93 protein-coding genes and 2 pseudogenes (1 of these 95 running past the window's edge) are annotated in these 115,343 nt (G+C 59.6%); 41 read left to right on the top strand and 54 right to left on the bottom strand.

From position 1 onward, the window contains the following. The 3 genes from BM70_RS33820 to BM70_RS0103370 all read right to left on the bottom strand — a co-directional run. Positions 1 to 1,118, bottom strand: the 5' portion of a protein-coding gene (locus BM70_RS33820; RefSeq protein WP_025854699.1) for an aminotransferase class I/II-fold pyridoxal phosphate-dependent enzyme. The gene continues 877 nt to the left of window position 1, outside the view; only the first 1,118 of its 1,995 coding nucleotides appear in the window; the start codon lies at positions 1,116 to 1,118; its stop codon lies beyond the left edge, outside the window. Between the two features lie 158 nt (positions 1,119 to 1,276). Further along, on the bottom strand, positions 1,277 to 2,032 hold the full coding sequence (locus BM70_RS0103375) for a CDP-diacylglycerol diphosphatase (RefSeq protein WP_025854698.1): 756 nt from the start codon (positions 2,030 to 2,032) through the stop codon (positions 1,277 to 1,279). A 59-nt stretch (positions 2,033 to 2,091) separates the two neighbouring features. Next, the gene (locus tag BM70_RS0103370; RefSeq protein WP_025854697.1) at positions 2,092 to 3,075 is read right to left on the bottom strand and encodes an aldo/keto reductase; all 984 of its coding nucleotides are present in this window, start codon (positions 3,073 to 3,075) and stop codon (positions 2,092 to 2,094) included. Positions 3,076 to 3,189: 114 nt separating this feature from the next. Here BM70_RS0103370 and BM70_RS0103365 point away from each other — a divergent pair, with 114 nt between their 5' ends. Together BM70_RS0103365 and BM70_RS0103360 are read left to right on the top strand one after the other, a co-directional pair. Continuing rightward, entirely contained in the window at positions 3,190 to 4,116 is a 927-nt protein-coding gene (locus tag BM70_RS0103365) for a LysR family transcriptional regulator (RefSeq protein WP_025854696.1), read from the top strand. 58 nt (positions 4,117 to 4,174) lie between these two features. Continuing rightward, positions 4,175 to 5,542: a sodium:proton antiporter gene (locus tag BM70_RS0103360; RefSeq protein ID WP_025854695.1), complete on the top strand. Its 1,368-nt coding sequence runs from the start codon at positions 4,175 to 4,177 to the stop codon at positions 5,540 to 5,542. On the opposite strand, the gene BM70_RS33515 is transcribed toward BM70_RS0103360, so the two are convergent. The 3 genes from BM70_RS33515 to BM70_RS0103345 all read right to left on the bottom strand — a co-directional run bounded on the left by BM70_RS33515 (position 5,533) and on the right by BM70_RS0103345 (position 6,522). Next, positions 5,533 to 5,667 (bottom strand): hypothetical protein, encoded by a 135-nt coding sequence (locus tag BM70_RS33515; protein WP_014718417.1) that lies wholly within the window; start codon positions 5,665 to 5,667, stop codon positions 5,533 to 5,535. The genes BM70_RS0103360 and BM70_RS33515 overlap by 10 nt on opposite strands. An 11-nt stretch (positions 5,668 to 5,678) precedes the next feature. Beyond that, positions 5,679 to 5,891 (bottom strand): hypothetical protein, encoded by a 213-nt coding sequence (locus BM70_RS0103350; protein ID WP_025854694.1) that lies wholly within the window; start codon positions 5,889 to 5,891, stop codon positions 5,679 to 5,681. Between the two features lie 85 nt (positions 5,892 to 5,976). Continuing rightward, positions 5,977 to 6,522 carry a hypothetical protein gene (locus tag BM70_RS0103345; protein WP_025854693.1) on the bottom strand — a complete coding sequence of 182 codons (546 nt, stop codon included), beginning with the start codon at positions 6,520 to 6,522 and terminating at the stop codon, positions 5,977 to 5,979. A 443-nt stretch (positions 6,523 to 6,965) separates the two neighbouring features. Here BM70_RS0103345 and BM70_RS0103340 point away from each other — a divergent pair, with 443 nt between their 5' ends. Both BM70_RS0103340 and BM70_RS0103335 read left to right on the top strand, forming a co-directional pair. Beyond that, entirely contained in the window at positions 6,966 to 8,375 is a 1,410-nt protein-coding gene (locus BM70_RS0103340; protein ID WP_025854692.1) for a circularly permuted type 2 ATP-grasp protein, read from the top strand. A gap of 2 nt (positions 8,376 to 8,377) precedes the next feature. Continuing rightward, on the top strand, positions 8,378 to 9,328 hold the full coding sequence (locus BM70_RS0103335; protein WP_012724311.1) for an alpha-E domain-containing protein: 951 nt from the start codon (positions 8,378 to 8,380) through the stop codon (positions 9,326 to 9,328). A 13-nt stretch (positions 9,329 to 9,341) separates the two neighbouring features. Here the strand turns inward: BM70_RS0103335 and msrA are convergent, their stop codons facing one another. From msrA to msrB, 3 genes are read right to left on the bottom strand one after another with little or no spacing between them, the layout of a single operon-like run. After that, a complete protein-coding gene (gene msrA, locus BM70_RS0103330) occupies positions 9,342 to 10,037 on the bottom strand; it encodes a peptide-methionine (S)-S-oxide reductase MsrA (RefSeq protein ID WP_025854691.1) in 696 nt (231 codons plus the stop codon). A 15-nt stretch (positions 10,038 to 10,052) separates the two neighbouring features. Next, a complete protein-coding gene (locus BM70_RS0103325) occupies positions 10,053 to 11,813 on the bottom strand; it encodes a cytochrome c biogenesis protein DipZ (protein ID WP_025854690.1) in 1,761 nt (586 codons plus the stop codon). A gap of 35 nt (positions 11,814 to 11,848) precedes the next feature. Beyond that, positions 11,849 to 12,349 carry a peptide-methionine (R)-S-oxide reductase MsrB gene (gene msrB, locus BM70_RS0103320; RefSeq protein WP_025854689.1) on the bottom strand — a complete coding sequence of 167 codons (501 nt, stop codon included), beginning with the start codon at positions 12,347 to 12,349 and terminating at the stop codon, positions 11,849 to 11,851. A gap of 204 nt (positions 12,350 to 12,553) precedes the next feature. Here msrB and BM70_RS0103315 point away from each other — a divergent pair, with 204 nt between their 5' ends. Beyond that, positions 12,554 to 13,264, top strand: coding sequence for a response regulator transcription factor (locus BM70_RS0103315; protein ID WP_025854688.1), 711 nt, complete (start codon positions 12,554 to 12,556; stop codon positions 13,262 to 13,264). After that, positions 13,261 to 14,727: a HAMP domain-containing sensor histidine kinase gene (locus tag BM70_RS0103310; protein WP_025854687.1), complete on the top strand. Its 1,467-nt coding sequence runs from the start codon at positions 13,261 to 13,263 to the stop codon at positions 14,725 to 14,727. The genes BM70_RS0103315 and BM70_RS0103310 overlap by 4 nt, the downstream gene beginning before the upstream one ends. Here BM70_RS0103310 and BM70_RS0103305 read toward each other — a convergent pair. The 3 genes from BM70_RS0103305 to BM70_RS0103295 form a co-directional block, all read right to left on the bottom strand. Then, the gene (locus tag BM70_RS0103305; RefSeq protein WP_025854686.1) at positions 14,690 to 15,622 is read right to left on the bottom strand and encodes an alpha/beta fold hydrolase; all 933 of its coding nucleotides are present in this window, start codon (positions 15,620 to 15,622) and stop codon (positions 14,690 to 14,692) included. The genes BM70_RS0103310 and BM70_RS0103305 overlap by 38 nt on opposite strands. Before the next feature lie 80 nt (positions 15,623 to 15,702). Further along, entirely contained in the window at positions 15,703 to 17,958 is a 2,256-nt protein-coding gene (locus BM70_RS0103300; RefSeq protein ID WP_025854685.1) for an ATP-dependent DNA helicase, read from the bottom strand. Continuing rightward, on the bottom strand, positions 17,955 to 19,601 hold the full coding sequence (locus BM70_RS0103295) for a VRR-NUC domain-containing protein (protein WP_025854684.1): 1,647 nt from the start codon (positions 19,599 to 19,601) through the stop codon (positions 17,955 to 17,957). The genes BM70_RS0103300 and BM70_RS0103295 overlap by 4 nt, the downstream gene beginning before the upstream one ends. Before the next feature lie 186 nt (positions 19,602 to 19,787). Between BM70_RS0103295 and BM70_RS0103290 the strand changes: the two genes are divergently transcribed. Next, positions 19,788 to 20,012 carry a YgdI/YgdR family lipoprotein gene (locus BM70_RS0103290; RefSeq protein ID WP_025854683.1) on the top strand — a complete coding sequence of 75 codons (225 nt, stop codon included), beginning with the start codon at positions 19,788 to 19,790 and terminating at the stop codon, positions 20,010 to 20,012. A gap of 156 nt (positions 20,013 to 20,168) precedes the next feature. Here BM70_RS0103290 and BM70_RS0103285 read toward each other — a convergent pair whose 3' ends face one another. From BM70_RS0103285 to BM70_RS0103250, 8 genes are all read right to left on the bottom strand, one after another. Continuing rightward, positions 20,169 to 21,578 carry a lipase gene (locus BM70_RS0103285; protein WP_025854682.1) on the bottom strand — a complete coding sequence of 470 codons (1,410 nt, stop codon included), beginning with the start codon at positions 21,576 to 21,578 and terminating at the stop codon, positions 20,169 to 20,171. Between the two features lie 35 nt (positions 21,579 to 21,613). Continuing rightward, a complete protein-coding gene (locus BM70_RS0103280; protein ID WP_025854681.1) occupies positions 21,614 to 22,942 on the bottom strand; it encodes a TolC family outer membrane protein in 1,329 nt (442 codons plus the stop codon). Positions 22,943 to 22,944: 2 nt separating this feature from the next. After that, complete coding sequence (locus BM70_RS0103275) at positions 22,945 to 24,237, bottom strand: HlyD family type I secretion periplasmic adaptor subunit (protein ID WP_025854680.1); 1,293 nt, start codon at positions 24,235 to 24,237, stop codon at positions 22,945 to 22,947. A 95-nt stretch (positions 24,238 to 24,332) separates the two neighbouring features. Continuing rightward, positions 24,333 to 26,060 carry a type I secretion system permease/ATPase gene (locus tag BM70_RS0103270; protein ID WP_025854679.1) on the bottom strand — a complete coding sequence of 576 codons (1,728 nt, stop codon included), beginning with the start codon at positions 26,058 to 26,060 and terminating at the stop codon, positions 24,333 to 24,335. Between the two features lie 103 nt (positions 26,061 to 26,163). Then, the gene (locus BM70_RS0103265; protein WP_025854678.1) at positions 26,164 to 26,532 is read right to left on the bottom strand and encodes a protease inhibitor Inh/omp19 family protein; all 369 of its coding nucleotides are present in this window, start codon (positions 26,530 to 26,532) and stop codon (positions 26,164 to 26,166) included. Between the two features lie 49 nt (positions 26,533 to 26,581). Beyond that, on the bottom strand, positions 26,582 to 28,030 hold the full coding sequence (locus BM70_RS0103260) for a serralysin family metalloprotease (RefSeq protein WP_025854677.1): 1,449 nt from the start codon (positions 28,028 to 28,030) through the stop codon (positions 26,582 to 26,584). 362 nt (positions 28,031 to 28,392) lie between these two features. Continuing rightward, on the bottom strand, positions 28,393 to 29,499 hold the full coding sequence (locus BM70_RS0103255) for a P1 family peptidase (protein ID WP_025854676.1): 1,107 nt from the start codon (positions 29,497 to 29,499) through the stop codon (positions 28,393 to 28,395). Positions 29,500 to 29,508: 9 nt separating this feature from the next. Next, on the bottom strand, positions 29,509 to 30,873 hold the full coding sequence (locus tag BM70_RS0103250) for an APC family permease (RefSeq protein WP_025854675.1): 1,365 nt from the start codon (positions 30,871 to 30,873) through the stop codon (positions 29,509 to 29,511). Positions 30,874 to 31,072: 199 nt separating this feature from the next. Here BM70_RS0103250 and BM70_RS0103245 point away from each other — a divergent pair, with 199 nt between their 5' ends. Further along, the gene (locus BM70_RS0103245) at positions 31,073 to 31,858 is read left to right on the top strand and encodes a helix-turn-helix transcriptional regulator (RefSeq protein ID WP_025854674.1); all 786 of its coding nucleotides are present in this window, start codon (positions 31,073 to 31,075) and stop codon (positions 31,856 to 31,858) included. Positions 31,859 to 32,106: 248 nt separating this feature from the next. Here BM70_RS0103245 and BM70_RS0103240 read toward each other — a convergent pair whose 3' ends face one another. Genes BM70_RS0103240 through BM70_RS0103225 form a run of 4 tightly spaced genes read right to left on the bottom strand, consistent with a single transcriptional unit; the run spans position 32,107 to position 35,880 of the window. Beyond that, positions 32,107 to 33,186 (bottom strand): polyamine ABC transporter substrate-binding protein, encoded by a 1,080-nt coding sequence (locus BM70_RS0103240; protein ID WP_025854673.1) that lies wholly within the window; start codon positions 33,184 to 33,186, stop codon positions 32,107 to 32,109. A gap of 60 nt (positions 33,187 to 33,246) precedes the next feature. Next, on the bottom strand, positions 33,247 to 33,588 hold the full coding sequence (locus BM70_RS0103235) for a cupin domain-containing protein (protein WP_025854672.1): 342 nt from the start codon (positions 33,586 to 33,588) through the stop codon (positions 33,247 to 33,249). A gap of 26 nt (positions 33,589 to 33,614) precedes the next feature. Beyond that, positions 33,615 to 35,021 carry an FAD-binding oxidoreductase gene (locus tag BM70_RS0103230; RefSeq protein ID WP_025854671.1) on the bottom strand — a complete coding sequence of 469 codons (1,407 nt, stop codon included), beginning with the start codon at positions 35,019 to 35,021 and terminating at the stop codon, positions 33,615 to 33,617. A 49-nt stretch (positions 35,022 to 35,070) separates the two neighbouring features. After that, the gene (locus BM70_RS0103225) at positions 35,071 to 35,880 is read right to left on the bottom strand and encodes an AraC family transcriptional regulator (protein ID WP_025854670.1); all 810 of its coding nucleotides are present in this window, start codon (positions 35,878 to 35,880) and stop codon (positions 35,071 to 35,073) included. 256 nt (positions 35,881 to 36,136) lie between these two features. Here BM70_RS0103225 and BM70_RS0103220 point away from each other — a divergent pair, with 256 nt between their 5' ends. Beyond that, entirely contained in the window at positions 36,137 to 36,409 is a 273-nt protein-coding gene (locus tag BM70_RS0103220; protein WP_025854669.1) for a DUF1652 domain-containing protein, read from the top strand. 152 nt (positions 36,410 to 36,561) lie between these two features. Here the strand turns inward: BM70_RS0103220 and BM70_RS0103215 are convergent, their stop codons facing one another. Continuing rightward, entirely contained in the window at positions 36,562 to 39,009 is a 2,448-nt protein-coding gene (locus BM70_RS0103215) for a UvrD-helicase domain-containing protein (RefSeq protein WP_025854668.1), read from the bottom strand. A gap of 219 nt (positions 39,010 to 39,228) precedes the next feature. Between BM70_RS0103215 and BM70_RS0103210 the strand changes: the two genes are divergently transcribed. Next, entirely contained in the window at positions 39,229 to 39,924 is a 696-nt protein-coding gene (locus BM70_RS0103210; protein ID WP_025854667.1) for a pirin family protein, read from the top strand. 75 nt (positions 39,925 to 39,999) lie between these two features. On the opposite strand, the gene pgm is transcribed toward BM70_RS0103210, so the two are convergent. From pgm to BM70_RS0103190, 4 genes are all read right to left on the bottom strand, one after another. Beyond that, the gene (gene pgm, locus BM70_RS0103205) at positions 40,000 to 41,643 is read right to left on the bottom strand and encodes a phosphoglucomutase (alpha-D-glucose-1,6-bisphosphate-dependent) (RefSeq protein WP_025854666.1); all 1,644 of its coding nucleotides are present in this window, start codon (positions 41,641 to 41,643) and stop codon (positions 40,000 to 40,002) included. Between the two features lie 106 nt (positions 41,644 to 41,749). Beyond that, entirely contained in the window at positions 41,750 to 43,156 is a 1,407-nt protein-coding gene (locus tag BM70_RS0103200; protein WP_025854665.1) for a PLP-dependent aminotransferase family protein, read from the bottom strand. Beyond that, on the bottom strand, positions 43,153 to 44,580 hold the full coding sequence (locus BM70_RS0103195) for a hypothetical protein (protein WP_025854664.1): 1,428 nt from the start codon (positions 44,578 to 44,580) through the stop codon (positions 43,153 to 43,155). The genes BM70_RS0103200 and BM70_RS0103195 overlap by 4 nt, the downstream gene beginning before the upstream one ends. Before the next feature lie 703 nt (positions 44,581 to 45,283). Then, positions 45,284 to 46,306, bottom strand: a complete 1,023-nt coding sequence (locus BM70_RS0103190) for a zinc-dependent alcohol dehydrogenase family protein (RefSeq protein ID WP_025854663.1) — start codon at positions 46,304 to 46,306, stop codon at positions 45,284 to 45,286. Positions 46,307 to 46,553: 247 nt separating this feature from the next. Here BM70_RS0103190 and BM70_RS0103185 point away from each other — a divergent pair, with 247 nt between their 5' ends. Then, positions 46,554 to 47,468 (top strand): LysR substrate-binding domain-containing protein, encoded by a 915-nt coding sequence (locus tag BM70_RS0103185; RefSeq protein ID WP_025854662.1) that lies wholly within the window; start codon positions 46,554 to 46,556, stop codon positions 47,466 to 47,468. 354 nt (positions 47,469 to 47,822) lie between these two features. On the opposite strand, the gene aepX is transcribed toward BM70_RS0103185, so the two are convergent. The 4 genes from aepX to BM70_RS0103160 all read right to left on the bottom strand — a co-directional run bounded on the left by aepX (position 47,823) and on the right by BM70_RS0103160 (position 52,902). Beyond that, positions 47,823 to 49,490 (bottom strand): phosphoenolpyruvate mutase, encoded by a 1,668-nt coding sequence (aepX, locus tag BM70_RS0103175; RefSeq protein ID WP_025854661.1) that lies wholly within the window; start codon positions 49,488 to 49,490, stop codon positions 47,823 to 47,825. A gap of 128 nt (positions 49,491 to 49,618) precedes the next feature. Further along, positions 49,619 to 50,377, bottom strand: coding sequence for a phytanoyl-CoA dioxygenase family protein (locus BM70_RS0103170; protein ID WP_025854660.1), 759 nt, complete (start codon positions 50,375 to 50,377; stop codon positions 49,619 to 49,621). Positions 50,378 to 50,457: 80 nt separating this feature from the next. Then, positions 50,458 to 51,192, bottom strand: coding sequence for an NTP transferase domain-containing protein (locus BM70_RS31075; protein ID WP_218187286.1), 735 nt, complete (start codon positions 51,190 to 51,192; stop codon positions 50,458 to 50,460). 210 nt (positions 51,193 to 51,402) lie between these two features. Continuing rightward, positions 51,403 to 52,902, bottom strand: coding sequence for a DUF6622 family protein (locus BM70_RS0103160; RefSeq protein ID WP_155952115.1), 1,500 nt, complete (start codon positions 52,900 to 52,902; stop codon positions 51,403 to 51,405). Between the two features lie 961 nt (positions 52,903 to 53,863). Between BM70_RS0103160 and BM70_RS33510 the strand changes: the two are divergent. After that, a pseudogene (locus tag BM70_RS33510) lies at positions 53,864 to 53,944 on the top strand (aldo/keto reductase); the annotation flags it as partial. A gap of 4 nt (positions 53,945 to 53,948) precedes the next feature. Here the strand turns inward: BM70_RS33510 and BM70_RS0103155 are convergent. Beyond that, the gene (locus BM70_RS0103155) at positions 53,949 to 54,962 is read right to left on the bottom strand and encodes an NAD(P)-dependent alcohol dehydrogenase (protein ID WP_025854658.1); all 1,014 of its coding nucleotides are present in this window, start codon (positions 54,960 to 54,962) and stop codon (positions 53,949 to 53,951) included. Positions 54,963 to 55,136: 174 nt separating this feature from the next. On the opposite strand from BM70_RS0103155, the gene BM70_RS0103150 reads away from it, so the two are divergent. Then, complete coding sequence (locus BM70_RS0103150; RefSeq protein ID WP_025854657.1) at positions 55,137 to 56,051, top strand: LysR family transcriptional regulator; 915 nt, start codon at positions 55,137 to 55,139, stop codon at positions 56,049 to 56,051. Positions 56,052 to 56,278: 227 nt separating this feature from the next. On the opposite strand, the gene BM70_RS0103145 is transcribed toward BM70_RS0103150, so the two are convergent. Continuing rightward, positions 56,279 to 57,799 carry an SEC-C metal-binding domain-containing protein gene (locus tag BM70_RS0103145; RefSeq protein WP_025854656.1) on the bottom strand — a complete coding sequence of 507 codons (1,521 nt, stop codon included), beginning with the start codon at positions 57,797 to 57,799 and terminating at the stop codon, positions 56,279 to 56,281. Between the two features lie 398 nt (positions 57,800 to 58,197). Continuing rightward, entirely contained in the window at positions 58,198 to 59,097 is a 900-nt protein-coding gene (locus tag BM70_RS0103140) for a LysR family transcriptional regulator (RefSeq protein ID WP_025854655.1), read from the bottom strand. Positions 59,098 to 59,207: 110 nt separating this feature from the next. Here BM70_RS0103140 and BM70_RS0103135 point away from each other — a divergent pair, with 110 nt between their 5' ends. Further along, entirely contained in the window at positions 59,208 to 59,432 is a 225-nt protein-coding gene (locus BM70_RS0103135; protein ID WP_025854654.1) for a DUF2790 domain-containing protein, read from the top strand. Here BM70_RS0103135 and BM70_RS0103130 read toward each other — a convergent pair. From BM70_RS0103130 to BM70_RS0103100, 7 genes are all read right to left on the bottom strand, one after another. Further along, complete coding sequence (locus BM70_RS0103130; protein WP_025854653.1) at positions 59,429 to 60,676, bottom strand: OprD family porin; 1,248 nt, start codon at positions 60,674 to 60,676, stop codon at positions 59,429 to 59,431. The two genes, BM70_RS0103135 and BM70_RS0103130, sit on opposite strands and share 4 nt — an antisense overlap. 42 nt (positions 60,677 to 60,718) lie before the next feature. Continuing rightward, entirely contained in the window at positions 60,719 to 62,053 is a 1,335-nt protein-coding gene (locus tag BM70_RS0103125; RefSeq protein ID WP_025854652.1) for an MFS transporter, read from the bottom strand. A 54-nt stretch (positions 62,054 to 62,107) separates the two neighbouring features. Then, positions 62,108 to 62,869, bottom strand: coding sequence for a 1,6-dihydroxycyclohexa-2,4-diene-1-carboxylate dehydrogenase (locus BM70_RS0103120; protein WP_025854651.1), 762 nt, complete (start codon positions 62,867 to 62,869; stop codon positions 62,108 to 62,110). A 10-nt stretch (positions 62,870 to 62,879) separates the two neighbouring features. Further along, complete coding sequence (gene benC / locus BM70_RS0103115) at positions 62,880 to 63,902, bottom strand: benzoate 1,2-dioxygenase electron transfer component BenC (protein WP_025854650.1); 1,023 nt, start codon at positions 63,900 to 63,902, stop codon at positions 62,880 to 62,882. Between the two features lie 10 nt (positions 63,903 to 63,912). Continuing rightward, entirely contained in the window at positions 63,913 to 64,401 is a 489-nt protein-coding gene (gene benB / locus BM70_RS0103110) for a benzoate 1,2-dioxygenase small subunit (protein ID WP_025854649.1), read from the bottom strand. Beyond that, complete coding sequence (locus BM70_RS0103105) at positions 64,401 to 65,774, bottom strand: Rieske 2Fe-2S domain-containing protein (protein ID WP_025854648.1); 1,374 nt, start codon at positions 65,772 to 65,774, stop codon at positions 64,401 to 64,403. The genes benB and BM70_RS0103105 overlap by 1 nt, the downstream gene beginning before the upstream one ends. 107 nt (positions 65,775 to 65,881) lie before the next feature. Beyond that, the gene (locus tag BM70_RS0103100; RefSeq protein ID WP_025854647.1) at positions 65,882 to 66,829 is read right to left on the bottom strand and encodes an AraC family transcriptional regulator; all 948 of its coding nucleotides are present in this window, start codon (positions 66,827 to 66,829) and stop codon (positions 65,882 to 65,884) included. Between the two features lie 393 nt (positions 66,830 to 67,222). Here BM70_RS0103100 and BM70_RS0103095 point away from each other — a divergent pair, with 393 nt between their 5' ends. The 6 genes from BM70_RS0103095 to BM70_RS32125 all read left to right on the top strand — a co-directional run bounded on the left by BM70_RS0103095 (position 67,223) and on the right by BM70_RS32125 (position 75,055). After that, the gene (locus BM70_RS0103095; RefSeq protein WP_025854646.1) at positions 67,223 to 69,655 is read left to right on the top strand and encodes a TonB-dependent siderophore receptor; all 2,433 of its coding nucleotides are present in this window, start codon (positions 67,223 to 67,225) and stop codon (positions 69,653 to 69,655) included. A gap of 61 nt (positions 69,656 to 69,716) precedes the next feature. Then, the gene (locus BM70_RS0103090) at positions 69,717 to 71,327 is read left to right on the top strand and encodes an ABC transporter substrate-binding protein (protein WP_043274153.1); all 1,611 of its coding nucleotides are present in this window, start codon (positions 69,717 to 69,719) and stop codon (positions 71,325 to 71,327) included. After that, positions 71,324 to 72,274 carry an ABC transporter permease gene (locus tag BM70_RS0103085; protein ID WP_025854644.1) on the top strand — a complete coding sequence of 317 codons (951 nt, stop codon included), beginning with the start codon at positions 71,324 to 71,326 and terminating at the stop codon, positions 72,272 to 72,274. Before BM70_RS0103090 ends, BM70_RS0103085 begins: the two co-directional genes overlap by 4 nt. A gap of 3 nt (positions 72,275 to 72,277) precedes the next feature. Beyond that, the gene (locus BM70_RS0103080) at positions 72,278 to 73,177 is read left to right on the top strand and encodes an ABC transporter permease (protein WP_025854643.1); all 900 of its coding nucleotides are present in this window, start codon (positions 72,278 to 72,280) and stop codon (positions 73,175 to 73,177) included. Then, positions 73,174 to 74,796 (top strand): ABC transporter ATP-binding protein, encoded by a 1,623-nt coding sequence (locus BM70_RS0103075; protein ID WP_025854642.1) that lies wholly within the window; start codon positions 73,174 to 73,176, stop codon positions 74,794 to 74,796. The genes BM70_RS0103080 and BM70_RS0103075 overlap by 4 nt, the downstream gene beginning before the upstream one ends. 67 nt (positions 74,797 to 74,863) lie before the next feature. After that, complete coding sequence (locus tag BM70_RS32125) at positions 74,864 to 75,055, top strand: sterol desaturase family protein (RefSeq protein ID WP_256220872.1); 192 nt, start codon at positions 74,864 to 74,866, stop codon at positions 75,053 to 75,055. Positions 75,056 to 75,117: 62 nt separating this feature from the next. On the opposite strand, the gene BM70_RS0103070 is transcribed toward BM70_RS32125, so the two are convergent. Continuing rightward, positions 75,118 to 76,014 carry a hypothetical protein gene (locus tag BM70_RS0103070; protein ID WP_025854641.1) on the bottom strand — a complete coding sequence of 299 codons (897 nt, stop codon included), beginning with the start codon at positions 76,012 to 76,014 and terminating at the stop codon, positions 75,118 to 75,120. Positions 76,015 to 76,327: 313 nt separating this feature from the next. Between BM70_RS0103070 and mexE the strand changes: the two genes are divergently transcribed. The 10 genes from mexE (at position 76,328) to BM70_RS0103045 (ending at position 88,930) form a co-directional block, all read left to right on the top strand. Beyond that, positions 76,328 to 77,569 (top strand): multidrug efflux RND transporter periplasmic adaptor subunit MexE, encoded by a 1,242-nt coding sequence (gene mexE, locus BM70_RS0103065; protein WP_025854640.1) that lies wholly within the window; start codon positions 76,328 to 76,330, stop codon positions 77,567 to 77,569. A 15-nt stretch (positions 77,570 to 77,584) separates the two neighbouring features. Continuing rightward, positions 77,585 to 80,764 carry an efflux RND transporter permease subunit gene (locus BM70_RS0103060; protein WP_025854639.1) on the top strand — a complete coding sequence of 1,060 codons (3,180 nt, stop codon included), beginning with the start codon at positions 77,585 to 77,587 and terminating at the stop codon, positions 80,762 to 80,764. Continuing rightward, entirely contained in the window at positions 80,761 to 82,176 is a 1,416-nt protein-coding gene (locus tag BM70_RS0103055) for an efflux transporter outer membrane subunit (protein WP_025854638.1), read from the top strand. Before BM70_RS0103060 ends, BM70_RS0103055 begins: the two co-directional genes overlap by 4 nt. Positions 82,177 to 82,604: 428 nt before the next feature. Continuing rightward, positions 82,605 to 82,745, top strand: a complete 141-nt coding sequence (locus tag BM70_RS32975; RefSeq protein ID WP_155952114.1) for a hypothetical protein — start codon at positions 82,605 to 82,607, stop codon at positions 82,743 to 82,745. 92 nt (positions 82,746 to 82,837) lie between these two features. Further along, on the top strand, positions 82,838 to 83,437 hold the full coding sequence (locus BM70_RS32120; RefSeq protein WP_081782029.1) for a cupin-like domain-containing protein: 600 nt from the start codon (positions 82,838 to 82,840) through the stop codon (positions 83,435 to 83,437). After that, positions 83,379 to 83,834 (top strand): cupin domain-containing protein, encoded by a 456-nt coding sequence (locus tag BM70_RS32115; RefSeq protein ID WP_081782028.1) that lies wholly within the window; start codon positions 83,379 to 83,381, stop codon positions 83,832 to 83,834. Before BM70_RS32120 ends, BM70_RS32115 begins: the two co-directional genes overlap by 59 nt. A gap of 169 nt (positions 83,835 to 84,003) precedes the next feature. Continuing rightward, positions 84,004 to 85,236: a hypothetical protein gene (locus BM70_RS32970; protein ID WP_155952111.1), complete on the top strand. Its 1,233-nt coding sequence runs from the start codon at positions 84,004 to 84,006 to the stop codon at positions 85,234 to 85,236. A gap of 38 nt (positions 85,237 to 85,274) precedes the next feature. Continuing rightward, a complete protein-coding gene (locus tag BM70_RS32965; RefSeq protein WP_155952109.1) occupies positions 85,275 to 86,708 on the top strand; it encodes a hypothetical protein in 1,434 nt (477 codons plus the stop codon). Continuing rightward, complete coding sequence (locus tag BM70_RS32110; protein WP_081782027.1) at positions 86,701 to 87,681, top strand: ThiF family adenylyltransferase; 981 nt, start codon at positions 86,701 to 86,703, stop codon at positions 87,679 to 87,681. Before BM70_RS32965 ends, BM70_RS32110 begins: the two co-directional genes overlap by 8 nt. Positions 87,682 to 87,745: 64 nt before the next feature. After that, positions 87,746 to 88,930: an MFS transporter gene (locus tag BM70_RS0103045; protein WP_256220871.1), complete on the top strand. Its 1,185-nt coding sequence runs from the start codon at positions 87,746 to 87,748 to the stop codon at positions 88,928 to 88,930. A gap of 140 nt (positions 88,931 to 89,070) precedes the next feature. On the opposite strand, the gene BM70_RS0103040 is transcribed toward BM70_RS0103045, so the two are convergent. Continuing rightward, positions 89,071 to 90,087: an AraC family transcriptional regulator gene (locus BM70_RS0103040; protein ID WP_025854636.1), complete on the bottom strand. Its 1,017-nt coding sequence runs from the start codon at positions 90,085 to 90,087 to the stop codon at positions 89,071 to 89,073. Between the two features lie 167 nt (positions 90,088 to 90,254). Between BM70_RS0103040 and efeU the strand changes: the two genes are divergently transcribed. From efeU to efeO (BM70_RS0103020), 4 genes are read left to right on the top strand one after another with little or no spacing between them, the layout of a single operon-like run. Then, positions 90,255 to 91,100, top strand: a complete 846-nt coding sequence (efeU, locus tag BM70_RS0103035; protein ID WP_025854635.1) for an iron uptake transporter permease EfeU — start codon at positions 90,255 to 90,257, stop codon at positions 91,098 to 91,100. A 10-nt stretch (positions 91,101 to 91,110) separates the two neighbouring features. After that, positions 91,111 to 92,313: an iron uptake system protein EfeO gene (efeO, locus tag BM70_RS0103030; protein ID WP_025854634.1), complete on the top strand. Its 1,203-nt coding sequence runs from the start codon at positions 91,111 to 91,113 to the stop codon at positions 92,311 to 92,313. A gap of 14 nt (positions 92,314 to 92,327) precedes the next feature. After that, a complete protein-coding gene (gene efeB, locus BM70_RS0103025) occupies positions 92,328 to 93,632 on the top strand; it encodes an iron uptake transporter deferrochelatase/peroxidase subunit (RefSeq protein WP_025854633.1) in 1,305 nt (434 codons plus the stop codon). 27 nt (positions 93,633 to 93,659) lie between these two features. Then, positions 93,660 to 94,478 carry an iron uptake system protein EfeO gene (gene efeO / locus BM70_RS0103020; RefSeq protein ID WP_025854632.1) on the top strand — a complete coding sequence of 273 codons (819 nt, stop codon included), beginning with the start codon at positions 93,660 to 93,662 and terminating at the stop codon, positions 94,476 to 94,478. Between the two features lie 44 nt (positions 94,479 to 94,522). Here efeO (BM70_RS0103020) and BM70_RS0103015 read toward each other — a convergent pair whose 3' ends face one another. Then, complete coding sequence (locus BM70_RS0103015) at positions 94,523 to 97,978, bottom strand: hypothetical protein (RefSeq protein WP_155952108.1); 3,456 nt, start codon at positions 97,976 to 97,978, stop codon at positions 94,523 to 94,525. Between the two features lie 387 nt (positions 97,979 to 98,365). Beyond that, on the bottom strand, positions 98,366 to 99,709 hold the full coding sequence (pssA, locus tag BM70_RS0103010) for a CDP-diacylglycerol--serine O-phosphatidyltransferase (protein WP_025854630.1): 1,344 nt from the start codon (positions 99,707 to 99,709) through the stop codon (positions 98,366 to 98,368). Between the two features lie 125 nt (positions 99,710 to 99,834). Here pssA and BM70_RS0103005 point away from each other — a divergent pair, with 125 nt between their 5' ends. Together BM70_RS0103005 and BM70_RS0103000 are read left to right on the top strand one after the other, a co-directional pair. Beyond that, complete coding sequence (locus tag BM70_RS0103005; protein WP_025854629.1) at positions 99,835 to 100,398, top strand: TetR/AcrR family transcriptional regulator; 564 nt, start codon at positions 99,835 to 99,837, stop codon at positions 100,396 to 100,398. 55 nt (positions 100,399 to 100,453) lie between these two features. After that, positions 100,454 to 100,933 carry a nuclear transport factor 2 family protein gene (locus BM70_RS0103000; RefSeq protein ID WP_025854628.1) on the top strand — a complete coding sequence of 160 codons (480 nt, stop codon included), beginning with the start codon at positions 100,454 to 100,456 and terminating at the stop codon, positions 100,931 to 100,933. Positions 100,934 to 101,021: 88 nt separating this feature from the next. On the opposite strand, the gene BM70_RS0102995 is transcribed toward BM70_RS0103000, so the two are convergent. Both BM70_RS0102995 and BM70_RS0102990 read right to left on the bottom strand, forming a co-directional pair. Beyond that, positions 101,022 to 102,179 carry a PQQ-dependent sugar dehydrogenase gene (locus tag BM70_RS0102995; protein WP_025854627.1) on the bottom strand — a complete coding sequence of 386 codons (1,158 nt, stop codon included), beginning with the start codon at positions 102,177 to 102,179 and terminating at the stop codon, positions 101,022 to 101,024. 12 nt (positions 102,180 to 102,191) lie between these two features. Then, positions 102,192 to 102,506 (bottom strand): hypothetical protein, encoded by a 315-nt coding sequence (locus BM70_RS0102990; RefSeq protein WP_025854626.1) that lies wholly within the window; start codon positions 102,504 to 102,506, stop codon positions 102,192 to 102,194. Positions 102,507 to 102,690: 184 nt separating this feature from the next. Between BM70_RS0102990 and BM70_RS0102985 the strand changes: the two genes are divergently transcribed. Both BM70_RS0102985 and ligD read left to right on the top strand, forming a co-directional pair. After that, positions 102,691 to 103,524 carry a Ku protein gene (locus BM70_RS0102985; protein ID WP_025854625.1) on the top strand — a complete coding sequence of 278 codons (834 nt, stop codon included), beginning with the start codon at positions 102,691 to 102,693 and terminating at the stop codon, positions 103,522 to 103,524. A 3-nt stretch (positions 103,525 to 103,527) separates the two neighbouring features. Further along, positions 103,528 to 106,005: a DNA ligase D gene (gene ligD, locus BM70_RS0102980; protein ID WP_025854624.1), complete on the top strand. Its 2,478-nt coding sequence runs from the start codon at positions 103,528 to 103,530 to the stop codon at positions 106,003 to 106,005. An 18-nt stretch (positions 106,006 to 106,023) separates the two neighbouring features. Here the strand turns inward: ligD and lpxO are convergent, their stop codons facing one another. Beyond that, positions 106,024 to 106,923 (bottom strand): lipid A hydroxylase LpxO, encoded by a 900-nt coding sequence (gene lpxO, locus BM70_RS0102975; RefSeq protein ID WP_025854623.1) that lies wholly within the window; start codon positions 106,921 to 106,923, stop codon positions 106,024 to 106,026. A 252-nt stretch (positions 106,924 to 107,175) separates the two neighbouring features. Beyond that, entirely contained in the window at positions 107,176 to 108,492 is a 1,317-nt protein-coding gene (locus BM70_RS0102970) for a Wzz/FepE/Etk N-terminal domain-containing protein (protein WP_025854622.1), read from the bottom strand. Between the two features lie 364 nt (positions 108,493 to 108,856). On the opposite strand from BM70_RS0102970, the gene BM70_RS0102965 reads away from it, so the two are divergent. Continuing rightward, positions 108,857 to 109,243, top strand: coding sequence for a TIGR03067 domain-containing protein (locus BM70_RS0102965; RefSeq protein WP_025854621.1), 387 nt, complete (start codon positions 108,857 to 108,859; stop codon positions 109,241 to 109,243). 138 nt (positions 109,244 to 109,381) lie between these two features. Here the strand turns inward: BM70_RS0102965 and BM70_RS0102960 are convergent, their stop codons facing one another. The 3 genes from BM70_RS0102960 to BM70_RS0102950 all read right to left on the bottom strand — a co-directional run bounded on the left by BM70_RS0102960 (position 109,382) and on the right by BM70_RS0102950 (position 113,224). Next, positions 109,382 to 110,194: a bifunctional 2-polyprenyl-6-hydroxyphenol methylase/3-demethylubiquinol 3-O-methyltransferase UbiG gene (locus tag BM70_RS0102960; protein ID WP_025854620.1), complete on the bottom strand. Its 813-nt coding sequence runs from the start codon at positions 110,192 to 110,194 to the stop codon at positions 109,382 to 109,384. A 102-nt stretch (positions 110,195 to 110,296) separates the two neighbouring features. After that, positions 110,297 to 110,920 carry an HAD family phosphatase gene (locus BM70_RS0102955; RefSeq protein ID WP_025854619.1) on the bottom strand — a complete coding sequence of 208 codons (624 nt, stop codon included), beginning with the start codon at positions 110,918 to 110,920 and terminating at the stop codon, positions 110,297 to 110,299. 63 nt (positions 110,921 to 110,983) lie between these two features. Next, a complete protein-coding gene (locus BM70_RS0102950; RefSeq protein ID WP_025854618.1) occupies positions 110,984 to 113,224 on the bottom strand; it encodes a glycoside hydrolase in 2,241 nt (746 codons plus the stop codon). 117 nt (positions 113,225 to 113,341) lie between these two features. Between BM70_RS0102950 and BM70_RS33505 the strand changes: the two are divergent. Together BM70_RS33505 and BM70_RS0102945 are read left to right on the top strand one after the other, a co-directional pair. Next, a pseudogene (locus tag BM70_RS33505) lies at positions 113,342 to 113,588 on the top strand (site-specific integrase); the annotation flags it as partial. A 20-nt stretch (positions 113,589 to 113,608) separates the two neighbouring features. Further along, positions 113,609 to 115,195 (top strand): ABC-F family ATPase, encoded by a 1,587-nt coding sequence (locus BM70_RS0102945; RefSeq protein WP_025854617.1) that lies wholly within the window; start codon positions 113,609 to 113,611, stop codon positions 115,193 to 115,195. Positions 115,196 to 115,343 lie beyond the last annotated feature (148 nt).

Genomic DNA, 115,343 nt, shown 5'->3' with positions numbered 1-115,343 from the left:
TCTTCGCCGAGGGTGAACGACAACCGCACGAACCCTTGGGCGGGCTCACCGAACGCGGCGGCATCCAATACCGACACCCCGGCTTCGCGAAACAAGCGCCAGGCGAAATCCAGCGAGCCAAGGCCGGTATCGCGCACATCCACCAGCACAAACATGCCTGCTTGCGGCGCCTGCACCTTGATCCTTGGGCACGCACTCAGCCCCGCCACCACCAGGTCGCGCCTGCGCCGGTAAATCTCGCGCATGCCCTGGGTCACGTCGTCATGGGCCAACACTGCGGCAGTGGCGGCCTCCATCACGAAGCCCGGCAGGCCGTAGAGCATGCTCAGCACCAGGGTTTCGGCATGGGCGACCATCTGCGGCGTCGCGATGATCCAGCCGATGCGCCAACCGGTCATGGCGTGGGACTTGGACAAGCTGCCAATCACCACACAGCGCTCCGCCATGCCCGGTAGCGCGGCGAGGCTGTGGTATTCGCCGTCGAACACCAGGCTTTCGTAGACCTCATCCACCACCACCCACAAGTCGTGGGCGATGGCCAGGTCGGCGATGGCTTGCAACTCCTGCGCGTCGAGCACCACGCCGGTCGGGTTGTTCGGGTTGGAGAAGAAAATGGCGCGGGTACGCGGCGTGATTGCGGCGGCGAGCAACTGCGCATCGAGGCGAAAGCCCGATTCCGGCGAACACGGCACACGTACCAGCGTCGCGCCGCTGGCCTTGAGCGTGGCCTCGTAGGTGACGTACATCGGATCCAGCACCAGCACCTCGTCACCGGCCTGCAACAGGCACAGCGATGTCACGAACAACGCGTTCTGCGCACCGGCGACGGTGATGACGTTGGTGGCATCGAGTGGGCGTTGCAGGGTCTTGCTATAGCGCGCGGCAATGGCCTCGCGCAGTGCCGGGCGGCCGGGGATTTCGGTGTAGTGGGTGTCACCCTCGCGCAAGGCAGTGACGGCGGCATCGGTAATGAAGGATGGCGTGGCGAAATCAGGGTCGCCGACGCTGAGGATGATGATGTCTTCGCCCTGGCTGGCCGCCTGGAACGCGGCGTGGTGGATGTCCCAGGCGGCTACGCCCTGCCCTGCAATTCGATCGACGAAGGGGGAAAACCGCATGCCAGAGCCTCTCGTTCAAGAAGAAAAAGCGCGAACCCGGTTGCTGTGCAACGGGTGGATGCGGTCAACATAGTTCAAACTGAACAGTCGTTCAATGGGTATGTTCGGCCCGGTGTCGTTTATCGTCCAAAGAGGTCGTTGTGGTGATTTTGGCGAATTTACAGTTGGCTCATCAGGTCACAGCGATAATCCTGCAACTCGCCGGCCGAGCCGAGGTTCAGTTCGGTAAGCGCTACGTGCGTGGTGAGCAGCACGAAGCTGCCATCGGCGCGCGGCGTCATCAGCAGGCCGTAGTGACTGATGGATCCGTCCTGGGCATCGACGTAGTCGCGCAGCAATGCCAACGGGTCGAGCAATTCGACATCGGCGGCAGACATGACCCGCGCACGGTAGGTATGGCCCATCAATTGCGTCGGCAGCACCTGCCATTGCTCGCCCAACCCCTTGGCCTGCTGATTGAGCGCGATATAGACGTCCGGGCGCAAGCAGGCGATATGCACGTGCAACTGGTTTTGCGAGCGCCCGTAACGGGAGTTGATCGCCACCGCGAGAAATTGATCGGCAATCGGCTTTTTCAGCCCCTCGGACAACACGCGACGATGCTGCCAGGCCTGGGCGAAGTAATGCGGCAGCAGGTGGCGGCCAAGGGCGACGTCCTCGATACCGGTGACCTTGTCCACTGGAATCAGCAGGTCATGCAACGGGCCGTTGCGGTCCTTGAACAACGCGTAGCCACGGTCCAGGTCCACCGCCAGGCACGGGTTGGGGGTGTGATGCTGTTGCTGGCTCGGCACGCATTGCTGGCTGACGATCTGCCACAAGGCGTCCGGGTTGCCCCGCCATTTCCAGGCGCCCACCAGCACCAGCCCACAGAGCAAACCACCAGCGATCGTGAATACGGTACCGCGCTTCATGCAAAAACCTCGACGTACAGGGATGTTGTTTTTTGGCTGCCGACATCCCTGTCGAAGGGTTAACGCTTGGGTGGGGCCATAAATTCCGGGCCGATCGGATCTTTTATCGTGCTGGCCAGAATCCGGTCGATGTGCATCAGGTCTTCGGGCGTCAGGTGCCAGCCGAAGGCTTCTTCATAGCCTTTCAACTGCTCCGGCCGCCGCGCGCCCCACAGTGCGATGGTCGGGCCCTGGTCCAGCACCCAGCGCAGGGCCAGGGCGAGTACCGATTTGCCGTGGCACTCACGGGCGTACATGTCCAGCGCGGCCACGGCCGCCAGGTATTGGTCGAAACGTGGCCCTTTGAACTTGGGGTCGAGCTTGCGCACGTCGTCGCCGGCAAAGCGCGTGGCCGAGTGCATGCTGCCACTGAGCAGGCCCCGACACAGCGGACCGTAGGCCAGCACCACCAGGGAATGCTGCTTGGCGTACGGCAGGATGTCGCTGTCGATGGCGCGCTCGAACAGGTTGTAGGGCGGCTGCACCGTGGCAAGCGCGGTGTATTGGCTGAAGTCATCCATTTGCGCGGAGGAGTAATTGCTCACGCCGACGGCGCGGATCTTGCCCTCGCGGCGCAGGCGCTCCAACTCATCGGCGGTTTCTTCCTGGGCCACCAAGGGGTCGGGCCAGTGGATCTGGTACAAGTCGATGTAGTCGGTTTCCAGGCGCCTCAATGAGTCTTCGACTTCTTTGCGGATGCGTTGGGCCGTGGCGTTGCGCCGGGTGCTGCCGGTGTCCCATTGCAGCCCGGCCTTGGTGGCGATCACGGCGCTGTGGCGCACGCCACGCAAGGCCTTGCCGATCAGCTCTTCGGAGAGCCCAAAGCCGTAGATCGGTGCGGTGTCGATCAGGTTGATGCCGATCGCCAAGGCATGCCGCAGGGTGCGGATGGCTTGATCGTTGTCCGCCCCGCCCCACAGGTGCCCGCCCATGGACCAGGTGCCGAGGGCAACCCGTGAGACCGCTTGGTCGATGCCGGCAATTCTGATGGTCTCAACGTGCATAAAAAAATCCCTGCGGGCCGCAATAATGCTTAGAAAAGCAATTACTCTAAGTCATCCTGGGTTGAATCGGGCTCAACGCCGCATGCAACCGAACTCCAACAAAAGAGACTTGAAATGGCGGCTTTCAACCGTTCCGAACTGGCTGATCTCAACGTGTTCATGGCCATCATCCGGCGTCGCAGCTTTCGCCACGCCGCCCACGAGCTGGGCGTGACCACCTCGGCGTTGAGCCACACCATGCGCAACCTGGAAACCCGCCTGGGCGTCAAGCTGCTGTATCGCACCAGCCGCGCCGTGGAACCCACCGACGCCGGCACCCTGCTGGCAGAAAAACTCAGCCAGGGCTTTGCCACCATCAAGGATGGCCTCGACACCCTGGAGCTGTACCGCGAAGCCCCCATCGGCCGGCTGCGCCTGAACGTGCCGCGGGATGCGGCGGTATTGCTGCTGACGCCGATTCTCGGGGACTTCTGCGCCGCCTACCCGCAACTGCGCCTGGACATGATCGTGCAGGACCAGATGATCGACATCATCGCCGAGGGCTACGACGCGGGTATCCGCTACGGCGCCACCGTGCCCCAGGACATGGTCGCCGTGCCGCTGACCGGCGAGTTGCGCTGGATCATGGTCGCCGCCCCCGACTACCTCGCGCGCCGAGGCACACCGCGTGAACCCAGGGATCTGCTGCAGCATTCATGCATTCGCATGTACCTGGGCGACAAGACCACCTACAAATGGGAATTGGGCAACGGTGCGCGTCAGCAGCGTATCGATGTGCCCGGCCACTTCAGCGCGGCCGACACCGAGACCATTGTCAATGCCGCGCGGCAGGGGGTGGGCATTGCCTATTGCCTGTCCAACCGCGTGGAACAGGAACTCAAGGCCGGTCACCTGGTGGAGGTCATGCCCGACTGGAGCTGCCTGGGGGAACCGCTGTGCATGTACTACCCGAGCCGCCGTCAGTCGCAGCCGGGGTTGCGCCAGTTGATGGACATGATCCGCGTGAAAACCATCGGCTCACAGTTGATCCAATCACATTGAACCCGTCACCGGCCGCGGTCCTCCAACCTGAACAGACCACGGCCTCGGTGCACGCTCGATGACTTTTATTCTATGGATGGCCGTACTGGGCGCCGTCTTGCTCACCCTTGCCCTCACCTCTTCCTACCTGCGCTGGATGCCGGTCACCACCTCGGCGGTGTGCCTGCTGCTGGGCGTAGGGATCGGCCCGCTGGGCGTCGACCTGTTGCACCTGGACATCAAAAACTCCGCGCGCTGGATGGAGCACCTGACTGAAGTCGCGGTGCTGTTTTCGCTGTTCGTCAGCGGCTTGAAGCTGCGCCTGCCACTCAAGCACCGGACCTGGCGCATCGCGTTCGGCATGGCCGGGCCGGTGATGCTGCTGACCATCCTTGGCATCTGCCTGGCGCTGCATTACCTGTTTGCGTTGTCGTGGGGCGTGTCACTGCTGGTGGGCGCGATTCTGGCCCCGACTGACCCGGTGCTGGCGGGCCTGGTGCAGGTCAACAATGCCCAGGACGATGACGCGCTGCGCTTCGGGCTGTCCGGCGAAGCGGGCTTGAACGACGGCACGGCCTTCCCGTTTGTGATCTTCGCCCTGCTGTTCATGCAGCACGGCGGGTTCGACGGCGACTGGCTGGGCGGTTGGGTGCTGAAGAACCTGCTCTGGGCGGTGCCGGCCGGGTTGTTGATCGGCTACTGGATGGGCCGCGGCATTGGCCGCGTGACCCTGTGGTTGCGCATCACCAACAGTGACAGCACGCTCTCGCCAAATGACTACCTGACGCTCGCACTGATCGCATTGGCCTATGTGGTCGCCGAGGCGGTGGGCGGCTATGGCTTCCTGTCGGTGTTCGCGGCGGGGCTCGGGTTACGCCAGGCGGAGTTCCGCTCCACGGGCCATTCGCAAACCCCGTCGGAGCACCTGGCGTTGCCGGTGGTGGGCCACCTGGAGGTGGAGCCGGAACAGGCGCTGCAAGGCGATGTCAGCGAGTTGGAGGACACCCAGATCGCCGCCGGCGTGATGATGGGCGACATGCTCTCGTTCGGCAGCCTGGTGGAGCGTTCGATGGAGGTGTTCCTGGTGACGGTGCTGGGCATCGTGCTGGTCAGCCATTGGGATTGGCGCGCACTGCCGGTGGCGGCGTTGCTGTTCTGTGTGATCCGCCCGATTGGCGTACTGGCGATGCCCTGGGGCAGCCTGATCGATCGTCAGCAGCGCGGGTTGATGGGCTGGTTCGGTATTCGTGGGATCGGCAGCATTTACTACCTGTTCTATGCGCTCAATCACGGGTTGATCGGCACCAGCAGCGCGGTAGCAGTGAACCTGACCCTGTCAGTGATTGCCCTGAGCATCGTCGTTCATGGCCTGAGTACCCAGCCGATGCTGGCGTGGTATGAACGACGTGCCAGGGTAAAAGCGCAACCGGTAAAGACTCAGTCCTGATTCTCGGTATTGCCCACATCCGCCGCTTCATCCAGATCGTTGAGCGGCACTTCTGCATCATCCATCAGGGAGCCGGGGTCTTCATTGCCCGGGTCGTTGAGTTCGTCGTCGAGTTCTTTGGACATGACCGTCTCCTCTAACCGCCTTGGGTGTCGATATCAGCATCGGTTTCAGGCTTGGGCTCGCGCTCGGGCTTGAAGTCTGGACTGTAGTCGTTTTCCTTGGCCTTGGGGTCTTTGGCCGGGACCGGGTCCTTCGGCGCGTCGGCAGCGGTACCGGGAGCCGGTTCGCCGCCGTCGATGGCCGGGTCGTTGCGGTTATCGAGTTGCGGGTCTTTGCTTGTGCTCATGGGTCACCTCGTTACAGGCCGGTGGGAAATCAGCAGGGCCTACAAGTAAGGCGCCGCGCCAACCGGCGAAGTTCCGTCCGATTGCTCACCGGATCGGGTTGTCGACCTGGATATAGAACGCGTACATCCCCAGCACCAGCCAGAACACCATGAACAGCCACGGTGCCCGCATGGAGAACAGCAGCGACTTGCGGTAGCCCTTGTGGGACGACTCCATTTCGGAAAACAGCGGCGATTCATCGTAGGCCATGCCCATCACCGGCTCGCTGCGCAGCAGTTCGCTCTGCTTGTAGTGCCAGTGATCGATGATTTCGTACGCCGCCCGAATGCCCGGCCAGGCATTCAGGGAGCTGAGAATGCCCAGCGAGACCAGGAACACCGGCACTACCAGAGTGAACAGCTTGCCCCACTCCGGGTTGAGGTTGCCCATGCCGGAAACAAAGGCGATGACCAGGAACGATTGCGCCGTGAGGTAAGCATCGGTGCGGTTGGCCAGGATGGTGGTTTCGTACTGGATTTCGCGCCGGTAGAAGTCCAGGCGGTCCTTGGGTGAGCCGAAGATCTTGGCGTTGTGCTCGCTGTGGTCGGCCAGCGCCGCTTCCGGCGTATTGGGAGAGATGATTCTGGGCACGACAGTGCTCCACGCAGGTTCGAGTCCCGTTAGAAGAATCGGGGCCGGGTGAAGTTCAAGTTTGTTCGCGCACCAAGTCGGGGCACCCGCCAGGCGCTGCCCCCTTATGGTGAGCAGGCTTGCTGTAGTGAGTGGGTCTCTGTGGTGAGCGGGCTTGCCCCGCGTTGGAGTGCGCAGCGCTCCCGCTCTTTCTGGGGCCGCTGCCCAGCCCAGCGCGGGGCAAGCCCGCTCACTACAAGTAATTTTCGGTTCCGGCACAAGCATTGCTTTATCCATTCATCTGCCCGGATACAGGAGCATTCGTTACCCCCCGACCCAGAGCCGACCCCATAAGAAAGTAAGGACCAGGCCCGTTGGCACCCTTAGCCACGGCCCTTATAAAAATGCGTTTTTTGAAACGGCAGTGCCACCCAAGCGTCCCTCGGCACTGACAAGGTACTGGAATGGCTCGAACTTTCTTCGATGAAATGAATGACGCAAATGGCGAGTGCCGTGCGCATTATCAGGATTTCTCCCGCTGGCTGGCGAATACGCCGCCGGAACTGCTGGCCCAGCGTCGCCGTGAAGCCGATTTGCTGTTCCACCGTGCTGGCATCACCTTCACCCTGTATGGCGACGAGCAAGACACCGAGCGCCTGATCCCCTTCGACATCATCCCGCGCAGCATCCCCGCCAATGAATGGAGCGTGATCGAACGCGGCTGTATCCAGCGCGTCAACGCGCTGAACATGTTCCTTGCCGACATCTACCACGACCAGCGCATCATCAAGGCCGGGATCATTCCCGCGGACCAGGTGCTGGGCAACGAGGGTTACCAGAAGGCCATGGTCGGCCTGGACCTGCACCGCGACATCTATTCGCATATCTCGGGTGTGGACCTGGTGCGCGACGGCGACGGCACCTACTACGTGCTCGAAGACAACCTGCGTACGCCCAGCGGCGTGAGCTACATGCTCGAAGACCGCAAAATGATGATGCGCCTGTTCCCCGAGGTGTTCGCCAAGCAGCGCATCGCGCCGGTGGACCACTACCCCAACCTGCTGCTCAAGACCCTCAAGAGCTCCAGCCGCCTGGACAACCCCAATGTGGTGGTCCTGACGCCGGGCCGCTTCAACAGCGCCTTCTTCGAACATGCGTTCCTGGCCCGGGAAATGGGCGTGGAACTGGTGGAAGGCGCCGACCTGTTCGTGCACGACCTCAAGGTATTCATGCGCACCACCGATGGCCCCAAGCCGGTGGACGTGATCTACCGGCGTATCGACGACGCCTTCCTCGACCCCAACGCCTTCAACCCCGAATCGATGCTCGGCGTGCCCGGCCTGGTCGCTGCCTATTGCGCCGGCAATGTGGTGCTGGCCAATGCCATCGGCACCGGCGTGGCCGACGACAAGTCGATCTACCCCTATGTGCCGGAAATGATCCGTTTCTACCTGGATGAGGAGCCGGTGCTACAAAACGTACCGACCTTCCAGTGCCGCAAACCCGATGAACTGTCCCACGTACTGGCCAACCTGCCGGAACTGGTGGTCAAGGAAACCCAGGGCTCCGGCGGCTACGGCATGCTGGTCGGCCCGGCTTCCACCGCCGCCGAGATCGAGGACTTCCGCCAGCGCATCAAGGCGCGTCCCCATGCTTACATCGCCCAACCGACCTTGAGCCTGTCCACCTGCCCCACCTTTGTCGAAAACGGCATCGCCCCACGGCATATCGACCTGCGGCCGTTTGTACTGTCGGGCAAGGAAACTCGCCTGGTGCCCGGCGGCCTCACCCGCGTAGCGCTCAAGGAGGGCTCGTTGATCGTCAACTCGTCGCAGGGCGGCGGAACCAAGGACACCTGGGTGGTGGAGGGCTGAGCATGTTGAGTAGAACCGCCGCAGATCTGTACTGGATGTCCCGTTACCTGGAGCGCGCCGAGAACCTGGCGCGCATGCTGGAAGTCAGTTACTCGTTGTCGTTGATGCCCCAGGCCGGGCGCAGTGACGGCCTGGACGAACTGGCCATGTCGTTGCTCAGCAGCGGCACCCTGGACAGCTACCTGGAGCGTCATAAACAGCTGGACGCCGAACGCATGCTGCACTTCTTCGCCCTCGACGAAGAAAACCCCGCCAGCATCTACAACTGCTTGCGCGCCGCACGCGGCAATGCCCACGCCGTACGCGGGCGCATCACCGCCGACATGTGGGAAAACCTCAACGCCACCTGGCTGGAAATGCGCAGCATCGCCGCCGGCGGCCTGGCGCGACACGGCATCAGCCACTTCTGTGACTGGGTCAAGCAGCGTTCCCACCTGTTCCGCGGGGCGACCTCCGGGACAATCATGCGCAATGACGCCTATCGGTTTATCCGCCTGGGCACCTTTGTCGAGCGTGCGGACAACACCCTGCGTTTGCTGGATGCGCGTTACGAGATGTTTGGCGAAGAGTCGGAAGAAGTCAGCGATTTGTCGGCACGCGGTTATTACCAGTGGAGCGCCCTGCTCCGCGCGCTGTCGTCGTTCGAGGCGTACACCGAGTTGTACCCGAATGCATTGAATGCGCGGTCGGTGTCGGAGCTGTTGTTGCTGCGCAGTGATGTGCCGCGTTCGTTGCATGCGTGTATCGAGGAATTGAGCCATATCCTCGCGGATCTGCCCGGCAGTTATGGGCGCACGGCGCAGCGCCTGGCAGCGGAGTTCGAGGCGCGACTGAGGTACACCGGCATCGATGAGATCCTTGAAGACGGCCTGCACAGCCGTCTCACCGAGTTTATCGACACCGTGCGCGAGCTGGCGCGGGCGATTCACAGCTCGTACCTGGAGGTTGTGTAATCCACAACCGGGGTTACTGGTGTTTTACCAGCACCGGCTCGGCGCGGTATTGGTCGGGGAAGAGTTTCTTGAGCTGCGCCACCTTCGGCAGATCATTGATCACGATGTAAGGGTAGGACGGGTTCTCGGTGAGGAAATCCTGATGGTAGGACTCCGCCGGGTAGAACGCCTTGCCCATCTCGATTTTAGTGACGATGGGTTTGTCGAAGGACTTGGCCGCATCCAGCTGGGCGATGTAGGCCTGGGCGACTTTTTGCTGGTCGGCATTCTGCGCAAAGATCGCCGAACGGTACTGGGTGCCGGTGTCAGGGCCTTGGCGATTGAGTTCGGTGGGATTGTGGGCCACCGAGAAGTAGATTTGCAGCAATTTGCCGTAGCTGATTTTACTCGGGTCGTAGGTGACCGACACCGACTCGGCGTGGCCGGTGTTGCCGTCGCTGACGGACTCATACTGCGCCGTGCTCGCAGCGCCGCCATCATAGCCGGACACGGCGTTTTTCACGCCTTGCACATGTTGGAACACCCCTTGTACGCCCCAGAAACAGCCGCCGGCGAAGACGGCGGTTTGCAGGTTGCCGGCTTCGGCGGGCAGGTCCAGGGCGGGTGGCGCGATCACCACGGCGTCGTCGGCGGCGCCGAAGGAAAAGGCCTGGCTTTGGCCGACGAACGCGGCGAAGGCCAACACGGGCAGGTATTTGAATACATTCATGGCAGGCACTCCGGGTTAACCAAAGGTGAAGGCATACGCCGACACATTGGGGTCAAGGAATTCAATGGTGAAGGTGCGGTCCTGCACGGCACCCGGCTGACGCACCAGCTGGTACAAACGTTGCTCGGTGACACTGCCGCTGCCATCCGGTGCAACGTCGGTGCCGTGGGCGTCGCCCGGGGCCTGGCCGTCGATGGTGACCTTGAAACGCACCGGCTTGCCATCGGCGCCAGGGCCAAGCACCAGGTGCAGGTCACGGGCGTGGAAACGGTAGACGATGCGCCCACCGGCCTGGTCGAGGGTGGCTTGCTGGCCGCCGACGTTCCATTGGCCTTCCAGGGTCCAGTTGTTCAGGGCCAGGTGGCCGGCGACCGGGTAGTTCGCCACTTGGTTGGTCGCCAGGGTGCCGGTGCTGACGAAATTTTCGGCACGCTGGAAGCCCAGGTAGGTTTCCGGCGACTGCACTTCGTTCGTGTCCGGCGCTTGCTGCACGCCCTGGGCATCGGCTTCGATCAAGCCACCCGCGACGTTCCTGGCGCCGGCTTCGCGCAGCAGTTGCTGGATCACCCGTTCCGACTCGGCGTACTCGCCTTCACCAAAGTGGTGGTAGCGGATCTGGCCCTTGGCATCGGCAAAGTAATGGGCCGGCCAGTACTGGTTGTTGAATGCGCGCCAGATCTTGTAGTTGTTGTCGATCGCCACCGGGTAAGTGATACCCAGGTCTTTCATGGCCTTGGTGACGTTGCTGACGTCACGCTCAAAGGCGAATTCCGGCGCATGCACACCGATCACCACCAGGCCCTCGTCGCGGTATTTATCGGCCCAGGCTTTCACGTACGGCAAGCTGCGCAGGCAGTTGATGCAGGAATAGGTCCAGAAATCCACCAGCACCACCTTGCCCTTGAGTGCTTCGGCAGTGAGTGGCGGGCTGTTGAGCCACTGCACAGCGCCATCCAGCGGTGGCAGCGCACCTTCGATCGGCAGTGTGTCGCTGTGGTTGGCGGCGGCCATCATTGCGCCCCCCGCCATCATCGCCCCGCCTTTTGGTTCCGGCTTGGCGTTGAGCTTATTCACCAGGCTTTGTTCCAGGCCACCGGTCGATGCCGTCGACAACCGCGCCAGCACGCCGGTATCCAGGCCCAGCGCAATCGCGGCCACACCGGCCAGCATCAGCGCACCCAGGCCACGGCGCAGCCATTCACCGGCGCCGAGGGATTTCTTCATGAAGCCAAAGACTTTACCGCCGACCAGCAATGCCAGCGCGAGGGAGGTGGCAGCACCGGCGGCGTAGGCCAGCAACAGCAAGGTAGTGCCGATGCTGGCGCCCTGCAGCGCGGCGCCGGTGAGCACCAGCCCCAGGATCGGTCCGGCGCAGGGTGCCCACAGCAGCCCGGTGGCCACGCCGATCAGGAACGATGCGCCCGGACGCGGCCTGGCATCGGCCCCGGCGGCTTCCGACAAGCGACTGCCGGCGGCGACCAGTGGGCGCGTCAGACGCTCCGACAGTTGCGGCAGCAATAGCGTGAGTCCGAACAGGGCAACGCACAGCAACGCGAGCCAGCGCCCGTATTGATTGACTTGCACCACCCAACCGCCGCCCACCGCCGCCAGCGAGGCCACCAGGGCGAATGTCACCGCCATCCCCGCTAACAGCGGCAAGCCACTGCGCAAAAACGGCTGCCCGGTGCGAGCGAAGACAAAAGGCAGAACAGGCAGGATGCACGGGCTGACGATTGTCAGCACACCGCCCAGGTACGCGAGAACCAGAAGCCACATGGGATCTTCCCTTATACGAATGAAAAAACATCGGCTCAAGCCGCCGTGAATGTCATGGCGGCGCCATTCATGCAATAGCGCAGGCCGGTAGGCGCCGGGCCGTCATCGAACACGTGCCCCTGGTGACCGCCGCAGCGACGGCAGTGGACTTCCTTGCGCACCACGCCATAGGAGGTGTCGGTACGGCTGGCCACGGCGTTGTCCAGTGGCTGCCAGAAGCTGGGCCAGCCGGTGTGGCTGTCGAATTTGGTGGTTGAAGAGAACAGGGGCAAGGCGCAGCCGGCGCAGGCGAAGGTGCCGGCGCGGTGTTCGTCGTTGAGGGCACTGGTATAAGGGCGCTCGGTGCCCTCCTCGCGCAGGACGGCGTATTGCTCGGCGGTGAGCAGGCTGCGCCATTCGGCGTCGGTATGGGTGACTTCGAAGGTCTCGGCGGCTTCCGCTTCGGTGACCATGTTGAGCTGTTTGAGCAGCCCGCCGGCCAGGAAAGCGACACCCAGGCCGCCACTGGCCAGTAATAGTTGTCGGCGTGAGTACATGATGTTCTCCAATTTATGACTGGCGCAGCACCTGTGGTGAGCGAGCAAGCTCGCTCACCACATGAGAGGTGCTTACCGTTACCAATGAGGCGATCATGCTCGTAGGACGGTCGCGGAATCCTCACGCAGAGTTAAACAATTCGTGATAACTACACGGTGGCAAAACCCGCACAATGCGCGAACTACAAGTGAAGGTTTCTCTACATGGATCAGCCCAAACGTGTCCTGGTGGTCGAGGACGATGCCCATATCGCCGACCTCATCTGTCTGCACCTGCGTGATGAACAGTTCGAGGTGGTGCACAGTGCCGACGGCAACGAAGGCCTGCGCCTGCTGGAACAAGGTGGCTGGGATGCGCTGATCCTCGACCTGATGCTGCCCGGCGTCGACGGCCTGGAGATCTGCCGGCGCGCCCGCGCCATGACGCGCTACACGCCGATCATCATCACCAGCGCACGCTCCAGCGAATTGCACCGCATCCTCGGGCTGGAGCTGGGCGCGGATGACTACCTCGCCAAGCCGTTTTCCATGCCGGAACTGGTGGCCCGCGTAAAGGCGCTGTTGCGCCGCGTAGACGCCATGGCGCGCAACCTGAAGATGGACGCCGGCAGCCTCGACCTCGGCCAGTTGTTCATCAACCCGCTGACCCGCGACGCCACCCTGCAAGGCCAGCGCCTGGACCTCACCCCACGGGAATTCGACCTGCTGTACTTCTTCGCTCGCCAGCCGGGCAAGGTGTTTTCGCGCATGGACCTGCTCAACGCGGTGTGGGGCTACAGCCACGAAGGCTATGAACACACGGTCAACACCCACATCAACCGCCTGCGCGCCAAAGTCGAAACCGACCCGGCCAACCCGACGCGCATCCTCACGGTGTGGGGCCGTGGCTACAAGTTTGCCGAGAGCCCGCCATGAAACTCAGCCTGACCCAGCGCTTGTCGGTGGTGTTCGCCGTGTTGCTGCTGATCTGCAGCGGCACCTCGGCGTGGCTGCAAGTGCGCTCCAACCACATGCACGAACTGGAAGTGGTGCAAGGCCTGTCCCGCGACCTGGCGGCCCACATTGCCCGCGACACCCAACTGATGGACGCCGACGGCCTCAAGCCCGACGCCGTGCGCAACCTGTTCAGCCAACTGATGCTGGTCAACCCCAGCGTCGAGGTGTACCTGCTCGATATCGACGGTCGCGTGGTCGGCAACGCTGCACCCAGCGGGCACATGCTGCGTGAACAGGTGGACCTGGCGCCGATCCGGCGCTTCCTCAGCGGTGCCATGCTGCCGATCCTCGGCGACGACCCGCGCAGCGTCGATGGGCGCAAGGTGTTCAGCGCGGCGCCGCTCAAGGCGGGCGGCCAGCAGGCGGGCTTCCTGTATGTGGTGTTGCTCGGTGAAGCCCACGATGTGTACGACGCCAAGGATGCTACCGGCATGGCGTTGAAGATCGCATTGTGGTCCATCGGCCTGGTCGCCCTGCTCTGCCTGATGGCCGGCCTGATTGCCTTTGCCTGGATCACCCGGCCACTGCGCCAGCTCACCGACAAAGTCGGCCAGTTCGATATCAACGGCGCACCCAAACCTGCCGGACCGACTGCACCCGAGTTCAACAGCGGCGATGAAATCGCCGTGCTCGACCACGCCTTCGTGCAGATGGAAAACCGCCTCGGCGAACAATGGCGGGCCATCACCCACCAGGACCAGGAGCGCCGGGAAATGGTCGCCAATATCTCCCATGACCTGCGCACGCCGTTGGCCTCGCTCCACGGCTACCTGGAAACCCTGTCACTCAAGGATGCGAGCCTGAGCCCCGAAGAACGTCGCCGCTACCTGGGCATTGCCCTGGACCAGAGCCGCAAAGTCGGCGGCCTGGCCCAGTCGCTGCTGGAGCTGGTGCGCCTGGAGCACGGCTTTGTACAGCCGGTGATCGAAGGTTTTTCATTGCCTGACCTGGTGCAGGACATCTTCCAGAAATTCGAACTGACCGCCGAAGCCCGCGCCATCACGCTTACCGCGACCCTGCCACCGCAGGTGCCTACGGTGTTCGCTGACCTGGGCCTGATCGAACGGGTGCTGACCAACCTGCTGGATAACGCCTTGCGGCATACACCGGAGAACGGCGAAATCGAGGTGATCCTGTCACCCGAAACCCACGCCGTTGCCGTCACCGTCAGCGACAGCGGCCCGGGCATCGACGCCGAACTGCGCGAAGGCCTGTTCCTGCGGGCGTTCACCATCGGCGGCGCCCGTCGCGACGGCGGCCTGGGTTTGCGTATCGTGCACCGCATTTTGCAACTGCACGGGCGCAGCATTCGCCTGGTGGATCGCCCCGGCCGTGGGGCGACTTTCATGTTTTCCCTAGAAACCCGAGCATCAGCGCGTTGACCCGTTGCCCCTGCTCGTTCTGGATCCAGTGGCCACAGTTGGGCAGCACATGCTGCTCCAGGTGAGGCACTGAGTCCGGCATGCGCTTGAGCGTATGAGCCTCGAAGACCCCGACCGGGTCGCGGTCGCCGATCAGGAAGAGCGTGGGTTGCACCACCGGCTTGCCGGCCAGGTTTTCGGTGCGTTGCCAGTTGCGCTCGAAGTTGCGGTACCAGTTCAACGGCCCGCGAAACCCATGCTCGGCGAAGGTTTGCACGTAGATATCCAGATCCGTCTGGGAACACCATTGCGGCAAGGCGACTGGAGCCGCAACGCCTTCAAGCAACCGGGCATTCGCCGGTTTCCTCTGCAGGAACATGTCCTGATCCTGCATGAACAGGCGCAGGGTACGCTCGATATCGGCGTTCAATTCCTGCTCGGCCACTCCAGGTTCCTGGAAATACAGGATGTAGTTGAAGCGGTCGGCGTACAGCTCGCGCATGATTTCAATCACCGGCCGCCGTGCACGCCCGGCGAAAGGCACTGACATCGTGATCAAGCGCGCAACCCGCTCAGGTTCGAGCAATGCCAGGTGCCAGGCCACGACCGCGCCCCAGTCGTGGCCGACCATCACCACCTGCCCATGGCCAAAGTAATCCATGGCCTGCTGGATATCGCCACACAACGTCAGCAGATCATAATCGGCGACCTCGGCCGGCGAACTTGACTGGCCGTAGCCGCGCATTTGCGGGGCAAACACCCGATAGCCCGCCGCCGCCAGGGCAGGAATCTGCTCGCGCCAGGAATGCCAGCACTCCGGAAAACCGTGCAGCAGCCAGATCGGCGAGCCGTGCTCGGGGCCGGCTATGTGAACGCTTAACTCAATACCGTTGACGTGGATTAGTTGCTGGCTCATGGGCATAACCTTTTCGAAGGTGTTGCCCAGCGTGCAGCATGGCTTACACAGCCACCAGCATCATTGATGGCGGGAATAACTCATGCAACCGCCCACCAGCGTGGCAACAATTGACGTACCCGCGCTTCGTCGAAGCGGTCATCGATCAACATCACCACGCCACGGTCCTGCTGACTGCGGATCACCCTGCCCGCGGCCTGCACCACTTTCTGAATGCCGGGGTACAGGTAGGTGTAGTCGTAGCCCGCGCCGAAGATCGCGCCCATGCGCAGTTTCATCTGTTCATTCACCGGGTTGAGTTGGGGCAACCCCAGGGTGGCAATGAAGGCGCCGATCAAGCGGGCGCCGGGCAGGTCGATGCCTTCGCCGAAGGCGCCGCCAAGCACGGCAAAACCGATGCCCTGGCTGTGATCGGTGAATTGGTCGAGGAAGGCCTGGCGCTCAGCCTCGGCCATGCCGCGTGACTGTTGCCACAGCGCAATCTGCGGATGTCGCTCGGCCAGCAGCTGTGCCACCTGCTGCAGGTAATCGAAGCTTGAAAAAAACGCCAGGTAGTTGCCAGGTTGCTGCGTGTACTGGCGGGCGATCAGCTCAACGATAGGTTCCAGCGAGGCGTGGCGATGGACGAAACGCGTGGAGATTGCGTCGACGATGCGCACCTGCAACTGCTCGGCCTTGAACGGTGATTCCACATCGACCCACGCCGTGTCCGCCGGCAGGCCCAGCAAGTCGGCGTAGTAATGACGAGGGCTCAGCGTCGCGGAAAACAGCACACTGCTGCGGGCCGCGGTCAACCGTGGGCGGATGAACTCGGCGGGCACCACGTTGCGCAGGCACAGGGTCGAGCTGCTGCGCTTGCCGCTGAGCTGGCGCTTGCTGATGTCGAAAATGAAGTGTTCGTTGAACAGCTCGGCGACCTTGGCAAATTGCAGCACGTCGAAATAGAAGACTTGCAGGTCGCCACTCAGCGATTCGGGATGGTCGTTGAAATACTCGCCCATGCGGCTGGCGCACAGGCTCAGGGCCTGCAGCAGTTTTTCCGGGCGTGCGGCATAGGCCTGGTAGGGCGCGAGCTGGTCCTTGTGCAGCGCGTTCCACTCACGGTTGAGGCGCTGCAAGGGTTTTTTCAACGGCTCTGGAGCGGTGTCGCGCAGGGTCTTGAGGTGGTACTGGTCGAGGCTGGCGCTGTACATCGAGCGGGCCCGTTCGACCAGGTTGTGCGCTTCGTCCACCAGCACCGCCGCCCGCCATTGATTGAGCTGGGCCAGGCCGAACAGCATGGCGCCAAAGTCGAAATAATAGTTGTAATCGGCGACCACCAGGTCGGCCCAGCGCGCCATTTCCTGGCTCAGGTAGTAAGGGCAGACGCCATGGGCCAGCGCTACCTCGCGCAGGTTGCGCTGGTCCAGCAGGCGCAGCGTTGACGCGGCGCTGCGTGCGGCGGGCAAGCGGTCGTAAAAGCCCTTGGCCAAGGGGCAGGAATCGCCGTGACAGGCTTTGTCCAGGTGCTCGCAGGCCTTGTCCCGCGCCACCAGTTCCAATACGCGCACTGGCAAGCCGGGGCTGCTGGCTTGCAGCACTTGGGCGGCATCCAGGGCGAGTTTGCGGCCGGGGGTCTTGGCGGTCAGGAAGAACAGCTTGTCCAGTTGCTGGGGCGCCAGGGCCTTGAGCAACGGGAAAATCGTGCCGATGGTCTTGCCGATGCCGGTCGGCGCCTGGGCCATCAGGCAGCGGCCGGTGCTGACGGCCTTGTACACCGTTTCGGCAAGCGCGCGCTGGCCGGGACGGAAGCCTGCATGGGGGAACGCCAGGCTCTGCGCTGCGCTGTTGCGCGCGTCGCGGTGTGCCATTTCCTGCTGGGCCCAACCGAGGAACAGCGCGCATTGCTGGTTGAAGAACGGTTCCAGTTCGCTGGCTTGAAAACGCTGGGTGAGCAGCGTCTCGCCTTCGCCGACGATATCGAAGTACACCAGCGCCAGGTCGATCTCGGAAAGACCGAGTTTCTGGCACATCAACCAGCCATACACTTTGACCTGGGCCCAATGCAGTTGCCGGTGGTTGGCGGGCTGGGCGTCGAGGTCGCCGCGATAGGTCTTCACTTCTTCCAGACGGTTGGCGTCTGGGTCGTAGCCGTCTGCCCTGCCCCGCACCGTCAACTGCTGATACACACCCTCGAGCGCCACCTCATTCTGGTAGTGCTGGCTGCGCCGCGAGGCGACGGTGCGGTGGCCGACAATGCCTTCCTGGGCACTGGGCGACGGCGTGAAGCGCAGGTCCAGGTCACCGACCTTGGCCGTGAACTCACACAGTGCGCGCACGGCAACGCTGTAGCTCACGCGGACGCTGCCCAGCGCACATAGCAGACCGTCACCGGCATCTGGTATTCGCCGCAGAACTCCAGCCAGCGCAGTTGGTTGTCTTGCAGACGATCGCCGGGGCCCTTCACCTCGATCATGCGGTAGGTCTTTTGCGCGGGCCAGAACTGGATCAGGTCCGGCATGCCGGCGCGGTTGGCGCGGATATCCAGCAGCAACCGTTCAAACCAATAGCGCAGGTGTTCGGCGGGCAGGCAAGCCAAAGCCTGTTCCAGCAGTTCTTCGCTGAGTAGGTTCCAGAACACGAAAGGCGACTGGATGCCCCACTTTTCGGCATAGCGTTGGCGGATGGTGGTTTTGTAGCGCTCGTCCTGCAATTGCTCGAAACACGCGGCGAACAGCGGTGCGCGGCGTTGGTGGAAGTCTTCGCTGTGCAGGTCCGCCGGCCCGCGTTGGAACGGGTGGAAAAACGAACCCGGCAGCGGTGCGAAGATCACCTCCCAGCACAACAGGCCGAACAGCGAATTGATCAGGCCGTTTTCCACGTAGTGCACGGGCCCGTCGGGTTCGCTGAGGTGCGCCTGCACGCAGTACTCCACCGACATCAACGGGTCAGGTAGCGCGAGCGCCAGGTCCAGGCGCGTCACGGGCCGTGGCTTGACCTTGGGCAAGGCCGGCTCACCGAGCTTGCGCCGCAGGCGTGGCATGACACGCAACAGGTGTTGCTGCTCGGCGGCGCTTTCCGGGGCCTGTTGGGCAGCGCTCGCCAGGGCCATGGCTTGCACGTAGTCCTCCTGGCGCTCCAGCACACGGATCAACCGTGAACGTGCGCCGGGATAGGCGCAGGCGCGATAAATCCGTTCCGCCAACGCCAATTCGGCAGTGCGCTCGCAATACTGCCCCACTTGGAACAACAGCTTGGCCCGGCGCTTTTCCAACCAGGGGTTGTCGGTGTTCAGCGTGGCAATCGCAGCCAGTACATCCTCCAGTGCTTCACCAGCTTCAAAGGCCTGCTGGCATTGGTGCAGGAACAGAAACCCATGCACGTCGTCACGGCTGCGCAGGCCACGGGATTCGGCGCAGAACTCGACTTTTTCATAGGTGTAGATGCCCAGGTCCGCCAGCACGAACTCGGACCAGTCCTGATGCAAGTTGCCAAAGAACATCAGCCGCAGGCGATCGCACAGCTCCATCACGGTAAGGCTGTACAGCGTGTCGGTAAGGTCGGGGCACCAGTGGGCAAAGCAGCGGCGCTCAGTGAACTGCGCCGACAACCCTTCCAGCCAATCGGTTTTCTTGCCTTTGGGCTGGTCGATCCAGGGTTTGAACGCAGCGAGGATCTCGCCTTTCTGCAGCAAGGGGAACAGTTCTTCAAAAGCCAGCACGCATTCGTCGTCAACCCAACCCAGTGTAAGCAGTGGCCCGACCGCTGCCTGGGTGCAACCGATCTCGCCATAATTGAGCTTGCCCGCACGAAAATGCACGCCCTTGCGCATCACCATGCGCACCAATAACGCCTGGGACGCCTGCGGCAACCTGTCGAAATGCTGAATGAAATGCTGTTCGTCCGGGTCGAGCAGATCCGCATAGCGTTGCCCCAGCCAATGCAGGACCTGGCGGAAGTTATGCAGGTAATAGAGCGGTTCTTCGAGGGGATTGGCCATGGCGTGCAGCGATCAGATACTGGTTATGCATACAGAGTGCCGTCGCAAATGCCTGGTTGCAATCGGTAATAGATAAATGGCGCCTGCAACTTTTTGCATAAAAGTGATCAGATGGGGAAGTCGATGGCGTAACATTTGTCGCCCACGGCGTCTGGCGTGGGACTTTTCAAGGTTAAGGTAAGGGTTATGAACATGAAGAATTTGGGTCTGCCACTGGTTGCACTCACTTTTCTGGTAGTGGCCGGTTGCGCGACGCAAACCGTGGTAACGCTGCAAAATGGCACACAGTATTTGACCAAGGACACCCCAAACACCAAGACCGCCGACGGTTTCTACGAGTTCACCGATATCGCTGGCAAGCGTGTACGCGTCAAGGCCGACGACGTCGCCACCGTGCGCAAGGAAGACTGATACTCCCGGAGCGGGCTTGCTGTGGTGAGGAGACTTGTACCGACGCAAGTCCAATGGGGCTGCTTCGCAGGCCCAGCGCGGGGCAAGCCCGCTCACCACTGCAAGCCCGCTCACCACAACAAATCCCCCACCACAGCAAGCCCGCACATTTCAGTCCTAGCCGATCATTACCTCGCCCGACACCCCGCTCACCCCCACCAGCGTCACCGTATCCCCACCAACGCTGATCACCGTATCCCCGCCGTGTTCACGGTAATCCACACTCCCCTGTACATCCTTGAACACCAGCTTGTCGGTCGGCTGATAGCCGATCACCCGGTCCTGGCCAAAATGCCCGCTGAACAAAAAGGTGTTATGCCCGCTGTTGTCCCGGATCGTGTCGTTGCCCTTGCCGCCCTCGATAAAGTCCGCGCCCTTGCCGCCCTGGATCAGGTCGTTGCCGTCACTGCCAATGATGAAGGTATTGCCTTTATGCGGCTCGGCATTGCGGTTGAGGTCCTGCACCCAGGTGTTGGCACGCGCCGGGTCGGACAGGTTGGCGACGATGATCGTCGAGTCGCGGGTCATCTGCTCGTAGAACCCTGACTCGAGAATGCGCGTCATGCCATCGCCATAGCCGGTGGGCAGGTGCGAGATCCACGTCGGCAGGTTGGCGATGGAAAACGGCAGTACATTCCACAGCGTCGAGGCGTAGTGGTCGTTGAAGCTGACGATGTTGTCGGTGGTCGACTCATGGGGCTTGTCGTGCACACCCAGGGACGACAGGTTGAACGATGAGCCATCCAGCGCCCGGAACACCGGGTCGTTCTCGTAGCCGATATTCAGCACCTTGTCGCCGGCGCTCTGGGTGGGCGATGCGTAGGCCACGTAGTTGGCGTCCTTGTAGAAGCCGCTCCACGTGTTGCCGCTCAGGTCGGCCATGCTGTTGACCGCCAGGCCGCCCAGGCTATGGCCGCTGACCACCACATCCTTGCCGCTCAGGCCATGGGCGCTGGCGTAGTCAGCGACGTTCTTGAGCAAACCGCCAAAGGCTTCGCCGACGTAATTTTTTGCATAGTCCTTGGGGCCCAGCGCCGCAAGCAGGTCGCTGACCAGGTCGCCGATGGAGTCGCTGATCAGGGTTTCGCGAGGCCCGGAGGTGCCGCGAAAACCGATGCCGATTTCCAGCAGCTTGCCGGCGTCATCGTACTTGCCCAGCACCTCGACCTGGGCCGTGGTGTAGCCGGCCTTCTCGCCGAAGAACGTACCCCGTGCGTCGACTTTGCCGCCGTAGCCCAGTGTGGTGGCACTGATCGGCGTCCAACCGGCCTTTTGCACCGCCGCCAAGGCGGCTTTTTCCGAATCCGGGTTCCAGGGAATTCCGGGGATCACGCCCTGGGAATCCGTCCCCCCCAGCAGCGCCCCGACCAACGTGGCCGGCAAGCCCAGCCCCAAGCCATTGTGCTGATACCCCACGGCAAAGCCGTTATCCAGGTTGTGATAGGAATACAACGTAATCGCCATCGCATCCGCAAACAGCGCCTTGGAACCCTCGGTGCCCAGGTTTTTATAGTCAAACACGCCCATCTCGATCCCTCTCTTATTGTTGTCAAAACCCAAAATCAACGCCCAAAAGCCTCATCCACCTTGGCCAAGTCCGTATCCCGCAGGTTGCCCGCGTAGTAATGCAACTTGGTCCACGCCATCAGGTAGTCATACCGCGCCTGCGCCAGATCACGGCGGGTGCTGTACAGCTGCTGCTCGGCGTTCAACGCATCGAGGTTGACCCGCTCCCCGCCCAGTATGCTTTGCCTGGTCGACACCACCAGCGCCTCCGCCGACACCAGGGCCTTCTGATACGCCCGCAACTTGCTCACCCCCGACAGGCAGGCGCTGAACTGTCGACGCAGTTCGATCAGGGTTTCGCGGGTCTTGCCCTCAAGTTCGTACTCGGCCTGCTCCATGGCGCGGCTGGCCTGGCGGGTCGACGCCGAGATACCGCCACCGGCATACAGCGGCAGGCTGACTTCGACGCCGATGGTGTTGGTGTCATAGCGCTGGTTGTAGGTGTTGCCGCTGTCGGACTCCTGCTGGCGCGAGCTGGCGTACGCCGTGACCTTGGGCAAATGTCCTGCACGGTTGCGCTCCACTTCGTAACGCGCCACTTCCAGGGCCTGGCGCTGGGAGGCCAGCGTGGGGTTGTTGCTGATCGCCAGTTCATGCCAGGTGTCGTAGTTGGCCGGGGTCAGGGTGAACGCGGCAAAGCCCTGGTTCAGCGGCGCCAGGTCATCGATGTTGACGCTCTGCACGCCAATCAATGCGCCGAGTTCGCGCAAGGACGCGTCCTGCTCATCCAGGGCCTGGATTTCTTCGGCGGTGGCCAGCTCGTAGCGCGATTCGGCTTCCAGGATGTCGGTGCGAGTGCCCTCGCCCTGCAGGAACAGGTGGCGGTTTTGCTGGAACTGCTGCTCGAACGCCTTCTTCTTGGCGCGGGCGATGTCGATCTGGTCCTGGGCAAACAACGCCTGGGTGTAATAGCTCAACACCCGCACCAGCAGCGCCTGGCTTTTGTCGCGAAAGCTTTCATCGGCAAACAGCGCCTGGGCCACGCCTTTACGGTAGTTGGCGTAGGCCTCGTAGTCGAACAGTGGCTGTTGCAGGCTGAAGGTGGAGCCATAGCTGTTGTAGTTGCGGTCGTCGTGGTAGTTGCCACCGCGCCCGTCCGGCAAGGTGGCCTGGGAGTTGTTGCGGCCCTTGTTGTAGTTGTAGGACAGCTTGGGGAGCAGGCCGGCGCGGCCGATGGCGCGGTTTTCCAGGCCGGCGTCGCGCTCCTTGATGGCGCCGAGGAATACCGGGTCGTTGCGCAAGGCCTGCTCGTATACATCGAACGGGCCCATGGCGGCCTGGGCCGTGGTGCTGGTCAACAGCAAGGCGATAAACACGTACTTCATGTCTATTCCTCGGTCAACGCGGAGCCGGCGCGGTCGAGCAGCGGCTTGAACAGATAGTTGAGCAACGAGCGCTCCCCGGTGCGCACGAACATCTCGGCGGGCATGCCCGGTTTGATCACCAGGCCGTGGAGTTTTTCCAGTGCCGCGTCACTGACGGTGGTGCGCAGCACGTAATACGGTGCACCGGTTTTTTCATCGAGCATCTGGTCGGCGGAAATCAGGCTGACCTCCCCCGGCACACGCGGGGTGCGGCTCTGGTTGAAGGCGGTGAACAGGATATCGACCGGCAGGTGCGTGCCGACCTTGTCCACCAGGTGCACCGGCAAGTGCCCTTCCACTTCCAGGCGCGTGCCCTGGGGCACGATTTCCAGCAGGGTCTCACCGGCGCGCACCACGGCGCCCTCGGTGTGCACGCTGAGATTGACCGCGATGCCGTCCGCTGGCGCGTTGATTTCGCTGTGTTGCAGGTCGAACCCGGCCGAGGTGAGCTGCTGTTCCAGGGTCAGGCTGCGCAGTTGCGCGTCGGCCAGTTGACTGCGCACTTCCTTCTGGTATTCCTCGCTGTGCTGCTGCAGTTTCAGGCGCGATTCGAGGATGCCCTGCTCCACGCGGCCACTTTCACCGGTGTTCTGCGCCAGGTCTTGCTGCACCTGGGACAACTGTCGCTGATACTCCATCAGGCGGTTGCGCGGGATGTAGCCGTTGTCGGCCAAGGGCTGCAGGTTGCTCAGTTGGTCGCGCAGGGACTGGGCCTGGGCGGTCAGGTCGCTGCGGGCACGGCGCATGCCCCCCAACTGCGCGGTGGCGCCGTCGATGTTGGCGCGGATACCGGCCTGCTCGCGGGCAAACGCTTCGCGACGGCTGCTGAACAACTGGCGCTGGCCTTCCAGCACCAAGGCCAGGGCCGGGTCGGGATTGGCGCTCAGCTCAGCGGGAAAGCTCACGCTGGCATGGTTGTCGCGCTCGCTCTGCCAGCGCGCCACGCTGGCCCAGGCCATGCGGTACTGGGCTTGCAGGGACTGCACGTCGGCCTGGTGCTGGGTCTGGTCGAGACGAAACAGCGGCTGGCCTTGCTTCACCAGCTCACCCTCCTTCACCAGGATCCGACTGACCACGCCAGGACTGAGGGTCTGCACCGCCTTGCGCTTGCCCGACACCACCACCGTGCCCTGTACCGGAATACCCTGGTCCAGCGGCGCCAGGCTGGCCCACAGGAAAAACCCACCGGCGCCGACCACGGTCAGCAACCAACCCATACGCGCGAAAAACCGTGCGTCATGTCGCTCAACAATCATGCCGAAGTCCTTACTACGTGACGCAAAACCAAGGAGCGAGCGTGCTCGCGAAAAACGCCCAGACACCGCGTAAACACATTCAGAGCGCGTCATCGTTAACGACCTTCGCGAGCAAGCTCGCTCCGACCCTGCGACGGTTGCTCGCGCTGACCGGACAACGCCCGCAGCACCTCCTGGCTCGGCCCGAACGCCTGCAGGCGCCCTTCGTTGAGCACCATCAACTTGTCGGCCTGGGCCAACGCCGCAGAACGATGGGTCACCAGCACCACGCTGCTGCCCTGGGCTTTCATCTGCACGATGGCGCTGGCCAGCGCAGCTTCGCCAACGGTGTCGAGGTTGGAGTTGGGTTCATCCAGCACGATCAGGCGCGGCCCGCCGTACAGGGCACGCGCCAACGCCACCCGTTGTTTCTGGCCACCAGACAGGCCGCCACCGTTGTCACCCAGCACCGTGTCGTAGCCCTGGGGCAAGCGCAGGATCAGTTCATGCACGCCAGCCTGCTGCGCGGCACGCACCACCTGCTCGGGGTCGGCCTCGCGAAAGCGTGCGATGTTGTCGGCGATGCTGCCGCTGAACAGTTCGATGTCCTGGGGCAAGTAACCGATGTGCGGGCCCAGGTCGTTGCGGTCCCAGCGGTGAATGTCCGCGCCATCCAGGCGTACGGTGCCGGCCAGCGTCGGCCACACCCCCACCAGCACGCGGGCGAGAGTCGATTTGCCCGAACCCGACGCCCCCAGAACGCCAAGCACTTCACCGGCGCCCAGGTTGAAACTGACCTGCTGCAGGGTCGCCACACGCCGCCCGGGCGGGCCGGCACTGACCTGTTCGAAACTGACCTGGCCCTTGGGCGCCGGCAGTTTCATCCGCTCGACCTCCGGGGGGAACTCGCGCAGCAAGTCGTCCAGGCGCTGGTAGGCCAGCTTGGCCGAACTCCATTGCTTCCACACCGCGATCAACTGGTCGATAGGGCTGAGCACCCGGCCCATCAGGATGGAACCGGCGATCATCATCCCGGCGGTCATATCGCCCTTGATCACCAGCAAGGCGCCCAGGCCCAGCACCAGCGATTGCAGGCACAGGCGCAGGGATTTGCTCAGGGAGGTAATCACCGAGCCGGTGTCGCTGGCCTTGTTCTGCAGGCCGAGAAACTGCGAATGCAGCGCGAACCAACGCTCACGCAGCGCGCCAAGCATGCCCATGGCCTGAATGGTCTCGGCATTGTGCAAGTGGCTGGTGGCCAGTTGCGTGGATTGCTGGGCGTACCCACTGGCTTCGCCCAACGGCTTTTTGGTCAGGTATTCATTCAGGCAGGCCAGGCCGATCAGCAGCACCGCGCCGGCCGTGGCCAACACGCCCAGCCACACGTTGAACAGAAAAATCACCAACAGATAGATGGGAAACCACGGCGCATCGAAAAACGCGAACAGCGCAGGCCCGGTGATGAACTGGCGAATATGGGTCAAATCACCCAGGGACTGCCCGGCATGCCCCTGTCCGCGTTGCAGGTTGCGCTCGAACGCGGCCTTGTACACGCGCAAGTTGAAGCGTCGCTCCAGTTGGCTGCCGATGCGGATCACGATAAAGCTGCGGATCACCTCCAGCAGGCCGATAAAGGCAAAGAAGCCGACGACCATCAGCGTCAACATCACCAGGGTGGTTTCATTCTGGGAGGACAGCACGCGGTCATACACTTGCAGCATGTAAATCGATGGCACCAGCATCAACACATTAATCAACGCGGTGAAACAGCCAATGCTGATCAAAATACGCTTGTATTCGCCCAGCGCCTTGAATAACGGCGCAACGACCGGGGACTTTGCCATAGTGTCTGATCTTCCATGAACCAAATTGCGCGCAAGAGTTGCCCCAACCCCGAACCACGGAGCGGCCAACTAATAAAATCAAGTTATAAACTTATAACGACAACTAAGGTATGCGTTGCAATACAACTTCAAGGCCTGTGGGGGTACGGCCTTTATATTCACCTTCTTTCTGCCGATTGAGGTGGGTAATCCCGCTGCCTTCGGCATTCATCAGCCAGATACCGTCCGGCGTCGGCGTCCAACTCAGGGGCTTGGCGCCCAACCAGTGCGCCACACACGCCACGTCGCCACCCAAGGCATTGGCCTGCTCCAACAGGTCCAGCGCGCACACCTGATCCTGCTGGTGCAGTTGCCAGTGACCGGCCAACTGGGCGGTGGTGGGTAATACAAGACTGCTCGCCATTGCGTGGGCTCCTGCCGACACGAACATCACCTGCAACACGCAGGCGATTACATTGAAAAAACGCTGCATCTTCATGCTCCATCCCTGAAGCGCGGCGCCGAAGCGCCGCGCCCGTGCATCACGCCACGATGTCGCTGACCGCTGCCTGGCCGACGGTGGTGACGAGGAAATCCGCCACGCCGTGACCGGAGAAGTCCACTGCCAGAGTGCCCAGGTTGGTACCTGCGGCATAGGTCAGTACAGCATCGCCGGCATGCCCGGTGAAGGCATTGACGAAAGTCAGGCCAGCCCCCTTGGTGATGCCGCTGAGGTCGATCTTGTCCGAACCGGAGGCAAAGTCAAAGATCTTGTCCGCCGCCCCAGGCTTGGAGTCGGAACTGGCACCGAACACAAAGGTGTCGTTGCCCGCGCCGCCCCACAGTTGATCCGCCCCGCCGCCGCCGTAGATCAGGTCGTTGCCGGCCCCGCCCTTGATGACGTTGGCTGCGTTATTGCCAATGATCAGATCATTGCCCGCGCCGCCAAAGGCGTTCTCGATGGTCACGCCCTTGGCGATGGACACGTTGCCCACCAGGCCGCCAACGTCGGAGAACGACGCTTCATTGAGGTTGATCTTCTGGTTCTGGGTGAAGCCGGAGAAGTCCAGGGTGTCGTTGCCACCGCCGTCCCACACCGAAAACACCAGCTTGTCGGCATTGGAGGTGGCGCTGAGGAAATCACGCCCGGTGTTGGAGTTGAACCCGTAGGTGGTGTCACCGGCGCGGGTGTTGTAGTTGGCGCCGTAGAGCTTCTGGATCGCCGCGATGTCGTCGATCAGCGGACCAGAAGCATAGGCCTCGACCCCGCCTTTGCTGAAGTTCTGGTTGGTGTTGCTCTCGCTCCAGTAGCTCATGACGCTGTAGCCGCGCGTGTCCTGTCCATAGTCCGCGTCGTTGTAGGAAGGGTTGCCGGTCCCGGCGTTGTAGTCGCCAGGGTGGTCCAGGCCCAGGGTATGCCCGATTTCGTGGGTCAGCGTCTGCCGGCCGTAGTTGTTGAGGTCCGGCGTCTTGTTTGGCGTGTAGCTGCTGTTGGTCAAGTACCATGAGGTGCCGTCCAGGCCACTTTGGTGATACTTGTCGTTGGTGCCCGGCAGGTAGGCAAACGCGGCCGCGCCGTCCTGGCCCCCGCTGTAGTTGCCGAAGGTCATGTGGAAGTCACCGCCCGAGGCTTTCTCGGTGAAGGTCACATTGGCCACATCCGCCCAGGATTGCATGGCCAATACGGCCTGTGCTTTCTGCTGGGTGTTGAACTGGCTGAACCCGGTGATGCCATGTTTGTTCATGGTTGCCGAGGACGCCGAGGTGAGAAAGGTGTAAGTCAGATCGATCTTGCCGTTGCCATCCACGTCGCGATAGGCCGCATTTTCACGCAACAGGTGGTCAGCCGCCTGGTCCACGGAAAACGAGGGTTTACCGTTGACCGTGAGGTTGCCGCCACGGTCATACAGATGGCTGAAGCTATCGATTTGCGCGTAAGCGGTGCTGGCTTGCGCCGCCGACACGATAGCCTTGTCTTTTACTTTTGACATAAACGTACTTCCTTGTTTGCAAGTGCATCAGTCTTTGGTCGATAGGAACCCCGCGGGCGAGATCGTCCTATCACTCGCCTCTTTTGAAGGCGTAAGAAAACTGACACAACTTGAAATCTTTCGTCTACATCTTTTCCAGCACTAAAAACGCCCACCCAACAACTTGAGTAAGTGCAAGTCCGTGTTCATTGGGCAGGGTTGCTGTTGTCCGACAAAAAACAACCCTCACTTATTTAAATATTAAATAGCGCTAACGTTTTCCAAGTTGCCTGACGCGGGCAATTAATGGATCCAATATATTGGCAGGGTGTCATTGGCAACATTAAACAGCCATTACTTGTATCAATAACTTCGGCCACTTTTTATGACCGTGAGACACTCCAGCCGGTCTTGCGCAGCGCCGACAACAGCGTGTCGGCGTCCAGCCCTGGCACGAGCACGCCCCGGTCAGTGAGCATGTCTTCCCCCGCCAGGATCGCGTTGATGATTGCTTCTTCGACCGCCTCCGCCGCGGCGCTGAACAGCGGCGAGATATGGTCGTTGTTGACCATCTGCAACGCGCTGCTGAACGGCAGGCCCTTGCGCCCGTAATCTGCCGGTGGCAAATCCTGGTTGCCGGTGGCGAAGGCCAGGAACAGATCGCCGCTGGAGTCCTCGGTTCCGCCGCCGGTACGGGCGATACCGATCGATGCGCGTTGCGCCAGGCGCTGGCACTGGTGCGGCAACAGCGGCGCGTCGGTGGCCAGGATCACCACGATCGAGCCCATGCCCGGTGTGCCGTGCTCGGCAAAGGGCGACGGGATCTCCAGCAAGTGGCGCCCCACCGGGTAGCCATCCACCCGCAGTTCCTGGCGCTTGCCGTGGTTGGCCTGCACCAGCACGCCGACGGTCCAGCCGCCCTGCTCCGCCGGCAAGCGCCGCGATGCGCTGCCAATGCCACCCTTGAACTCATGGCAGATCATGCCAGTGCCGCCGCCTACCGCACCTTCCTGCACCGGGCCGGCCTCGGCGTTGTCCACGGCTTCGCGCACCTGCGCCGGGCCGACGTGCTGGCCCCAGATATCGTTAAGCAGGCCGTCGTAGGTTTCCATCACCACCGGCATGCACCAGTACACCGCCGGATCCGCCAGGCGCTCGCGCTCCAGGGCAATCAGGCTGTCGCGCACAATGCCGATGCTGTGGGTGTTGGTGATGGCCAGCGGCGTGGTCAGCAACCCCGCCTCGCTGATCCACTCAAGGCCGGTGGCGTCACCGTTGCCATTGAGCACGTGGTAACCGGCGAAGCACGGTTGCAGCCGCGCCGCCCCCGCACGCGGCTGGATCACACTGACACCGGTACGCACCTGCTTGCCATCGATACACGTCTTGAGCGTGCTGTGACCGACCCGAACGCCGGGCACGTCGGTGATGGCGTTCCATTCTCCGGGCGTGCCCAGCCCCAACGTGATGCCCAATTGACGTGCGCGCATAACCACTCCTTACAATTTCTGAAAGACCGGACTCGACCGGCCACTGATGCAATACAGGATTACCGACAGGGCCAGCAGGCCGATGATGATCATGATGTCCCGCACCGAGGCGGCCGCCACCAGGGTGACCAACAGGTAACCGGCGCCGAGTACCGCGAGCAGCGCCGGCAGCGGCCACAACGGCATGCGATAGGGATGCTCGCGGTCGCGCAGCAGCACCCGGCTCATCAATGCGCTCAACGCCACCACCAGGTACACCAGTATGATCAGCAGCACGCTGAACGACGTCAGGTCGGCCAGGTTGGAACTGAAACTCAGCAGCGCCGAAGGCACCGCCAGGAACAGCGTAGCCAACCAGGGCGACTCCCAGCGTGGGTGAATGCGGGTGAAGAGTTTGTTGATGCTCGGCGTCCACAGCGCATCACGCCCACTGCTGAACACGACGCGGCCGATCTGGATCACAATCGCCACAATCGCGTTGAACACCGACAGGAAGATCCCGGCGCTGACCAGCCGCGACAAGGTTTCATTGCCATGGCTGCTCAACAGGTAGCCGATGGGGTCCGGGCTGCTGATCATCGCGCTCAGGGAGGGCGCGCCGATCAACAGTGCGGTGATCGGCACCAGTTCGATGATCACCACCAGGCCCAGGGACCACAGCACCGCCTTGTGCACGCCTTTGCCGCCGCACTTCATGTCTTCGGCCAGCAACACCGCCGGGCCATAGCCGTTATAGGAAAACAGGCCGATGCCTACCGCGCCGATCACCAGGGCCCACGGCGCCAGGTGCAGCACGCCGTTTTCGACGATCTGCGGCTGGAACAGCACGCTGGCCGGCTGCACCGGGTTGCCGAAGCCGATCACCACGATCACCAGCAACGCGGCGATTTCCAGCAGCAGACAAGTGCCGGTGATCCAGGCATTGAGTTTGATATTGAGGATGCCCAGGGCGTAACTGCACACCACGATCACCAGGGCGACGGTCTGGGAGTCGAACTTCGTGCCGAGGGCATTGTTCAGGTAGGTCGCCGCGCCGGTAGCCAGTACCGGTGGAATAAACAGCAACATCACCAGCACCGTCAGGAACGTCGCATAGCCGGCCATGCCACCGAACACGCGCTTGGCGTACACGTACTCACCGCCTGCGCTGTTGTGGGCACGGCCGAGTTCGGCGTAGCAAAAGGCAAACATCAGCGCGAGCAGGCCGGCCATCACAAACGCCAGGAACACGCCGCTGCCGGCCTGCTGGATGGCAAAGGGCGCGATCACAAACACGGAACTGGCCGGCGTCACCGCCGACACGGTGATGGCCACCACATCGAAGACACTCAAGGTGGGTTTCAGCACGCCGTCGGGCGTGGGGGAAGTGCTCATATCGTTATCCTCTGTCGTTGTTCTTGGTGTGAGGCAGAAACGAAAAGTCTGAGAGGCACGGGATATGTTTCCCGCTGAATGATGGCGAAGATAAACATTGGGTTTATGTCAGCCAATTCCCCTATTGGCGTACTCCCCTTGACGCCATCCGGCAAAAGCCGAACCCTTGGTCGATCTTTTGCTGGCGGGAGCCTGTCACATGAGCCTGTTTCGAGAGGTCGGGATGCACGCCGGCCTGGGCCGCACCGTCGCGCAAATCGGTACCGAACGCTTCTGGAAACAGCTGGTGCTGTTGTTGCACCAGTGCCTGCCCTTCGATAACGCCCTGGCGATCTTCTACCCCCTGGACGGCCCGCCCCAGGCGCTGGAGGAGTACGACGCCCAGCCCAGCAGCAAACCGGCGTCGATGCTGGTTTACCTCAATGGCTTGTATTTGCTCGACCCGTTTTTCCAGGCGTGCCGCGAGGGGTATGCCAGCGGTGTGTACCGCCTGGAGGAAGTGGCCCCGGATCATTTTCGCCAGAGCGAGTACTTCCTCAATTACTTCCACGACAACGTGCTGGAAGACGAAGTGCAATTCATTCTGCAATTGCCTGGCGCGGGGACTTTGTCGTTGTCATTGGGCATGCAGCGGCGTTTCAACTTTGAAGAGACCGGGCTGATGACCACCGTGGCCGCCTGGGTATTGCCGCTGATGCAGCAACACTGGCAGCAAAGCACCCAACGTGCGCCAGCGATGGACAGCCAGATCAGGGATGCGTTGAGCCAGTTCGGCTGTGGCGTGCTGTCGGACCGCGAACTGGAAATTGCCCGCCTGGTGCTGCGCGGGTTTTCGTCCAAGGCCATGGCCGAACGCCTGAACATCTCGCCGGACACCGTGAAGGTGCACCGTCGGCACTTGTACGCCAAGCTGGATATCTCGTCACAGCCGGAGCTGTTTTCGTTGTTTATCCAGTCGCTGGGGCATGACCTGGAAAATCCCTGAGCCGTGTGTGGGCTGTTGTGGCGAGCGGGCTAGTTGTGGAAAACGGGCTTGCTGTGGCGAGCGGGCTTGTTGTGGGAAACGGGCTTGTTGTGGTGAGCGGGCTTGCCCGCGTTGGGGCGCGAAGCGGCCCTAAAACCCAACTCCGCGGTTTATCTGGATAACCGCGGTGGTCTGATTGGGGCTGCTGCGCAGCCCAGCGCGGGGCAAGCCCGCTCACCACAACAGCGGGCGCCATTTACATCTGGCCTTCAACGCCCCGTACGAATGGTGTTCCACACACGGGTACGCACCCGGTCGATGTTCAGCGGCATCGCTTCCAGCGCGAACAGCTTGCCCATCATCTCGGGGCTCGGGTAGACCTTGGTGTCGACCTTGATCGCCGGGTCCACCAGGCTGTCGGCAGCTTGGTTGCCGTTGGCGTAATGCACGTAGTTGGTGATGCTGGCCATCACTTCCGGGCGCAACAGGTAGTTCATGAACGCGTAGCCGGCTTTCTCGTTGGGCGCATCGGCGGGCATGGCGACCATGTCGAACCAGATCGCGGCGCCTTCCTTGGGAATGTTGTAGCCGATGTTCACGCCGTTCTTGGCTTCCTTGGCGCGGCTTTCAGCCTGCAGGATGTCGCCAGAGAAACCGACCGCCACGCAGATGTCGCCGTTGGCCAGGTCTGCGGTGTATTTCGAGGAGTGGAAGTACGCCACATACGGTCGCACTTTCATCAGCAGGTCTTCAGCCTTTTTGTAGTCCTCGGGCTTCTTGCTGTGGTGCGGCAAGCCCAGGTAGTTGAGCGCGGCCGGCAACAGCTCCGGGCCGTTATCCAGAATCGCCACCCCACATTTCTGCAGCTTGGCCATGTTCTCCGGCTTGAAGATCAGGTCCCAGGAATCGACCGGCGCGTTGTCGCCCAGCACCGCCTTGACCTTGTCGATGTTGTAGCCGATGCCGGTGCTGCCCCACAGGTACGGGAAGCCATGGGCATTGCCCGGGTCGTTGTTTTCCAGGGCCTTGAGCAGCACCGGGTTGAGGTTCTTCCAGTTGGGCAACTGGCTCTTGTCGAGCTTCTTCAGCGCGCCGCCCTGGATCTGCCGGGCCATGAAATGGTTGGACGGGAACACCACGTCGTAGCCGGATTTACCGGTCATCAACTTGCCGTCGAGGGTTTCATTGCTGTCGTACACGTCGTAGGTGAAACCGATGCCGGTTTCTTTCTGGAAGTTCTTGGTGGTGTCCGGCGCAATGTAGTCCGACCAGTTGTAAATTTTCACCGTCTCGGCGGCCTGGCTGATAGAGGCCACCAACATCAAGGGCAACAGGGCAATGGCTTTCATGGTTCGATTTCCTGGCGGTTTTAGGGCTGTTTTTATGGCAGGCGATCAAGGATCAAAGCGTTACAGAATCAATACGTAGGTCTTGCGCACGGTCTCCTGGATATCCCAGATGCCGGTGCTGTTGGCCGGCAACATCAGTGCATCGCCGGCTTCTATGTGGACGACTTCACCGTTGTCCGGGGTGAAGGTGCAGCGGCCCTGGATAAAGTGGCAAAACTCCTGGGATTTGATCTGCCGACGCCAGCGACCCGGGGTGCATTCCCAGATGCCAGTCTCGACGCCGTCGTGGCGCTCGACACTCAAGGTCGACGCGACGGCAATGGGCTCGCCCAGCGGCACGGCAACGGGCGACGAGTCCGGCAGGTGGGCGTTCAGCGTGTCTTTGAATTGAGTGATGCTCATGGGTTTTCCCGTGTGAGTGAAACGACTTAGTGCATGAAGCCTTCCATGAACCCGGCCACGCCGGTCGCCAGTTTGCGGCGCCAAGGGGCGGTGTTGGGGTTGGCTAGCACCTGGTCTTCATGGACGAAACTGCGAATGATCGCGTTGTAGCCCAACCAGCGGCAGGGCTCTGGCTCCCAGGGCTTGAGCGCCTCCAGGCCGCGTTCACGGATCACCCAGGGCTGGTGGATCAGCGGCGTGTCGTGGCCGAGGATCAGATCGGCCAGGGTGCGCCCGCCCAGGTTGGTGGCCCCCACGCCCTCCCCGCCGTAACCGCCGGACAGCGCGATGCCGGTCTTGTGATCACAGAGCATGTGCGGCCGGAACTGACGCGACATGCCAAGGTTGCCGCCCCAGGAATGGGTAATCTTCACGTTCTTGAGCTGTGGGAACAGCTCACTGAACAGGTAGCGACGCAGTTCCACTTCGCTGTCGGTCAAGTCGAAGTTGTGGCGCAACTTCCCGGCAAACTGGTAACCGCCGCGCGCACCGAACACCAGGCGGTTATCCGCCGAACGCTGGCCGTAGGTGACCTGGCGGCTGCTTTCGCCAAAGGCCTGGCCGTGGCTGAGGCCGATCTCATCCCAGGTACTGGCCGGCAACGGTTCGGTGGCGACGATCAGGCTTTGCACCGGCAGTTGGTAGCGGCCCAGCAGTGGCAAGGTATTGGCGTAGCCCTCCACGGCCGGCACCACGCAGGCGGCCCGGACGCTGGCCTTGGCGGTGCGCAGGCTGCCGGATTGCCAGTGGCTGACCGGGCTGTTTTCGTAAATCGTCACACCCATGCGCTCCACCGCACGCGCCAGGCCGCGCACCAGCTTGGCGGGGTTGATGGTGGCGACGTGAGGCGCATAAATGCCGCCATAGGGCTTGGCGATGCGGATCTGTTCGGCCAGTTGCTGCGGGCCGAGCCAGCGGTAGTCGGCTTCGGTCAGGCCCTGGGCGTAGAGTTTGTCCAGGTAGCGGCGCAGGCTGCCTTCCTGCTCGGGATAACGCGCAGCGCAGTACAGGGCGCCGCCCTTGCGGTAGTCGCAGTCGATGCCCTCACGTTGCAGGACCTGGGCCACTTCGTCGGGGATGGCGTGCAGCAGGTCAAACGAGGCGCGGCGCTGCTCGGGATTGAGGCCGGCGAGCAAGCGGTCCTCACCCAGCAGGTTGCCCATCAGCCAGCCGCCGTTGCGGCCCGATGCGCCAAAGCCGGCGGTTTGCGCTTCGATGATGGCGATTTTCAGCTCGGGGGCCTGGCGTTTCAGGTAGTACGCGGTCCACAGCCCGGTGTAACCGGCGCCGATGATGGCCACGTTGACGTCCAAGTCATGCTCCAGCGCCGGCCGCGCTTGCAGCGGGTCGTCCAGTTGGTCCATCCATAAACTGATAGTGCGCCATGCCGGCATGCCAGGTTCCCCTACCTCGTTTCGATAGGGTCGATCCTAGAGCGCGCGGTTATGGGCTGTCTTGCGCGCGTGCACGCAGAGAAATTTGTTTGACGTAAGCCTTGGGCGACTGGCCCGTGTGCTGGCGAAATGCGCTGTAGAACGCCGACAGCGAGTTGAAGCCTGCGGCAAACGCCAGGTCGTCGATTTTTATCGGCGGCCGGGCTTTGTCCAGCGCGGCCAGCAAATGCTGGAGCCGTGCCTGGTTCACATAGCGATAGAAGCTCTGCCCCAGCACCTGGTTCAGCAGGTAGGAAATCTGATTGCGGCTGTAGCCACATTCCCTGGAAACCCGCTGCAGGTCCAACTCCGGGTCCAGATAAGGTTGTTTGCGTTCGAAATATTGCTGCAGGTCATTGGCCATGTGCCCCAATTGCTGGGGCGACAGGCCCAGGCGGCTGACCGAAGGCCGTGCGGCCTGGGCTGGCTGTTCATGCACCAGGGAGGCGTACTCGTTGACCCGCCAGATCAACCCGTCGCGCACGGTGATGGCTTCGCTGGTGCGGAACGACACCAGGCCCTGGCCACCGCGCAAGGTAATGCGGTACTGGATGAACGCGGTGTCGCCATCGGCGCGGATACGGTCACTGTGCTCGATCGCCTCGTCGGCCCCGCGGGGCATGCTGGCTTGCAGGTAGTCGCGCAATTCGGCGAAACCGACCACACGGTTCTGGAAGAAGTCGTGGTACTGGATGTCCGGGTGGTAGTAGGACATCACGCCCTCCAGGTCCCGATGGCGCCAACACAGGTGGTGGCGCAGCACCAACTCGCGTGTGGCGTGGGATTGCTGGGCGTCATCGTCGGCTGCGATGTCTGGCATGGAAGGCTCTGTGGCGGGTAAACGGTGGAGATTGCCGAATTTTCTCGGGGCCTTCAATGGCCAATTGACAGTTCCGACTACTGGCCTTTTGCCCGAGCCCAAGTAGGACGTGACCCACATCAAGCTAATTGAACACAACCGCCGAACGGGGCAAAAAATTCACCTTGCGGTTACGAACGAATGCTACTTTTAAACTCTCCGACGCCACGACCAGTGACGGTCATGGCCCCCTGCCACGAGCTAAAGGAAGCGCTCAATGAACAAGGTGGGCAACATGAACAAAGTGACGTTCCCCAACGCCTGCCAGCTGATGCGCTGGCATTTTCATCCGATGGGTTTCGAGGGCAGCATGGATGCACCCGGCAGCATGATCGCCCGCTTGTTCGACCGCGCCAGCGGCGAGACGCTGATTGCCATCGCCGGCATTCCCTGCGCCACGGTGATGAATGCGGCCGATGTGGAGCGGATTATCGAGGCGGTGGAGGATGAGTTGGCGTCGTTCGTGCCGCCGGTGTCCTTGCGGGCCTGACCCCACCCTATCAAACAATGGATTTCTCATGCAGGCGCTGTCTGCTGTGGTGAGCAGGCTTGCCCTGCGCTGGGCTGCGAAGCAGCCCCATCAGATCTGCGCTGCCCCCCTCACCACGACAAGCCCGCTCCCCCACAAGATCCCGTGCTCCCTCAGTTGCGTTGGTCATCGAAGAAGGCTTTCCTGCCATCGACCCGCTCCGACGCCCTGGGCACATTCGCTGCCGGGCCTTCGGGCTTTTCCACGTACCAGTAGCAATGGCTCACCGCACGGGTAATGCCCACGTAGGCCAGGCGCAACACCTCATCCTTTTGCGCATTGTCGTAGGGCTCGTTGTCGCCGTCCTTGCCCAGGCCCGCCATGCGGTACACCTGGTTCTTGTAGGGCGAACTGGTCACGTGCTGGCAATCCCCCAGCAGAAATACCGCGTCGGCCTGCAGTCCCTTGGCACTGTGGTAGGTCAGTTGCTTCAGCCTGCGTGCCGGGGGCGGCAAGCTAGAATCCACATTAACTACAGACTGAATATGCTCTTGAATCAGTAACTTATCGCTACTTTTTCGATACAGCATCAACACCGAATCACCGCGCTGGTAATGCTCCAGCAACTGCCGCCCCAATGCCGCGTCGTCACGCTCCAGCACTTTCACCGCCACCAAATCCTTGGGCGCCCCACTGGCCTTGGCCTTCTTGCCAGGGATCGCCGGCGCGGCGCGCACGATGTGCTCGGCGGCGTCGATGATGTGCTGGTGGCTGCGATAGTTCTCGCCCAGCATCACGCGGGTAGTGGCAGGTGACGGGAATTCCTGGTTGAACGCCATGAAGTACTTGGGCGAGCTCCCGCGCCAACCGTAGATCGACTGCCAGTCATCCCCCACGCATAGCAGCGATGAGCGCTGGGCGCCACGCCCGACATGCATCGCCGGGCCACGGCTGCGGATTTCGCGCAGGCTGGCGCGGATCCACGAGACGATCTGTGGCGACACGTCCTGAAACTCGTCGATCATCAAGTGCGACAGCGGCCGTAACAGCGGATCGCTGAGCAGCTTGAGGTTTTCCGGGGTGTTTTCGCCGAACAGCGAGAACATGCGGTTGTAGGTCATGATCGGTGGCGACTGGTCCAGCAGGTGATCTTCCAGGGCTTTCCAGAAGATACTCAGGGCTTCGAAGAAGAAACGGTCCGTGTCGTCCTTGGCGAAGCTCATTTGCCCAACTGCAGTGGGCACGTCGAGCCCCAGGTTTTCGATAAACCCAGCCGCCATGACGAAGCTGTCCAGCAACGGCGCCGAGGCCAGCTCGCCTTTGACCTTGTAATCAAAGCCAGGCCCGGCAGCGGCATCGCCGGCCAAACTGCTCAAAAGCCGCTTTGATGCTTCATAACTATCGAGCCATATCAGTGGTTTACGGCAGAAAGCTTGAAACAAGGTGCGCTTTACCGCCCATTCTGCGCGCACGGACAATTTCGAGTTTGGCCGGCTGATCTGGGCGTTCTCCCTTGAGTCGAAGCCCAGCACCACCCAGGCGTCCAGCGCCGGTATGTAGCCATGGCAGTGAAACTGCGCACCGTTGATTTCCAGGGCCTGGCGATTGGGCTCGATGCCCTTGATCGGCCAGGCGCCCGCACGGAACCACAAGTCCTCGATCACATCGCAGAGTTCTTCGTCCCGCTTGGCCGCCAGTTCGGTCACGGCCACGCGTTTTTGCACATCGGGATGATCGCGCTCCAGCTCCTTGAGCTGCAAGCCATGGCGTGCCAGCGGCGCTATCAGCTCGCGAAAACGCGCATGCTGCCCGTACAAGCGGTGATAACAGGCATTCATCTGCTGGCGCTGGGCATCATTGATACGCAGGTCGAAGGGGTTGCTGTCCGCGTCTTCAAACCCTGCGCTCAGGTTCTCGAACGCCTGCAGGCGCTCGAAGCCCGGCAAGCTGCGGACCATGGGCAAAATGCGCGAGTGAAAGGTTCGCACCACGGCCTGCGCTTCTTTCAGGCCAAGGGGTTGGCCCCACAGGCTGAGAATTTCCATGAGCTTGTTGATGAAGTCCTTGCGCGACTCACGGGTAAAGGTCACCACGGTCATCGAGCTGAGTTCGAAGCCCAGGTAATGGGTGAGCAGCAAGATTCGCAGCACCAAGGAGGTGGATTTACCCGCACCGGCGCCGGCAATCACTGAGGTCGAGGGCGTATCGCTGAAGATCATCTTCCACTGCGCCGCGCTGGGCTGGGCGTGGAGCGGCAGCAAACGCGCAACGTCGGCCTTGATGCGCTTCTTCAACTCGGCGGTGAGTGGCAGGCGCCAATCATCGAACAGACTGTCATCCACACCCGGTGCGCGGTGCTCATCCGGGCGGAAGTCACGGATCAACAGAACCTGCCGACCTTCCTCGATGCCATCGGCCTTGCCCTCGCGATAGCCGTACTCCACGCCCGCCTCGTGCCCACTGCGAAAACCGTCGGCCTGCCCGTGCAACCACGAAAATCGGTGCTGGGCGCGCAACCGGGTCAGGCCATGGCCAAACAGGCGCGCAGCCAGGCGTTTCAAGAGTGGCATTTCAGCCAGAGGGCGCAGTTCGGGGGGAAGATCAGGCTGTTGTTGCGACACGCGGACTCCTGCGATGAGCTGGGTTCTTACAAGAGCCCCATGGTCGCCGGAATTGACGCTCAGTTCCAGCCAATTGCTTTGCTGTCATGCAGTTAGGTGATGAACTGAAAGTCAAAACGCCACCAACCAATCTAATAAACTGATAGGAATCAGGCATATTTCCGGCTTTTTATCGATCATGGGCTGCAGGATCATAGGCGCCATCCACAGGAGACGATCATGCTTGAACTTCGACCTTTCAATTCCCTGGGCGGCGCCCACCATGGCTGGCTTGACGCTCATCACCACTTTTCATTCGCCGACTACCACGACCCCCAGCGCATGCACTGGGGCAACCTGCGGGTGTGGAACGACGACATCATTGCCCCAGGCACGGGCTTCCCGCAGCACCCGCATCGCGATATGGAGATCATTACCTACGTGCGCGAGGGTGCGATCAGCCATGCCGACAACCTCGGCAACAAAGGCCGCACCGAAGCCGGTGATGTGCAGGTGATGAGTGCGGGCACCGGGATCGCCCACAGCGAATACAACCTGGAAGACACGCCAACGAAAATCTTCCAGATCTGGATTATCCCGAACGAAGCCGGGTTGCCGCCTTCCTGGGGCGCCAAGCCGTTTCCGAAAGGTGATCGCGAAGGTTTTGTGACACTGGCCAGCGGCAAGTCCGGCGACACCGAGAGCCTGCGCATTCGTGCGGATGCGCGCCTGGTGGCAGCGAACCTGAAAGCGGGGGAAAGTGCCGAATACCGGCTGGACAGCGGGCGCCGTGCGTATCTGGTGCCGGCTACGGGCGTGATTGAAGTCAACGGCTTGCGTGCACACGCTCGAGACGGAATCGCGGTGGAGGATGAACAGGTATTGCGGGTAACCGCGATTGAAGACAGCGAAATCGTCCTGGTCGACCTCGCCTGACCCTGCAGGAGCTGGCTTGCCGGCGATAGCGGTCTTACGAACGCCATCGCCGGCAAGCCGGGCTCCTACAATGGGTTACTGGCTGATAGCGCCGTCTACCAGCACCTGCGCCTCTTCCACCAATTGCTTGAGGTGATCTTCGCCAATAAAGCTCTCGGCGTAGATCTTGTAGATATCCTCGGTACCCGATGGGCGTGCAGCAAACCAGCCGTTTTCGGTCATCACCTTCAACCCGCCGATTGCCTGGTTGTTACCCGGCGCATGGCTGAGGATCTGCTGGATGCTTTCCCCGGCCAACTCGGTGGACGTCACCTGATCCGGCGACAGCTTGCCCAGCAAGGCTTTCTGCGCCGGGGTGGCCTTGGCGTCCACACGAATCGCGAACGGTTCGCCCAGGGCGTCGGTCAGGCCACGGTAGATCTGGCTAGGGTCCTGGCCTTTGCGCGAGGTCATTTCCGCGGCCAGCAATGCCGGGATCAGGCCGTCCTTGTCAGTGCTCCAGACCGTGCCGTCCTTGCGCAGGAACGAGGCGCCGGCGCTTTCTTCGCCGCCAAAGCCCAACGAGCCTTCGAACAGGCCATCGGCAAACCACTTGAAGCCGACTGGTACTTCGTACAGACGACGGCCAATGCGGGCAGCCACGCGGTCGATCAAGCCGCTGCTGACCACGGTCTTGCCCACGGCGGCGTCTGCACGCCAGCCAGGACGGTTCTGGAACAGGTAGTCGATGGACACGGCCAGGTAGTTGTTCGGTGCCAACAGACCACCGGACGGGGTGACGATGCCGTGACGGTCGTGGTCCGGGTCGCAGGCGAATGCCACGTCGAAGCGTTCCTTGAGACCGATCAGGCCTTGCATGGCGTAGCTGGAGGACGGGTCCATGCGGATCTGGCCGTCCCAGTCGACGCTCATGAAGCGGAAGGTGGCGTCGACTTCGGTGTTCACCACGTCCAGATTCAGGCGGTAGTGCTCGGCAATCGCCGACCAGTAGCGCACCCCTGCTCCGCCCAGCGGATCCACGCCCAGGCGCAGGTCGGCGCTGCGGATGGCGTCCATGTCGATCACATTGACCAGGTCGGCCACGTAGCTGTTGAGGTAGTCATGGCGATGGGTGGTGTCGGCCTTGAGTGCCTGGGCGTGAGTGATGCGCTTGACCCCGGCCAGTTTGTTGGCCAGCAGTTCATTGGCCTTGGCTTCGATCCATTTGGTGACGTGGGTGTCGGCCGGGCCGCCATTGGGCGGATTGTACTTGTAGCCGCCACTCTGCGGCGGGTTGTGCGACGGCGTAATGACGATGCCGTCAGCCAGGCCGCTGGTGCGGCCACGGTTGTAGCAAATGATCGCGTGGGAAATCGCCGGGGTCGGCGTGTACTCATCGCCCTGCGCCAACATCACGTGCACGCCATTGGCGGCCAGCACTTCCAGGGCGCTGGCACCGGCAGGCGTCGACAGCGCGTGGGTGTCCAGGCCGACAAACAGCGGACCGCTGATACCCTGGGCTTCGCGATACAGGCAAATGGCCTGGCTGATGGCGAGCACATGCCATTCGTTGAAGCTCAATTCAAACGAGCTGCCACGGTGCCCGGAGGTACCGAACGCCACGCGCTGGGTGGAGATTGCTGCATCAGGCTGGCCAGTGTAATAGGCCGTGACCAGTCGCGGGATATCCACCAGCAACTGGGCTGGCGCCGGCTTGCCCGCAAAAGGACTGATTGTCATGCATAAACCTCGGAAAGAAGGATTCGGAAAAAAATGGCAGTTTACTGAGTGTTGGACTGCTGCGCGACGTTATAAATCCTACAGCAGCAAGAGAAAATTCACGCAGTCACCCCTTCTGGGCGTGACGCAGTGCATCACTGATTGCCGCCAGGGCAATATCCAGGTCGGGATGCCCATGAAAGGTGTGGCTCACACGCAAATGCTGCTGATGCAGGCCGCTGAGACTGAACAGTTCACCGGGTGCGATCACCACATGTTGGCTGAGCAGGCGCTGGAACACCTGGCGCATGTCCACGGCCCGCGTGACACCGAGCCAGAAAGCCGCGCCGGCGACTGGCGCTCGGTAGGCCACTTGATCCCCCAGGTGCAGGTCCAGGCGTTGGCACATTTGCTGCGCTTGCTCATGCAATTGCAGGCGCAGCGCGCGCAGGTGCAGGTCCATCCGCCCACTTTGGTACAGCCGCGCAATGGCACGCTGGCGGATCGACGACAAACGAAAGGAGCGCAGCAGGAATTGGCGCTGCAACTCGCTGCTCATGCGCCGCGACAGCAGGTAACCATAAGGTGCCTCCGAACCCAGTACCTTTTCGAAGGAAGAAAACACCATCAATCGCTCCGGGTTGACCAGCTCCCGCAACGCGGCCTGGGGTTCCATGAACCCCAATTCGCCAAAGGTGTCGTTTTCCAGCAACCAGCAACCATGCTGCTCCAGCATCTGCGCGACGGCCAGACGCTCGTGGGTAGACAGGGCAATGCCCGACGGCAGGCTGACCTTTGAAGACAGCAACAGCAACTGCACCGGCTCGTGACATAACCATTGATCGAGGGTCGCCAGGTCCAGGCGGCCTTCCGCTGTCCAGGGCAACTCGATGATGCGCACCCCGGCATCCTGCAACAGGCGCAGGACCAGCCAGTCGCACGGGGATTCGACTATGACCGTCGTTCCCTTCAGCCCCAATACGTCGATAAGGATGTCCAGCACACCGCGCAGGTCGGCACCGATGTAGACGTCATCGGCATGCCAGCATCGCGTGGGCGACGAGGTGTAGCGCGCCGCCAGTGCTGCGCGCAGCTCCCACACACCGCACGGCTGGGACCAGGGCTGCAGGTGACCTGGGTATTGACGCACCAGTTCCCGCTCCAGGCGCAACAACGCACCATCCAGCGACGCCAGCAGCGCGGGCTCATCACCGCTGAGCACCACCATGCCCGGACGGCGCGCCGCCGCGTAGAGCCGATCAAGCAGATCGCCACCGACCCACGCCAGCGGGCTGGTTGACCGGGGCCAGGCGTAATAGCCCGACTTGGCCACCGAATAGACCCTGCCCTCCTTCTCCAGCAGCGAGTACGCGTACTGTACCGTCGAGATCGACACGTTCAGGCGCCCCGCCAATTGCCTCAGGGAGGGCAACTTGACCCGGGTATCGGTACTGACTTCATTGATCAGGCTGATCATGTAGCGGTAAACCGCCTGGTACGCGAAGTCTGCCTGCCGTTCGCCGCGCAGTGTCATCGGCCGGACAATTGACAGGCCGGCGCGCTGTCATGGGCCACGGCATCGGTGCTGCACGGTTGCTTGCCGGTCGCGCCGGCCAACGGACGTCTACGGTAGAGGTGCTGCACCAATGGCATCGGCAAACCGCTGGTGTCGGTGACCCATTGCTGCAGCATGTCGGCTGAAGGCTTGCCCTGCAGGACCTTGTGCAGCTCTGGCAGCGCGACCAGCATGCCCGGGTGGCATTGGCGCAAATAGCCCTCCAGGCGCTCGCCATGATGGATAAAGGGCGAGAACAGCAGGCACACCAGCTGAGTCTCGTCCAGGCCAAAGAACTGCTGGGCACACGCGCTCGACAGGATGCGCCCTTCGCGGCTCCCCGCCTCGGCCAGCAACGTCTTGGGCATATGCATGCGGTCCAGATAGTGGGCGGCCCGCCGCAGAAAACCCTGCACCCCCTCTTCATAGTCCATGTCGCGCAAGGATTGGGCCTGCAACCCATGCAAGTGAGCCATCAGCAGCGGGTTGGAATAGCCTGGATGACTGAAGTGAAACCCCAGCGGATCAGGGGCGAAGGCCATGAAGTCGGTGAGCATGGGCGAAGCGGGAAGGTTCACGCTGCTCAGCAGATCAGCAACGCCAATGTAGGCCAAGTGACGATGGCCAGTCTTGCCGGGGGCTTCAGTCGCGACGTAATGATCGCCGAATACATCGCGGTAATAACCGGTGCTCAACGCGTCCATGCGTGCGAACAACCCCGTGAGCGACGACGGCCAGGGCTCCGCAACGGTGCCTCCGACGCTTTGTGCAGTGTTCTTGAGCCAGGCCAGAAACTGATTTTGCTTGCGCGGGGAATCTCCACTGACCAGTGCATGCACCCCACCGTTCCAGGTGGTGACGCGCTGGTAAAAGTCCCCCAGGGCCAGGTACGTGTCGCTGCACAGGGTCGCGCGGCAATCGCCGGCACTCAGGTGCCCCACCATCAACATATTGCGCTGGCTGATCTCCCGGGCAACCGTCGAGGCCGGTCGCAAGGCGTTGAAGGGCAGCACTTCCTGGTTTTCCACCATCAGGAGTTCAACCCGCGGGTCATCGTGGAGAAACAGACGGCCATAGCCCTGATTGAGGCTGTCGAGCCGGCCCTGGGTCATACCCGCGTAGCGCAATGTCGCAACCCGCAAGTGAAAAGTACGCGGCGCTCTGTGCGCGATGGTCAGTTGCGCGGCACGCAGCAACGCCAAGGTGTAACTGCTGACCTCGCCGCCACCGTGGGCAACCAACACTTTATAGTCCCCCACCTGCTCCATACCCCCCGCCGCCACGACGATTCGCTGGACCAACAACTGGAGGGCTGTTCGCTCTTCCCGATTAAAGTATCCGATCAACCGTTGCAGAACTTGCTGGTAAACATAATTCATAGCCTGTTCGTGAATAGTGCTCATCGCTTACTACCTGAGTTGAAATATTAATTTCAAGCAACTACTGACAGTGTTTGCTCGACCTATTGCGCATGTAAGAAGTTCGCGCACGGCTTTGTACGCCTATGACTAGACACTAGCATCGCGTGGCAAATCGGCAGGGGCGTCTTCTGGAGAAACCCAAGCCCGGCAGGCGCAGCAACCTGAGGCTTTACTGGGTTAAAATAAATCCGATGACGGTCCTAGGATCTTTCCGACGAGGTCTTACACACCTTTAACCAACTATTCAAAGAAGTTTCCGACACATAAACCAAGCAACTTCTCCATTTATGGCAGCGAGACTTTTCATGGGCACACCTATTTCCCTGTGGCCACGCGAACGCCACGACATGAGTTCCAACCGCTCGCGACTGACGTGTCAGATATTCAATCATTGCTCAGTCCTTGAGATGAAAGTGAAGCCACAATTATCAGTGCTGGAATAATGATTAATAGATACAGAACCCGAGCGAAAAGCAGTGCAGATGAATAACGACCCGCCCGTAAATCACGCGCACACAAAGACGCCGCGCTGGAATTCAGGGCGGCGTCAACGAAAACGTCAGGCTTCAGGGGGTAAAGTGCCAGCAAGGCACCCGGTGGGCAATACAGGTTCAGCCCTGTCAAATGGCGTATTTGCCCCATACGCCAGTGTTCAGGAATACTCGTTTGCGAATATTCCTACATCCTAAACAGCTTCAACCTGCAACGCGACGCGCTCGCGGCACGGGCATTCGTCCATATAGCGGTGCGCTTCCACGAACTGATTGAACGGAAACACCGTGGTTTTCAGCGGCACCAGCACGCGGTCGGCGGTCAGTTGGTTGATATCCCGCAAGGCTCGCTGCAAAGCCACCTGGTCCTGGATGATGCCCAGCTCAGGCTTGCCGGTGAAGTTACCGATACAGTGCACAAAGAACTGGATGTTCTTCTGGAACGCCGCACACGCCGGGAACGGGGTCTGGTTGCCGCCCTGCAAGCCATACAGCACCAGGCTGCCACGCGGTGCCAGCACGTCGCCGAGCAACGACATCTGCGGGCCACCCAAGCCATCGAACACCACGTCCACGCCGCGGTTGTCAGTGAACTTGTTGATTTGCATCAGCAGGTCCTGCTCTTCGGTGACAATGACCTTCTCCGCACCGAGGGACAGCAGGTACTCGCGCTCGTCGCTGTCCTTGGTGGCGGCAATCACCCGCACACCCAGGGCTTTGCCCAGTTGCACAAAGGATGGGCCGGCGCAGTGGCTGGCGTCAGTCACCAGGGCAAACTGCCCGGGCTTGACCCGTGCCAGGTCCACATAAGCAAAGTACGCAATCAACAGCGGCGTGTAGTGCACGCTGGCTTCAATCGGGCTCAAGACATCCGGATAACGGGTCAGCGCCGAACGGGGCAGGACGATCTGCTCGCCATACACCGGGTAATCATTGGGGCTCTCGGCCGGAAAACTGGCCACTTTATCGCCCACTGCCAAGTCATCCACGCCATCGCCTACGGCGACCACGACACCGGCCATCTCGTGGCCAAGGCCGGATGGCAAGCGTGCATGGGAAGACGCCAGGTTCTGGCGCCACAAAATGTCATACCAACTGATGCCAATCGCTTCGACACGCACCTGCACTTCGCCCGGTGCGGGCTGCGCGGCTGCATGCTCTTCGCATTTGAGCACCTCGGCCGGACCAAACTTGTGAAAACGGATCGTGCGGGACATCGCAAACCTCGTCAAAGTAACCTCTAATGCCATGAACTCTATCTGGGCTTTCCGGGTAAGACCACCGGTCGCCGTTAATAGTCGACATGCCTGTCATTGATTCCGCAACTGAGGGATAGACCTCAGTGCTTGTAAGAAAACTCAATTTTCCTGTGCAGAGTAACAGCCTTTGCCCGTAAGATTCATGCCGGCCATTCTTCTTATATGACCGCTCTCGTCAAGTTTGCTGACTCTTCCAGGACACAAGATGAACCGTAACGACCTGCGTCGTGTCGACCTTAACCTCTTGATCGTATTCGAAACCTTGATGCATGAGCGCAGCGTGACCCGTGCTGCCGAGAAACTGTTCCTGGGCCAGCCAGCGATCAGTGCGGCATTGTCGCGCCTGCGCGGGTTGTTTGACGACCCGCTCTTCGTACGCACCGGGCGCAGCATGGAACCGTCGGCCCGGGCGGTAGAAATCTTCGCCCTGCTCTCCCCGGCCCTGGACTCGATTTCCACCGCCGTCAGCCGCGCCGCCGAGTTCGACCCGGCCACCAGCACCGCAGTGTTCCGTATCGGCCTGTCCGACGACGTCGAATTCGCCCTGCTGCCCCAACTGCTCAAACGCCTGCGCGCCGAGGCCCCTGGCATCGTGCTGGTGGTGCGCCGCGTCAACTACATCCTGATGCCCGGCCTGCTGGCCTCCGGCGAAATCTCCATCGGCGTCAGCTACACCGCCGACCTCCCGGCCAACGCCAAGCGCAAGGTACTGCGCCGCAGCCTGCCGAAACTGCTGCGCGCCGACAGCGTACCGGGCGCCCTGAGCCTCGACGATTTCTGCGCCCGCCCCCACGCACTGGTGTCCTTCGCAGGCGACCTGAGCGGCTTCATCGATGAAGAACTGGAAAAACTCGACCGCAAACGCCACGTGGTACTGGCCGTGCCGCAGTTCAACGGCCTCGGCACATTGCTGGCGGGCACAGATATTCTGGCCACCGTGCCGGACTATGCGGCCGAGGCATTGACCTCGGCAGGTGGCTTGCGCGCGGAAGACCCACCGCTGCCGGTGCGCAGCTTTGAACTGCACATGGCGTGGCGTGGGTCGCAGGATAATGATCCGGGAGAGCGGTGGTTGCGGTCGCGGATTCAGATGTTTTTTGGCGACCCTGAGAGTCTTTAGGCGTTGTCAGGCAGGGTGTTAATTTGATCATTTCTGGTTTTTCATAGGCCATGGAGGTCTACACACTTCCAGAGGATGAAATACTTGGGGGCATATCTGAGGGCATGCATTAGGAACGTTGAAACAGATGCCCCCAGTTCAAGGTCCAACACACCCCTTCGCGAAATATCACTCGCGGCTGCTCCCAGCCGCCCTAGAGCACTATACAGCTACCTCGTTTGATGGCCGACTAGCGCTGAAGGCATCGTAGTGGAGGCCATCGCTGCGTTGATCAGTGATGTCATGAAGCTACACGGAACCCCGACCATGAAGTCGAAGCCCTGTTGCTGCGCAACCTTCAGGAATTCTCGAGGATCAAGCATCTCGCATGAACCTCTGAGCTGCATCCAGATCCGCAAGGGCGTCCACGTCCATCCAGTGGCCAACGAAATAACGGATTTTGACCGGGTGCCGCTTCGCTAGCCGGCTAATGAGAAGTGGCATATCAGCTGTTTCCAGCAAGTTTTCAGCAACGAGCAACTCCAGCTCCTCCCGAACCCAGGCAGCCCCTTGTACACCCAGCTTCAGAAGGCCAATCCACTCACCGGATACCACGTCAGCCGGGAGGTCAGCGGACATCGCTTTCAACAACCCCGTCTCGTCGAGAAAGTCGGCAACCGGGCTATGATCGGCGCTGACCAGATCCTGAATCCGCCCATCCTCGCGACGTGTCTTCGACGCATCAACGGCAATCAGGATCTGTGCGTCGTCATCCAGCAGCCCATCCAAGATGAACTCGCGAAACAGGACGTCGCCATAGGCGATAATTGTCTCGGCAACCAATCGGTCACGTGCACAATAGAGCGAGTAGGCTTCGCCGGTGTTCGCATATCGATCATTGTCCACGACCTGGATTCCGGTGGCCGTCACTTTTTCTTTGAGATAGCCACGGACGACGGTGACAGCTGCGATCCCGGCACGCCGCAAGATACCCACCTGACGCTCAAGCAAAGGTACGCCGTACAACTTGATCATGCACTTGGGCCGACTCTCGGTCAGCTCACCCAAGTCGCCCTGCGAGGCCGCCAGCACGATGGCCTTCGGCGCAGCGTTTTTTGGCAAATAGCGGGACTCGGCGTCCTCCAACTCATCACAACCCACCAGACGGAAAATATCCTTGACGGTGGCGATGCCCCCTTCGACGCCAACCAAGGAGCGTTCCTGATAGATCTTCTGGACCGTGCTGCGCATTGCCGTAATGGAAGCGCGCAGGCTGTGATTTGCCCATATCACACCTGATACTCCAACATCCTGGAGTGACTGTACGGGGACTCGATAGTAAGTGGTCGGAACCGCAATCAGAGGACTGCGAGAGGCCCATCGGCGGGCGAATTCGATGATTTGCGCACCATCAGCCTTCTTGGAATGGATCAGGATCGCATCCGCGCCCGCCTTGTAATAAGCCTCGGCGCGCTCAAAGGCTTCCTCCATGGAACGCCCGGAAATGAGCGCTTCCACACGTGCGACCACCACGAAGGAATCGTTGGTTTGGCTGTCCTTGGCCGCCATGATACGACCACAGAATTCATCGATAGACGCCAGGGGCTGGTATTCGCCGATAAATGAGTTGGTCTTCGGAAAAAGCTTGTCCTCAATACACGCACCAGCAACACCGCGCTCACATAGCTTGCGTACTAGTCGGCGGACGTTATTGAAGTTGCCGTAGCAGGTATCGGCATCAACCAAGACAGGCACCGATACAGCATCGGCCATGTGCTCGATGACCTCCAGTACCTGAGTCCATGAAGCTTCATTGCTATCGCGCAATCCCATGCTGGCCGAGATCGTCAGCCCCGACGCCCACAATGCGCGAAACCCTGCTTCTTCGGCGAGCTTGGCGGACAGCCCATTATGAGCCTCCATCAAGAATCCCAATCCGCCTGTGGCGATCTCTTCGCGAAGCTGACAGCCACGGTCGCGATCCCGTCTGGGTGGCAACTCGACGCTTGCTCTCTCGATACCTTCTTGCGACAATATTTTCATCCACAATCTCCATTTGCTAGACGCGCACAGTTCTGTTGCTTAACCCAGGACAACAGGACAGCTGCGCTGTTATTCAGCGAATGCCTGAAGGTCAAATACAAAGGGGTTGCGAGGTAACGAAGATTCAGTCAAACCCTGAATTTATAAGTCTTTCCCGGCTCACGTTCGCAATCGGGGGGAAAGTTCTGGCGCTTCTCTTGGAAGTACAACGCTCGATGATCGCCGTCACTTCTGCGGTTATACGTTGCGTACAACATGCGTCGGCTTTCAGCACTCAAGTTCGCCGCAGAGCGGTGGGCGACATAGCTGTCGAAAAATATTGCACAGCCCGGCGCAGTGGGCACCGCAACATATCGGCAGGTCGGATGCGTGTCATCCAACGGCTGCCACTCTTCGCCGATAAGTGTGCGTAAACGCCCTTCGTTGCCCTGCTCAATTTCCAGGCACCCGTTGAGAGGTGTCGCATGGTCAATGCTGACCATGACAGAGACAAATAATGGGGCGTATTTCGACCACCCGGCCTGCTGGTCCTGGTGCGCCTCGAACCCTGCGCCGCCAGGGTGTTTGAAATTGATCTTCTCTTTGAACAACGCCACGGGTTCGCCCATTAACTGGGCCACCGAAATTGCCAGCTTGTCGCGCTTCAACAGGGCATCGAAGCCTGAATGCTCTTCGCAAAAATACTCGATGCGCTGCACCATTCGCGAAGAAGGCACACGTAGGTCCGGCTCGGAATACACCATGTGTCGGCCGGGTTGTTCTGGCCATGAAGCCAGTTGGTCGACCCATTGACGAAGTTCATCCATCGACGCCCCAGAAAAGAAACCCGGGACATGCAACCAACCGTACCGTTGAAAATGATCGATTCCTGCCTGATCAAGCAACATTGCGAGTTCCTTCAATCCTTGAAAAACGGCGTTTCATTCACTTGACGACGCAACCGGTAAAGCAGACGAACCGAGAGCGACTAAAGATGCGGAAGTACCTGCTCGCGAGCACGTATTACGTCATGGTCAAAATCTATTTCTACCCATGGCAGGCCCGTGACAACCTCGACGCCGAACTGTGCGGGGTTTTCCAAAATCAACTCTCGCAGGGGCGCCTCATACTCGATTTTCGGCCCATGCTGAGCGATATGACGCTCGCACAGATCAGCGAGAGCGGCGGCGGCGGCAGGGGAAAACTTGAAGAACCCCACCGACTCACCACAGGTTTCGTAGGCGTGCTCTGGTCGTTTTTCGAAGTCCACAATGTGCCCGGCTTTGAAGCACACCTTAACGGCCTCATCATCGACTTCATGCATGTCGACAAGCAGTGCACTTTCGTGCGCAGACTGAATGAGCCGAGTCAGGATGTCTTCGGCGTACAACACGTCGGCATCCATCAGGACGATAGGCCTGCCCGAGCGCAACAAGGACTCATGCACAAGGACAGAGATAGCACTGCCCAATGAAAAGCGCTCGTTGACCACTACAGTGGCCTGATCATCGAGTGTCTGAAGTTCGGCACGAATGGCTTCGGCCTGGTGGCCGGCGGTAACAAATATGTCGGTAATACCCAATTCACGCAGCGTTTGCAGATGGCGCGCCAGCAAGGTCTTGCTGCCAAATTGAATAAGCCCTTTGGGCCCTTCCCATCCATGGAGACGCCGGCCAATCCCAGCTGCCAGAATAATCGCCGCCATGCCTCGTGAATCTTGCATCCCCACAACCTCCTTGTTGATTACGCTCATCCAGTATTGAACGCAGATCCAGGCGCCACGAACGAATGTCATCCCGCTCTTGCGCACCAGAAGTCTGATGCGAAGATAATGGCAATTAGATATAACCGTTCGTGGATACATTTGTGTAGATTTAGCGAAACATAAAAACTTGCAAACCCGTGACGATCAACACGCCATTCAACTACAAGGCTACGGGCGAGCTGCTCTCCAGCAGTTCCACCCCCGACAAGCGAAATAGCTGCTCCACGCCCCCAACCCAGTTGCGACCGCCATCTGCACTGGCCAATGATCGAGTGCTGGAAACTGCAGGGCCTGGGCCACCCCTAGCAGATAGCGTGTGATGAAAATCCCAAGGATGACCAGTAATGGAACCCAACTACCGCGCATTATCAGTCGACCCGAAGCCTTATTCCTTGTCACGACGCTGGCATCCATAAAACGCGAGGCGATCGTACCGATTGCAACAAGGCCAGCAAGCCAGAACCCAAAGCCGGCGACCCAATAATCGGTGTACTGAAACACGCCCGCCACCGACAACATCAGCATCCCGATGGGGAGCAGCAAAGCGAGGCTGAACTGCACCTGTCGCGTACGTGTCTGCATCAATCCCAATACGCAAAGCGCGAAAAGTAAACCGAATACCCAACGCGGGGTGTAGCGGAGGATTTCCAGCACGGTCAGTTGTGCAGCCGGGACATCGGCAACTGCGGGCACTACGCGTTTTCCAAACAGAGGGATCTCGTCATCGGGTGCAACAAAAGCAAGCAGCCCAGACAACAAACGCTCATGCACGACTTTGCGGTCCACTCCCGCTTTGTCGGTACAGAGCGGGATACCGTTGACCTTGTCGTCATAATGGCAAACGGAAAGAAACACAAAGTGCCCCTCGTTGCCCTCCAGCAACAGGGTTTTTGCATCCGGTATGGCCGACGCATAGCGAGCACCGTGATGGCTCCACGGCAGGAAGTCATCGTGCAGCGCCCCCACCACCAGTGCTGGAATATGCGAACCCGCCATGGACTGCTCAACCAATGCTGGGCCCAGGGCGGGGTCAAGCAATACTATTTTTCTGACCCGCGGGTCGCGGTAGCTGCCGTTGAACAACGCGATATAGGCGCTTGGTGCTCGCTTGATATCCAGCGCGTAAAAACACGAACGATCAACACCGTCTGGCAGGGACTCGCAGTACTTGGCGAACGCATGAAGATCAAAGCGTGCTCCCGCCAGAAGCGCGGCAGTCTGGCCGCCGGCGGAGTGACCAATGACGATGGCGTCGTCCCAGGCGACGCTTTTTTGAAAGAGATTCAGTTTGGCCAGGGCATCCAGCACCCGCGACACATCCAGCGCCCGCTCCCACACCATACCCGTGGCACGCAAGCTCTGTGTGTGCTTCCCGTATACCCGGGATTCACCGAAATGATTCAGACCAACGACAATGTACCCCTTGGATGCCAAGCCATTACCAACCCAGGCGTAATCGTCTGACGCCCCCATGCTGCCATGTGAAACAACGATGACTTTATGAGTAATCGCTGACTTATCAAGGCACAGCTCTTGCGCACCTGCGGTGCAGACGCCTTCCGGATACCAAATAGCCACATGCATCGGACGCTCAGCATTCAATGCATCGAGGTCTCTCTGCACTTCTCGGACCTGACCGCTGCACACCATCGACAGCAGTGGCAGCATAAAAACTGCCAGCAGGGATAACCACCGCCTCACCATATCCATCCTTGATATCAAAAAAATCGAGAGAGCTTTCAGCCCTAGCCTGTCAATCAAACTCAGATTTTGGAACTGAGATTGACTGGCAACCTATTTTGCCGACGGTCTCGTTACGAAATGACGATACAAACCTTACCGTTATCAATGCGTAGGTTCGTAGCACTCCTTCGGAATGTTCAAGCAATGGGTCATTGCGCGACACACGTCCTGACGCGAAACACGCTGGAGTGAGTGCGCAGATGCGCTTGTATGGAGAACCACAGTCGGCTGACGACGGAATTAGCTGTCGATTATTGCTAGAACGCGAGCCCAAAGCAGTCGAGGTTAATGGCACCTGCTTTGTTGGCGTTCGCGGGTAAATCCGCTCCCTCAAAGTTCGCGTCAGCCTTGGACAAAAGAGGAAGACCACTGCGCTCAAAATGAATCGCTCTTGGTTTCGTAGATACCTCCAAGCCCAGCAAACCAATTAGGCGGATGCAAATATTAGGTTGAACACAGTCGATCGGAGTAGCTGTTCTCGACCGAGAGCGGATTAGCTGGTCCTTGATGAGCCCTGCCCCCCCGCCAGATCCGATGAGGAGTTACACTGAAAGCCATCGACGACCACTCTGCTCCGCCTCAGAGAGCGCCAATCTCGATCGCCCGCATATCCCGCGCTACTGGGGGCAAAACTGAGGGCATATTTTAGTTTTTCCGACCTGAAAATACTGCGCTAGAGCCCAGTCAAAATGTTTTTCGGGGATCCCGACAGCCTTTGAATCACCGAGTCCGACTCAATATCCCGCACCACCACCAGACTCATGAGTCCTCTTCATCGGTCCATCCCGAGTTAACCGTCGAGTTCCCCTGCCCACCTCGCCTGGTGTGTTCACAATGCTTCTGCACGCGCCCTTCCCGGCCCGTGCAGTCTGTGTAAACACCTCTTATGCAAAAGCGCAAACCCGGCAACAGCTCTCTTGAAATCTCGGCCCTTGGCTTCGGCCGCATGGGGCTCAGTCACCGCTACAACGTTATTCAGCGATTTTGATCACAACCTTGCCAAACGCTCCCCTTGCGAGGTGCTCGTAAGCTTCTCGCGCTTTCTCGAATGGGTATACCTCATCAATCACGGGACGGATCTTGTGTTCGTTGAGGAAAACGTTCATCCGGTCAAATGATGAGCGCGGTGCTACGGCGATACCGCGAATGGTCGTCTGGCGGAATATGAGTGGCATCAGATTGAGTTCAACGGTTTGCCCTGTCAGAAAGCCGATCTGCGCGATACGCCCCGATGCCTTGGTGGCTGCCACCGATTGATTGATACCGCTGCCGCCGGCCACATCGAGTAGCAAGTCCACGCCCTTGCCGTCGGTAAGCTTCAGCACTTCGTCCGCCCATTTCGGGGTCGTTCTGTAGTTAATGCCCACCACCGCGCCCAGCCCCTGCACGGCTTGCAGATTCTGGTCGCTGCTCGACGTTGCGATGACCTTCGCGCCAAGCGCCGTCGCGATCTGCACGGCAAATATCGACACACCGCCCGTGCCTTGAACCAATACGGTGTGGCCTGGCTGGATTTGTCCAAAGTCCACCAGCGAATACCAGGCCGTGAGCGCAGCGATCGGCAGTGTTGCCGCCTCTTCGTCGCTCATGTTGTCGGGGGCACCGACGGCGCTGTCTTCATGGATGATCATGTATTCGGCCAAACCGCCGGGCAACGGCGAACCGAAGCAGTAATCGGGTTCGTTCGGCCCTGGCTCGCCATCCAGCCAACGTGAGTAAAGATGCGAGTTGACGCGATCGCCCACTTTGAAACGCGTGACATTGGCACCGATCGCTACCACTGTGCCGGCGGCATCGCTCACCGGAATCAATGGTTTGGGCACGCTGTGCGGCTCATAAATGCCGTCGACGATCGCCTTGTCGCGAAAGTTGAGCGAGACCGCACCCACCTTGACCAGCAACTCGCCGGCCTTTGGTTGCGGGGTCTCGACCTCTCCCAACTGCAGGTTGTCGAGTCCGAAATCTTTCAATAACCAGGCTTTCATTGCGATTCTCCAAACACCCATCAATGGCCTCGAACCAGAACCGGTTCTGCCTTGGGTGTATTTTTTGCTTTTAACGGTGTGCAATAAATGCGTGGGAAAAGACATGATTGTTCTATCCTTGGATAACAATCACGTTCAACTTCGTGAGCCAGACGGGGTTCATAGGAAAGCGTCATGGACTTGCTTCAATCGATGCGACTGTTTGCCAGGCTTGCCGAACTCGGCAGCTTTACAAAAGCTGCCGAATCGCTGGACATCGGACGACCTCAGGTCACTCGGTATATCCAGGAATTGGAGACGTCATTGGGCGTGCGGCTGTTCCAGCGCACCACCAGAAAGGTGGCACTCACCGCCGAGGGCGAAAGGTTCTACGAGCGGGTACAGGACATTCTGGCGGGTATTTCTGCTGCGACGTCAATGTTCGACCGATCCGGAGCAACGCTCGAGGGCCGACTCCGCGTCGATATCCCGACCGCTTTCGCGCAAATGGAATTCATCAAAAGCCTTAAAGAATTCACCGCCGCCTACCCTGGTATCAACCTGATGCTTGGCGTGACCGACCGGGCCGTCGACCTGATCGGTGAAGGTATCGACTGTGCGTTGCGTATCGGGGACCTCCCGGATTCGACCTTGATCGCCCGCCCTATCGCGATGGCGACCATGGTGACGTGTGCAGCGCCCGAATACCTGCACGAGCATGGCGAACCACAGACACTCGACGACCTGGCCTCTCATCGAGGCGTCAACTTCTTGTCCGGTCAGAGCAACAGAACCTTGCCTTGGCATTTCTCGGTAAAGGGTCAGGATCGAGCGTTTGTGAGTAACGCCGGCATCACCGTCACCGAATCGAATGCGTACGTTCAGTGCGGCGTGTCGGGCTTCGGAATCATCCAGGCGCCGGGGATCACCGTGGCCGAGCATCTGGACAGTCGCGGTCTGGTGGAGATTCTAAAGCCCTATCGACCAGCCCGTCGTCCGGTGTCTTTGCTGTACCCGAGCCGGACACACCTGGCTCCACAGGTTCAAGTTTTTATTGAGTGGGTACAGGAGCGTTTTCCGCTGCTTTATTCTGATTGGGTGGAGCCGTAGGGATGCTTGAGTTGGTTCCGTAAATAGGGCGAGGTGGTTATGTAGAGCAGACCGCTAATGGTCGGTTGCTGCGCTTGACGGCAGGCGGCAATCAGTCGATTGGTGTCTGTCGTGAGGGGCAGTAATCGGCCAAGAGCGGATGGCCTTCAGTAGCTTGGTCAACCTCAATTGAAGCTTTAGGGCGTTCACGAGACTTGGGAGATACAGGTCATTAGCCCATTTTGCCGTCAACGGCAGCAGTGCTTGTACTTTTTCTCTGAGCCGCAGGGACATTGTTCGTTCCGGCCTACCGGCGAGCCAACGTAGACCCGTTGGTGCGGTTCGTCTGCGATGGGGGGCGGGACACTTATTTGAAACGTAAGGTGAGGGTAAGCGCTAGCCATAGCTTTCGGTATCTTCTCCCAGATATATGCGGCAAGCCTTCGGCACGCAGGAAGCAGATCCTTATGTTGTGACGTAACAGTGATTTCATCCTGGCAGTTAGTAATGTGCGTCAGCGCTGATTGCAATGCGTCTAGATTGTCCAGTTGCTTTACCAAGCTATGAGCCAGCGCATACCGGGCTTTTATTCGAGTTTTTTCGCTATTGAGGCATTGTTCATAAAGAGTTTGAGCATCAATTTCGCTCCGGCCCGGAATGAGCTTCTGACTGATAAGTCTGCCGAGCTCAAGCATCGCTTCTGGATACTTTTGTTCCGCTGCTTCGATTAGCCAGGCGATAGCTTTCAGGCGGTCATCGGCGAAAGCGTGACCTTGGTGATGCAGCGTGTACAAGTGAAATTGTGCCTGCGGAAATCCAGCCTCGGCAGACTGTAAAGAGCATTCGAATGAAGCATTGAGGTCTCTCGGGCCGCCGATCCCCCGTTCATGCATTTCTCCCAATTGAGCAAGTGCTCCTGGGTGAGACTGGACGGCAGCCTGTTGATACAGCTCTCTTGCGTACTCGAAATCTTGCTCGTATCGAGCCGATCCCCAAAAGTGACAGTCGCCGATAAAAGCTAACGCACTAGCATAGCCTTTATCACTTGCCCGCCAAACCCAGTGTTCACCTTTTTGGCGTTGTTCTTGAAATTCATCACCTTGGAGGCGCGCATGGTAGACGCCGTATTCATACATTGCTTCGACATGCGAACTTTCTGCGGCGAGCTTGAACCAAATATTGGCTTGATCAATAGACTTTCGGGATTCAAGGCCGTAACCGTCATCAGCTCTGAACATTACCTCCGAGGCTTTTAGGGCATTAGCTTTTTCTTTGAAGTGGACTCCGAGCGTGTAGCGCGCCTCAGCGTCTTCCTCAAAAATAGCGATGTAGCTCAATTCGCGAAGGTTGTGCTGTGTGAATGGTGTGACCGTGTATTCAGGGCACTCTCCGAGCACAGGGTTCAGGGAATGCAGATACTCAAGCAATCCGAGGGCGGCGGGCAGCGCCTGGTTAAGCATTTCAGTTGAGTCGTGGGGCGTATAGCTAAACGCCTTCGGGTGAGCCGCAACATTCCCATTTTTTTGTAGGATGCGTAGCGGGTTCAGCACCCTGTGGTCTACCAAACGCCTATCTCGCAGGCACGCGATCTTGCGATCAAGATTCAGATCCCGATCCATAGTCGGAACTAGCGTTTCGCAGAACGCTTCGGCGAAGCTTCTCAAGAAAGTAACTGCATAACCCGGCGTCGAAGCACCTAGGTTCTTTGCCTGTTCGTACAGGTTACCCAACTGAGGGCTGACTCTGTGCGCAAACTCAATATCGTTCATCGTACGGCCTTAAATGCAGGCGGGATTTACCGATAGTGTCGCGTATCCAGAAAGGTACATGAAAGCGACGTTGAAAATACCCCGTGTCGCGTCAATGATCACACAGTGTGAAGTGGTCTACTCAACCAACCAGCCGTTTTGTTTAAAACCAATCCCCGATTCTGGATGACGGTCCGCTTTTGGCCGATTCTGTTGAAAAAGTCGGCTTGCACAAAACGCTCGAATACTGATGGGTGAAAACACCTGTTTTACACGTTGCTACGTGAAATCCAAGGCCTGAACGTTCTGCCCAAAATTCAGATTTCAATCTCAGGCGCGTACTTTTCTGCCGTGGAATTCGAAGTCGACTTTTTCAACACAATCGGCCGATAGCAAACAATCAGCGTTGCCCTTCCCGCCTAACCATCCCCACCCAACACCCCCGCCAACCTCTCCTGCAAAAAACCCACCCAAGTACGCACCTTCGCATCCAAAAACCGCCGCGACGGGTATACCGCGAAAATCGTCCGCTCACGCAGCCGATACTCCGGCAGCAACCTTACCAGCGAGCCATCCTGCAGCGCCGGGTACGCGCTGAAAAACGGCAGCAGGCTAACCCCCATCCCCTCTTGCGTCGCCCTGACCATCGCATCAGCGACGTTGGTCCTGAAGGTGGTGCCGGGTGGAATGCTGATGGCGCCCGCCTCGTCCTGGAACAGCCATTCATCCTCCTGAAAGTCCTGCAGGTGCAGGCGTCGATGCTCCAGCAGTTGGCGGGGATGTTCCGGTACGCCGTGTTTGGCCAGGTAGCCGGGGGCTGCGCAGGGCACGCTGAACAGGTGGCCGATGGTCTGGCTGACCAGGGCGGAATCCGGGAGTGCGTGGGCGATGGAGATGACGACGTCATGCCCTTCTTCGAGGGGGTCGGGGGTGTGTTGGGAGAGCGTCAGCTCCAGGGATACGTCGGGGTGCAGTTCGCTGTAGCGTGCGATCAAGGGGGTGATGAGTACGCCCAGGCCGCTCATGCAGTGCACGCGCAGGTGTCCGCGGGGGTTGAGGTGGGCGCCGCTGGCTTCGGCGCTGGCGTCCCTGACGTCGTCGAGGATGCCACGGCAGCGCAGCAGGAAGCGTTCGCCTGATTCGGTGAGGCTCAGGCGCCGGGTGGTGCGCTGCAGCAGGCGCGTCTGCAGGTGGTGTTCGAGGTCGGCGATCAGTCGTGAGACTTGCGCACCGGACAGGTTCAACACCGCTGCCGCCGCGGCAAAACTGCCGCTGTCGACCACTTGGGCAAATACCCGCATGCCGTTGAACAGGTCCATCAGCCTCGGACCTTGATTGCTACGTAATGCGTACGGGTCATTTACCGGTTCCTGTCTTTAACGCGGCGCCGCAGCCACTACACTGGAGCCTACTGACAGAGGACCCCAGCATGAATATTCGATTTCTCAGCCTTATCCTGCTGTTCACCGCCACCGGGGCTTTCGCCGCCGGCAGCAATGACAGCCCCGCGCTGGATATCCAGCACATCGTTTCCATCTCCGCGGTGCCCGGCAGTTGCCAGGTGGAGCCCGCGACCCTGGTGTACCTTGACAGCCAAGGCACAAGCCACACCGTTGAGTACACGGTGATGGGCACCTGCCAGGGCGGGGTTTAAAGCAGCTTCCAGGTGTAGCTGAGGATCAGTCGGTTCTCGTCGATGTCGCTGCGATAGTTGGAGCGCGCCATTACGTTGCGAACCCGAATCCCCAGGCCGCTCAGCACGCCGCTTTGCACCGCGTAGCCGATGTCGAGGTCACGCTCGCGGTCCTTGCCCTCGTAGCCGGCGCCGGTGTTCACGTTGTCGCCGCTGATGTAGCGCACGGTGGTGGTCAGCCCTGTCAGGCCCAACGCGACGAAATCGTAGTCGTAGCGCACTTGCCACGAACGCTCGTCGGTGTAGGCAAACTCGTAGGTGGGCACCTCGTTGCCCAGCGGAGTGATGTTGGCAAACACGCGCGGGAAGGCGCTGTCGCCGTACATCGCCTGATAACCGACATAGAAGGTATGACCGCCGCGCTTGGCCGACAGCAGCGAGAAAAACGCCTGGTTGTCGATCTTGCCGAGCAATTGGTCGCCGTCCTGCCGCGCATCGTAGTAGCCCAGGTTGGCGCCCAGCACCCAAGACCCAACCGGCTGGCTGTGCTTGAAGCCGACAAAGTCCTGGGCGTAGATGTCCTTCAACTGGCCGTGCCAGAGGCTGACGCTGGTGCGGTTACTGTTGAAGGCATAGTCGCCGCCAAGGTAGTTGAAGGCATCACTCTCGGCCCCGCGTTGCGGCATATGGCCGAGCATGGCGATCATCTTTTCGTCCCCCGCCTCGTTGCGCAGGCGGGTGCTGGTCAAGTGCCCGGCCTGCAGCGTGAGTCCGCTGATCTCGCTGGCGCTGAGGCTCAGCCCCTGGTAGCTCGGCGGCAGCAGGCGAATGTCGCTGAAGGCCAGCACCGGCAGGTTGGGCTGCAGTTCGCCGACCTTCAGTTCTGTCTTCGACAGGCGCGCCTTGAAAGTCAGGCCCAGGCGGCTGTATTCGTCGGCGGCGCGCCCGTCGTCCTTCACCGGCAGCAAGCCGGTGTTGACGCGGTCGGGGCTGCTGTCGAGCTTGAGGCCCAAGGTGCCCAGTGCATCCAGGCCAAAACCCACGGGGCCTGGGGTGTAGCCGGACTTGTAGGTAAGGATGAAGCCCTGGCCCCATTCCTCCGCTCTGGATTGCTGGTTGGCTCCGACGATGTCGGAGAAGTCGCGACTGAAATAATAGTTGCGGGCCTGCAAGGTGGCCGTGGAGTCCTTGAAGAAACCACCCTCGTCAGCCATCGCCGCAAGGGGCGCGCCCAACAAGGCGAGCCAGATACGTTGTGTGTGCATGTCGTTGCTCTTGGTTATTGTTGTTATCGACGTTTGTGCAGGTCACAGCGCCTGGGCGGTCGGGAAGGCCACGCGGTTGCGTCGCTCGTTCAGCGCGAACACCGTCATCGCCAGCGCCGCGATGGCACCGGGAATGGCAAAGGCCATGAAGTTCAGTTGCAGCGGCAGTTCGATCGCCATCAGCGCACCGCCCAGCAGCGGCCCGACGATGGCGCCATTGCGGCCGATGCCGGACGCCCAGCCCAGGCCGGTAGCGCGGATCGACAGGCCATACAATTGCGCCGCCCCCGCATACAGCAGGATTTGCGTGCCGATAGTGGTCGCGCCCGCGACAAAGATCAGCAGGTACAACACCGGCATCGGACTGTTGATGCCCAGCAGGCTGATCGAGATCACCCCGGCAATGAAGAAACCGATGGTCACGGTCACCAGGTTCAACCGATCGCCCAGACGACCACCGAACAGCGCGCCGGCCATGCCGCCGAGGTTCAGGGCCACCAGGAACGACAGGCTCGACCCCAGGCTATAACCGGCGCCGGCCATCAGCTTGGGCAGCCACGAGCTCAACGCGTAGACCATCAGCAGGCAGCAGAAAAACGCCGTCCAGATCATCGCCGTGCGCACCGCCAGGCCATGGCGGAACAACTCCACCACCGAAGCGCCCTTGCCCTTGATGTCGATGATGACCAACTCATCCTCGGCGTTGATCTGGGTGCCCGGCGACAGGCGAGCGAGCAGAGCGCGGGCCTGTTCCGTGCGGCCCTGGCGGATCAGGAAACCAATGGATTCCGGCAGCCAGTACACAATCAGCGGCAACAGCAACAGCGGGATGACCGCGACAAAGAACATCGACGACCAGCCAAAGTGCGGCAGCATGAAAATCCCCACGCTGGCCGCCAGCATGCCGCCGAGGGAATAGCCGCTGAACATGAACGCCATCAGGGTGCTGCGGACTTTTTTCGGCGCATATTCATTGATCAGCGCAGCGGCGTTGGGCATCAGCCCGCCACAGCCGAGCCCGGCGATGAACCGGCAGATGCCGAACTCGGTAGGGCTGCTGGCAAAGCCGTTGATGACCGTGGCGACGCTGAACAGCGCGAAGCAGAACACGATGCCTTTCTTGCGGCCGAAACGGTCCGCCAGGGTGCCGAAGATCAGTGCACCGAACATCATGCCGAACAGCGCGTAGCTGCCCAGGGCGCCAGCCTGCAGGGGCGTGAGGCCCCACTCGCGCATGATCGACGGCAGGACCACGCCGTAGATGAACAAGTCATAGCCGTCAAAGATCAACAGCACCGCGCACAGGCTCACGATCAGCCAGTGGAAGCGGTTGAACGGGGCATTATCAATAATCGAATGGACATCATGGGTACGCATGGCAGTGCTCTCTTTATTGTTGTTGTGAGTCAGTGTCTGCTGGTAGAACGCGCTTCAGCCGAGGTCGCCACCGCCTACCGGCAAGGTCACGCCGGTGATGTAGGAAGCTTCGTCGGACGCCAGGAACAGGATCGCGCCGGCCTGTTCATCGATGCTGCCGTAACGCTTCATCGGGCTACTGTCGAGGGTCTGGTCGACAATCTGCTGGTACCACACGCGCTCCTGCTCGCTCTGCGGCTGGCTGTTGCGCGGGATACGCCGTGGCGGTGCCTCCGTGCCACCGGGCGCGGTGGCGTTGACGCGGATGCCGCTGCCGGCGGTTTCCAGCGCCAGGCAGGCGGTCAGCGCATTCACGCCGCCCTTGGCCGCGCCATACGGCACGCGGTTGACCCCTCGGGTGGCGACGGACGACACATTGACGATGGCGCCGCTGCCCTGCGCCAGCATGTACGGCAGCACGCAATGGCAGCACCACAGCGTCGGGAACAGCGAACGGCGCACTTCGGCTTCGATCTCGACGTCGGCGTAGTGCTCGAACGGCTTGGCCCAAATGGTCCCGCCGACGTTGTTGACCAGAATGTCGATGCGCCCGAACCGCGCCTGGGCGGCAGCCATCACTCGCGCGCACTCGGCGTGCTGTTCGAGGTCGGCGGTCAGCAGCAGTGCGCGCGCATGCTGCAATTCATGCACAAGCTCGGAGCGGTCCACCGCCACCAGCCAGGCGCCCTCCTCCAGCAAGCGCTCGGCGACGCGACGGCCGATGCCCTGGGCGGCGCCGGTGACCAGCGCGACCTTGTTATTGAAACGTTGAGTCATGGGCAGGTCCTCAGGCGGCATCGCAGCTGGCGATGGCGTTGGGGGTGAACTTCTCGTAATGGAAACTGGCCGGGCTCACGCCTTGCGTCTTGAAGTGCTGGCGCACTGCATCGACCATCGGCGGCGGGCCGCACAGGTACACGTCGACATCACCGTCGTTGAGCACCTCGCTGGCCATGTGCTGGGTGACATAGCCCTGGCGGGGATGCACGGTCTGTGGGTCGGCCACGCAGGTCACAACGTGGAAACCGGGCAACCGCGCGCTGAACGCCTGCAGTGCCTCGACCATCACCAGGTCCTGATCGCGTGTAACGCCGTAGATCAGCGTGATCGGCCGGGCTTCCTGACGCTGTGCGAGCACTTCAAGCATCGACAGGAACGGCGCCAGCCCGGTGCCACCGGCCAATAACAGCAGCGGCCGTACCACGTCACGCAGGTAAAAACTGCCCAATGGCCCGGTCATCGGTACGCTGTCACCCGGCTGGGCGCGTTGCAGCCAGCCGCTCATCAGTCCGCCTGGCACGTGCTTGATCAGGAAACTCGCGCTGCGCTCACCGGGGCCGCTGCTGAACGAATACGAACGCGTCTGCCCACTGTCGGGCACGCCGATGTTCACGTACTGACCAGGCAGGAACACCGGCGCCTGATCCAGCTCGAAACTCACCTCCAGCGCTGCATCGGCGTGGCGGATGATGGAGGTCAGCGTCGCGGTGAAGTGCGTGGTGCCGGTCTTGCACGCGCTGGACGGCACCGGAACGGCGATCACGCAATCGGACTGCGGCACCATCTGGCAGGTCAGCACCTGGCGTTCCTGCGCTTCATCGGCGCTCAAGGCGTCTTCGATGTAGTCGTCTCCCAGGTCATAGGCGCCGGTTTCGCAGTGGCATTTGCACGTGCCGCACACGCCGTCCGAGCAATCCATGGGCAGGTTGATACGTTGGCGGAAGGCGGCGTCGAGCACCTTTTCGCCCTCCTTGCAGTCGATGAAACGCGTGACCCCATCTTCGAAGTTCAGGGCAATGGCGTACGTCATGGCAGTGTCCTCAGATGTGGTAGATGTCGATGACCTGGTGGATGTAGTCGTTTTTCAGCACCACCTTCTTGCGCGTGATCAGTGGCTGTTCGGCGCGTGTATCGAGGCGGTAGAACGAGGTGCCGAAATAGCTGTCCGTGGTCTTGTAGCGATGGCTGAGGGTGTGCCAGTTGAACCGCAGCTCTACTTGCGCGCCATCGTCGGCGAGCACCTCGAGGTTGCTGATCATGTGCACGGTGCGCGGCTCGGGCGTGCTGGCGCTGGAGCGCTCGGTCTTGATCCGGAAGACGCGGTCTTCGAGGCCGTCGCGACTCGGGTAGTAGATCAATGAAATCTCGCGTTGCGGGTCTTCGGTGAGGGTGTCGTGGTCGTCCCAGGCGGGCATCCAGTACTCGACTTTGGGTGAATAGCACGCCAGCCATTCATCCCACTGACGGTCGTCCAGCAGGCGCGCTTCGCGGTAGAGAAAATCCAGCAGGCGGTCACGGGACTGGCTCATCACAGCACCTCCCGGTCGCTGGCGATCAGGCCTTGCTGCTCACGTTCGATTGCACGCTGCAGGCTCTCGGCCCAGTGCGCGTGCTGGCGCACGAACAAGCCCTCGTCTTCGGTCTTGACCCCGCTGAGCTGCGGGCGCATGCCCATGGCCTTGGCGTTTTCATCCGCGCCTTCTATCCATTGCTTGGCGCCACGGCTGAGGTCGTTCCACAAGGTACTCGCGCCCTGGTAGCCGGTCTGGCAGGCACGGAACTCCTCCAGGTCGTCCGGGGTGCCCATGCCGCTGACGTTGAAGAAGTCTTCGTACTGACGGATACGCGTCGCGCGCTCCTGGGCGCTTTCGCCGATGGGGGCCATGCAGTAGATCGTCACTTCGGTCTTGTCGACCGCGATGGGCCGCACCACACGGATCTGGGTGGAAAACTGATCCATCAGGTACACATTCGGGTACAGGCACAGGTTGCGGGTCTGGTCGACGATAAAGTCGGCACGTGCCTGGCCCAGGCGTTCGGCCAGCGCCTCGCGGTGGGCATGCACCGGGCGCACTTGCGGGTTGAGCAGGCGCGTCCACAGCAGGATATGCCCGTGATCGAAGGCGTAGACGCCGCCCAGGCTTTTCGACCAGCCGTTGGCGTCTACGGTGCGTGTGCCTTCGGCTTCGTAGTTGCGTCGGCCCATGGTCGCCGAGTAGTTCCAGTGCACGGAACTCACGTGATAACCGTCGGCACCGTTCTCGATCTGCAGCTTCCAGTTGCCGTCGTAGACGTAGGCCGAACTGCCGCGCAGCACTTCCAGCCCCAAGGGCGCCTGGTCGACCATCTGGTCGATGATCACGCGGGTTTCGCCGAGGTAATCGCTCAGTTCGGGCACGTTGTCGCTGAGGCTGCCGAACAGGAAACCCCGGTAGTTTTCAAAACGGGCCAGGCGCTTGAGGTCATGGGAACCGTCACAATCGAAGCTGTCCGGGTAAGCGCCGGTCTTGGCGTCTTTGACTTTGAGCAGCTTGCCGGCATTGCTGAAGGTCCAGCCGTGGAAGGGGCAAGTGAACGAGCCCTTGTTGCCTTGCTTGCGCCGGCACAACATGGCGCCGCGATGGGCGCAGGCATTGACCAGGCCATGCAGGCTGCCGTGTTTGTCGCGGGTGATGACCACGGGTTGGCGGCCGATCCAGGTGGTGAAGTAATCGTTGATCTCCGGTACCTGGCTTTCATGCGCCAGGTAGAGCCAACCGCCTTCGAAGATGTGCTTCATCTCCAGGGCAAACAGTTCGGGGTCGGTGAAGATGTCGCGGCGGCAGCGAAACACCCCGGTGGCGGGATCTTCCTGAACGGACTCGCGCAGTTGCCGGGCGAGTCGGTCGAGTGTACTGGTCATGGGGCAGGCCCTCCGTTGTTCTTGTATCAGGCGCCCTCACCGTACGTGTCTGTCCCACCGACCAATATCCCTTTTCTGCAAATCGCTATCCGCCGGGCGCACGCCGCTTATCGATGGCGTTTCCAGGTCTGCGAAGGCAACTCGCCAAAGCGCTGGCGATAGGCCTCGGAGAAGCGTCCCAAGTGCATGAAGCCATGGTCCAGCGCCACCTCGGTGACGCTGCGCGTGCTGCTCAACTGCAGGCGTGCGTGCACCCGCTCTAGCTTGCGCCGCCGCACATAGTCACGGGGTGACAGGCCTACCTGGCGTTCGAACAGGCTGTACAACGAACGCTCGCTGACCTTGGCCACCGCCATCAGTTGTTCGATGCTGATGTCATCGGTGAGGTGCTGCTCGACGAACTCACGCACCGTCTCGAAGCCGCCACCCTGGGCCGATTGCGGCACCACGCGCAGCACATTGCTGCCCAGCAACGCCAACAGTTTGTTCGCCACGATGCGCTCGTAGAGGCCCTGCATGTGCGGCTCGGCGGCGTTTTCCGCCTCATGGCAGATCAGCCCCAGCAACTGCGCGAACCCGCCCATTTCGCTGAGCGCATGGCGGGCGGTCGCAAAGCGGATACCCGGCTGCGGCAGCGCCCACTGCTGCTCCAGGCAGGCGTTTTCCAGCAGGCGCACGGGCAGTTTGATGATGAATTTTTCGCAGTCGGCGGAATAGGTCAGGTCCACCGGGTCGTCGGGGTTGATCAGCAGGATTTCCCCCGGCCCGAACACATGCTCCACGCCACGGGAGTTGGAGCGGCAATGCCCGGTCAGCAGGATCTGCAGGTGATAGATGGTTTCCAGCGCCACCGACGTGACCCGCACAGGCGCGCCATAACTGATGCGGCACAGGTCCAGGCTGGAAAACGTACGGTGGCTGATGCTCGCCTGCGGCCGACCCTTGGGCGGCAGGCGGATGCAATGGCTGCCGACATGCTGGTTGACGTAGTCCGACACGGCATAAGCATCGGCACGCTGGAAAATCTGGCTGCGCTCACTCAATAGCACGGTCATGGTTGCGCCTCTTTTATAGTTATTGGCCTCAGGCTGACGCCTGGTGTTGCGACCGTCCAATATGGATAAGGTCTGAAGGGATACCCTGGAGGTATGGTGCTTCAATGCCGCTCGATGATACGCGCAAGGCCGCGCATCGGCGCGTTGAGCAGCGAAACGTCTTGATACGTATCCGCCTCGATACCCGTCAGACGGCGAGCGCCCGCCATCCACCGAAAAACCAACCCACATAATAAAAACAGCTGATCTTATAAAATCTCAAAATAACAATATCTAATAATTAGCTTATTCCAAAAAAGACTTTCCCCGCGATTTTTTATAGAGATATCTTCATTTCACAGACCGACCCCATGCCTGGCGGAGGACCTACCCCCTAGCCTCCAGGTTGCCTACATGCCAGACATCGCATTCCCCACCCCTATCAAGAAATTTCACCTGTTCCTGCTGACCAGTTCGCTGCTATTGGCCGCCGCGCCCTCCTTTGCCGAGGCCGCCGCCGAGGATGCCAAGCTCGACACCGTTACCGTGATCTCCACCGGCCTGCGTGGCCAACAGCGCACCGTGGCCGACAGCCCGGCACCGATCGATGTGATCAACAGTGACCAGTTGCTCAAGACCGGTCGCGCCGAGTTGTCCGAGGCAATCGCCAAGCTGCTGCCGTCGTTCAATTTCGGCACCAACATCGCCGGCTACAACTCGGTGACGCGCCCGCTGAGCAACCGCAGCCTTGGGCCGGCCTATACGTTGGTGCTGGTCAACGGCAAACGCCGGCACAACGGTGCCACGGGCCAGCGCGGGTCCATCGACAACAGCGGTGCGAATGCGGTGGATATCGACCTGATCCCGGTGAGTGCGGTGGACCATATCGAGGTGCTCAAAGACAGCGCTGCCGCACAGTACGGTTCCGACGCGGTGGCGGGTGTGATCAACATCATCCTCAAGAACACCCAAAGTGGCGGCCACCTGGAAACCAGCTACGGCCAGCTGTATTCCGGCCAGGGGGAGACCATCAAGGTCGCGGGTGACCAGGGCTTCGAACTGGGGCAAGGCGGCTTCTTTCACTTCTCGGCCGATGCGCGCAAACGCGGCAGCGCGTCGTGGAACGACAAGGCCGACAGCACCGTGCGCGCCTTCGCCGATCCGGCCAGGCAAGCGGCCTGGGACCGGGTGGCGATCAAGAACGGCGACCCCGACCTCAAGGCCTTCAACCTGGCCTACAACGCCGAACTGCCACTGGAAGACCTGACGCTGTACTCGTTCTCTACCTACGGCGAACGGAATGCCGAGGCCGCCAACTACTTCCGCCTGCCCACCGGCACGGCGGCGGTACCCGAAGTGTTCCCCGACGGTTACTTCCCGCTCAACAACATCAAGGACCGCGACTACCAGTTCCTGTTCGGCGGCAAAGGCCAGGTGGCCGAGTGGAACTGGGACTTGAGCACCACCTACGGGCGCAACAACGTGCACCACTCCAGCGACCTGAATATCAACCCGTCGCTGGGCACGGCATCGCCGACCAAATTCGACAACCTGGCGACCTTCCGCTTCGAGCAATGGGTCAACAACCTGGACTTCACCCGCCGCTACGACAGCCTGTTCAACCTGACGCCGCCCGTGCAGGTATCGGCCGGCCTGGAACATCGCTGGGAGCATTTCAGTACATTCGCGGGCGACCCTGAGGCCTATATCACGGGCACCTACCCCGCCGCCTCCGGCGCGCAGGCCGCCGTGACGATTCGCCCGGAAGATGAAGTGAGCCTGATCCGCAACAACTACGCGGGTTACCTGGACCTGGGCTTCGACCTGACCGACCGTTGGTTTCTCGACGTGGCCGGCCGGGTCGAGCATTACGACGATGACTCGGGCAATACCTTCGGCCTGAAGGTGAATTCGCGCTACGAACTGACCGACACCGTGGCCGTGCGCGGCACCGTGGGCACCGGCTTCCGGGCGCCCTCCCTGACCCAGATCGGCTACACCGTGGCCGACAACCGGGTGGCGACCGATGTGAACGGCAACGTGGTGCCGGCGGTCACTCGCCTGACCCCCTCGGGCAGCAACCTGGCCAAGGCCCTCGGCGGCGATGACCTCAAGCCGGAGAAGTCCCGCAACCTCGGGCTGGGCCTGACCTGGCAACCGGCGCCACGCACCAGCATCACCGCCGATGCCTACCTGATCGACATCGACGACCGCATCGCCCTGACCAGCAATATCTACGACCGTGGCAATGGCGCGATCAACGCGATCCTCGCCGCGCAAGGCGTGCCCACCGGCACCTGGGTCAACTACTACACCAACGCCTTCGACACGCGCACCAAGGGCCTGGATGTGGTGGCCGACCACACCACGCCGCTGGACGCCTGGGGCGATGTGCGCTGGAGCCTGGGGTTCAACTGGAACAAGACCACCATCGAAGGCACCCGCGACACACCGGGTGCGCTGGCAGGTTCGGGCGTGACCCTGGTGGGCCGCGACCGCGAAGGCGACCTGACCGACGCATCCCCCAAGACCAAATGGATCCTGGGCGCCAACTGGAAGGTCCAGGACCTGGCCGTCAACCTGCAGACCGCCCGTTACGGCGCGGTGAAGACCCTGGCCGTCAACCCCACGGGCGACCGTAGCTTCGGCGCCAAATGGATCACCGACCTGGACGTCAGTTACACCTTCGTCGACAGCGTCACCGTCAGCATCGGCGGCACCAACATCTTCGACGTACGCCCCGACAAACATGCGGTGTACAGCAACCTCGGCCTCGCGGCCTACGGCAACCCGCCGTTCTACCCAGGCGGCGGCTATTGGTACACCAAGCTGGCCTACGACTTCTGATTCACACCTTGCATGCACCCGAACGCCACATGAGGGCAACCCATTGAATACCTCCAACTTGATGAGCCGTCTGCTGGCCCCTTGCGTCTTGGCGCTCAGCCTCGCCGCTTGCTCGCCCGGGAATGACACCCAGGCCGGCAAGACCCTGAACATCGCGTTCTTCGGCGACAACACCACGCTGGTCAGCGTCGACCCGTTCCAGGTCTATTGGCTGGAACACCGGGTACTGCTGCGCAACGTCGCCGAATCCCTGACCGACCAGGACCCGGAGACCGGCAAGATCATTCCCTGGCTGGCCAAAAGCTGGGAAGTGAGTGACGACGCGCTGACCTACACCTTCCACCTGCGCGATAACGTCACCTTCAGCAACGGCGAGCGCTTCGATGCCAAGGCGGTGAAAACCGCGTTCGACAGCGACAAGGCCCTGGCCACTGAGCTGCCGGCGACCTTCGGCGCTACCTACCTGGCGGGCTTCGACCACGCCGAGGTGGTGGACGACTTCACCGTCAAGCTGGTGCTGTCCAAGCCTAACGCCGGCTTCCTGCAAGCCACGTCGACGACCAACCTGGCGATCCTGGCGCCCGCCTCCTACGCACTGACCGTGAAAGAGCGCTCCCTGGGCAAAATCATCGGCACCGGGCCTTTCGTGCTGGCCAGTTACACGCCGGAAGTCGGCGCCCACCTGACCAAGCGCAAGGGCTACGCCTGGGCCTCGGCCAATATGAAAAACCAGGGTGAAGCGCATCTGGACGCGGTGGACGTCAGCTACATCCCCGAAGAAAGCGTGCGCAACGGCCTGTTCCTGCAAGGCAAGGCCGACATCCTGTGGCCACGCAACCCGTTCTCGGAAGTCGATCTGAAACTGTTCCAGTCCAAGGGCGCGACCATCCAGAGCCGCTCGCTGCCGGGGCCTGCGCTCAACCTGTACCCCAACACCCGTGGCGGGCGCATCCTGGCTGACCAGCAAGTACGTCAGGCAGTGCAAAAGGCCCTCGACCGCAAGAGCTACGCCAGCACCGTCTACAACGCCGAGTTCCCGGTGGTGGACGGCATCTTCGACGTGACCACGCCGTACTTCAAAAGCCAGGGCAACAAACTCGCCTATGATCCGGCCGGTGCCGAGCAACTGCTGGACCAAGCCGGCTGGGCCAACGGCGCCGACGGCTATCGGCAGAAAAACGGCAAGCGCCTGACACTGAGCTACAACATCACCCCGGCCGAAACCGCCGGCGACGTGCTGATCCAGGACCAACTGCGCAAGGTCGGCATCGAGTTGAAGCTCAGCGTGGTCACCCGCGCCGAATGGGTCGCCAACAACTCCGCGGGCAACTACGACCTGACAATCAGCTACATGACCCGCGCCGACCCGATCATCCTGCAAACCATCCTCGATCCGCGCAGCGCCAACAGCTCCACGGTGGCCACCAATACCTATGAACCGGCGGTGCTGGAGAAAGCCAAGGGCTTGTTCGATGCCGGCATCACCGCGACCCAAGGCCAACAGCGGGCGGCGGCCTATGGTGACCTGCAAGACTTGCTGATCGATGAAAGCTCGGCATTCCCGGTGTATGAGCGCGTGTGGCAGGCGGCGACGTCGCCCAAGGTGAAGAACTTCCGCTGGACCGCCGAGGGCTTTGCGCTGCTGGGTGATATCGAGGTCGGCACGCCATGAGCCGCTACCTGATCGGCCGCGTTGGCCAGGCGCTGCTGGTGCTGTGGGGTGCCTACAGCATCACGTACTTCATTCTGTATCTGCTGCCGGGTGACACCTTGTCGATCATGCTCAGCGCATCGGGCATGGAGGCCGATTCGCTGTCGGTGGAAGACCTGGCCAAGGCGCGGGCTTACTACGGCCTGGACAAGGGCCTGTTCGAGCAATATGTCGACCTGCTGCTGGGCGCGCTGCGCGGTGACTTCGGCCAGTCACTCTCGCTCAATCGCCCGGTGGCCGAGCTGCTTGCCGAACGCCTGCCGCAGACCTTGTCCCTGGCGGGCCTGGCCATCGTGCTGTCGCTGCTGGGCGGCATCGGTCTGGCCTACCTGACCGCCTATATCCGCTGGCGACCGCTGAAGCAGGCACTGGCGCGGCTGCCGTCGCTGGGGTTCTCGGTGCCGGTGTTCTGGATGGGCCTGCTGCTGATCCAGGTATTTGCCTTCGGCCTTGGGTGGTTCCCCGCCACCGGCAGCCGGGGCGTTGAAAGCCTGGTGCTGCCGGCCATCACCCTGGCGATTCCCAGCGCGGCGGTGTACGCCCAGGTGCTGCAACGCAGTTTCCAGGGCGTGTGGAAAGAGTCCTATATCACCACTGCCTACGCCAAGGGCCTCAGCCGCGGCCAGGTGCAGGCGCGTCATGGCTTCAAGAATGCCGCGCTGCCGATCCTCACCCTGATCGGCTTGCAGGTCGGCAATACGGTGTCTGGCGCGGTATTGGTGGAGACCATCTTTGCCCGCTCCGGCATTGGTCGCCTGGCCCAGGAAGCGGTGCTGCGCCAGGACATTCCGGTGGTACTGGCAATCGTCGCTGTATCAGCGGCGGCATTTGTACTGGTGAACCTGCTGGTCGACCTGCTTTACCCGTGGCTCGACCCGCGCATTTCCCACACGCCAAAGGTGTCCTAGACCATGACCATCCTTGAGCAGAACCTGGGGCGCAACGCCCGCCCGGCAAGCCCTGCACTGTGGCGCCGCCGCAGCCGTCTGCAACGCGCGGCAGCGGTGGTGTTGCCGCTGCTGCGCAGGCCGGGGTTCAGCCTGGCACTGCTGGTCGTGGTGTTTGCGCTGGTGGCGGCCGTCGCCCCGCACCTGTTGAGCAGCTTCGATCCGTACGCCACGTCGCCCATCGACAAGCTGCGTGCACCCAACCTGAGCCACTGGTTCGGCACCGATGAACTGGGCCGCGACCTCTACACCCGCGTGGTGTTCGGCTCCAGTCTCTCGGTGCTGGCGGCGTTTCTCGCAGTGGGTATCGCCCTGCTGGGTGGGCTGGGCCTGGGCGTCCTCTCGGGCTTTGCCGGTGGCCGCATCGACGCGGTAATCATGCGCTTCGTCGATGTGCTGCTGGCCCTGCCCGGCCTGCTGCTGGCCTTGGCCATCGTCACCGCGATCGGCTTCGGCACCGTACCTGTCGCGATAGCGGTGGGCATCGGCATCATTCCAGGTTTTGCCCGCACCACCCGCGCCGAAGTGCTGCGGGTCAAGACCCTGCCCTACGTCGAGGCTGCGCGCCTGGGCGGTGCAAGTTGGGGGCGCACGTTGCTGCGGCACATCCTGCCCAATGCCTGGGGGCCAGTGGCGGTGCTGGCGACCCTGGACTTTGGCGCGGCTATCCTGGCAACCGCCGGCCTGAGTTTCCTGGGGTTTGGCGCCGCGCCACCGGCAGCGGAATGGGGCACCTTGATCGCCAACGGCCGGCACTTTCTGATCACCGCGCCGTGGGTGTCGCTGCTGCCCGGCCTGTTTTTGGTCGCCGTGGTGTTCAGCCTCAACCATATCGCCCGCACCTTCGAGGAGATCCAGCGATGAACGCGTTAGTGGATATTCGCCAACTCAGCGTCACCTACCGTTCCGGCGGGCACGTCAACCAGGCGGTGCGCGCGCTGTCGTTCGCCATCGCCCAGGGCGAGACGGTGGCGATTGTCGGCGAGTCCGGCTCGGGCAAGTCGACCCTGGCCAATGCCATCCTTGGCCTGCTGCCGGACAACGCGCAAATCAGCGCCGGGCAACTGTGGGTGGACGGCAACGACCTGACCCACGCCAACGAGCGCCAGCAACGCACCCTGCGCGGCCGCACAGTGGGCCTGGTGCCCCAGGACCCGATGGTCAGCCTCAACCCGACCCTGCGCATCGGCCAGCAAATCGCCGAGGCGCTGATCCTGGCCAGGGGCAAACGCTACCCCGCTGTCGATGCGGACATTGTCGAGTTGCTGCAACAGGTGGGCATCGACAAACCGGTGCTGCGCGCCCGCCAGTATCCCCATGAACTCTCCGGCGGCATGCGCCAGCGCGTGCTGATCGCCATTGCCCTGGCCGGCAACCCGCGCTTGATCATCGCCGACGAACCCACCAGCGCCCTCGACGTAACGGTGCAGCGCAAGATCCTCGACCACCTGCAACGCCTGGTCAGTGAGCGTGGCATTTCGCTGTTGATCATCACCCATGACCTGGGCGTGGCCGCCGACCGTGCCGACCGGATCCTGGTGATGCAGCAAGGCGAACTCGTCGAACAAGGGCCGCCACGCCAGATCCTCGGCGCGCCACAACATGACTACACCCGCGCGCTGATTGCCGCCGCCCCGGCGTTCGCCAAGCGTCGCGAGCCGTTGGTGCGCATTGACCCGGCGCAACAACCTCTACTGAGCCTGCACAATGTGGGCAAGACGTTCGTGCTGCCCAAGGTCAAGGGGGAGGACTCGACGTTCGTGGCCCTTGAAGACCTCAACCTGCAGGTGTATCCCGGCCAGACCCTGGCGATCGTGGGCGAGTCCGGCTCGGGCAAGAGCACTGCGCTGCGCATTGCACTCGGCCTGGAAAAACCCACACGGGGCCGAGTCTGGTTCGAGCAACAGGACGTCACCGACCTGAGCTGGCGCGAATTCCGCCCGCTGCGCCAGCGCCTGCAACTGGTGCAGCAAAACCCGTTTGCCGCCCTCGACCCGCGCTTCACGGTATTCGACAGCATTGTCGAACCGCTGGTGTCGTTCGGCTTGCTCAAGGGCCCGGCGCTGGAACAGGCGGCGCGGGAGCTGATCGCTCGGGTACACCTGCCGGTCAGCTACCTCGATCGCCTGCCGCGCGAACTGTCCGGCGGCCAGTGCCAGCGCGTCGCCATCGCCAGGGCCCTGGCGTTGAAACCTGATCTGTTGCTGCTGGACGAACCGGTCAGCGCCCTCGATGTGTCGGTGCAGGCGCACATGCTTGATCTGCTGGAAGAGCTGCAACGGGAGATGGGCATCGCCTATGTACTGGTGTCCCACGACCTGTCGGTGGTGGCCAACTTCGCCCATGAAGTGCTGGTGCTGCGCAATGGCCGGGTGATTGAACAGGGTTCGGTGGAGCGGATCTTCAATCAGCCGGCGAGTGACTACACGCGGGAATTGATTGCAGCCATTCCTGGTCGGCAGGTCACGGCGACGGCGGCGTGACCTGTCGTCTAAGTTGCTCCCCGCCCACGAGTCGAGCAACTTCTATTACATCTCGGTACATTAAGTCATGCACCGCCCGGCGCATTGGGCCTACGCCTTCATTCCAGGGTGGGTGGCCAATCATGATCTGCACCACCGCCACGGCGTCGAGAAAAACTTCGGCGTATCTTCGCCGCTGTGGGATCACGTGTTTGGCACCTACGCTCGGGCGAACCCTCTGCGTAGAAGTAATTCAAGAAGTGCGTTCAGGGACACGTGACCGAAGGTTGATTACGAGATGAATCTCTCGTAACCCACCAGCGTTTCAACCAACCTCTTGGCTCAAACCTTCGGTTGTTCCGGATAAAACCTGTAATACCCTGCGATGGCGGCGTTTCGGCAAACCTGCCACTCATCACGGTGAGCTATAACGAACTGCTGAACGCTTGCCAGCGGATAATTCGTATCTACCGCCGTGACGGGCTCACCGGTTTCCATATCGAACGAATGGGTAGTGCCAGCGCCCCGCACTGTTAGATAGATAGGTGCGTTCGGATTCTCACAGATAACAAACGCCTTGGGTGCCTCAAACCTGTTCGATGCGGGGAGGACGGTAGCAAGCCGCGCGTTGATTTGCTCGCGGGCACAACCGAAGCCTGCCGCCTGCATATCGACGCGGCCGTGCGTTTCGAAGTCGTAGGGAACATAGCCATCCTGGGTCAGGTAGCAGACCTCCTGGATCAACTGCGCCGGAATAGCCCCTCGATGCAGGTACCAGCAATGTTCTTCAGAGTTACCGGTCAGGCTAAGCTGGTGTTGCAACGCCTGCGCTGTCAATTCACCAACATTCATATTGGCGCTCAGGCCAACGTACTTGCCGAATAGCGCGGGTATGCCGAGCCAGCGATACAACTCCAGAAAGCTGACCAACCCCACCTTCTTTGCCCGGTCGTAGTCCTTTAAATCGTCGGAATCGATCATGATCCTGACTCTAGATTTATCTTGGGAAAGGGTGTTCTTTGGCTTTCGTCGTTCGACAAATTCCACGTAGGCGAGCTGTTGTTCCGTGAGTTCTACGGTTTCTTGTGGGACGCCGGTGCCCTCGGGGTAAGCGCTGGTTGTCAACCAAGTATACCCAGTGAGTGGCTCCTCTTCAGGAATGGGCACATGCCCAAAACGTAAGGCATCCGAAAGGATGCTTTCTGCCAGAGGCACGGCGGTAAAGTGATAGAGCTTCATGACTGGGAGGTCCATTCCTGAGTAGTGGCACAATGATATATTCGCCGTAAAATACGATCCAGCTGAAATCTGACGTCTAATAGACTACGAAGTCATACGATTGCTCGGCTTCACAAGCCGATCCATACGGTCCACGCAAAAGTCTTTTGTCATCACGGCTATTGATAGCACCCTAACGAAACCCCCATGCTAGAGGGCTAATCGCTCGCTTATATCATTCTGAATGATAGTTACCTTTGCTTCATTCGATTCGTGACATAGCACATCGCCGCGCATGATCCGCCCATCTCAAATACATTGGCGGATGCACCTCATGGAACAGTCACTCAAACATTTGCGCTTCCCCCTGGCGATTTTGGCCGTGGTGGTGATGAGCGCGTGCGGCAAGACCCCGGAACAAGCGGCCGCCATGCCAGCTGCCAAAGTCAGCGTGGCCAAGGTGCTGGAGCAACCGGTCAACGAGTGGGATGAATTCACCGGTCGCCTGGAAGCCCCGGAAACCGTGCAGATCCGTCCGCGCGTGTCCGGCCAGATCGATCAGGTGGCCTTCACCGAAGGCGCCCTGGTGAAGAAAGGCGACCTGCTGTTCCAGATCGACCCGCGTCCGTTCCAGGCCGAAGTACGCCGCCTTGAAGCCCAGCTTGCCCAAACCAAAGCCGCCGCCACCCGCAGCGATAACGAAGCCCAGCGTGGCGAACGCCTGCGCCAGAGTAATGCAATCTCCGCCGAACTGGCCGACTCGCGCACCACTTCCGCCCAGGAAGCCCGCGCAGCCGTCGCCGGGATTCAGGCGCAATTGGACCTGGCCAAGCTGAACCTGAGCTTTACCCGCGTGACCTCGCCGATCAGCGGCCGCGTCAGCCGTGCCGAAATCACCGCCGGCAACCTGGTGACCGCCGATGTCACCGCGCTGACCAGCGTGGTGTCCACCGACAAGGTCTACGCCTACTTCGACGCCGATGAGCGCGTGTTCCTCAAGTACACCGAACTGGCCCGCCAAGGCCGTCGCGGTGCGACCACCCCGGTTTACCTGGGGCTGTCCAACGAGACCGGCAACCCGCACCTGGGCCAGATGAACTTCGTCGACAACCAGGTCAATCCGGCCACCGGCACCATCCGTGGTCGCGCCGTGTTCGACAACAGCAAGGGCGAATACACCCCTGGCCTGTACGCACGCCTGAAGCTGGTCGGCAGCGGCACCTACTCCGCCGTGTTGATCAATGACAAAGCCGTCGGCACCGACCTCGGCAAGAAATTCGTGCTGGTGATGGACGGCGACAAGCCGGCCTATCGCGCGGTGGAGCTGGGACCGAAGATCGAAGGTTTGCGCATTGTGCGCAGCGGCCTGAATAAGGACGACACCATTATCGTCAAGGGCCTGCAGCGCGTGCGCCCTGGCTCGCCGGTCGCCCCGGAAACCATTCCGATGGCCAGCAAGGAAACCCTCGCCGCTTTGGCCCAACAACGACAAGCGCTTGAAGCCAGCAACCTGGAACAAGTGGCGCCGGATAAAGCCGCGCCAAAACTTGCCAGCGCTGCGACTCCACGCGGTTAAGGGATACGACTCAAGATGAATTTTTCCAAGTTCTTCATTTCGCGGCCGATCTTCGCAGCGGTGCTCTCGCTGCTGATCCTGATCGCCGGTGCGATCTCGCTGTTCCAGCTGCCGATCAGCGAATACCCGGAAGTGGTGCCGCCGACTGTCGTGGTACGCGCCAACTTCCCGGGCGCCAACCCCAAAGTCATCGGTGAAACCGTGGCCGCTCCGCTTGAGCAAGCCATCACCGGCGTCGAGAACATGCTGTACATGTCCTCGCAGTCGACCGCCGACGGCAAGCTGACCCTGACCATCACCTTCGCCCTGGGCACCGACTTGGACAACGCGCAGGTGCAGGTGCAAAACCGTGTGACCCGGACTCAGCCGAAGCTGCCTGAGGAAGTGACACGTATCGGTATCACCGTGGACAAGGCCTCCCCCGACCTGACCATGGTGGTGCACTTGACCTCCCCGGATCAGCGTTACGACATGCTCTACCTGTCCAACTATGCCTTGCTCAACGTCAAGGATGAGCTGGCGCGACTGGGCGGCGTGGGTGACGTGCAGCTGTTCGGCATGGGCGACTATTCCCTGCGGGTGTGGCTGGACCCGAACAAGACCGCTTCACGCAATCTGACCGCCACTGACGTCGTCACCGCGATCCGTGAGCAGAACCGTCAAGTCGCCGCCGGTGCCCTGGGTGCGCAACCTGCACCGACCGCCACCGCGTTCCAGTTGTCGGTGAACACCCAAGGTCGCCTGGTGACCGAGGAAGAGTTCGAGAACATCATCATTCGCTCTGGCGCCAACGGTGAAATCACTCGCCTGCGCGACATCGCACGGGTGGAGCTGGGTTCCAGCCAATACGCCCTGCGTTCGTTGCTCAACAACCAGCCGGCGGTGGCGATCCCGATCTTCCAGCGCCCGGGTTCCAACGCGATCGAGATCTCCAACGAAGTGCGCGGCAAGATGGAAGAGCTGAAAAAGAGCTTCCCGCAAGGCATGGACTACAGCATCGTCTATGACCCGACTATCTTCGTGCGCGGCTCCATCGAAGCGGTGGTGCACACGCTGTTCGAAGCGCTGATCCTGGTTGTCCTGGTGGTGATCCTGTTCCTGCAGACCTGGCGCGCCTCGATCATTCCGTTGGTGGCGGTGCCGGTATCGTTGATCGGTACCTTTGCGGTGATGCACCTGTTTGGCTTCTCGCTCAACGCCCTGTCCTTGTTCGGATTGGTACTGGCCATCGGTATCGTGGTGGACGACGCCATCGTGGTGGTGGAGAACGTCGAACGGAACATCGAACTGGGCCTGGAACCGTTCCCGGCCACTGAAAAAGCCATGAGCGAAGTGACCGGCCCGATCATCGCCACCGCGTTGGTGCTGTGTGCGGTGTTCGTACCCGCGGCGTTCATCAGCGGCTTGACCGGACAGTTCTACAAGCAGTTCGCCTTGACCATTGCGATCTCGACGGTGATCTCGGCGTTCAACTCGCTGACCCTGTCCCCTGCCCTCGCGGCGGTGTTGCTCAAGGGCCACAACGCGCCGAAAGACGGGTTCTCCAAGTTCCTCGACAAGGTGCTGGGTGGCTGGTTGTTCAAACCGTTCAACCGCTTCTTCGACAAGGCCAGCCATGGCTACGTCGGTACCGTACGCCGTGTGATCCGTGGCAGTGGTATCGCGCTGTTCCTGTACGCCGGCCTGATGGTCCTGACCTGGTTGGGCTTTGCCCACACGCCGACCGGTTTCGTACCGGCCCAGGACAAGCAATACCTGGTGGCCTTCGCCCAATTGCCGGACGCCGCGAGCCTGGACCGCACCGAAGACGTGATCAAGCGCATGTCCGACATCGCGTTGAAACAACCGGGCGTGGAAAGCGCCGTAGCGTTCCCGGGCCTGTCGATCAACGGCTTCACCAACAGCCCGAACAGCGGCATCGTGTTCGTGACCCTGAAACCTTTCGACGAGCGTAAAGACCCGAGCATGTCCGCTGGCGCGATTGCCGGTGCCTTGAACGGCAAGTACAGCAGCATCCAGGAAGCCTACATGGCGATCTTCCCACCGCCGCCGGTACAGGGCCTGGGTACGATCGGTGGTTTCCGCCTGCAGATCGAAGACCGTGGCAACCTGGGTTACGACGAGCTGTACAAAGAAGTGCAGAACATCATCACCAAGAGCCGCACGACGCCGGAGCTGTTCGGCCTGTTCACCAGCTACACGGTCAACGTGCCCCAGGTCGATGCCGCCATCGACCGCGAAAAGGCCAAGACCCACGGCGTGGCGATCAGTGACATATTCGACACCCTGCAGATCTACCTGGGCTCGTTGTATGCCAACGACTTCAACCGCTTCGGCCGGACCTACCAGGTCAACGTGCAGGCTGAGCAGCAGTTCCGCCTGGATGAAGATCAGATCGGCCAGCTGAAAGTGCGCAACAACAAGGGCGAGATGATCCCGCTGGCGACCTTCATCAAGGTCAGCGACACCTCGGGCCCGGACCGCGTGATGCACTACAACGGCTTCATCACCGCTGAAATCAACGGCAACGCTGCACCGGGCTACAGCTCGGGCCAGGCTGAAGCGGCGATCGAGAAACTGCTGAAAGAAGAACTGCCCAACGGCATGACCTACGAGTGGACCGACCTGACGTATCAGCAAATCCTCTCGGGCAACACCGCGCTGTTCGTGTTCCCGCTCTGCGTACTGCTGGCGTTCCTGGTACTGGCCGCCCAATACGAAAGCTGGAGCCTGCCATTGGCGGTGATCCTGATCGTACCGATGACCCTGCTGTCGGCGATTACCGGGGTGATTATCTCGGGCGGCGACAACAACATCTTCACCCAGATCGGCTTGATCGTACTGGTGGGCCTGGCGTGCAAGAACGCGATTCTGATCGTCGAGTTCGCCAAGGACAAGCAGGCAGAAGGCCTCGACCCGCTCGCTGCGGTACTGGAAGCCTGCCGGTTGCGTCTGCGGCCGATCCTGATGACCTCGTTCGCCTTCATCATGGGTGTGGTGCCACTGGTGTTGTCCAGCGGTGCCGGTGCCGAGATGCGTCATGCCATGGGCGTGGCGGTGTTCTCCGGGATGATCGGTGTGACCTTCTTCGGTCTGTTGCTGACGCCAGTGTTCTACGTACTGATCCGTCGCTATGTGGAGCGCAGCGAAGCGCGCAAAGCGGCCAAGGCCTTGAAGCTGGAGACACAGCAATGAGTGTGAAAGTCTTTCTGCCGAGCTTGCTGGTACTGGCGCTGAGCGCCTGTGCCGTAGGCCCGGACTACAAAACCCAGACGCCGGAGGCGGCCAATATCACCGCCGCTGCCGATGCCAAGAAATATGACCATGCCAAGTTCGAAGGCATCTGGTGGCAGCAGTTCGAGGACCCGACCCTCAACCAACTGGTGACCCAGTCGCTGCAAGGTAACCGGGACCTGCGCGTCGCCTTTGCCCGCCTGCGGGCGGCACGGGCGATCCGCGATGACGCCAGCAATGACGCCATGCCGACCATCACCAGCCGTGCCAGCAGTGACCTGGCCAAGGGACAGATCCCCGGCCAGACCACCAAGCGCGTCAACAGCGAGCGTTATGACCTCGGCCTGGACATGGCCTGGGAACTGGACCTGTTCGGTCGCATCCAGCGTAACCTGGAAGCCACCGACGCCGACCAGCAGGCCGCCGAGGCTGACTTGTACCAACTGCAAGTCACCATGATCGCCGAACTGGTGGACGCCTACGGTCAACTGCGGGGCGCGCAACTGCGTGAACGCATTGCCCTGGACAACCTGAAGAACCAGCAGGAATCGCGCACCATCACCGTCAGCCTGCGGGATGCCGGTGTGGGTGACCAGCTCGACGTGGAGCGTGCCGACGCACGCCTCGCGGCAGTCGAAGCCAGCGTGCCGCAACTGCAGGCCGAACAAGTGCGCGAGCGTAACCGCATCGCCACCCTCCTCGGCCAGCGTCCCGACAAACTCACCGTCGACCTGGGCCCTAAAGACCTGCCGGCGATTGCCAAGGCGTTGCCGATTGGCGACCCGGGGCAACTGCTGCAGCGGCGCCCGGACATCCTCAGCGCCGAACGCAAACTGGCCGCCGCCACCGCGCGTATCGGCGTGGCCAAGGCCGACCTGTTCCCACGGGTCAGCCTCAGCGGCTTCCTCGGCTTTACTGCCGGGCGCGGTTCGCAGATCGGCTCGTCCGCCGCCAATGCCTGGGCCCTTGGCCCGAGCATCACCTGGGCCGCCTTTGACCTGGGCAGCGTGCGCGCCCGTTTGCGCGGCGCCGATGCCGAGGCCGATGGCGCACTGGCCACCTACGAGCAACAAGTGCTGTTGGCCCTGGAAGAGTCCGAAAACGCCTTCAGTGACTACGGCAAGCGCCAACAGCGCCTGGTATCGCTGATCCGCCAAAGCGAATCCAGCCGCGCCGCCGCCGACCTCGCGGCAATCCGCTACCGCGAAGGCACCGTGGACTTCCTGGTACTGCTCGACGCCCAACGCGAACGCCTGGCCGCCGAAGACTCCCAGGCCCAGGCCGAAGTCGACCTGTATCGCGGCATCGTCGCGATCTACAAGGCACTGGGGGGTGGCTGGCAGCCGGATACGGTGGTCGCTACCGCCAAGTGATGTAAAGAGCTCCTTTGGTTGGTCGCATCCAGCCAATTTTTTGCCCCGTGGTCCATTCGGTCACGGGGCTTTTTTTGTTTAAGGCGTCCTAAAATATTGAAGGTTATCTCTGTAAGTCTAATGCGAAGTTATTAGTAGGTATTTTCCTAGTACTGCACTATGTCTTGCGGAGAGAGTGAAGTATTTTCCATCGATGCAGCCCCTTCTCCTATTGGAGACGCACCGATACATAGAGTTACAAAGTGCACATTTGCTTAAGACTGACAACATGGCCTTTAATCAAGGTGCGCTGATTAGTTCAGGAACTGCGCGACTTATCCCTGATGAACAGGGCTTGCGGTATGGTTTCGGACCAAAATGTTAATCAATCAGCGGCTACTTAATCTGAAACCTCTACCACCTCATCAATTAAATAGCGAGTACACAAAATGAAAAATGAAGAAACCGTTGAATATGCATTAGATTCAGATATCACTTTTTCCACCACTAATGAAAATGAAGATATCTCCTTCTTCATGGATTTAGCAGATGATGAACTGATGCTTCAGGCTGTTTTTAGTCGCTGTTAATAGCTCGCTGAAACCATGATAAAAAAGGCCACTCACTAGTTTGGCCTTTTTTAAAAATACTAACAGCGACTAATTCAATAAGGATTACTCCCTTGTCAACCTCAAATAAAAACATCACTCTCCTCGAGAGCATTGATGCTAGCAATGCAACACTGTTCCAAAAAAAATATCTCATGAATGAAAAGCCAGTCATCCTAAAAGGAATGGGCAAAGACTGGACTGCTATTAAGCGCTGGTCTGCAGACTTCTTCAGAAATACCTATGGCCACGTTCAAGTTCCTGTTTGTTATTACAAGACAAAACAGCAAGAACTTTATAAGAACCAAGCTAAAATACCTCTAAGAGAATATATAAATTTAGCTGAAAATAACATATCAACTTATGACAATAACGTTGAGTTACCATATTTGGGTGGATGGATCTATCATAAAGAATTTCCTGAACTTCTAGATGATATAGATATGACACTACCTTGCTTTCCTGACAATTGGCTGTACAAACTGCCATCTTCTATATCAATACCACCGACAAATTTAATTATCGGTTATCAACATGTATCAAGCCCTTTACATACAGATTCTTTTTTCGTCAACTCTGTATTAACCATGATTGTGGGTGAAAAAAAAAGCACGAATGGTTTCGCCTTCCCATACATTTGCAGTTTCGAATGGACAAGATTTATTCAATCCTGAAATTGCTAATCATGTATTCGCGCAAGGAGCCGAAATTTTTGAAGGTACGATATCGGCAGGTGATGCATTTTATATCCCCCCTGGTTGGTGGCATAACGTAATCAACTGCGGGTTCACTATTGCAGTTCAAAATCTACATGTAGATACTTATAGATTTCCACTTTTTGAACAGCAAATGCGTGGGTTTGTTCTACCCATATTAAGTAAAATCGAAAATTTAGGAAAGGATGCTAGAAAGGAACTATTTAAAGCTGAAAAAAAATCACCCCCTCCTTTATCTCATAAGATTGGTGGCTTTATTGAGAATGAGAAAACTTATATTGATTTTCTTGAAAAATCAGCAAAAAATTCCAAAAACTATCTAAACAACCACTACTTGAAAAACTCTGTTAGTTAATGCGAAACGTGTTAACCAGAAAAAACCTACAAAAATCAAATATCTTTTACGACTCTTCAATACAGTCAACATATAGCATTACCATGAATTAACTCGGCCGACACACACAAAACGAAAAACAATCAAACACTCTTGGCAAACTGATCCCGAAAGAAAGTTAGGAGGATGTGTGACAGAGACCAATAAATTAATTAGAATTGCCGTGGACGCGCCTCCTGGATCATTAAAATCTCCTCGAAACTATGGAGCTTTACAGTTAGCAAGCTTGGGAGCTCTTCCTCCACGAGCACCATTGTCTGCGCCACTCCCAAACGTTAGCATAGGAGGCGGATGCGATATATACATTAAAGATGAGGGACATACTTATACTCTTTCACCCAAAGCCAACAATAGTTGCAAACTTCATGACATCTCAGGAGCGGATTACTTAAACGGACTTAATCATCTGACTAGCCATGATGTCATTGTCCGTAATCTCATCACGAATAAAGCAACATTTGGGTTAACAGAGAATGGCAGCGCCATTATTAGCTTTCAGGAAAAAGTTTCAGCTTTTGATGGATTGCTATCCTCCCCTGCTTGGATACCGTTTCGTGCTAATAAATGGCCTGGGGCACGACAAATTTGCGAAATTGCCCCCAACCGGTGGGAAGCTTTTTGCCCCGACAACAGCATCCCTTCTATCCTCATAGAAGTTGTTCGAAACCCTGAAGAGAACATCATTCTTTACGACAAAGGAATTATTAATCAAACGGCAGACACCGCCACTCCATTTAATTCAATGCCATCAGTAAATGGACAGCGTATCGTTAAAAAAACATCACTTAGAGGTATTCTTGTTTTTTCAGGCGAGCTTGTTGGGGATGATAAAAAAGCACTTCGCAAAGAAATTAAACACATTTTAAAACAAAACAACTGCGGGGAACATGTAGGCTGGGCAAACGCATCGACACCATTTGATGATCCAATGCCGCTAGAAAATCTAGTCACTCTAGATTGGTCGCCCCTAGCATCAAAAAATGGTCTTATTCTAGCGTTCTCCGATTATTATCCTAACGCTACAGTAGCCTGGTCTATTGCTACGACTCTTCATAAAAACGGCATACTTTGCACGCCTGTTTCTGATAGCTATTCAAACCCAAAAGTTAAAGCGGCTATGCGATTAATGATCGTTTCCGGACCAACCGATGATGCTTGGGGTAGATATGCATCATTAATATTGTGCCCAGCTTGGAGAAGTGAATCACAAGCCCAAAAGCTATATTTTAATACATTAAAATCACCTGAGTTTAGTAATGCGCACAGACAATTACTGGACGACCTATTAGATGACTTATGTCCAGCCGTGATAATTGGTGCCATTCCAAGTATTTGCTTGAGCAACATCAATCTCAAAATTTGACATACCTACTGTGACCAATAGCTAATGCGAGCCATGCTATGAAGACGATAAATACAAAAGTAGATCTGCATATTCCTCCACTGAACAGCTTGAGTAAAGTTTGCCGAGATATAATAAGAACTTTTGGCCTATCTGAAGAAGGATGGAAGGAGTCGCTATCAGATTTAGATCTCCCTACAGACGGTATTATCCTAATAACAGGGGCAAGTGGAGTAGGTAAAAGCCTGCTATTAAAAGATATTTCTCGACATTTCCCAGCGATAAGAAAGATACCAAATCATATCAACAAAGAAAAATCTATCGCGGAAATTATATCTTATAAAGATGCAGGTGAAGTTATCCGCTATCTTTCAAAATTTGGGTTGGGAGAACCACGTATACTGATTAGTCCGTTTTCTCACCTATCTGATGGGCAAAAAGAACGTTTCCTAATTGCGCTAGCTTTACTCCAAGGAGTAGGGCCACTTATCCTTGACGAATTTACTACACGACTGGACAGGCGCACAGCTCAAATTGTCGCCATGACTTTAGGGAAAATCCTTCGCTCTAATAAACAAAGCGCTTTTATTGCAAGTTGTCATGATGACATTGTAGATTTTTTAAAACCTGATATTCACATTGAACTTTGTTCAAATGGCAAGCACCGCATTCTCAATAAAAAAAATATTTCCACAGACGTGTTAGAACACCTAGAAATAAAAATCAAAAAAGGCACCATAGACGATTACAAAAAACTCTCTCGCTATCACTATGAAAACGACAACCCGAATGACATCGAGATGTTAGCGCCTCTAGTTGACCACGTTGTCACCGCTTACTCTAAAGGGGAGTTGATTGGTGTTAATTTATGTATTCGTCCTTGGCCAAAAGCATTTGAAATATTTCCAGAGTTTTCAGAAATAAATAAACATGTATTGCAATCATTTCGAGTTATTGTACACCCACAATATCGTGGCATTGGGCTAACCAAGGCATTAGATATAATTCCCAACACCAATACAAAAATACTATTATCATGGTCTGCATTTTCTTCATATTACTCTTTCCCTATTCTTGCAAACTATCAGCGGTTAAATAGCCCATTTGAAATAATGAGCCCCGAAGAGACATTGCTTCAAGCATTTGTTGAGCCACGACAAAAAAATATAACAAAATCACTTCATCTCATTATGGAGTGCAGTCAACTCTGGCAGGAACTCACAAATACAGAAAAGGAAACACTGAAGACACTAACTATCAATGCGGCCAGTGAAAAAAGTTTGCGTCTAATTCTCTTTCAAAGAAAGATATCTGGTTTGAGTACCTCGGTTAAATCCACCACCCTTATGAGGTCTATTTTTCTAAAACTCTACTCTAAATCCAGTAGTGAGGCTTTACCTATGCTACTAGCTGAAACGGTTTATAGACCAATGGCGATGTTTGTTAAACATATAAGTGACACGAATATAACAGAGGACTCTTCCCTTGCTTAAGAAAAAAGACCATTGGATACTGCGTGGCGATATTGCCATTCTTAGCTATGACAACCAACTTAAATTAATCACAGAAAATGGCATTAAAAACATCAATGTCCATAATTCCGATATTGCTAAATTACTTCACCTTCTTAGTACAACGGGAGTTGTGTTGGAGTTTAATACTGAGCCAGAAGGAAGCTTTCTTCGAAAGCTAAAAGAGGCTAACCTCATCCATGGTGCCCCGCCACATGGGATGACTCCGCTGCAAACCATGCAATGGTCATGGAATGAAGCTATTGCACCAAACCAAGAAATGAGTCAACAGTTAAACAACTCATCAGTAGTAGTGGTTGGATGCGGCGGCACTGGATCTTTACTTGCACAAAGCCTGGCAGGTTCAGGTGTGGGCTCTTTTGTGCTGATTGATTTCGACAAAGTAAGCATGAGCAATCTTAATCGTCAATTTGTTTTTAACGCACAAGATATTGGCCAATACAAGGCAGATATACTTGCTCGGCGATTATTGGAAAATCAAAAAGTCGTAGAAGCTAAATCAGTTATAGCTGAGATAACTTCCAGTAAGCAGTTATCAGAATTAGCCAAGGGATCGGACTTAATAATCTGTTGTGCTGACGAACCCAAAGGAGCTATTCAGAGTCACGTAGCTAACGCAGCATTAAAATTAGGCTCATCAGCGCTGTTCGGTGCTGTTGGCATTAATAATGGCGTACTTGGACCGCTCCTGAAAGATAGATCTTCATTTCAGGCCTATTTAAACTGGATTAGAGAGGTGCGCAGGGTTTGCAAGACAGTAATTGTTCCTGCACGTTTTCCTTCAAACGGGATAACAAATTCAATTATTGCTAACCTTATGGCTTGGGAAGCTTTTCAGCACTTAGCAAAAATTGGCACTTCAAAAGTAGACGCATGCACTTTAAGCTTGAACTTCAGGTCTTTTGAGCTTACAAAAAAACAGGTATTTAAATAAAATGAGGATCTCAAAAACACTAAAAAACAAGAACGACAACCTATATTACTCCTTATCGATACTCATGAATCTTGATGTTCAAAGAAGTTTGTTTGTACTTTACCTGCTGCAGCTTGGTATCACACAAGGAGAGATAGGTATTCTTCAATCTTTTCTATTCTTTTCTTCAGTAGCGTTAGAGATTCCGTCTGGTTTACTCGCCGATCGATACGGCCGCAAATTTTCTCTTATCATTAGCTTCTTAGGATTATTTATAAGCGGCATTGGATTTTTGTTATTTTCCTCTTTTATCCCTTTCGCAATTATATTTTGCTTATTCGGCGCCAGTATCGCTATGGGTTCCGGGTCAGACAGAGCACTATTGTATGACAACTTACTAGCTGAGCATCGAGCGGAAGACTACCCTAAAATAATATCTCGGGCGCGTGCCATTGGTGCGGTTTCGTTAGGTTTATCTATGCTTCTTGGTGGCGTATTGCAAGATACTTTTGACTGGAATATCGTATATATATTTTTTGCGCTATCCAAGCTTATCGGAGCTTTTGCTGTAACACTCATCCCAGAAATAAAACTCCCGCACACCTCACCTAACCCGATCAAGCAAACAGGTGTAAACAATAAAAAAATAGAGGGGATTTTTACTCTACTCATTAATTTTTTCCGTTCTAAAAAAGGTGCCTTCCTTATACCTTTATTTATTGGATATTCTTTATTTGAGCTTTCAACGATTCCTTTGTTCATCTACGGCCAGCCATTTTTTTCCCTGCAGGGTTTGGACGTGCCTATGATCGCTGGCATTTATGCTACGGTTGAAGCTATATCAGCATTAATGTTCATGGTTGCTGGTTACGTTTGCTCCAGGCTCTCTCTCGGCACAATTGCTCTCACTACGACCTGCGCCGTCACCTTTCTTCTTTTTATTTTATCTTTAAATATCGGAGTAATCACTTCAATTGCAACCTTTCTTCTAATAATGTCGCTTCCTGCGATATATGAAACCGCATATGAAACCTATATTCACGACAATATTGAGTCACGTATCCGAGCGTCTTGTCTCTCAGTTGCAAATCTAGTTAACTCAGTCATTATCGGTATCTCTTACACTGTTTTCGGAGGACTATTAGACATGTATGGCTTCTCGCTGACTTTGATCATAGTTGCAGCCACCTGTTTTGTTGGCTTGTTTGGTGTAAGCACAACATTGCTCTTAGGTGGCAAAACAAACGATTTAACAAGACAAGAAGCCTGAATATGGATTTTGGAAATCCATCCGCAGCTTGGCGGTCCTGGTCGAATTTGACATCAAATTTGCCGTTTCCGACCTTGTGATGTTTTTTTCTGAACCGCGACCGCATGAAGGGAGTAGAGTCTTATCCGCGCACTAATGCTCTATGTAGCATCATTCAAAATCAAACTCCGATAATGCCCCGGATTCGACCCCGCCCACTTGCGAAACGCCTTATAAAACGAACTCGTATCAGCAAACCCCAGCCGCGCCGCAATCTCGGCAAAACTGATCTGCGGCTCCGCCAGCCACACAATCGCCAATTCCTTGCGCACACTGTCCTTGAGGCCTTGGTAGGTCTGCCCTTCTTCCGCCAGGCGGCGACGCAGGGTGGAAGCGGAGATGCACAGGCTGGCGGCGAGGCCGTCGGTTTCCGGCCAGGTATCGGGGGGCATCTGGCGCAGGTCGTGCTTGATGCGGGTGGCGAGGCTGTCGGGGTCGCGGTATTTGACCAGGATGTTGGCCGGCGCGTGGGCCAGGAAGCGCTTGAGCTCCTCCGGGCTGCGCTTGATCGGCAGGTCCAGGCAGTCGGCAGAGAAGATCATGCGGGTACGCGGCCGATCGAAACGCAGGTTGTCAGAGAACATCACCTGGTAGTCATCGCAGAAGTCCGGTTTTGGGCAGCGCAGTTCAATCGCCAGGATCGGGATCCGTCGCCCCGCCAGCCAGCACGCGACGCCGTGCACGATCATCCAATAGGTAAAGTAGGTGAACGCCCGGTGGGGTTCGGACTCGGGTTCCAGCAATACGATCTCCGCCAGGCTTTGTTGCCGCACTAACTCAGCGGGCATACGCTCCAGCATCAGTGACAGGAACCCCAGGCCGGCTTCCAGGCTGGTCGCTAGGGTGGGTTGCGCCATCGCGGCGCGGCAGAGAAACGCCAGGCTGCCGGACTTGAGCTTGCGCGGGTCCATGCCGAAGAACTCATCGTCCGTGCGCCGCGCCAGCAGGCGCCAGAGGCGTGCATAGGTCGTGGCCGAGACCCGTGCGTTGGGTACGCCCAACAGTGCAGGGTCAATCCCGGCCTTGCGCAAGACTTCGGCACTGGCCTCCCCCGGTGCGCAGCTTTGCAACAAGGCTTCGCGCACGAGGTGGATGGAGATGGTGTCTTTTTCCGACATGGTGAATCGAGTGTCCAACTGCGCAAAGAATGGAACGCATCATAAGGGGGGATGCGATTTGCCACCACCGTTCAGCCAGGGTTCAGCAAACGTCAAGATTGCTTGTTTAGTAATGAGTATCATTATGTTACAACTTAGGCTCCTATCTAGTTGTGATGCGGTGCCGAATGCTCGTTCCTTTTCTCATCATGCTGCGCGAAGGCATTGAAGCCGCACTGATCGTTGGCATTATTGCCAGTTACCTGCAACAGACCGGACGCGGCCAATGGATGCCGGCGGTGTGGATCGGTGTGTTTCTCGCCGCCGCGCTGGCCCTGCTGGTCGGTGGCGGCCTGGAACTGGTCAGCGCCGAATTCCCGCAAAAACAGCAGGAACTGTTCGAAGGCATCGTCGGCCTGGTCGCCGTGGGCATCCTCAGCTCCATGGTGTTCTGGATGCGCAAGGTGGCGCGCTCCATCAAGCATTCCCTGCACGAATCCCTTGACCATGCCTTGACCGGTTCCAAGCACCAGGTCACTGCGCTGATCCTCATGGTGTTTTTCGCCGTGGCCCGTGAAGGCCTGGAAACCGTGTTCTTCCTGCTGGCCGTGTTCCAGCAGAGCGAAGGCCCGGGCGCGCCGATAGGTGCCCTGCTCGGCCTGGTCCTGGCGATCATCGTTGGCTTCCTGATCTACACCGGCAGCATGCGCCTGAACCTCGGTGCGTTTTTCCGCTGGACTGGCCTGTTTATCCTCGTCGTAGCCGCCGGCATCCTCGCCAATTCGGTACAGGCCTTGCACGAAGCGGGCGTGTGGAATCACCTGCAAACCGTGCTGTTCGACTTCAGCGCCGCCTTGCCCATGGACAGCCCGCTGGGTTCAGTACTCGCCGGGATGTTCGGCTATCAGGAAGCGCCCACCATCAGCACCCTCGGCGCCTACCTGATTTACCTGGTGGTGGCCCTGGTGATGTTCTTCCTGCCTGCCGCGCCGTCCAAGCCGGCCGCCGCACCTTCTTCCGTTTCCAGTCAGTAAGGACCGCCCCTTGTCCAACCCAACCCCTCAACCGGCTTCGCCACCCCGCGCCCTGCGCTGGGCCGTGGCGGGCTCGGTAGTCGTGATGATCGCCGCCGGTGGCCTGTTCTATTACGCCTCGCAATTGGCAGCCAGCAAGCGCCAGGCCAACCACAACGAGATCGCCGTGACCATTCATGGCCACGCCTGCGAGCCGAATGAACTGACGGTCCCCGCCGGTCGCGCCAGCTTCCGCATCATCAACCGCTCCGACCGTGCGGTGGAGTGGGAAATCCTCGACGGCGTGCTGGTGGTCGAAGAGCGGGAAAACATTGCCCCCGGCCTCAGCCAGGTGATCAACGCCAACCTGCTGCCCGGTGACTATGCGATCACCTGCGGCCTGCTGAGCAACCCGCGTGGCACCTTGCACGTGACGCCCACCGCCGAGTCCGACGCACAGGCCAAGGCCAAACCGTCGATGGTGGCGTTTATCGGCCCGTTGTCGGAATTCCGCGTGTACCTGAGCAGCCAAGGCAGTGCATTGGTCAAGGCAGTGACCGCCTTGCAGCAGGCCATCGACAGCGGCGACCTGACTCAGGCGCAAACGCTCTATGTGCCTGCGCGTGAGGCTTACCAGCGACTGGCCCCGGCGTCGCAACGCCTGGCGGAGCTGGACAACGCCATCAACGCCCGCGCCGACTATTTTGAGAAACGCGAACAGGACCCGGCCTTCAGTGGCTTCCACCGCCTGGAATACAGCCTGTTCCAGCAACGCAGCCTCGATGGCCTGGCGCCGATTGCCCAGCGCTTGCTGACCGATGTCACCACCCTCAAGCAACAACTGCTGGCGCAGTCCCTGCCGCCGGAGCAACTGGTGAGCATCGTGGTGCGCAACCTCAACAGCCTGGCCGATGTGCGCGCCATCAGCGGTGAAGAAGAGCGCTACAGCCACGTCGATCTGAATGGTTTCGCCGCCAACCTGGAAGCCGCTCACAAAGTCGTGGAGCTGATGCGCCCGCTGCTGACCAAATCCGCCGCCGACCTGTTGCCCAAGGTCGACAGCGCCCTCGCCGCCTTCGATGCCGAACTCCAGGGTTTCAAGGTCGACAAGGGCTACGCCACCTATGACAGCGTGACCGCCGATCAGCGCAAGCAGATCGCCGACAAGGCCAAGGCTCTGGCCGCTGCACTCGATGGAATCGACCCCGCCCTTGGCCTCTCCGGCCTGCAGTGAAGACGACCGCACACATGAGTGATTCTGAACAATTCGACCTCCAACGCCGCCGTGTCCTGCTGGGCATGGCCGCCACCGGCGCCGCGATTGCCGGCAGCACCCTGACCTGCCCGGCCATGGCGGCCGCCGCCGAGCAAGTCACCACCGCACCACGCAGTGACAAGACCCAGGACCACCACGACTTCTTCGGCAAGCACCAGAGCGGCATCGTCACCCCGCGCCCGGCCTGCGGCATGCTCGTGGCGTTCGACGTACTGGCCAGTGATCGTGAGGACCTGGAGCGGCTGTTCCGCACCCTCAACGAGCGCATCAGCTTCCTGATGACCGGCGGCACCGTGCCGCAAGTCGACCCGAAACTGCCGCCCACCGACTCCGGCATCCTCGGCCCGGTGGTGACGCCGGACAACCTGACCATCACGGTGTCCGTCGGTGAATCGCTGTTCGATGAGCGTTTCGGCCTTACAGCGGCCAAACCCAAGCGCTTGAGCCGCATGGTCGGTTTCCCCAACGATGCGCTGGAACCGGCGCAGTGCCACGGCGACCTGAGCCTGCAATTCAGTTCCAACACCCCGGACACCAATATCCACGCCCTGCGCGACATCGTGAAGAACCTGCCCGACCTGCTGCTGGTGCGCTGGAAGCAGGAAGGCAGCGTGCCGCCCCAGGCGCCGGCCAAACCTGGCGAGCCTGCGCAAAGTGCGCGCAACTTCCTCGGCTTCCGTGACGGTTCGGCCAACCCGAACTCCAACGATGCCAAGGCCATGGACCAGATTGTGTGGGTGCAGCCCGGCAGCGACGAACCGGCCTGGGCGGCCAACGGCAGCTATCAGGCCGTGCGCATCATCCGCAACTTCGTCGAGCGCTGGGACCGTACCCCGCTGCAAGAGCAGGAAAGCATCATCGGCCGCATCAAGCCGACCGGCGCGCCCATGGATGGCGACAAGGAAACCCAGGTCCCCGACTACAGCAAGGACCCGGAAGGCAAGTTGACCAAGCTCGATGCCCACATCCGCCTGGCCAACCCACGTACCCCGCAGACTCAGGCCAACCTGATCCTGCGCCGGCCGTTCAACTACTCCAACGGCGTCAACAAAAACGGTCAGCTGGACATGGGGCTGTTGTTCATCTGCTACCAGGCTGACCTGGAGAAAGGTTTTATCAGCGTGCAAACCCGGCTCAATGGCGAGCCCCTGGAGGAATACCTCAAGCCGGTCGGCGGCGGGTATTTCTTCACCTTGCCGGGGGTCACCGGGCCCAAGGATTTCATTGGGCGCACGCTGCTCGCTGCAACGCACCCTCAAACCACTGCCCATACCTAAAAACACACCCAGAGCGGATACCGTCCCATGAAGAAGTCGACTATTGCGTTGTCGTTGTTAATGACCCTTTCGCCGTTGGCAGCGTTCGCCGCTACCGCGCCGCTGGACTTGGTAGGCCCGGTCTCGGACTACAAGATCTACGTCACTGAAGAAATCGGCGAGCTGGTCACCCAGACCCAGGCGTTCACCGATGCCATCAACAAAGGCGACCTGGCCACCGCCAAGAAGCTCTACGCACCGACCCGTGTGCACTATGAGTCCATCGAGCCGATCGCCGAGCTGTTCAGCGACCTTGATGCATCCATCGACTCCCGCGTCGACGACCATGAAAAAGGCGTGACCGCCGAAGACTTCACCGGTTTCCACCGCATCGAATACGCGCTGTTCTCGCAGAACAGCACCAAGGGCCTGGAAACCCTGACCGCCAAGCTCAACACCGACGTCAACGACCTCAAGACCCGTGTCGACGGCCTGACCTTCCCACCTGAGAAAGTCGTGGGCGGTGCCGCCGCGCTGTTGGAAGAAGTCGCCGCCACCAAGATCTCCGGCGAAGAAGACCGCTACAGCCACACCGACCTGTATGACTTCCAGGGCAACATCGACGGCGCGAAGAAAATCGTCGACCTGTTCCGTGGCCAGATCGAGAAACAAGACAAAGCCTTCCTGGCCAAGGTCGACAAGAACTTCGCCACCGTGGATAAGATCCTGGCCAAGTACAAGACCAAGGACGGTGGTTTCGAGACCTACGACAAGGTCAAGGAAAACGACCGCAAAGCCTTGGTGGGGCCAGTCAATACCCTGGCCGAAGACCTGTCGACCCTGCGTGGCAAGCTAGGCCTGAACTGACCGTCGTAGCGCTCGCCCGCGCTGTCGGGCGAGCGCCACGCGGCTCAAGCGCCCAGCCTGAAATCACGCAATGGCGTACCAAATGGTTGATTCGTTTTTGGATTGATCGCGTACCAATCGCCCCCGTGCCGTTGCGCCGATACCGGCACCCCCTGAGACACACCAGACGACCCGGCCGACGCAGTCGGCGCTTTAGAGTCCCATGCGCCGGCAAGCCAAAAACTTCTCAATTTTTCCTCAACGCTGATCAGGTGAGGGGCCGCCTTGCCAAGCCTCGTCGCACCACTGGCCAGCACCGGTAGTTTGAACAGGCCCTTGAGCCCAGCGCTAACCAGTTGCCCATATCCATCCGCCGGGTTCATGGCTGCACTGGCGAAAAGCGCCGACGCCTTGATGAAGTTGAATGCCCGATCACTGAAGCTCTCCACGGGTTTAGCCCAGGCGACTTTTGGCGCGAGGGGATGCACTGCGCTGCCCAGCTTGCGAAGGGGGCCACCCAGCGGGTTGTGCGTGATTGACCTGCCCGCGCGTATCAACGCCCGTGCCCGACCTCCCGCGCCCAGGGCCAGCCCGACCAGGTCCAGACCCAGGCTGAACAATCCCTTGCCGATATTGCCGGTGGCAAACTCCTGGTAGGCGCCCACAAAGGGCACCAGCCCGAGCAAAATTGCTTTTTCAGCCCCCAGCGCCTCGCGTTGCTTTTCCAGGGGCAAACTCCCTTTGGCCCGGGCCAACATGGCGTCATCGGCCTCATAGAAATTGAGCTCAGCAATACGCGACGCAATACTGTGTGTCTTCGACGATGCATAAGTGTCAGGCACGTAGGTTTCCAGTGCCTCTCCGGCCGCAAGTGACCGGCCAGCGATAGGCCCACCGAGTTTTCCAACAATGACGTTGGACGTGCTACCAGGCTTCGCTTCAGTGCCTTTAGCGTAGGCTTCGTAGTCCACGCCCAGGCTGAATCCGCCCGTAAACGCGGTCACATAAATGCCATCCAAGCCCATAGGGTTGGGTTTGCCACCCGAGGCATCGCCTAATTTAAGTTTTTCTGGAAGATCGGTGCGCTTGACGATCGTGCCGTTCGCAAACACTTCGTAATAACTCACCTTGCCATCCAGTTCGGCGCGCAACAGCGTGCCTTGCCGACCCCGAGCCGCAGCCCGATCTGCGGCTGTCTCCGTGGCCGGGGGCAACCCGGTTTCCCCGCGTATGCCGTACAACTGGACCGTCCCCAACTCCAACATTTGGCGATCCTCCAATGAAAGTTCGGAGAACATCAGCTTGAGCCGCGTGGTATAGACGGTCTGGAGCGATTGTCGGTGCTCATTGACCGCTGTTTGCAGCATCGTGTCTAGCGTCGGCAACTTGCGGATTCGTGCATCCAACGCATCGCGTTTCTCTTGGGGCGCTGTGACTTCCGGGGTACGCTGAAAGGGAGATGTCCGGGGACGAACCTCAGATTGCGGCATATCGTGGGTCAGTACCCACTTACCCGGCGTCAAGTCGCCGGTCATGTACGTTTCAACCAGAGAACGCGTACGCGGCTCGGAGACGGACATGTTCCGCCGTACGTCACTGTCGGCGATCATTACCGTCATCGCTTCCAACTGGCTGGCCGTGACATCTGGAAATACCTTTAGCAATTCCTGGATTGCCATGGCTTTGCGATCCGGCATCGCCGTCACTGCGCTCAAGGCGGTGTTAACCTCTTCGCGCTGTTTGAAAAACGCTTCGCTGGCGGTCTTGAGCGCCTCTGGAGGGTGTTCCCCGTCAATCGGCGCTGGAGTGACCCCGTTGAGCACCGCCCAATCCAGCAATAATTTCATCGCATGCAGTTGCATCAATGACGCCTGCGCCTCGCTGGTGGGCGCCAGGGTGGTCAGCTCGCTGACCTGTTCTTCAGTCATTCCACGGGATGTCCCGGGCGCTATACGATCCGCCATCGCAGCCCCCAGGCGTAGCTCCACCCATGCAGGCGTACCGACGCGGATGGATGGAGGTACATCCCTCACCAGAAACTCGGGAGCGGCCTGCGCCAGGCCGATGTGGGCCACCAACACGGCGAGTTTTGGATCGAGGCCTCGTTCTTGTAGATGTTTTTCAACATCACGGCGTACTTCACTAAAGGAACGCCCCATATTCGCAGGTTGATACACGTTGTAGCCGGCGATGAAGCCTGGCTGCGCGGGCGCCTCGGTATCGGCGTGTAGAGCGAGCGCAGCAAGCACCAGTTGTTGGCTCACCGCTTTGGGCACCGGCAAATCCATCCATTTCAGGTCCCGCGCCAGCTCCTCGCCAAAAGCCAAGGCGTCAGGACCGTTTAGCAGCGTTTCCAGCGCTTCAGTGGGGTTGGCTTGCAATGCCTGCTCGGTGAGTTCGTCAAGGTCGTAAAGCCCGCGAGGTGCTTCGCCACCAAAGCGCTGGTCGGCCTTGGCCTTAAGGATGGCTTTATCGTCCGAAGTCAGTTGGCCCGGGGTCCAGTCCCGTGCCATCAGAGCGGCATAATTTCCCAACGGTGGCACGGGTGGCAGGGTCGCGGCGCGCAACCACTGCACAACATTGCGCGTCTCGCCAGCGGTCCGCGGTGAGCCCAACCCCTTGTTGTCCAGGTACTGACGCACATCACAATAAGGCACTGAGTACAAGGCGTTCCCCTGATCTTGGCTCAGGCTGACCAACTGGCGAAACTCAGTGTCCAGTTCGGTCACGCCGCTGATGGACGCAGTGAGATCAATCCATTCCCCGCCCGGGGTCTTGTGCTCGAACCGCCCCTCGGACACACGAAACGGTTGGCCCGGCCATATCAGGTCTTTGATCAACGCCTGAACAGCCGGCGATTCACTGAAACGTTTCAACCGGGCCTGTGCAACCTCATCTCCCGCCGCCAGTGGCGTGCTCACCGACAACTGCGCCAGCTGGGTTGACCAGTCATACGGAGTATCGTCAGGCAGGTCCTTTACGGCGCTCTCCAATTGGTCCGCCAGGAAGGCGCGCTCATCCAGATCACCAACGGATTGCCGGACGCGCTCAAGACTGACGCTGAGCTGCTGGTACTGCTGCGCAGGCATCACCAGCCCGGAGGAACGCAAGGACGCCATCAACTCATCCTGGTCCTCTGTAAAGACGGGAAGTTGTAAGCCAAAGGCCTGCAAGACCAAGGAATGGGGCACCCAGAATTCACCTGCCAGCAAATAAGGAAGCCCCTTGTCGGCCGGGTCCAACACATCTCTGATGCTGCGTAGCCTCACGCTGGCCTGCCCCCATCCGGAGCTGTCCGTGGTGCTGAATGTTACGGCCGTACGGACACCGTCACGGTGGACATAACCGCTGATACTGTCGCGGTGCAGTGTCAAGGTAGACATTTCCAGACCTTTGCTGGCGAACCATGCCTGTAACTGCGGATGAGCCAGTACTTTTGCGTAAATGTCGAGTGCAGGCGCCAAAGAGCTGTCCGCCGGGACTTCTACTGTGGAATAACCGCCTTCCATTGAGGTCAGCAAGCGTTCCCCCAGCGCGGTATCTGCAGATGCCCGCCCAGAGTTAGCGGGAGGTGCGGCAGGCAAGGTCCAGCTGGGCGTAGAGTGTTGTTGCTCTGCGCTGCCCGACTCACGCCGTATACGTCGCCCGGGGGCCTCTGGTACGGGAGATTGAGGGCCCATCGGCTCCTCAGCAACGATGGTGGCGCCGGGATAAACAGGGATTTGGGCCGCAGGCATTCGGGTCAGCGCAGGACTTACCAACATGGGTATGCTCTCTCTCAATTGCACCTTAAAGGATGAAACCGTAAGTCCATGAACGGTTTAGAGAGAGTAAGAAATCTATCGGCAGCCTAGGCTCCAGACTTTTCCGGAACGATGGGGAAAACAGCTAAGAGGACTGTAGGAAGCTCATAGAATCCGGTACAACAGCCGCTCGATCCGCACCCGGCTGACCCGGCGCAGGAATTTGCCAACCGCCTCGGGGTAATCCGGCAGTGTTTGCAGATCCTGGTACCGCTCGATCCGCGTGGTGTGCTGGAAAATCTGCGCCAGCTCGGTGCGTCGCGGCGCCAGCCACTCGCTCTTGGGATCATCGATCAACAAGGCGTTTTCCAGGTCGAGACGGAACGCGCGCGGGTTGAGGTTGTTGCCGGTAAGCAAGGTGTAGCGCTGGTCGACCCACATGCCCTTGAGGTGGTAAGTGTTATCGCCGTCGCGCCATAGGTGGAGGTTCAACTGGCCGCTGTCGATCATCGGCTGATGGCGCTTGGCAAAGCGGCGCAGGCTGATTTCGTAGAGGTAAGGCAGCGCCGCAATGACCTTGAACGGCTCGCTGGGCGGGATGTAGAAGTCGTTGGCGGTCTTGTCGCCGACGACGATATCGATCTTCACCCCACGCGCCAGCGCGCGGTTGATTTCGCGGGTTACCGGCAGCGGCAGGTTGAAGTACGGGGTGCAGATAGTTAGCTGATGCTGGGCGCTGGCGATCAGTTCGAGAATTACGCGGTTCAGGGGGTTGTTCTTGCCAACCCCGAGCAACGGGCTGACCGACAGGTGACCATTGGGCAGTTGCCCGGTCGTGGTGTCATACGTCGCGTGTTTCAGGCGGCTGCGCAAATCGCCGATGTCGTTGCGCAGGCTGCGGGTGGTGGGCGGGTTGGGCAGGTCCAGGCGATTGACCGCCTTGGACGCCACCAGGCCGTGCTCCACCAGGTGCTGCATGGAGTCGGCCAGCGCTTTGCTGTGGATCAAGTGGTACCGGTCGAAGCGGTACTTGTCGAATTTGTGCAGGTACACGTTGTTCAGGCTGGCGCCGCTGTACAGCACCGTGTCGTCAATCACGAAGCCCTTGAGGTGCAACACACCGAACAACTCGCGGGTTTGCACCGGCACGCCATACACCGGCACTTCGCTGCTGTGGCTTTGGGTCATGGCCTGGTACCAGGCGCTGTTGCCCGGCTGTTTGCCGGCGCCGATCAGGCCGCGCTGGGCGCGCAGCCAGTCGACCACCACCACGACGTCCAATTCCGGCCGCGCAGCCTTGGCGGCGTGCAGGGCGTCGTAGATTTCCTGCCCCGCTTCGTCCTGCTGCAAGTACAGCGCGACGATATAGATGCGCCGGGTGGCCTGGGCAATCTTCTCCAGCAGGCAACGACGATAGGCGTCGGCACCGGACAGCACCTCGAGGGCATCGGGAGTGAGGGGGAAACCACGCAGTTTGGGCAACAGGGAGCGTTTGAAGAACGACGGCATAAGGCTCGCAATGGGTCGAATCCGAAGAGGCCCCGAGCTTACACCATGGGGGTGCTCAGGTCTCGCTGTGGCGCATGCAAAAATTTTAATTGACCAAGAAGAACGATCGTTCTACTGTTCGCAACATGAACGACATGACCCGTAATGAAACCCGCGACATCATCCTCGACGTCACCGAAAAGTTGATCTATCGCCATGGCATCGCCGCCACCGGCATGGACCTCCTGGTGAAAACCGCCGGTGTCTCGAGAAAAAGCATTTACCGCTACTTCGCCAACAAAGACGAACTGGTGATTGCTGCCCTGCAACGCCGCGACGAGCGCTGGATGCAATGGTTGCGCAACGAAGTGGAACGCAGCGAAGGCACTGGCGAGCGGCTGCTCGCGCTGTTCAGCGCCCTCAAGGCCTGGTTCGGTAGCGCCGATTTCCGCGGCTGCGCCTTTATCAATACCAGTGGCGAAACCGGCGACCCACAAGACCCGGTGCGCCGGCTGGCCAAGGCCCACAAACAGAAACTGTTCGAGTACGCACTTGAACTGTGTCAAGCACATGGCACCCCCGAGCCCGAACGGCAGGCCGCGCACCTGCTGATCCTGATCGATGGCGCCATTACCGTTGCCCTGGTGATGGGCGATTCAACCGCTGCCGACAATGCGCAAAGCATGGCGCGAACGTTATTGGGACTGTGAACGCGCAGGCAAGCGCACCTTTCGACCCAACCTTATTGTTTTGAGGAAATACTCAATGTCATCTACCGCAGAAACACGCCCGCCGCTGCCGCCATTCACTCGCGAGTCGGCTATCGAAAAAGTGCGTTTGGCCGAAGACGGCTGGAACTCCCGCGACCCGCAGCGCGTATCCCTGGCCTACACCCTCGACACTAAATGGCGTAATCGCGCCGAATTCGCTTACAACCGCGAAGACGCCAAGGGTTTCCTTACCCGTAAATGGGCCAAGGAACTGGACTACCGGCTGATCAAGGAGTTGTGGGCGTTTACCGATAACCGCATCGCGGTGCGTTACGCCTATGAGTGGCATGACGACTCGGGCAACTGGTTCCGCTCCTATGGCAACGAGAACTGGGAATTCGACGAGAACGGCCTGATGGCCAATCGGTTTGCGTGCATCAACGATATGCCGATCAAGGAAAGCGAACGCAAGTTCCACTGGCCGCTGGGGCGACGCCCGGATGATCATCCGGGGTTGTCTGACCTGGGCTTGTAACCCGCCCTCGTGGAAGCCTGGCTTGCGGGCAATGGCGTTTTTGAGCACGCTATCGCCGGCAAGCCGGGCTCCTACAAGGTCAGAAGCTTCAGTCCTGGTTCAGGCCGACTCGATACAACACGCCATTATCCTCATCGGTCAGCACATACAGGAAGCCATCCGGTCCCTGCCGCACGTCGCGAATCCGCGCTTTCAAGCCGCCGAGCAAGCGCTCTTCGTGGACCACTTTGTCACCGTCGAACTGCAAGCGGATCAGTTCCTGGCTGACCAGCGCGCCAATGAACACGTTGTGCTGCCAAGGCTTGAAGCGGTCTGCATCGTAAAACGCCATGCCGCTGATACCCGGTGATTTTTCCCAGACGTGATGCGGCGGCACCGTGCCTTCGACCGTCTTGCCCTTGGCTTCGGGGATCGGTGTCAGGGAATAGTTGATGCCATGGGTGGCCACCGGCCAACCATAGTTTTTGCCCCGCTCGATGATGTTGATCTCATCCCCGCCTCGCGGGCCGTGTTCGTTTTCCCAGATCGTGCCGCTCCAGGGGTTCAACGCCAGCCCCTGCGGGTTACGCTGGCCATAGGACCAGATCTCCGGGCGTACGCCTTGCTGGCCAACGAAGGGGTTGTCGTCCGGCACGCGGCCATCCGGGTAGATGCGCACGACCTTGCCTTGCAACTTGTCCAGGTCCTGGGCCGTCGGACGGTCGTTGTTTTCACCCAGGGTCACGAACAGGTAGCCATCACGGTCGAAGGCCAGGCGCGAGCCGAAGTGATTGCCGGTGGACAGCTTCGGCTCCTGGCGCAGAATTACCTTGAAGTCGGTCAAGCCACTCAGGTCAGCCGCCAAGCGCCCGCGCCCCACCGCAGTGCCGGCCGTACCGCCCTTGCCGCCACCTTCGGCGTAGGAAAGGTAGACCATGCGGTCCTGCTTGAAGTCCGGCGACAGCACCACATCCAGCAAACCGCCCTGCCCTTTGGCCCAGACGTCAGGCACGCCTGTCAGCGGTGCGGAGAGCTTGCCGTCCTGGCTGACAAAGCGCAGGTGCCCGGGACGTTCGGTGACCAGGAAGCCTTGCTTGTCTGGCAGAAAGGCCACCGCCCATGGGTGGTCAAGGCCTTTGGCGATCGGGGTCGCCGTGATGCTGCCTTGTTCGCTGGGGAACTGCTGGGCATCAGCGGCGAAGACGGCCGTCAACGGTAGCAGCGTGGTTGCGCAGAGGGCGGCCAAGAGGGTTTTGCGTAGAAACATAGGGCTGCATCCTTACCGGCGATTGCCGTTGGCATCATAGGTGGGGGCTTTGGTTTCAGTGGCCGGACGGCTGGGCGCGGTATCGCGCTGGGGGTAACGGTTGCCAATGCCACCGTTCTCCAGGGTTGGCGTGCGCGTGGTCGGCCCGGTCTGGATACCGCGAATGGCCGGCGCATTGGGCTGGGTGCCCTGCATGCTGTTGGGGTTGGCCCGGTGGATCGGGCTGTTGTTGGAGTTGTTGTTGCCGGGCAGGTTTTGCGCATGGGCCGAGGCCGCAAGGGCCAGTCCCACTACCAGCGCCGCAACGTGACGCACACAGCTATTCATGACCAAGCCTCTCTGGGTCGAGGAGTACGTGCTTTCGATAACACGCTACGCCTTGGGTTCGGCTTTCGACACTAAATAGTTTCTCATCAGGTGTAACACGATCTGTCCGAGTATCCGCCCAGGGAAACTTTTCGCACGGCGTCCGAGTCACCAGAACACAGCCTCTTCATAAGGAATCGCACATATGCCACGGGCAATCTGGAAAGGTGCCATCAGCTTTGGCCTGGTGCATATCCCGGTGTCACTGGTCTCGGCCACGTCCTCCCAGGGCGTTGACTTTGACTGGCTGGACAAGCGCAGCATGGACCCGGTGGGCTACAAGCGCATCAACAAGACCACCGGCAAAGAGGTGACCAGGGAGAACATCGTCAAAGGCGTCGCCTTCGAAAAAGGTCGTTACGTGGTGCTCAGCGAAGAAGAAATCCGCTCGGCCCACCCCAAGTCGACCCAGACCATCGAAATCATCGCGTTTGTTGCCAGCGACCAGATTCCGCTGCAGAACATCGACACCCCCTACTTCCTTGCCCCTGATAAACGCGGGGGCAAGGTCTACGCGTTGCTAAGGGAAACCCTTAGGAAAACCGGCAAAGTCGCACTGGCCAATGTGGTGCTGCACACCAAGCAGCACCTGGCGGCATTGATGCCCCTGGATTCGGCACTGGTGCTGGTGATGCTGCGCTGGCCCGCCGAAGTCCGCAGCCTGGACGAACTGGAACTCGGCAGCGACGTGACCAAGCCCAGCCTGGCCAAGGGCGAGATGGACATGGCCAAGCGTCTGGTCGAAGACATGAGCGCCGACTGGCAGCCGGATGACTACCGCGACAGCTTCCAGGAAAAAATCATGGCGCTGGTGGCCAGGAAGGCCAAGGCCGGCAAGATCGAGGACGTGGAAACCAGCCAGGACAGCGAAGAGCGCAAGTCCGCCGATGTGATCGACCTGACGGAACTGCTCAAGCGCAGCCTGGCCGGCAAACCCGCGAAAAAGCCCGCCCCGAAGAAATCCACCAAGGCCTCTTAAGTCATGCCAAAGCCCCTCAGCGAGTACAACCGCAAGCGCGATTTCGGCATTACCGCCGAACCGGCAGGCAGTGCGCCCGCCGCAAAACGCAAGGCGTCGGCGCTGTCCTTCGTGATCCAGAAACATGATGCGCGCAACCTGCACTATGACTTTCGCCTGGAGCTCGACGGCGTGCTGCTCAGTTGGGCAGTGCCCAAGGGCCCGAGCCTGGACCCCAGCCAGAAGCGCCTGGCCGTCCACGTTGAAGACCACCCCCTCAGCTATGGCAGCTTCGAGGGCAGTATTCCGGCAGGTCAATACGGCGCAGGCGATGTCATCGTGTGGGACCGTGGTGTCTGGCAACCCCATGACGACCCGCGCAAGGCTTACGCAGCCGGCAAGCTGAAGTTCTCCCTGGTGGGCGAGAAGCTCTCCGGCGACTGGACGCTGGTGCGCACCCGCCTGAAGGGCAGCGGCGACAAGGAACAATGGTTGTTGATCAAGGAAAAGGACTCGCAGGCGCGCCGGGCCGACGACTACGATATCGTCCAGGCCCAACCGAACAGCGTGGTCAGCGACGCCTCGGTCGGCGAGCCAAAAGCCAAGCCAAAAGCCAAAGCCAAGCCGAAAAAAGCGGCCACCGCCCTCCCCGAGCACTTCACCCCACAGTTGGCCACGCTGGTGGACCGCGCACCGGAAGGCGACTGGCAATACGAAATCAAGTTCGACGGTTACCGCATGCTGACGCGCATTCGCGAGGGCGAAGTGCGCCTGTTCACCCGCAACGGCCATGACTGGACCGAGCGCCTGCCGCGCCAGGCCAAGGCCCTGCAGGCCCTCAAGCTCAAGGACAGCTGGCTCGACGGCGAGGTGGTCAGCCTCAACGGTGACGGTCTGCCGGACTTCCAGGCGCTGCAAAACGCTTTTGATATCGGCCGCAGCCTGGACATTGTCTACTACCTGTTCGATGCGCCGTTCCTCAACGGCCAGGATCAACGCGAGGCGCCCGTCGAGGCTCGCCGCGCGGCACTCAAGGCCTCGATGGCCGGTAGCAGGAGCAAGCTGCTGCGGTTTTCCGAAGCGTTTACTGCCCACCATCAGGATATTTTTGAAAGCGCTTGCGACCTGGCCCTGGAAGGCCTGATCGGCAAGCGCCTGGGCAGCCCTTACGTGTCCAGTCGCAGCGCAGACTGGGTCAAGCTCAAATGCCGCTTGCGCCAGGAGTTCGTGATCGTCGGCTACACCCGCCCGCAGGGCTCGCGCAGCGGTTTCGGGGCGCTGTTGCTGGCGGTGAACGACGATTCCGGGCTGGTGTACGCCGGTCGTGTGGGCACCGGGTTTGATCAGGCATCGCTCAAAGCGATCTATGCGCAACTGACGCCACTGGAGCGCAAAACGTCGCCGCTGGAAAAACCGCTGACCAGCGCCCAGGCCCGTGGCGTGCACTGGGTGAAACCGACGTTGGTTGGCGAGGTGCAATTTGCCGAATGGACCCGCGAAGGCGTGATCCGCCAGGCGGCGTTTGTCGGGATGCGTACCGACAAACCGGCCGCGCAGATCATTCATGAGCAACCGCGAACGGCCAAATCCATGAAACCTGCGAAGAAACCCAGTGGCAATGTGAGCATTACCCACCCCGACCGTGTGATCGACACGCAAAGCGGCACGCAGAAAGAGCAACTGGCGCAGTTCTACGAGCGCATCAGCGAATGGATACTGCCCTTCCTGCGTCAACGTCCTGTCGCACTGCTGAGAGCACCTGATGGCATCGAAGGCGAGCAGTTCTTCCAGAAGCACGCGGAACGCCTTAGCGTCCCCAACATCAAGCAATTGGACCCCTCACTGGACCCAGGCCATGCACGCCTGATGGAAGTCGACAGCGTCGGCGCATTGATCGGCGCCGTGCAGATGGGCACCGTGGAGTTTCACACCTGGGGCGCCACCGCGGACAAGATCGAGACCCCGGACCTGTTCGTGCTCGATCTCGACCCGGACCCGGCGCTGCCCTGGAAAACCATGCTGGAAGCCGCGCAACTGACCCTCTCGGTGCTTGACGAACTGGGCCTGCAAGCGTTCGTCAAGACCAGCGGTGGCAAGGGCCTGCACCTGGTCGTACCGCTGGCGCGTCGGGACGATTGGGATACGGTCAAGGCATTTGCCAAGGCCATCGCCCAGTTCATGACCGCGCAACTGCCCGAGCGGTTTACCGCGACGTCAGGGCCAAAGAATCGGATCGGCAAGATTTTTATCGACTACCTGCGCAATGCTCGCGGTGCCAGCACCGTCGCCGCGTATTCCGTGCGGGCACGTCCCGGGTTACCGGTCTCGGTACCGATCAGTCGTGAGGAATTGAAAGGATTGCGCGGTGCCCAGCAGTGGACGGTCGCCAACCTGCAGCAGCGCTTACAGGCTTTAAAGGCTGATCCCTGGGCTGGTTATGCCAACCGACAGAAAATCAGCAAGAAGATGTGGGACAAGCTGGGCGCCCATCCACCGAAGTGAACAGCGCCCGAGGAACAATCAGATCAGCAGGAAGATTGCCGCCAGAGCCGCGAAGATCGCCCACTTTTCCAAGTAGTAGCGCGTACGGTTGCGCTTTTTCAGCTCTTTGCCACGCAGGCGAATCTTGTACAGGCGCGTGAAAGCACGGTTGAGCCCGCCGGTCTTGTCACCGGCATCGTTGGGCGAGCCTGCGGCAGCCATGACGGTACGGCTGAACCAGCGATTGAACGCAGCCGCCCAGCGGTACTTCATCGGGCGTTCAATATCGCAGAACAGAATGATGCGGTTCTGCTGCGTGGTGTTTTCGGCGTAATGGATGTAGGTCTCGTCGAACATGACCGGCTCGCCATCACGCCAGTAGTAGCTTTCGCCGTCCACGTTGATGTAGCAGCCTGGGTCATTCGGCGTGTCCAGGCCCAGGTGGTAGCGATAAGAGCCTGCGTACGGGTCGCGGTGGCGCACCAGCTTGGAACCTGGTGGCAACTCGGCGAACATCGCCGCCTTGATCGAGCCGATGCTCTGGACCAGTTCCGTCGTGCGTGGGCACAGCTTCATCGCCGACGGGTGGCTGTCGCCGTACCATTTCAGATAGAAGCGCTTCCAACCCGACTTGAAGAACGAATTGAAACCCACGTCGTTGTATTGGTCCGAACGCTTGATCTCGCCAGCGCGCAGCAGGTTCTGGCCTTCCTGGCGAATCTCTTCCCAATGTTCCTGGAGCGGACTCAGGTCAGGGAAATCGCTGGGAGACAGGTAAGGTCGGCTGGGCAGTTTGGAGAAGAGGTAGAGAAAGCAGTTGACCGGCGCCAGGAAGGTCGAATGATCACTGAGCTGGCGACCCAGCTTATGCCGTACTCGGCCACGCAGATGGACATACGCAATCGAGGCAACGTAGAGAATAACAATGATGAGTTTCAAGGGATTTCGTCACACGTCAGAAGAGAACAGGCTGCTCCTGCGTGCCCACAACGGCCGAGGATGGATAGCAGCACCTGAAATCACAATTCACACAATCGGCACGACCGGCTGAATAATCACCGGTTCATGGCCATTGGCAGTTATTTAGCCACAGGTTGTAACCAAAAGTTAACTAAGAATTGTGAAAAGCTGTCTTGTGAATGTGTTGGGCGGGCCTGCCTTGGGGCACGCCCGCGGGGGGGTCAACCCGTACTATTGATGTGGCATACGGCGTTCATCCAGTACCGAAAACGGCCCGTTTTGTCTCCGTACTTGTACAAAATGCTGAATCAGCGCCACCAAAACCCCCAGCATTAGCCCTGCCACCAGGCTCAACGCGATGATCAGCGCCTTTTTCGGCTTGATCGGCTCCAACGGTTCCTGCGCCGGCCGGTCGACGGTCACCAGTTTCAGCGTGCTCATGTCGATATTAAGGCCGTGCAGCCGAGCTTCCTCCGCCCAGAGCGGCTCAACATCTCGCAGGAAAATATCCTCATCCTTGCGGCTGTTGAGCACCTCCACTTCACGATTGACCTCGAGCATGCGCAATTCCTTGCCAATCTCGGTGACACGGCTATTGGTGAAGTCATCATTGGTCCGTCGCACCAACGCTGCCCGCTCGGCGTCCAACGCCTCTGTGCCCATGAAGTACAACGGGATTTCCTGGTTGGTGACCTCGGTACGCATCACCTGCCTGGAACCACTTGATGCATCAGCCCCCATGGCAGACGGCGTGGTGGGATGCTTGATACCAATGGATTTGGCTATCGCGATCGCTTCGTCCAGCTCGGCGAGGCGACTGATACGCTGCATTTTCATCTGCAGGCGCAAGGCGGTGAGTTCATCCTGCAGGTCAGCGCGCTTGACCTTATCCGCCTCCAGCAGACGGGCAATCTTCGACGCTTTGTTCGTTTCGTAGTTGGCCCGTGCCGCGTCGACCTTTCCCTTGAGCTCATCCAGGCGGTTATTGACGATAACCTTGAAGTCCGCCGCCACCTGGTTGCGTTGCTGCTCGATGGCGTAGGCCACCAACCCATTGAGAATCGCCACCCCGTCAACCCCTTTGGGATAGTCCATTTCCAGGCGAATGTAATTGTTGAGTGAGCCGGACCTCTTGGGATCCGGGAGCACCAGGTTGACAGCGTTGCGATTGAACGCCTCAAAGCTCTGTTCCAGGCTTCGCCCAGGCTGTTGAAAGGTCTCGAACAGCGCGGGATTGGCCCGGAAGAAGCCCATCCGGGCTTCGTACGATTCAAGCTGGGCGCCGACTTTGGCCAACGCATCGGCCGGGGGCAACTTGTAGACATCGGAACGGTTAAGGGCGTCGAGCTCATTGATTGCCACAGGCCGCAGCACACTGTTGACCTGGTAAACCTTCGGCGCCAGATACACATAGCCTACTCCCAGAAGGCCTGCGAGAATCGTGCAACCGATAACCAGCTTTTTTTGCTTCCAGATCGCTTGAAACAGTTCAAGGAGATCGACTTCATCCGACGGTAAGTGTTGATGTAGCTGGGGAGTGTTGTTCAAAATTCATACACCCTGATGCGTTGATATCCAGCGTCAAAGACCACAGACCTGAACAGCAACCGAGTAAACAGGGGGCAACGTCCGGACAGTCGATACACATGGCCCTTTGCCGGCAAAGGAACCACACAGCTCACTGAAGCCTCCCCCAAAGCAGCAAGAGGTTTCATTCCAGTTACAGGCGTGTCACGACGGACAAACACCCAAAGCAAAGACAGCCCGTTACAAGACGTTACCCGGCGGCCAGGCAAAGTAACGTCAATTGCCTGTCGTGATAACAAAAAATCGCATTAAAAATGATGAAATAGGAATTTTCCTACACTTGATTACGCATCAGGCGGTCAGCCCTTCAGCAAAAGGAATTTGTATGTCATCCATTTCAGACACGGATATCCAGGCCCTTCAAGGCGCATGGGAACAGATCTCACTCGAAGACAGTGGCGTGCTCAATCCTGTCGATGCCCACAGTGCTCCCGGGGCACTCACCACGATCACCGGCGACCGCTTCGAGGTGAAGACCGTCAGTGGCGAAGTGTTGCTGGCCGGACGGTTTTATCTGGACAGCAGCACCGATCCCAAGGGCATTACCTGGGTCGACTCCATAGGAGATGACGCAGGCAAACATCTGCCCGCCAGTTATCGCCTCGAAGGGGATGAGTTTGTGTTCATTGCCGCGGATGAAAGTATGCCCAGGCCAATCACCTTCAGTACTGGCCCAGGTCAAACCATGCGCACTTTCACGCGTCGTACCTGATCGGTGCACCATCCGAACTTGCGACAGCATTTTCACAAAGCCTTCACTTTCGGGTCTATAGGGTAAAGCCTACCTACTCCAGTGAATCCCTTGGCCCGCCTCTCCTCGCGGGCTTTTTTTTGCCGTCGGAAAAGCGCCTCAGTCGACGCGCTTGGTAGCGGTCAACGTAAAACACATCGGTAATTGCGCAGACTGGTGTTCGTACTGGTCGTAAAGCTCTTCACGGTTGGAATGGGGGTATTCCTGCAACTGGCTGATCTGCAAGTGCGCGCAGATCGCGGCATTGATCACGTCGCCCAGCGTATGCACGTACCAGTAGGACGTGGGCCCTGCAACTTCACCCTGGCCCTCGTAGACAATCGACTCCTGCAGCACAAAGGGCTCACGCTGAAAGTAGGAACTGGCCGGCAGGAATGGGTTTTGTGCCCGAGGATCGAACACTTCCAGGAACGGGTGGGTTTCATACATCACCAGCGTGCCGCCGGGCTTCAAGGTGCTGGCAACGTGGCGCATGAACAACGCCACGTCCGGCATCCAGCCCAGCACACCGATGGTCACCAGCGCGATATCGAAGCGCTCATGCAAATGCTGTGGCAGGTGGTGGATATCACTTTCGATAAATTCAGGGTTGTACGGCGAGAACCCGGCCAGTTCGCGGGCCTGCTGGAGGAACGCCTGCGATTGATCCACCCCAACGACCGAACGTGCGCCCAGGCTGAACAACGAAAGGCTTTCGCGCCCATTGTTGCAGCACAGTTGCACCACGTCCTTGCCGGCCACGCCAACGTCTTGCAGCAAGCGGGTGATAGTGGGATCCAAGCAAGAGAAATCGGGGTTGCCGACACCATTGAGCAACGCGTTCCAGGTGTCGGTGGTTTTGTGCAAGCCGGCAGACTGGTCCCAGGCGTCTCTGTTGCTGGCAATCGCCTCTTGAGCTGAGGGCATGTCCATTGCATCTCCCGATAATCCATACAGGTGGACTCAGAAAATAAGCCAAGTGCCGGCGGATTAAAACCCCAAGCGCGCCGGATTCCAACGCGATGCCTCCCTGTACTAAACGTTCAACCCCAACGTCGCCAAGCGTTCGCGAGTATGTTCGGCCGATTGATGATGTATGCCTTGCCAGCCAAGCGCGATCGCGGCTTCAACGTTGCCGAGCACATCGTCGATAAACACCACTTCGTGTGGTTGGATGTCTGGCAGGTGCGCGCGCACCTGGGCAAGGCTGGTGTTGTAGATCGCCGCATCCGGCTTGATCTGCTTCACTTCGCCGGACACCACGATGTCGCGGAAACAACTCAGGAAAGGGTAATGCTTGCGCGCGTAGGGGAAGGTCTCCGCCGACCAATTGGTCAGGCCGAAGAGCGGTATGTTGGTCTCGTGCAAGGCCAGCAGTATATCGACGCCGTCGGTTAGCGGGCCGCGCAGCATTTCGTGCCAGCGGTCGTAGTAAGCCTGGATCAAGGGCTCGTGTTCAGGGTGTTGCGCGACGAGACTGCGCGTCGCCTCGGCCAGGGTTCGCCCGGCATCCTGTTCGGTGTTCCACGCCTGGGTACAGATGTTATTCAGGAACCACTGGCGCTCCTGGTCATCGGCGATCAGCTTGCGGTACAAATGGTGCGGGCTCCAATCGAAGAGCACCCCACCGAAATCGAATACAACGGCACGAATAGCCACATCCCACCTCCTTCAGTCGACTGAATGCTTCAGCGTTGCCCATCTCGGGAATCCCCCGGCTGATCATCGCAGCACCTGGAATACGTTAACGCTCTGATCTTTTACATAAACACTGATGCTGTGTCTTACCAGTTTTCTACCTGCCACGTCACGTTCACGCTTGTCAAAGTTGGCCACCAACTGCGTCCCGTCGGCGAAGGTGGTCTGTTGCACCAGCCGGTCTTCGCTCAACCATTGGAAGCCCGTCATTGGCTGAGTCGCCAGACGTTCGTGAAGCGGGCGGAAGAACGCATCCTGGCGCACCATCAACGGCAACCGTTGGGTCAAGGTCTCGCGGCTCAGGTGATACAGCGGCGGTACGTTATAGAGCAACTGGGTCAGTTCGTTTTCGGTTCGCACATTGCTGATCTTCAAGCTGTCGAACAGCCAGTGATGCGTAGTAATCACCGAGCCGTGAAACACTGCCTGATATAACGGCAAACGCGTCTGCGGGGCAAAATGCACGGTGCGATAGGGTTCCTTCAACGGTACGGTCTTGAAGAACACTTGAGGCTGATCGTTGGGAAACCAGCGCCCCACGTAATAAGGCGACGTGGGGGTCTTGCTCATGTCCGCATCTCCCCAGCCGATCACGGGGGTCTGCATACCGTGGGCAAACAGCACACCCAGCGCCGTCGTGGCGTTACCGTCCTCGGAGCCGCTGGGCAACTTCAGTGTTTCGTTCAGCCAACGCGACGCATCGATATTGCGTTCGGCATTCTGTGCTTGCGTCATGCCCGCATCGGCTCGGTAGCTGTCGAACAGCATGCCGGTGGCGTAGGCATCGAGAAACCAGCTGTTGAAACCGGCCTTGGCCTGCACCGCCCTGATCCGGGCCTCGAGCAGCGGGCGCACGCAACGCGGGTCGGTGTAGTGGCCGAATTGCTGGAATCCGCTTTTGAATTGACCGTCTTTTAAAACGATCGCGCACACTCGATTGGCTCGCGAACCCAGGTGTGCGGTGGCCCAGTCCGGATTCTCGGTGGCGGTGAGCGCAGTCTCGTAGGCGTCATAAGGAGCCACCAGATACCCGCTCGCAACGCCCTCAGCCACGGCCTCGGGATGCCAGAGGCCGCCCTCCCAGCCCTCGCCCAGTCCTATCCATAAACGCTGCAATCCTGCCGCCCTCAACTGCTCGAACGTGTCCGACGACACGCCGCTGCCCCAACGTTGCGGTGCAGGTGTCAGCGCCCCTGCAAACGCGACGGCAAGCTCCGCGCGCAATGACCCATACCCCTCGGCAAGCCGCTGCATGTCCGGCTCGACGACAGCCTGCCACCCCTTTCTCGCCCTGGCATTGAGGGCGCCATTGAGACCGCGCAGCAGCGTTGCCTGCTGATAACGGTTCAACGGCGGTCGGGCGTCCGCCAGGGCCTTGCGCGTTTCGGCATCGAAGCCACTGCGCAGTTCGCCGGCCAGTGCGCTATCGCCGCGCAACAGTTTCAGCAGCGTTGGCCAATCGCGGACATCCTTCTGCCCGAGCAGGTCGCTTCCCCACAAGTAGACATGGCTGGCGCCCAGCATCTTGCTGGCTTGCGGGGTGCTCTGCAGTTTCTCGCTCAAGGTTTCGTATTGGCCATTGTCGATCAGCCATTGCCGATACCGCTTGGCACCGGCCAACGGATCGGCAGCGCCCAACGACAGCACGAAGGTCAACGGCTGGCCCGGTTCCAACGAGGTGAACTCATGGCGTGCAGCCAAGGCGAGACGTGTGCCCTCGGCATTGAACGTCAGGCGATTGTTATAGGGGTTGGTCAGCAGCCAACTGAGCGTGAAACCGCCATGATCGATACCCCACAAGGGCAAACTCAGGTCTTGCGTGCTGTTGAGTTCGCCTTGCTCGAGCAGAAAACCTTGCCACACCGCATCGCCTGCCGGCACGTAGTGCCCTTCGGCCAATGGCCAGATCAAGCCGTTGCCCATGGCGTCGCCAGGCTGTTTGAGAAACGCCAGTTCACCGGCCTCTCGAGCGGAGATAGACAACGAAAGATCCTGCTGATCGAGGCTGGCACTCACACGCCACGCGCCATTGTCCCAGTCCCACTCGACACGATTGCCGCTCTGGACCAGGCCACTGACACGGTGGGCGGTGACACCGGCGGAGGCCTGCACCGCCTGCGCCTGGGAAGGCGTGACCTGGATGGCGAGTGTTGCCGGGTCGATTTCAACGCGCCAGAACGAGTTCTCGAGGAGAGTCGCGGCGCTCGCCCACGGGGCGGACAGCATGAAGCTGGCAATCAATAGACTGCGGATAATGAATGGCATGCGCGTTCCTTTTCCCCTCATGGGCGCATGAGAGCAGCCCTCTCGAGCATTTTCTATAAGAAACGTCCCAAATCGCTGTCAGATGCAGCGCCCACACAGAATAACGAGCGACAAGCCTGGCGTCCGACGCCGAACGCTCCGAATATCCGTCGTCGGCCGCCATACAACTGTCGTCACACCTATGCGACAATATGCATTATGTCTGGCATGAACCCCCGCCTTCATCTCCCAGCAGCTCAGCCAAAATGTGCAGATGCTGCTCTCGACTTATGCGCGTTGGATCAACTCAAGCTCGGACTGGAGCGAAACGGAAACGCTCCAGATTGGTCCCAAATTGGTCCCAGCTCAAATAAGCGCACCCTAAGCTATTGATAGGTAAAGTAATTGATCTCCACAGCTAACATCACCATGCAGTTCGGCGCCAAGCCGCTCTTCGAGAACGTCTCGGTCAAATTCGGCGCCGGCAACCGTTATGGTCTGATCGGTGCCAACGGTTGCGGCAAGTCGACCTTCATGAAAATCCTCGGCGGCGACCTCGAGCCGTCCGGCGGCCAGGTCATGCTGGAGCCGAACGTACGCCTGGGTAAACTGCGCCAGGACCAGTTCGCCTACGAAGAATTCACCGTGCTCGACACCGTGATCATGGGTCACGAAGAACTGTGGAAGGTCAAGGCCGAGCGCGACCGCATCTACTCGTTGCCGGAAATGAGCGAAGAAGACGGCATGGCCGTGGCCGAGCTGGAAACCGAGTTCGCCGAGATGGACGGCTACACCGCCGAATCCCGTGCCGGCGAGCTGCTGCTGGGCCTGGGTATTCCACTGGAACAGCATTTCGGCCCGATGAGCGAAGTGTCCCCAGGCTGGAAACTGCGCGTACTGCTGGCCCAGGCGCTGTTTTCCGACCCAGAAGTGTTGTTGCTCGACGAACCGACCAACCACTTGGACATCAACACCATCCGCTGGCTGGAAAACATTCTGACCCAGCGCTCGAGCCTGATGATCATCATCTCTCACGACCGTCACTTCCTGAACAGCGTGTGCACGCACATGGCTGACCTGGACTACGGCGAGCTGCGCCTGTTCCCGGGCAACTATGACGAGTACATGACCGTGGCGACCCAGTCCCGCGAGCAACTGCTGTCGGACAACGCCAAGAAGAAGGCGCAGATCTCCGAACTGCAATCCTTCGTCAGCCGCTTCTCGGCCAACGCCTCGAAAGCCAAGCAGGCGACCTCCCGCGCCAAGGCGATCGACAAGATCCAGCTGGCCGAGGTCAAGCCTTCGAGCCGCGTGAGCCCGTTCATCCGTTTCGAACAGAACAAGAAGCTGCACCGCCAGGCGGTCATCGTCGAGCGCATGGCCAAGGGCTTCGACGGTAAACCGCTGTTCAAGGACTTCAGCTTCCAGGTCGAAGCCGGCGAGCGCGTGGCGATCATCGGCCCGAACGGTATTGGCAAGACTACCCTGCTGCGCACCCTGGTCAACGAACTGACCCCGGATGCCGGTAGCGTCAAGTGGACCGACGCCGCGGAACTGGGCTACTACGCCCAAGACCATGCGCATGACTTCGAAGACGACGTCACGCTGTTCGACTGGATGGGCCAGTGGACGCAAGGCGAGCAAATGATCCGTGGCACCCTGGGGCGCATGCTGTTCTCCAACGACGAGATCCAGAAGTCGGTCAAGGTGATTTCCGGTGGTGAGCAAGGCCGCATGCTGTTCGGCAAGCTGATCCTGCAAAAGCCGAACGTACTGATCATGGACGAGCCGACCAACCACTTGGATATGGAATCCATCGAAGCACTGAACCTGGCGCTGGAGAACTACCCGGGCACGCTGATCTTCGTCAGCCACGACCGCGAGTTCGTATCGTCCCTGGCCACCCGCATCATCGAGTTGAGCGCCACCGGCGTGATCGACTTCAGCGGCACCTATGACGACTACCTGCGCAGCCAGGGCGTGGTGTTCTAAAACACCCTCCAACAGCTGTGATGAGCAGGCTTGCTGTGGCTATGGCGAGCGGGCTTGTTGTGGTGAGCGGGCTTGCCCCGCGCTGGGGCGCGAAGCGGCCCTAAAAAAGAACACCGCGTTCTGTCGGACAGAACGCGGTGTTTTCTAT

It is taken from the genome of Pseudomonas sp. CHM02 (assembly GCF_000612585.1).
In the GTDB taxonomy this organism is placed as follows: Bacteria; Pseudomonadota; Gammaproteobacteria; order Pseudomonadales; family Pseudomonadaceae; genus Aquipseudomonas.
This window is presented reverse-complemented; position numbering and strand designations above follow the sequence as displayed.

Coding starts and splice junctions, on each gene's coding strand:
- BM70_RS0103060 (WP_025854639.1), top strand. CDS start 77,585: ATGAATTTTTCCAAGTTCTTCATTTCGCGGCCGATCTTCGCAGCGGTG.
- BM70_RS0103185 (WP_025854662.1), top strand. CDS start 46,554: ATGAACCGTAACGACCTGCGTCGTGTCGACCTTAACCTCTTGATCGTA.
- efeB (WP_025854633.1), top strand. CDS start 92,328: ATGAGTGATTCTGAACAATTCGACCTCCAACGCCGCCGTGTCCTGCTG.
- BM70_RS0103290 (WP_025854683.1), top strand. CDS start 19,788: ATGAACATGAAGAATTTGGGTCTGCCACTGGTTGCACTCACTTTTCTG.
- BM70_RS0103070 (WP_025854641.1), bottom strand. CDS start 76,014: ATGAAGCTCTATCACTTTACCGCCGTGCCTCTGGCAGAAAGCATCCTT.
- BM70_RS0102965 (WP_025854621.1), top strand. CDS start 108,857: ATGTCATCCATTTCAGACACGGATATCCAGGCCCTTCAAGGCGCATGG.
- efeO (WP_025854632.1), top strand. CDS start 93,660: ATGAAGAAGTCGACTATTGCGTTGTCGTTGTTAATGACCCTTTCGCCG.
- BM70_RS0103260 (WP_025854677.1), bottom strand. CDS start 28,030: ATGTCAAAAGTAAAAGACAAGGCTATCGTGTCGGCGGCGCAAGCCAGC.
- BM70_RS0103265 (WP_025854678.1), bottom strand. CDS start 26,532: ATGCAGCGTTTTTTCAATGTAATCGCCTGCGTGTTGCAGGTGATGTTC.
- BM70_RS0103005 (WP_025854629.1), top strand. CDS start 99,835: ATGAACGACATGACCCGTAATGAAACCCGCGACATCATCCTCGACGTC.
- BM70_RS0103325 (WP_025854690.1), bottom strand. CDS start 11,813: ATGTGGCTTCTGGTTCTCGCGTACCTGGGCGGTGTGCTGACAATCGTC.
- BM70_RS0103365 (WP_025854696.1), top strand. CDS start 3,190: ATGGCGGCTTTCAACCGTTCCGAACTGGCTGATCTCAACGTGTTCATG.
- BM70_RS0103150 (WP_025854657.1), top strand. CDS start 55,137: ATGGACTTGCTTCAATCGATGCGACTGTTTGCCAGGCTTGCCGAACTC.
- BM70_RS31075 (WP_218187286.1), bottom strand. CDS start 51,192: ATGCAAGATTCACGAGGCATGGCGGCGATTATTCTGGCAGCTGGGATT.
- BM70_RS0103120 (WP_025854651.1), bottom strand. CDS start 62,869: ATGACTCAACGTTTCAATAACAAGGTCGCGCTGGTCACCGGCGCCGCC.
- BM70_RS0103200 (WP_025854665.1), bottom strand. CDS start 43,156: ATGACACTGCGCGGCGAACGGCAGGCAGACTTCGCGTACCAGGCGGTT.
- benB (WP_025854649.1), bottom strand. CDS start 64,401: ATGAGCCAGTCCCGTGACCGCCTGCTGGATTTTCTCTACCGCGAAGCG.
- BM70_RS0102960 (WP_025854620.1), bottom strand. CDS start 110,194: ATGGACATGCCCTCAGCTCAAGAGGCGATTGCCAGCAACAGAGACGCC.
- BM70_RS0103230 (WP_025854671.1), bottom strand. CDS start 35,021: ATGCCGGCATGGCGCACTATCAGTTTATGGATGGACCAACTGGACGAC.
- efeU (WP_025854635.1), top strand. CDS start 90,255: ATGCTCGTTCCTTTTCTCATCATGCTGCGCGAAGGCATTGAAGCCGCA.
- BM70_RS0102995 (WP_025854627.1), bottom strand. CDS start 102,179: ATGTTTCTACGCAAAACCCTCTTGGCCGCCCTCTGCGCAACCACGCTG.
- BM70_RS0103190 (WP_025854663.1), bottom strand. CDS start 46,306: ATGTCCCGCACGATCCGTTTTCACAAGTTTGGTCCGGCCGAGGTGCTC.
- BM70_RS0103135 (WP_025854654.1), top strand. CDS start 59,208: ATGAATATTCGATTTCTCAGCCTTATCCTGCTGTTCACCGCCACCGGG.
- mexE (WP_025854640.1), top strand. CDS start 76,328: ATGGAACAGTCACTCAAACATTTGCGCTTCCCCCTGGCGATTTTGGCC.
- BM70_RS0103340 (WP_025854692.1), top strand. CDS start 6,966: ATGGCTCGAACTTTCTTCGATGAAATGAATGACGCAAATGGCGAGTGC.
- BM70_RS0103225 (WP_025854670.1), bottom strand. CDS start 35,880: ATGCCAGACATCGCAGCCGACGATGACGCCCAGCAATCCCACGCCACA.
- BM70_RS0103155 (WP_025854658.1), bottom strand. CDS start 54,962: ATGAAAGCCTGGTTATTGAAAGATTTCGGACTCGACAACCTGCAGTTG.
- msrB (WP_025854689.1), bottom strand. CDS start 12,349: ATGTACTCACGCCGACAACTATTACTGGCCAGTGGCGGCCTGGGTGTC.
- BM70_RS0103095 (WP_025854646.1), top strand. CDS start 67,223: ATGCCAGACATCGCATTCCCCACCCCTATCAAGAAATTTCACCTGTTC.
- BM70_RS0103315 (WP_025854688.1), top strand. CDS start 12,554: ATGGATCAGCCCAAACGTGTCCTGGTGGTCGAGGACGATGCCCATATC.
- pssA (WP_025854630.1), bottom strand. CDS start 99,709: ATGCCGTCGTTCTTCAAACGCTCCCTGTTGCCCAAACTGCGTGGTTTC.
- BM70_RS0103285 (WP_025854682.1), bottom strand. CDS start 21,578: ATGGGCGTGTTTGACTATAAAAACCTGGGCACCGAGGGTTCCAAGGCG.
- BM70_RS0103125 (WP_025854652.1), bottom strand. CDS start 62,053: ATGCGTACCCATGATGTCCATTCGATTATTGATAATGCCCCGTTCAAC.
- BM70_RS0103075 (WP_025854642.1), top strand. CDS start 73,174: ATGAACGCGTTAGTGGATATTCGCCAACTCAGCGTCACCTACCGTTCC.
- BM70_RS0103000 (WP_025854628.1), top strand. CDS start 100,454: ATGTCATCTACCGCAGAAACACGCCCGCCGCTGCCGCCATTCACTCGC.
- BM70_RS0103350 (WP_025854694.1), bottom strand. CDS start 5,891: ATGAGCACAAGCAAAGACCCGCAACTCGATAACCGCAACGACCCGGCC.
- BM70_RS0103210 (WP_025854667.1), top strand. CDS start 39,229: ATGCTTGAACTTCGACCTTTCAATTCCCTGGGCGGCGCCCACCATGGC.
- BM70_RS0103100 (WP_025854647.1), bottom strand. CDS start 66,829: ATGACCGTGCTATTGAGTGAGCGCAGCCAGATTTTCCAGCGTGCCGAT.
- BM70_RS0103195 (WP_025854664.1), bottom strand. CDS start 44,580: ATGAGCACTATTCACGAACAGGCTATGAATTATGTTTACCAGCAAGTT.
- BM70_RS0103145 (WP_025854656.1), bottom strand. CDS start 57,799: ATGAACGATATTGAGTTTGCGCACAGAGTCAGCCCTCAGTTGGGTAAC.
- BM70_RS32975 (WP_155952114.1), top strand. CDS start 82,605: ATGAAAAATGAAGAAACCGTTGAATATGCATTAGATTCAGATATCACT.
- BM70_RS0103170 (WP_025854660.1), bottom strand. CDS start 50,377: ATGTTGCTTGATCAGGCAGGAATCGATCATTTTCAACGGTACGGTTGG.
- BM70_RS0103375 (WP_025854698.1), bottom strand. CDS start 2,032: ATGAAGCGCGGTACCGTATTCACGATCGCTGGTGGTTTGCTCTGTGGG.
- BM70_RS0102990 (WP_025854626.1), bottom strand. CDS start 102,506: ATGAATAGCTGTGTGCGTCACGTTGCGGCGCTGGTAGTGGGACTGGCC.
- BM70_RS0103045 (WP_256220871.1), top strand. CDS start 87,746: ATGAATCTTGATGTTCAAAGAAGTTTGTTTGTACTTTACCTGCTGCAG.
- BM70_RS0103090 (WP_043274153.1), top strand. CDS start 69,717: ATGAGCCGTCTGCTGGCCCCTTGCGTCTTGGCGCTCAGCCTCGCCGCT.
- BM70_RS0103235 (WP_025854672.1), bottom strand. CDS start 33,588: ATGAGCATCACTCAATTCAAAGACACGCTGAACGCCCACCTGCCGGAC.
- BM70_RS0103360 (WP_025854695.1), top strand. CDS start 4,175: ATGACTTTTATTCTATGGATGGCCGTACTGGGCGCCGTCTTGCTCACC.
- aepX (WP_025854661.1), bottom strand. CDS start 49,490: ATGAAAATATTGTCGCAAGAAGGTATCGAGAGAGCAAGCGTCGAGTTG.
- BM70_RS32125 (WP_256220872.1), top strand. CDS start 74,864: ATGCACCGCCCGGCGCATTGGGCCTACGCCTTCATTCCAGGGTGGGTG.
- BM70_RS0103370 (WP_025854697.1), bottom strand. CDS start 3,075: ATGCACGTTGAGACCATCAGAATTGCCGGCATCGACCAAGCGGTCTCA.
- BM70_RS0103295 (WP_025854684.1), bottom strand. CDS start 19,601: ATGGCCAATCCCCTCGAAGAACCGCTCTATTACCTGCATAACTTCCGC.
- BM70_RS0103335 (WP_012724311.1), top strand. CDS start 8,378: ATGTTGAGTAGAACCGCCGCAGATCTGTACTGGATGTCCCGTTACCTG.
- msrA (WP_025854691.1), bottom strand. CDS start 10,037: ATGAATGTATTCAAATACCTGCCCGTGTTGGCCTTCGCCGCGTTCGTC.
- pgm (WP_025854666.1), bottom strand. CDS start 41,643: ATGACAATCAGTCCTTTTGCGGGCAAGCCGGCGCCAGCCCAGTTGCTG.
- BM70_RS33515 (WP_014718417.1), bottom strand. CDS start 5,667: ATGTCCAAAGAACTCGACGACGAACTCAACGACCCGGGCAATGAAGAC.
- BM70_RS0103105 (WP_025854648.1), bottom strand. CDS start 65,774: ATGACCAGTACACTCGACCGACTCGCCCGGCAACTGCGCGAGTCCGTT.
- BM70_RS0103245 (WP_025854674.1), top strand. CDS start 31,073: ATGAGCCTGTTTCGAGAGGTCGGGATGCACGCCGGCCTGGGCCGCACC.
- BM70_RS0103140 (WP_025854655.1), bottom strand. CDS start 59,097: ATGGACCTGTTCAACGGCATGCGGGTATTTGCCCAAGTGGTCGACAGC.
- BM70_RS0103255 (WP_025854676.1), bottom strand. CDS start 29,499: ATGCGCGCACGTCAATTGGGCATCACGTTGGGGCTGGGCACGCCCGGA.
- BM70_RS0103055 (WP_025854638.1), top strand. CDS start 80,761: ATGAGTGTGAAAGTCTTTCTGCCGAGCTTGCTGGTACTGGCGCTGAGC.
- BM70_RS0102985 (WP_025854625.1), top strand. CDS start 102,691: ATGCCACGGGCAATCTGGAAAGGTGCCATCAGCTTTGGCCTGGTGCAT.
- BM70_RS32115 (WP_081782028.1), top strand. CDS start 83,379: ATGGTTTCGCCTTCCCATACATTTGCAGTTTCGAATGGACAAGATTTA.
- BM70_RS32965 (WP_155952109.1), top strand. CDS start 85,275: ATGAAGACGATAAATACAAAAGTAGATCTGCATATTCCTCCACTGAAC.
- BM70_RS0102950 (WP_025854618.1), bottom strand. CDS start 113,224: ATGCCATTCATTATCCGCAGTCTATTGATTGCCAGCTTCATGCTGTCC.
- BM70_RS0103280 (WP_025854681.1), bottom strand. CDS start 22,942: ATGAAGTACGTGTTTATCGCCTTGCTGTTGACCAGCACCACGGCCCAG.
- BM70_RS0103250 (WP_025854675.1), bottom strand. CDS start 30,873: ATGAGCACTTCCCCCACGCCCGACGGCGTGCTGAAACCCACCTTGAGT.
- BM70_RS0103080 (WP_025854643.1), top strand. CDS start 72,278: ATGACCATCCTTGAGCAGAACCTGGGGCGCAACGCCCGCCCGGCAAGC.
- BM70_RS0103310 (WP_025854687.1), top strand. CDS start 13,261: ATGAAACTCAGCCTGACCCAGCGCTTGTCGGTGGTGTTCGCCGTGTTG.
- BM70_RS0103085 (WP_025854644.1), top strand. CDS start 71,324: ATGAGCCGCTACCTGATCGGCCGCGTTGGCCAGGCGCTGCTGGTGCTG.
- ligD (WP_025854624.1), top strand. CDS start 103,528: ATGCCAAAGCCCCTCAGCGAGTACAACCGCAAGCGCGATTTCGGCATT.
- BM70_RS0103275 (WP_025854680.1), bottom strand. CDS start 24,237: ATGATTGTTGAGCGACATGACGCACGGTTTTTCGCGCGTATGGGTTGG.
- BM70_RS0103040 (WP_025854636.1), bottom strand. CDS start 90,087: ATGTCGGAAAAAGACACCATCTCCATCCACCTCGTGCGCGAAGCCTTG.
- BM70_RS0103160 (WP_155952115.1), bottom strand. CDS start 52,902: ATGCTGCCACTGCTGTCGATGGTGTGCAGCGGTCAGGTCCGAGAAGTG.
- BM70_RS0103240 (WP_025854673.1), bottom strand. CDS start 33,186: ATGAAAGCCATTGCCCTGTTGCCCTTGATGTTGGTGGCCTCTATCAGC.
- BM70_RS0103270 (WP_025854679.1), bottom strand. CDS start 26,060: ATGGCAAAGTCCCCGGTCGTTGCGCCGTTATTCAAGGCGCTGGGCGAA.
- BM70_RS0103305 (WP_025854686.1), bottom strand. CDS start 15,622: ATGAGCCAGCAACTAATCCACGTCAACGGTATTGAGTTAAGCGTTCAC.
- BM70_RS0103220 (WP_025854669.1), top strand. CDS start 36,137: ATGAACAAGGTGGGCAACATGAACAAAGTGACGTTCCCCAACGCCTGC.
- benC (WP_025854650.1), bottom strand. CDS start 63,902: ATGACGTACGCCATTGCCCTGAACTTCGAAGATGGGGTCACGCGTTTC.
- BM70_RS0103130 (WP_025854653.1), bottom strand. CDS start 60,676: ATGCACACACAACGTATCTGGCTCGCCTTGTTGGGCGCGCCCCTTGCG.